At 71.3% G+C, this 107724-nt stretch carries 115 protein-coding genes and 1 pseudogene (2 of these 116 cut by a window edge); 48 read left to right on the forward strand and 68 right to left on the reverse strand.

Going from position 1 to position 107724, the window contains the following annotated elements; genetic code table 11:
• The 8 genes from ACGFJ7_RS29340 to ACGFJ7_RS29375 form a co-directional block, all read right to left on the reverse strand.
• Positions 1–1265 carry the 5' portion of a caspase family protein gene (locus ACGFJ7_RS29340; protein WP_360260336.1) on the reverse strand. The gene continues 361 nt to the left of window position 1, outside the view, so the window shows 1265 of its 1626 coding nt (coding positions 1–1265); it begins with the start codon at positions 1263–1265; its stop codon lies beyond the left edge, outside the window.
• Between the two features lie 5 nt (positions 1266–1270).
• Positions 1271–1588 carry a hypothetical protein gene (locus tag ACGFJ7_RS29345; protein WP_392644909.1) on the reverse strand — a complete coding sequence of 106 codons (318 nt, stop codon included), beginning with the start codon at positions 1586–1588 and terminating at the stop codon, positions 1271–1273.
• Positions 1589–1898: 310 nt separating this feature from the next.
• Positions 1899–2966 (reverse strand): FAD-dependent monooxygenase, encoded by a 1068-nt coding sequence (locus tag ACGFJ7_RS29350; protein WP_392644911.1) that lies wholly within the window; start codon positions 2964–2966, stop codon positions 1899–1901.
• A 73-nt stretch (positions 2967–3039) separates the two neighbouring features.
• Positions 3040–4095: a tartrate dehydrogenase gene (locus tag ACGFJ7_RS29355; RefSeq protein ID WP_360260327.1), complete on the reverse strand. Its 1056-nt coding sequence runs from the start codon at positions 4093–4095 to the stop codon at positions 3040–3042.
• 5 nt (positions 4096–4100) lie between these two features.
• Positions 4101–5681 (reverse strand): SLC13 family permease, encoded by a 1581-nt coding sequence (locus tag ACGFJ7_RS29360; protein ID WP_392644913.1) that lies wholly within the window; start codon positions 5679–5681, stop codon positions 4101–4103.
• Between the two features lie 41 nt (positions 5682–5722).
• Positions 5723–6679, reverse strand: coding sequence for a winged helix-turn-helix domain-containing protein (locus tag ACGFJ7_RS29365; RefSeq protein WP_360260321.1), 957 nt, complete (start codon positions 6677–6679; stop codon positions 5723–5725).
• 311 nt (positions 6680–6990) lie between these two features.
• Positions 6991–7317 (reverse strand): DUF3817 domain-containing protein, encoded by a 327-nt coding sequence (locus tag ACGFJ7_RS29370; RefSeq protein WP_392644914.1) that lies wholly within the window; start codon positions 7315–7317, stop codon positions 6991–6993.
• A 74-nt stretch (positions 7318–7391) separates the two neighbouring features.
• Positions 7392–8495 (reverse strand): ScyD/ScyE family protein, encoded by a 1104-nt coding sequence (locus tag ACGFJ7_RS29375; protein WP_392644915.1) that lies wholly within the window; start codon positions 8493–8495, stop codon positions 7392–7394.
• 185 nt (positions 8496–8680) lie between these two features.
• Here ACGFJ7_RS29375 and ACGFJ7_RS29380 point away from each other — a divergent pair, with 185 nt between their 5' ends.
• Positions 8681–9100 carry a hypothetical protein gene (locus tag ACGFJ7_RS29380; RefSeq protein ID WP_392644916.1) on the forward strand — a complete coding sequence of 140 codons (420 nt, stop codon included), beginning with the start codon at positions 8681–8683 and terminating at the stop codon, positions 9098–9100.
• Between the two features lie 914 nt (positions 9101–10014).
• Here the strand turns inward: ACGFJ7_RS29380 and ACGFJ7_RS29385 are convergent.
• Complete coding sequence (locus ACGFJ7_RS29385) at positions 10015–10788, reverse strand: MBL fold metallo-hydrolase (RefSeq protein ID WP_392644918.1); 774 nt, start codon at positions 10786–10788, stop codon at positions 10015–10017.
• Positions 10789–10826: 38 nt separating this feature from the next.
• Between ACGFJ7_RS29385 and ACGFJ7_RS29390 the strand changes: the two genes are divergently transcribed.
• Complete coding sequence (locus ACGFJ7_RS29390; RefSeq protein ID WP_392644920.1) at positions 10827–11507, forward strand: hypothetical protein; 681 nt, start codon at positions 10827–10829, stop codon at positions 11505–11507.
• Here ACGFJ7_RS29390 and ACGFJ7_RS29395 read toward each other — a convergent pair.
• Positions 11461–11895 (reverse strand): hypothetical protein, encoded by a 435-nt coding sequence (locus tag ACGFJ7_RS29395; protein WP_392644922.1) that lies wholly within the window; start codon positions 11893–11895, stop codon positions 11461–11463. The two genes, ACGFJ7_RS29390 and ACGFJ7_RS29395, sit on opposite strands and share 47 nt — an antisense overlap.
• Positions 11896–11987: 92 nt before the next feature.
• Here ACGFJ7_RS29395 and ACGFJ7_RS29400 point away from each other — a divergent pair, with 92 nt between their 5' ends.
• Positions 11988–12740: an SDR family oxidoreductase gene (locus ACGFJ7_RS29400; protein ID WP_392644923.1), complete on the forward strand. Its 753-nt coding sequence runs from the start codon at positions 11988–11990 to the stop codon at positions 12738–12740.
• A 4-nt stretch (positions 12741–12744) separates the two neighbouring features.
• Here the strand turns inward: ACGFJ7_RS29400 and ACGFJ7_RS29405 are convergent, their stop codons facing one another.
• A complete protein-coding gene (locus ACGFJ7_RS29405) occupies positions 12745–13320 on the reverse strand; it encodes a hypothetical protein (RefSeq protein WP_392644925.1) in 576 nt (191 codons plus the stop codon).
• Between the two features lie 186 nt (positions 13321–13506).
• On the opposite strand from ACGFJ7_RS29405, the gene ACGFJ7_RS29410 reads away from it, so the two are divergent.
• From ACGFJ7_RS29410 to ACGFJ7_RS29420, 3 genes are read left to right on the forward strand one after another with little or no spacing between them, the layout of a single operon-like run.
• The gene (locus ACGFJ7_RS29410) at positions 13507–14301 is read left to right on the forward strand and encodes an SAM-dependent methyltransferase (protein WP_392645147.1); all 795 of its coding nucleotides are present in this window, start codon (positions 13507–13509) and stop codon (positions 14299–14301) included.
• A gap of 33 nt (positions 14302–14334) precedes the next feature.
• On the forward strand, positions 14335–15228 hold the full coding sequence (locus tag ACGFJ7_RS29415; protein WP_360260291.1) for a helix-turn-helix transcriptional regulator: 894 nt from the start codon (positions 14335–14337) through the stop codon (positions 15226–15228).
• Positions 15225–16010 carry an SAM-dependent methyltransferase gene (locus tag ACGFJ7_RS29420; protein WP_360260288.1) on the forward strand — a complete coding sequence of 262 codons (786 nt, stop codon included), beginning with the start codon at positions 15225–15227 and terminating at the stop codon, positions 16008–16010. The genes ACGFJ7_RS29415 and ACGFJ7_RS29420 overlap by 4 nt, the downstream gene beginning before the upstream one ends.
• On the opposite strand, the gene ACGFJ7_RS29425 is transcribed toward ACGFJ7_RS29420, so the two are convergent.
• Positions 16011–16517, reverse strand: a complete 507-nt coding sequence (locus tag ACGFJ7_RS29425; protein WP_360260285.1) for a CPBP family intramembrane glutamic endopeptidase — start codon at positions 16515–16517, stop codon at positions 16011–16013.
• 81 nt (positions 16518–16598) lie between these two features.
• Between ACGFJ7_RS29425 and ACGFJ7_RS29430 the strand changes: the two genes are divergently transcribed.
• Together ACGFJ7_RS29430 and ACGFJ7_RS29435 are read left to right on the forward strand one after the other, a co-directional pair.
• Positions 16599–17735: an arabinogalactan endo-beta-1,4-galactanase gene (locus ACGFJ7_RS29430; protein ID WP_392644927.1), complete on the forward strand. Its 1137-nt coding sequence runs from the start codon at positions 16599–16601 to the stop codon at positions 17733–17735.
• Positions 17736–18361: 626 nt separating this feature from the next.
• Positions 18362–18769: a nuclear transport factor 2 family protein gene (locus ACGFJ7_RS29435; RefSeq protein ID WP_392644929.1), complete on the forward strand. Its 408-nt coding sequence runs from the start codon at positions 18362–18364 to the stop codon at positions 18767–18769.
• Here ACGFJ7_RS29435 and ACGFJ7_RS29440 read toward each other — a convergent pair.
• A complete protein-coding gene (locus ACGFJ7_RS29440; protein WP_392644931.1) occupies positions 18735–19463 on the reverse strand; it encodes a class I SAM-dependent methyltransferase in 729 nt (242 codons plus the stop codon). The two genes, ACGFJ7_RS29435 and ACGFJ7_RS29440, sit on opposite strands and share 35 nt — an antisense overlap.
• Before the next feature lie 62 nt (positions 19464–19525).
• Here ACGFJ7_RS29440 and ACGFJ7_RS29445 point away from each other — a divergent pair, with 62 nt between their 5' ends.
• The 3 genes from ACGFJ7_RS29445 (at position 19526) to purU (ending at position 21582) form a co-directional block, all read left to right on the forward strand.
• A complete protein-coding gene (locus ACGFJ7_RS29445; protein WP_392644932.1) occupies positions 19526–20152 on the forward strand; it encodes a TetR/AcrR family transcriptional regulator in 627 nt (208 codons plus the stop codon).
• On the forward strand, positions 20149–20586 hold the full coding sequence (locus ACGFJ7_RS29450) for an acyl-CoA thioesterase (protein ID WP_392644934.1): 438 nt from the start codon (positions 20149–20151) through the stop codon (positions 20584–20586). The genes ACGFJ7_RS29445 and ACGFJ7_RS29450 overlap by 4 nt, the downstream gene beginning before the upstream one ends.
• An 81-nt stretch (positions 20587–20667) precedes the next feature.
• Entirely contained in the window at positions 20668–21582 is a 915-nt protein-coding gene (gene purU, locus ACGFJ7_RS29455; RefSeq protein ID WP_360260267.1) for a formyltetrahydrofolate deformylase, read from the forward strand.
• Between the two features lie 6 nt (positions 21583–21588).
• On the opposite strand, the gene ACGFJ7_RS29460 is transcribed toward purU, so the two are convergent.
• The 3 genes from ACGFJ7_RS29460 to ACGFJ7_RS29470 all read right to left on the reverse strand — a co-directional run bounded on the left by ACGFJ7_RS29460 (position 21589) and on the right by ACGFJ7_RS29470 (position 23821).
• Complete coding sequence (locus ACGFJ7_RS29460; protein ID WP_360260264.1) at positions 21589–22476, reverse strand: fructosamine kinase family protein; 888 nt, start codon at positions 22474–22476, stop codon at positions 21589–21591.
• Complete coding sequence (locus tag ACGFJ7_RS29465) at positions 22476–23297, reverse strand: NYN domain-containing protein (RefSeq protein ID WP_360260261.1); 822 nt, start codon at positions 23295–23297, stop codon at positions 22476–22478. Before ACGFJ7_RS29465 ends, ACGFJ7_RS29460 begins: the two co-directional genes overlap by 1 nt.
• A gap of 131 nt (positions 23298–23428) precedes the next feature.
• A complete protein-coding gene (locus ACGFJ7_RS29470) occupies positions 23429–23821 on the reverse strand; it encodes a hypothetical protein (RefSeq protein WP_392644936.1) in 393 nt (130 codons plus the stop codon).
• A 248-nt stretch (positions 23822–24069) separates the two neighbouring features.
• Here ACGFJ7_RS29470 and ACGFJ7_RS29475 point away from each other — a divergent pair, with 248 nt between their 5' ends.
• Positions 24070–24393, forward strand: a complete 324-nt coding sequence (locus ACGFJ7_RS29475) for a hypothetical protein (protein ID WP_392644937.1) — start codon at positions 24070–24072, stop codon at positions 24391–24393.
• Positions 24394–24607: 214 nt separating this feature from the next.
• Here ACGFJ7_RS29475 and ACGFJ7_RS29480 read toward each other — a convergent pair whose 3' ends face one another.
• Both ACGFJ7_RS29480 and ACGFJ7_RS29485 read right to left on the reverse strand, forming a co-directional pair.
• The gene (locus ACGFJ7_RS29480; protein WP_392644939.1) at positions 24608–26857 is read right to left on the reverse strand and encodes a putative bifunctional diguanylate cyclase/phosphodiesterase; all 2250 of its coding nucleotides are present in this window, start codon (positions 26855–26857) and stop codon (positions 24608–24610) included.
• A 47-nt stretch (positions 26858–26904) separates the two neighbouring features.
• Entirely contained in the window at positions 26905–28545 is a 1641-nt protein-coding gene (locus ACGFJ7_RS29485; protein ID WP_392644940.1) for a glycoside hydrolase family 43 protein, read from the reverse strand.
• Positions 28546–28636: 91 nt separating this feature from the next.
• Here ACGFJ7_RS29485 and ACGFJ7_RS29490 point away from each other — a divergent pair, with 91 nt between their 5' ends.
• Positions 28637–29476: a response regulator gene (locus ACGFJ7_RS29490; protein ID WP_360260246.1), complete on the forward strand. Its 840-nt coding sequence runs from the start codon at positions 28637–28639 to the stop codon at positions 29474–29476.
• Positions 29477–29478: 2 nt separating this feature from the next.
• Here the strand turns inward: ACGFJ7_RS29490 and ACGFJ7_RS29495 are convergent, their stop codons facing one another.
• Both ACGFJ7_RS29495 and ACGFJ7_RS29500 read right to left on the reverse strand, forming a co-directional pair.
• Positions 29479–30462, reverse strand: a complete 984-nt coding sequence (locus ACGFJ7_RS29495) for a hypothetical protein (RefSeq protein ID WP_392644943.1) — start codon at positions 30460–30462, stop codon at positions 29479–29481.
• Between the two features lie 65 nt (positions 30463–30527).
• Positions 30528–31364, reverse strand: a complete 837-nt coding sequence (locus tag ACGFJ7_RS29500) for an MBL fold metallo-hydrolase (RefSeq protein ID WP_392644944.1) — start codon at positions 31362–31364, stop codon at positions 30528–30530.
• A 108-nt stretch (positions 31365–31472) separates the two neighbouring features.
• Here ACGFJ7_RS29500 and ACGFJ7_RS29505 point away from each other — a divergent pair, with 108 nt between their 5' ends.
• On the forward strand, positions 31473–32042 hold the full coding sequence (locus ACGFJ7_RS29505) for a TetR/AcrR family transcriptional regulator (protein ID WP_392644946.1): 570 nt from the start codon (positions 31473–31475) through the stop codon (positions 32040–32042).
• On the opposite strand, the gene ACGFJ7_RS29510 is transcribed toward ACGFJ7_RS29505, so the two are convergent.
• The 3 genes from ACGFJ7_RS29510 to ACGFJ7_RS29520 all read right to left on the reverse strand — a co-directional run bounded on the left by ACGFJ7_RS29510 (position 31955) and on the right by ACGFJ7_RS29520 (position 33943).
• Positions 31955–32275 (reverse strand): hypothetical protein, encoded by a 321-nt coding sequence (locus ACGFJ7_RS29510; RefSeq protein ID WP_392644948.1) that lies wholly within the window; start codon positions 32273–32275, stop codon positions 31955–31957. The genes ACGFJ7_RS29505 and ACGFJ7_RS29510 overlap by 88 nt on opposite strands.
• A gap of 350 nt (positions 32276–32625) precedes the next feature.
• Positions 32626–33387, reverse strand: a complete 762-nt coding sequence (gene uppS / locus ACGFJ7_RS29515) for a polyprenyl diphosphate synthase (protein WP_392644951.1) — start codon at positions 33385–33387, stop codon at positions 32626–32628.
• A gap of 52 nt (positions 33388–33439) precedes the next feature.
• Positions 33440–33943: a CGNR zinc finger domain-containing protein gene (locus ACGFJ7_RS29520; RefSeq protein ID WP_392644952.1), complete on the reverse strand. Its 504-nt coding sequence runs from the start codon at positions 33941–33943 to the stop codon at positions 33440–33442.
• Positions 33944–34025: 82 nt separating this feature from the next.
• On the opposite strand from ACGFJ7_RS29520, the gene ACGFJ7_RS29525 reads away from it, so the two are divergent.
• On the forward strand, positions 34026–34793 hold the full coding sequence (locus ACGFJ7_RS29525; RefSeq protein WP_360260225.1) for a TSUP family transporter: 768 nt from the start codon (positions 34026–34028) through the stop codon (positions 34791–34793).
• Between the two features lie 50 nt (positions 34794–34843).
• The gene (locus tag ACGFJ7_RS29530) at positions 34844–36466 is read left to right on the forward strand and encodes a methyl-accepting chemotaxis protein (protein WP_392645149.1); all 1623 of its coding nucleotides are present in this window, start codon (positions 34844–34846) and stop codon (positions 36464–36466) included.
• Here ACGFJ7_RS29530 and ACGFJ7_RS29535 read toward each other — a convergent pair.
• Together ACGFJ7_RS29535 and ACGFJ7_RS29540 are read right to left on the reverse strand one after the other, a co-directional pair.
• Complete coding sequence (locus tag ACGFJ7_RS29535) at positions 36449–37636, reverse strand: RNA polymerase sigma factor (RefSeq protein ID WP_392644954.1); 1188 nt, start codon at positions 37634–37636, stop codon at positions 36449–36451. The two genes, ACGFJ7_RS29530 and ACGFJ7_RS29535, sit on opposite strands and share 18 nt — an antisense overlap.
• Positions 37633–37974, reverse strand: a complete 342-nt coding sequence (locus ACGFJ7_RS29540) for a YciI family protein (RefSeq protein WP_392644956.1) — start codon at positions 37972–37974, stop codon at positions 37633–37635. Before ACGFJ7_RS29540 ends, ACGFJ7_RS29535 begins: the two co-directional genes overlap by 4 nt.
• Before the next feature lie 59 nt (positions 37975–38033).
• Here ACGFJ7_RS29540 and ACGFJ7_RS29545 point away from each other — a divergent pair, with 59 nt between their 5' ends.
• Complete coding sequence (locus ACGFJ7_RS29545; RefSeq protein WP_392644957.1) at positions 38034–38462, forward strand: hypothetical protein; 429 nt, start codon at positions 38034–38036, stop codon at positions 38460–38462.
• Between the two features lie 168 nt (positions 38463–38630).
• A complete protein-coding gene (locus ACGFJ7_RS29550; protein ID WP_360260210.1) occupies positions 38631–38825 on the forward strand; it encodes a hypothetical protein in 195 nt (64 codons plus the stop codon).
• Between the two features lie 65 nt (positions 38826–38890).
• On the opposite strand, the gene ACGFJ7_RS29555 is transcribed toward ACGFJ7_RS29550, so the two are convergent.
• The 3 genes from ACGFJ7_RS29555 to ACGFJ7_RS29565 all read right to left on the reverse strand — a co-directional run bounded on the left by ACGFJ7_RS29555 (position 38891) and on the right by ACGFJ7_RS29565 (position 41829).
• Positions 38891–39292 carry a hypothetical protein gene (locus tag ACGFJ7_RS29555; RefSeq protein ID WP_360260207.1) on the reverse strand — a complete coding sequence of 134 codons (402 nt, stop codon included), beginning with the start codon at positions 39290–39292 and terminating at the stop codon, positions 38891–38893.
• A 163-nt stretch (positions 39293–39455) separates the two neighbouring features.
• Positions 39456–40868 carry a rifampin monooxygenase gene (gene rox, locus ACGFJ7_RS29560; protein WP_392644960.1) on the reverse strand — a complete coding sequence of 471 codons (1413 nt, stop codon included), beginning with the start codon at positions 40866–40868 and terminating at the stop codon, positions 39456–39458.
• Positions 40861–41829: a WYL domain-containing protein gene (locus tag ACGFJ7_RS29565; RefSeq protein ID WP_360260201.1), complete on the reverse strand. Its 969-nt coding sequence runs from the start codon at positions 41827–41829 to the stop codon at positions 40861–40863. Before ACGFJ7_RS29565 ends, rox begins: the two co-directional genes overlap by 8 nt.
• A gap of 45 nt (positions 41830–41874) precedes the next feature.
• On the opposite strand from ACGFJ7_RS29565, the gene ACGFJ7_RS29570 reads away from it, so the two are divergent.
• A complete protein-coding gene (locus ACGFJ7_RS29570) occupies positions 41875–42537 on the forward strand; it encodes an alpha/beta fold hydrolase (protein ID WP_392644962.1) in 663 nt (220 codons plus the stop codon).
• A 4-nt stretch (positions 42538–42541) separates the two neighbouring features.
• Positions 42542–43213 (forward strand): HAD-IA family hydrolase, encoded by a 672-nt coding sequence (locus ACGFJ7_RS29575; protein ID WP_360260195.1) that lies wholly within the window; start codon positions 42542–42544, stop codon positions 43211–43213.
• Here the strand turns inward: ACGFJ7_RS29575 and ACGFJ7_RS29580 are convergent.
• Entirely contained in the window at positions 43164–43469 is a 306-nt protein-coding gene (locus ACGFJ7_RS29580) for a hypothetical protein (RefSeq protein ID WP_392644965.1), read from the reverse strand. The genes ACGFJ7_RS29575 and ACGFJ7_RS29580 overlap by 50 nt on opposite strands.
• Positions 43470–43487: 18 nt before the next feature.
• Positions 43488–44276 carry an alpha/beta fold hydrolase gene (locus ACGFJ7_RS29585; protein WP_392644968.1) on the reverse strand — a complete coding sequence of 263 codons (789 nt, stop codon included), beginning with the start codon at positions 44274–44276 and terminating at the stop codon, positions 43488–43490.
• A 23-nt stretch (positions 44277–44299) separates the two neighbouring features.
• Between ACGFJ7_RS29585 and ACGFJ7_RS29590 the strand changes: the two genes are divergently transcribed.
• A complete protein-coding gene (locus tag ACGFJ7_RS29590; protein ID WP_360260186.1) occupies positions 44300–44686 on the forward strand; it encodes a hypothetical protein in 387 nt (128 codons plus the stop codon).
• Here the strand turns inward: ACGFJ7_RS29590 and ACGFJ7_RS29595 are convergent.
• Complete coding sequence (locus ACGFJ7_RS29595) at positions 44656–45816, reverse strand: alkaline phosphatase PhoX (RefSeq protein ID WP_360260183.1); 1161 nt, start codon at positions 45814–45816, stop codon at positions 44656–44658. The two genes, ACGFJ7_RS29590 and ACGFJ7_RS29595, sit on opposite strands and share 31 nt — an antisense overlap.
• 79 nt (positions 45817–45895) lie before the next feature.
• On the opposite strand from ACGFJ7_RS29595, the gene ACGFJ7_RS29600 reads away from it, so the two are divergent.
• Positions 45896–46825, forward strand: coding sequence for a methyltransferase domain-containing protein (locus ACGFJ7_RS29600; RefSeq protein ID WP_392644971.1), 930 nt, complete (start codon positions 45896–45898; stop codon positions 46823–46825).
• A 3-nt stretch (positions 46826–46828) separates the two neighbouring features.
• Here ACGFJ7_RS29600 and ACGFJ7_RS29605 read toward each other — a convergent pair whose 3' ends face one another.
• The gene (locus ACGFJ7_RS29605; protein ID WP_392644974.1) at positions 46829–47008 is read right to left on the reverse strand and encodes a hypothetical protein; all 180 of its coding nucleotides are present in this window, start codon (positions 47006–47008) and stop codon (positions 46829–46831) included.
• A gap of 169 nt (positions 47009–47177) precedes the next feature.
• On the opposite strand from ACGFJ7_RS29605, the gene ACGFJ7_RS29610 reads away from it, so the two are divergent.
• The gene (locus ACGFJ7_RS29610) at positions 47178–49766 is read left to right on the forward strand and encodes a hypothetical protein (protein WP_392644976.1); all 2589 of its coding nucleotides are present in this window, start codon (positions 47178–47180) and stop codon (positions 49764–49766) included.
• Here ACGFJ7_RS29610 and ACGFJ7_RS29615 read toward each other — a convergent pair.
• The gene (locus tag ACGFJ7_RS29615; RefSeq protein WP_392644977.1) at positions 49740–50975 is read right to left on the reverse strand and encodes a helix-turn-helix domain-containing protein; all 1236 of its coding nucleotides are present in this window, start codon (positions 50973–50975) and stop codon (positions 49740–49742) included. The genes ACGFJ7_RS29610 and ACGFJ7_RS29615 overlap by 27 nt on opposite strands.
• 67 nt (positions 50976–51042) lie before the next feature.
• Positions 51043–51768, reverse strand: coding sequence for a maleylpyruvate isomerase N-terminal domain-containing protein (locus ACGFJ7_RS29620; RefSeq protein WP_392644979.1), 726 nt, complete (start codon positions 51766–51768; stop codon positions 51043–51045).
• 50 nt (positions 51769–51818) lie between these two features.
• On the opposite strand from ACGFJ7_RS29620, the gene ACGFJ7_RS29625 reads away from it, so the two are divergent.
• Positions 51819–52415 (forward strand): nucleotidyltransferase family protein, encoded by a 597-nt coding sequence (locus ACGFJ7_RS29625; protein WP_360260168.1) that lies wholly within the window; start codon positions 51819–51821, stop codon positions 52413–52415.
• On the opposite strand, the gene ACGFJ7_RS29630 is transcribed toward ACGFJ7_RS29625, so the two are convergent.
• Together ACGFJ7_RS29630 and ACGFJ7_RS29635 are read right to left on the reverse strand one after the other, a co-directional pair.
• The gene (locus tag ACGFJ7_RS29630) at positions 52354–53073 is read right to left on the reverse strand and encodes an aquaporin (protein WP_360260165.1); all 720 of its coding nucleotides are present in this window, start codon (positions 53071–53073) and stop codon (positions 52354–52356) included. The genes ACGFJ7_RS29625 and ACGFJ7_RS29630 overlap by 62 nt on opposite strands.
• Positions 53074–53133: 60 nt before the next feature.
• On the reverse strand, positions 53134–53952 hold the full coding sequence (locus tag ACGFJ7_RS29635) for an alpha/beta hydrolase (protein ID WP_360260163.1): 819 nt from the start codon (positions 53950–53952) through the stop codon (positions 53134–53136).
• Between the two features lie 157 nt (positions 53953–54109).
• On the opposite strand from ACGFJ7_RS29635, the gene ACGFJ7_RS29640 reads away from it, so the two are divergent.
• Positions 54110–54751 carry an alpha/beta hydrolase gene (locus ACGFJ7_RS29640; RefSeq protein ID WP_360260161.1) on the forward strand — a complete coding sequence of 214 codons (642 nt, stop codon included), beginning with the start codon at positions 54110–54112 and terminating at the stop codon, positions 54749–54751.
• Here ACGFJ7_RS29640 and ACGFJ7_RS29645 read toward each other — a convergent pair.
• Positions 54724–56994, reverse strand: a complete 2271-nt coding sequence (locus tag ACGFJ7_RS29645; RefSeq protein WP_360260159.1) for a helix-turn-helix domain-containing protein — start codon at positions 56992–56994, stop codon at positions 54724–54726. The two genes, ACGFJ7_RS29640 and ACGFJ7_RS29645, sit on opposite strands and share 28 nt — an antisense overlap.
• Before the next feature lie 164 nt (positions 56995–57158).
• Here ACGFJ7_RS29645 and ACGFJ7_RS29650 point away from each other — a divergent pair, with 164 nt between their 5' ends.
• Positions 57159–59792, forward strand: coding sequence for an AAA family ATPase (locus ACGFJ7_RS29650; protein ID WP_392644983.1), 2634 nt, complete (start codon positions 57159–57161; stop codon positions 59790–59792).
• A gap of 3 nt (positions 59793–59795) precedes the next feature.
• Complete coding sequence (locus ACGFJ7_RS29655; protein WP_360260155.1) at positions 59796–62399, forward strand: LuxR C-terminal-related transcriptional regulator; 2604 nt, start codon at positions 59796–59798, stop codon at positions 62397–62399.
• Here the strand turns inward: ACGFJ7_RS29655 and ACGFJ7_RS29660 are convergent.
• Positions 62356–63180 carry a PrsW family glutamic-type intramembrane protease gene (locus ACGFJ7_RS29660; protein WP_360260153.1) on the reverse strand — a complete coding sequence of 275 codons (825 nt, stop codon included), beginning with the start codon at positions 63178–63180 and terminating at the stop codon, positions 62356–62358. The genes ACGFJ7_RS29655 and ACGFJ7_RS29660 overlap by 44 nt on opposite strands.
• Before the next feature lie 205 nt (positions 63181–63385).
• On the opposite strand from ACGFJ7_RS29660, the gene ACGFJ7_RS29665 reads away from it, so the two are divergent.
• Positions 63386–64585: a PP2C family protein-serine/threonine phosphatase gene (locus tag ACGFJ7_RS29665; RefSeq protein ID WP_360260151.1), complete on the forward strand. Its 1200-nt coding sequence runs from the start codon at positions 63386–63388 to the stop codon at positions 64583–64585.
• A 3-nt stretch (positions 64586–64588) separates the two neighbouring features.
• On the opposite strand, the gene ACGFJ7_RS29670 is transcribed toward ACGFJ7_RS29665, so the two are convergent.
• Positions 64589–65503 carry an alpha/beta hydrolase gene (locus ACGFJ7_RS29670; RefSeq protein ID WP_360260149.1) on the reverse strand — a complete coding sequence of 305 codons (915 nt, stop codon included), beginning with the start codon at positions 65501–65503 and terminating at the stop codon, positions 64589–64591.
• Positions 65504–65555: 52 nt separating this feature from the next.
• On the opposite strand from ACGFJ7_RS29670, the gene ACGFJ7_RS29675 reads away from it, so the two are divergent.
• A complete protein-coding gene (locus ACGFJ7_RS29675) occupies positions 65556–66158 on the forward strand; it encodes a mechanosensitive ion channel family protein (protein WP_360260147.1) in 603 nt (200 codons plus the stop codon).
• Between the two features lie 369 nt (positions 66159–66527).
• Here ACGFJ7_RS29675 and ACGFJ7_RS29680 read toward each other — a convergent pair whose 3' ends face one another.
• Positions 66528–67985 (reverse strand): MFS transporter, encoded by a 1458-nt coding sequence (locus ACGFJ7_RS29680; RefSeq protein WP_392644987.1) that lies wholly within the window; start codon positions 67983–67985, stop codon positions 66528–66530.
• A 125-nt stretch (positions 67986–68110) separates the two neighbouring features.
• On the opposite strand from ACGFJ7_RS29680, the gene ACGFJ7_RS29685 reads away from it, so the two are divergent.
• Complete coding sequence (locus tag ACGFJ7_RS29685) at positions 68111–68845, forward strand: class I SAM-dependent methyltransferase (protein WP_392644989.1); 735 nt, start codon at positions 68111–68113, stop codon at positions 68843–68845.
• Here the strand turns inward: ACGFJ7_RS29685 and ACGFJ7_RS29690 are convergent.
• Positions 68828–70147: a YbhN family protein gene (locus ACGFJ7_RS29690; protein ID WP_392644991.1), complete on the reverse strand. Its 1320-nt coding sequence runs from the start codon at positions 70145–70147 to the stop codon at positions 68828–68830. The genes ACGFJ7_RS29685 and ACGFJ7_RS29690 overlap by 18 nt on opposite strands.
• A 125-nt stretch (positions 70148–70272) precedes the next feature.
• Positions 70273–70470, reverse strand: a complete 198-nt coding sequence (locus ACGFJ7_RS29695) for a hypothetical protein (RefSeq protein WP_360260138.1) — start codon at positions 70468–70470, stop codon at positions 70273–70275.
• Positions 70471–70739: 269 nt separating this feature from the next.
• Between ACGFJ7_RS29695 and ACGFJ7_RS29700 the strand changes: the two genes are divergently transcribed.
• On the forward strand, positions 70740–71531 hold the full coding sequence (locus ACGFJ7_RS29700; RefSeq protein WP_360260135.1) for a PHP domain-containing protein: 792 nt from the start codon (positions 70740–70742) through the stop codon (positions 71529–71531).
• A gap of 530 nt (positions 71532–72061) precedes the next feature.
• On the opposite strand, the gene ACGFJ7_RS29705 is transcribed toward ACGFJ7_RS29700, so the two are convergent.
• Genes ACGFJ7_RS29705 through ACGFJ7_RS29720 form a run of 4 tightly spaced genes read right to left on the reverse strand, consistent with a single transcriptional unit; the run spans position 72062 to position 75307 of the window.
• Positions 72062–72994, reverse strand: a complete 933-nt coding sequence (locus ACGFJ7_RS29705) for an ABC transporter substrate-binding protein (protein ID WP_392644993.1) — start codon at positions 72992–72994, stop codon at positions 72062–72064.
• 11 nt (positions 72995–73005) lie between these two features.
• Positions 73006–73665, reverse strand: a complete 660-nt coding sequence (locus ACGFJ7_RS29710; protein WP_360260131.1) for an ABC transporter permease subunit — start codon at positions 73663–73665, stop codon at positions 73006–73008.
• Positions 73662–74297 carry an ABC transporter permease gene (locus ACGFJ7_RS29715; protein ID WP_360260129.1) on the reverse strand — a complete coding sequence of 212 codons (636 nt, stop codon included), beginning with the start codon at positions 74295–74297 and terminating at the stop codon, positions 73662–73664. The genes ACGFJ7_RS29710 and ACGFJ7_RS29715 overlap by 4 nt, the downstream gene beginning before the upstream one ends.
• Positions 74294–75307, reverse strand: coding sequence for an ATP-binding cassette domain-containing protein (locus ACGFJ7_RS29720; protein WP_360260127.1), 1014 nt, complete (start codon positions 75305–75307; stop codon positions 74294–74296). Before ACGFJ7_RS29720 ends, ACGFJ7_RS29715 begins: the two co-directional genes overlap by 4 nt.
• Positions 75308–75423: 116 nt before the next feature.
• Here ACGFJ7_RS29720 and ACGFJ7_RS29725 point away from each other — a divergent pair, with 116 nt between their 5' ends.
• Entirely contained in the window at positions 75424–76857 is a 1434-nt protein-coding gene (locus ACGFJ7_RS29725) for an aromatic amino acid lyase (protein ID WP_392644994.1), read from the forward strand.
• On the opposite strand, the gene ACGFJ7_RS29730 is transcribed toward ACGFJ7_RS29725, so the two are convergent.
• Together ACGFJ7_RS29730 and ACGFJ7_RS29735 are read right to left on the reverse strand one after the other, a co-directional pair.
• Positions 76830–77348: a cysteine dioxygenase gene (locus ACGFJ7_RS29730; protein WP_392644996.1), complete on the reverse strand. Its 519-nt coding sequence runs from the start codon at positions 77346–77348 to the stop codon at positions 76830–76832. The genes ACGFJ7_RS29725 and ACGFJ7_RS29730 overlap by 28 nt on opposite strands.
• Positions 77345–78232 carry an amidohydrolase family protein gene (locus tag ACGFJ7_RS29735; RefSeq protein ID WP_392644998.1) on the reverse strand — a complete coding sequence of 296 codons (888 nt, stop codon included), beginning with the start codon at positions 78230–78232 and terminating at the stop codon, positions 77345–77347. Before ACGFJ7_RS29735 ends, ACGFJ7_RS29730 begins: the two co-directional genes overlap by 4 nt.
• A 117-nt stretch (positions 78233–78349) precedes the next feature.
• Here ACGFJ7_RS29735 and ACGFJ7_RS29740 point away from each other — a divergent pair, with 117 nt between their 5' ends.
• Positions 78350–79342: a LacI family DNA-binding transcriptional regulator gene (locus ACGFJ7_RS29740; protein ID WP_392645000.1), complete on the forward strand. Its 993-nt coding sequence runs from the start codon at positions 78350–78352 to the stop codon at positions 79340–79342.
• Here ACGFJ7_RS29740 and ACGFJ7_RS29745 read toward each other — a convergent pair.
• Both ACGFJ7_RS29745 and ACGFJ7_RS29750 read right to left on the reverse strand, forming a co-directional pair.
• The gene (locus ACGFJ7_RS29745) at positions 79260–80663 is read right to left on the reverse strand and encodes an aromatic amino acid lyase (RefSeq protein WP_392645002.1); all 1404 of its coding nucleotides are present in this window, start codon (positions 80661–80663) and stop codon (positions 79260–79262) included. The genes ACGFJ7_RS29740 and ACGFJ7_RS29745 overlap by 83 nt on opposite strands.
• Entirely contained in the window at positions 80660–81655 is a 996-nt protein-coding gene (locus ACGFJ7_RS29750) for an ornithine cyclodeaminase family protein (protein WP_360260114.1), read from the reverse strand. The genes ACGFJ7_RS29745 and ACGFJ7_RS29750 overlap by 4 nt, the downstream gene beginning before the upstream one ends.
• 56 nt (positions 81656–81711) lie before the next feature.
• On the opposite strand from ACGFJ7_RS29750, the gene ACGFJ7_RS29755 reads away from it, so the two are divergent.
• Positions 81712–82557, forward strand: a complete 846-nt coding sequence (locus ACGFJ7_RS29755) for a MurR/RpiR family transcriptional regulator (RefSeq protein ID WP_392645003.1) — start codon at positions 81712–81714, stop codon at positions 82555–82557.
• Here ACGFJ7_RS29755 and ACGFJ7_RS29760 read toward each other — a convergent pair.
• The 4 genes from ACGFJ7_RS29760 to ACGFJ7_RS29775 form a co-directional block, all read right to left on the reverse strand.
• Positions 82551–82769, reverse strand: a complete 219-nt coding sequence (locus ACGFJ7_RS29760) for a hypothetical protein (protein ID WP_360260106.1) — start codon at positions 82767–82769, stop codon at positions 82551–82553. The two genes, ACGFJ7_RS29755 and ACGFJ7_RS29760, sit on opposite strands and share 7 nt — an antisense overlap.
• Positions 82770–82879: 110 nt before the next feature.
• A complete protein-coding gene (locus tag ACGFJ7_RS29765) occupies positions 82880–84160 on the reverse strand; it encodes a glucose/sorbosone family PQQ-dependent dehydrogenase (RefSeq protein WP_360260104.1) in 1281 nt (426 codons plus the stop codon).
• A 65-nt stretch (positions 84161–84225) separates the two neighbouring features.
• A complete protein-coding gene (locus ACGFJ7_RS29770; RefSeq protein WP_392645005.1) occupies positions 84226–84915 on the reverse strand; it encodes an SDR family NAD(P)-dependent oxidoreductase in 690 nt (229 codons plus the stop codon).
• Entirely contained in the window at positions 84902–86608 is a 1707-nt protein-coding gene (locus ACGFJ7_RS29775; protein ID WP_392645007.1) for an IlvD/Edd family dehydratase, read from the reverse strand. Before ACGFJ7_RS29775 ends, ACGFJ7_RS29770 begins: the two co-directional genes overlap by 14 nt.
• A gap of 78 nt (positions 86609–86686) precedes the next feature.
• Between ACGFJ7_RS29775 and ACGFJ7_RS29780 the strand changes: the two genes are divergently transcribed.
• From ACGFJ7_RS29780 to ACGFJ7_RS29800, 5 genes are read left to right on the forward strand one after another with little or no spacing between them, the layout of a single operon-like run.
• Positions 86687–87451 (forward strand): IclR family transcriptional regulator, encoded by a 765-nt coding sequence (locus ACGFJ7_RS29780; protein ID WP_360260097.1) that lies wholly within the window; start codon positions 86687–86689, stop codon positions 87449–87451.
• Positions 87448–88272: an SMP-30/gluconolactonase/LRE family protein gene (locus ACGFJ7_RS29785; RefSeq protein ID WP_360260095.1), complete on the forward strand. Its 825-nt coding sequence runs from the start codon at positions 87448–87450 to the stop codon at positions 88270–88272. Before ACGFJ7_RS29780 ends, ACGFJ7_RS29785 begins: the two co-directional genes overlap by 4 nt.
• 19 nt (positions 88273–88291) lie before the next feature.
• Complete coding sequence (locus tag ACGFJ7_RS29790) at positions 88292–89143, forward strand: fumarylacetoacetate hydrolase family protein (RefSeq protein WP_392645151.1); 852 nt, start codon at positions 88292–88294, stop codon at positions 89141–89143.
• Complete coding sequence (locus tag ACGFJ7_RS29795) at positions 89143–90141, forward strand: zinc-binding dehydrogenase (RefSeq protein WP_392645010.1); 999 nt, start codon at positions 89143–89145, stop codon at positions 90139–90141. The genes ACGFJ7_RS29790 and ACGFJ7_RS29795 overlap by 1 nt, the downstream gene beginning before the upstream one ends.
• 12 nt (positions 90142–90153) lie before the next feature.
• A complete protein-coding gene (locus ACGFJ7_RS29800) occupies positions 90154–90903 on the forward strand; it encodes an SDR family oxidoreductase (protein ID WP_360260089.1) in 750 nt (249 codons plus the stop codon).
• Here the strand turns inward: ACGFJ7_RS29800 and ACGFJ7_RS29805 are convergent.
• From ACGFJ7_RS29805 to ACGFJ7_RS29815, 3 genes are read right to left on the reverse strand one after another with little or no spacing between them, the layout of a single operon-like run.
• On the reverse strand, positions 90898–91761 hold the full coding sequence (locus ACGFJ7_RS29805; protein WP_360260087.1) for an NADP-dependent oxidoreductase: 864 nt from the start codon (positions 91759–91761) through the stop codon (positions 90898–90900). The genes ACGFJ7_RS29800 and ACGFJ7_RS29805 overlap by 6 nt on opposite strands.
• A 4-nt stretch (positions 91762–91765) precedes the next feature.
• Positions 91766–91984: a DivIVA domain-containing protein gene (locus ACGFJ7_RS29810; protein ID WP_392645012.1), complete on the reverse strand. Its 219-nt coding sequence runs from the start codon at positions 91982–91984 to the stop codon at positions 91766–91768.
• A gap of 31 nt (positions 91985–92015) precedes the next feature.
• Positions 92016–92696, reverse strand: a complete 681-nt coding sequence (locus ACGFJ7_RS29815) for an HAD family hydrolase (RefSeq protein ID WP_392645013.1) — start codon at positions 92694–92696, stop codon at positions 92016–92018.
• Positions 92697–92756: 60 nt separating this feature from the next.
• Between ACGFJ7_RS29815 and ACGFJ7_RS29820 the strand changes: the two genes are divergently transcribed.
• Both ACGFJ7_RS29820 and ACGFJ7_RS29825 read left to right on the forward strand, forming a co-directional pair.
• Positions 92757–93092, forward strand: coding sequence for a cyclic-phosphate processing receiver domain-containing protein (locus ACGFJ7_RS29820; RefSeq protein WP_392645015.1), 336 nt, complete (start codon positions 92757–92759; stop codon positions 93090–93092).
• 307 nt (positions 93093–93399) lie between these two features.
• A complete protein-coding gene (locus ACGFJ7_RS29825; RefSeq protein ID WP_392645017.1) occupies positions 93400–94197 on the forward strand; it encodes a phytanoyl-CoA dioxygenase in 798 nt (265 codons plus the stop codon).
• 152 nt (positions 94198–94349) lie between these two features.
• Here ACGFJ7_RS29825 and ACGFJ7_RS29830 read toward each other — a convergent pair whose 3' ends face one another.
• Positions 94350–94826: a tetratricopeptide repeat protein gene (locus tag ACGFJ7_RS29830; RefSeq protein WP_392645019.1), complete on the reverse strand. Its 477-nt coding sequence runs from the start codon at positions 94824–94826 to the stop codon at positions 94350–94352.
• A gap of 236 nt (positions 94827–95062) precedes the next feature.
• Between ACGFJ7_RS29830 and ACGFJ7_RS29835 the strand changes: the two are divergent.
• Both ACGFJ7_RS29835 and ACGFJ7_RS29840 read left to right on the forward strand, forming a co-directional pair.
• Positions 95063–95266 (forward strand): annotated as a pseudogene (locus tag ACGFJ7_RS29835) (tyrosine-type recombinase/integrase); the annotation flags it as partial.
• A gap of 308 nt (positions 95267–95574) precedes the next feature.
• Complete coding sequence (locus tag ACGFJ7_RS29840; protein ID WP_392645021.1) at positions 95575–96456, forward strand: hypothetical protein; 882 nt, start codon at positions 95575–95577, stop codon at positions 96454–96456.
• A 266-nt stretch (positions 96457–96722) separates the two neighbouring features.
• Here ACGFJ7_RS29840 and ACGFJ7_RS29845 read toward each other — a convergent pair whose 3' ends face one another.
• From ACGFJ7_RS29845 to ACGFJ7_RS29855, 3 genes are all read right to left on the reverse strand, one after another.
• Positions 96723–97169 (reverse strand): hypothetical protein, encoded by a 447-nt coding sequence (locus ACGFJ7_RS29845; RefSeq protein WP_392645022.1) that lies wholly within the window; start codon positions 97167–97169, stop codon positions 96723–96725.
• A 353-nt stretch (positions 97170–97522) separates the two neighbouring features.
• Positions 97523–98353 (reverse strand): DNA-3-methyladenine glycosylase family protein, encoded by an 831-nt coding sequence (locus ACGFJ7_RS29850; RefSeq protein WP_392645024.1) that lies wholly within the window; start codon positions 98351–98353, stop codon positions 97523–97525.
• Position 98354: 1 nt separating this feature from the next.
• On the reverse strand, positions 98355–98711 hold the full coding sequence (locus ACGFJ7_RS29855; protein WP_392645026.1) for a VOC family protein: 357 nt from the start codon (positions 98709–98711) through the stop codon (positions 98355–98357).
• A gap of 66 nt (positions 98712–98777) precedes the next feature.
• Here ACGFJ7_RS29855 and ACGFJ7_RS29860 point away from each other — a divergent pair, with 66 nt between their 5' ends.
• Positions 98778–99227 (forward strand): MarR family winged helix-turn-helix transcriptional regulator, encoded by a 450-nt coding sequence (locus ACGFJ7_RS29860; RefSeq protein WP_392645027.1) that lies wholly within the window; start codon positions 98778–98780, stop codon positions 99225–99227.
• On the opposite strand, the gene ACGFJ7_RS29865 is transcribed toward ACGFJ7_RS29860, so the two are convergent.
• On the reverse strand, positions 99205–99873 hold the full coding sequence (locus ACGFJ7_RS29865) for a TetR family transcriptional regulator (protein WP_360258992.1): 669 nt from the start codon (positions 99871–99873) through the stop codon (positions 99205–99207). The genes ACGFJ7_RS29860 and ACGFJ7_RS29865 overlap by 23 nt on opposite strands.
• A gap of 73 nt (positions 99874–99946) precedes the next feature.
• Here ACGFJ7_RS29865 and ACGFJ7_RS29870 point away from each other — a divergent pair, with 73 nt between their 5' ends.
• The gene (locus ACGFJ7_RS29870) at positions 99947–101068 is read left to right on the forward strand and encodes an FAD-dependent oxidoreductase (RefSeq protein WP_392645029.1); all 1122 of its coding nucleotides are present in this window, start codon (positions 99947–99949) and stop codon (positions 101066–101068) included.
• Here ACGFJ7_RS29870 and ACGFJ7_RS29875 read toward each other — a convergent pair.
• The 3 genes from ACGFJ7_RS29875 to ACGFJ7_RS29885 all read right to left on the reverse strand — a co-directional run bounded on the left by ACGFJ7_RS29875 (position 101046) and on the right by ACGFJ7_RS29885 (position 102165).
• Positions 101046–101186, reverse strand: a complete 141-nt coding sequence (locus ACGFJ7_RS29875) for a hypothetical protein (protein WP_392645031.1) — start codon at positions 101184–101186, stop codon at positions 101046–101048. The genes ACGFJ7_RS29870 and ACGFJ7_RS29875 overlap by 23 nt on opposite strands.
• Before the next feature lie 3 nt (positions 101187–101189).
• Positions 101190–101669, reverse strand: coding sequence for a hypothetical protein (locus ACGFJ7_RS29880; RefSeq protein WP_392645033.1), 480 nt, complete (start codon positions 101667–101669; stop codon positions 101190–101192).
• A 175-nt stretch (positions 101670–101844) separates the two neighbouring features.
• Entirely contained in the window at positions 101845–102165 is a 321-nt protein-coding gene (locus tag ACGFJ7_RS29885) for a metalloregulator ArsR/SmtB family transcription factor (RefSeq protein ID WP_360258999.1), read from the reverse strand.
• A gap of 159 nt (positions 102166–102324) precedes the next feature.
• On the opposite strand from ACGFJ7_RS29885, the gene ACGFJ7_RS29890 reads away from it, so the two are divergent.
• Positions 102325–102696, forward strand: a complete 372-nt coding sequence (locus ACGFJ7_RS29890; RefSeq protein ID WP_360259001.1) for a hypothetical protein — start codon at positions 102325–102327, stop codon at positions 102694–102696.
• Here the strand turns inward: ACGFJ7_RS29890 and ACGFJ7_RS29895 are convergent.
• From ACGFJ7_RS29895 to ACGFJ7_RS29905, 3 genes are all read right to left on the reverse strand, one after another.
• Entirely contained in the window at positions 102671–103333 is a 663-nt protein-coding gene (locus tag ACGFJ7_RS29895) for a biliverdin-producing heme oxygenase (protein WP_360259003.1), read from the reverse strand. The two genes, ACGFJ7_RS29890 and ACGFJ7_RS29895, sit on opposite strands and share 26 nt — an antisense overlap.
• Positions 103330–104304: a WxL protein peptidoglycan domain-containing protein gene (locus tag ACGFJ7_RS29900; protein WP_392645034.1), complete on the reverse strand. Its 975-nt coding sequence runs from the start codon at positions 104302–104304 to the stop codon at positions 103330–103332. The genes ACGFJ7_RS29895 and ACGFJ7_RS29900 overlap by 4 nt, the downstream gene beginning before the upstream one ends.
• An 81-nt stretch (positions 104305–104385) precedes the next feature.
• Positions 104386–105552 (reverse strand): HtaA domain-containing protein, encoded by a 1167-nt coding sequence (locus ACGFJ7_RS29905; protein WP_392645036.1) that lies wholly within the window; start codon positions 105550–105552, stop codon positions 104386–104388.
• A gap of 109 nt (positions 105553–105661) precedes the next feature.
• Here ACGFJ7_RS29905 and ACGFJ7_RS29910 point away from each other — a divergent pair, with 109 nt between their 5' ends.
• Entirely contained in the window at positions 105662–106810 is a 1149-nt protein-coding gene (locus ACGFJ7_RS29910) for a hypothetical protein (protein ID WP_392645037.1), read from the forward strand.
• A protein-coding gene (locus tag ACGFJ7_RS29915; RefSeq protein WP_392645039.1) for a hemin ABC transporter substrate-binding protein crosses the window boundary here: on the forward strand, positions 106807–107724 show its 5' portion. It continues 102 nt past the right edge of the window; 918 of the gene's 1020 nt are visible here — the first part of the coding sequence; the start codon lies at positions 106807–106809; its stop codon lies off the right edge, out of view. The genes ACGFJ7_RS29910 and ACGFJ7_RS29915 overlap by 4 nt, the downstream gene beginning before the upstream one ends.

Genomic DNA, 107724 nt, shown 5'->3' on the forward strand with positions numbered 1-107724 from the left:
GGCAGGCCCCGATAGTGTGATCGCAGCAGATTATCGACGTCGTCCACCAAGCCATTGATCTCATGGACGAACTGCGCGGGAAACAAACGCGCACGCTTCTGATAGTGAGCTTCGATGCGACGACCAAGAGCATCTACCCTCGGAATCAGCCGCCTCCACTCATAGGACTGCGTCACCAGCTGATCGAGGTTCGGCCTGTCGGCTGTCCATGCCGAGCCGACACAATACTGGGCCACCGCCTCGAGGTAGCGGCTGAAATTGTCCCAGTGTATGCGGGCTGATTCCTCCGCGCTTCGAAGGTCACCACCGCCGTCGACGAAACAGTATTTCGTGTAGCTGACCGGTTCGTGGAACTGATGGTGATCCGGGAATTCGTCGATGATCACGGGCGTCGGCTTCCGCGGCCGTGCCAGCGCGCCCGCGTTCCCGGGCCCCTTGAGGCTGCCGTTGGCGATGATTCTGCGGCTGGGCACGGCATTGCCATCGGAGTCGCCGACGTTGGGACCGGACGTGACGTACGACGCGTTCTGGGTCAAGGCGAGGCGGTGCGCCGTCCCGCTTCCGCCCTGCTGGGGTTGAGGCAGGGAGCGAGCGATCAGACGTTGCGCCAGCTCGAGGAAAAGGCCGTTCAGTTCGATGAGGCGGGGAGCGCCGGGAATGCCATGCCGGAGGAGGGTCACCAGCTCGCCGGTGAACGCGGTGTGACGCTCGTCGACGGCGAACTCCGACACGCTCGACGCCGCCGACGACGCCATGATGAAGGCACCACGGATGTCGATCTGAGCGGCCAGTTCAGCGTCGCCCCCGCTCAGATGAAACGGCCGGAGCGCCCTCCCCGAGAAACAGCAGTCCAGGATGATGACCTTGTTGCGCGCCGGCGACTCGGCGCAAGCCTCGACGATCCACTCATAGGGCATCGCGGTGCGCCGCATGTAGTCCCAGTGACTGTTGGGCTGCGCGAGATACAGCGAGCCGCCGCCACTGGGCCAGCCATGGCCCGAGTAGTAGATTACCAACGTGTCCCGCGCCGCCTTCGCGGCGTCCTCGAGCCGGCGGCCCAGGACGCCGAGATCGGGCTCATTCAGCAGGACTTCACAATTCGCTTCGCTGAGTCCCCCCAGAAGCGGGTCGGTCAAGATATCCGCGAGCTCGGCGACATTCTCCTCGACTTGGGTAATGGCCTTCAAGTTGCCCGTGGGATCGCGGTAGCTGCTGGTCCCGAAGAGGAAAGCCCGGGAAGTAAGTGGATCGGGCAGGCGGGTCAAGCGCCTTACTCCTTGAGCGCGGCGTTCGTGGCGGCTTCCAGCGCCATCACGAGAATCTCCGGAGCCCGGTTGAGATCGTCGCTGGTCAGAGTGACCTTCTCGCCGGCCGCCGTCTCAACGGTGACGGTGACGGTGGGGCGACGATATCTGATCCAGGTATGAATGGCCTGCGTCAACGCGGCAGCGGCACCCCCACTGCCCAGCGCCGCGACCAGCACGTCGGCGACCGCGCCCATCTCACCGGCACGAGGAGCCCGGGGCAGAAGCTCTATTCGGCCCTGCAACTCCCGCTCTCCGCGCAGCCACTCATAAAGATCATCCAAATATCTGCGATCCGTCCGGACGAAAACTTTCGCAGAGTCCATCCGCCCACTATGACAGCAGTCCGCCACCGGGCGGAAAACGCAAACAAAGATCCTCCAAACCTGATCCCCAGCAGTCGATTCGCAAGACTGTCCGGCCGGTTGCGTGAGCGCGGGATCAGGTGCCGCCGCGCTCGAACACCCGGCCGTCGGCGCCTTCCTTGAGGAGCCCACTGGTGGACGGGACGACCACCGAGCGGATTGCGGCGCGAATCGCGCGGTGCTCGGTCGACTGGTTCGGCCGCTACGTCATTCGCACCAGCGGGACTAGCTAGCGCAGTGGGCCGTAGGCCGCCTTGTAGGAGATCGGGCCCATCAGCGGGAGCAGGGCGTTGCGGAGGCGGATCGGCAGGGCGGCGACCTTGGAGAAGCGGTCCGTGGCGGCCTGGATGTGGGTGACCCGGTCGCGGCGGCGTTCCTCGTAGCGGGCACCCACCGAGTCCCAGGCGCCGGCGGCGAGCAGGTCGGCCAGGGTGATGGCGCCCTCCAGGGCCAGGGCACCGCCCTGGGCCCAGACCGGGGCGGTGGCGTGGGCGGCGTCGCCGATCAGGACGCAGCGGTCGCGGTGCCAGGTGGCGATCCGGACCTCCTCGATCGGTGAGTGGTAGAGACGGCCGGGGCTGTCGAGGACCGCCCGCACCTTCTCCGGGTATCGGCCGAACGTTTCCCGCAGCCACGACGGGTCGGCCTCGACCGGGCCGCCTCGGGTGGCCGAGGCGAAGACGTACACCTCGGACTCGTCGACCGGGATCATCAGGAACGCGCCCTCGGCGCCCGACCAGACCGTGAAGCAGTCGACGCCCGGGTTCGGGGCCATGAATCGCCAGCTGGCGCGGCTCAGCACGGCCGAGCGCATGCCGGCGTGGCCGAACACCTGCTCGCGGACGCTCGAGTGGACGCCGTCGGCGCCGACCACGAAACCGTACGGGCGGCCGCCCACCCGGGCGCCCGACGCCTCCAGCTCGATGGGGCCGGCCTTGGCGACGGTGCTGGTGGTGTCCTCGCCGAGCAGCGCGTGCAGGTCGGACCGGCGGACGCACCGGGGGCGGGCGTCGGGGCCCCAGAACTCGTCCTCGTCCACCGCGAACAGCACCCGCCCGGCCGCCGACCGGTACTCGCGGCGGCGGGTCGGGCGGCCGATCTTCTCCAGGCCGGCGCGCAGGCCCAGCGCGTGCAGGGCGGCCACCGCGTTGCCCGGCAGGTTGATCGCCAGGCCGCCGTCGCCGGCCGCCGGGTCGCGTTCCAGCAGCTCGAACGGCACGTCCCGCTGCCGCAGAGCCCGCGCCAGGGCCAAGCCGGCGATGCCGCCGCCGACCACCAGCACCGTGTCGTCACTCATCGTCGTTCCTCCCCCGTCCTGAGGTTCCAGAACACCGTGCGTTCCGGCGGAGAAGGTACCGTTCTGTCGGAGATCAGCCCAGAAGGGCAACCAGGGATGAGACGACGGACGCAGTGTCGCCGGTGCCGGCCAGGTCGCGGGTGCGGGTCCCGGGGAACCTGAGGCTTTCCTCGATGGCGGCCATCACATCGGCGGCGGCGGCCGCGTGGCCGAGGTGCTCCAGCATCAGCGCGGCCGACCAGACCGCGCCGATCGGGTTGGCCACGCCGTGCCCGGCGATGTCCGGGGCCGAGCCGTGTACCGGCTCGAACATGGACGGGTAGGTGCGGGTCGGGTCGAGGTTGGCCGACGGGGCGATGCCGATGCTGCCGGCCACCGCGGCGGCCAGGTCGCTGAGGATGTCGCCGAACAGGTTGGACGCCACGATGACGTCGAACCGCGCCGGGTCGAGCACGAGTTTGGCCGCGAGGGCGTCGATGTGCTCGCTGTCCGTCCGTACCTCCGGGAACTCCGCCGCGACCTCGGCCACGATTTCGTCCCAGAACGGCAGCGTGTGCACGATGCCGTTGGATTTGGTGGCCGAGGTGACGTACGAGCCGCGGGTGCCGGCCAGTTCGAACGCGAACCGGGCGATCCGGGTCACGCCGGGCCGGGTGAAGACGGCCTCCTGCACGGCGAACTCGTCGGGGAAGCCGCGGTTGAGCCGGCCGCCGATCTCGCTGTACTCCCCCTCGACGTTCTCCCGGATCACCACGAAGTCGACGGCGCCCGGCTCGGCGGCGCGCAGCGGCGACCGCACGCCCTCGAAAACCCGGATCGGCCGCAGGTTGACGTACTGCCGGAAGGCCCGCCGGATCGGGATCAGCAGACCCCACAGCGAGACATGGTCGGGTACGCCGGGCCAGCCGACCGCGCCGAGCAGGATCGCGTCGTACGGCCGTAGCCGCTCGATGGCGTCGGCCGGCATCATCTCGCCGGCGGCCGCGTAACGCTGGCAGGACCAGTCGAACTCGTCGTACTCCAATTCGATCTTGTGGCGGGCCGTGACCGCCGCCAGCACCTGCCGGGCCGCCCAGGTCACCTCCAGGCCGATGCCGTCGCCGGGGATGACCGCTATCCGCTGCGTCATCGCGGTCACCCGAGCCCGACGAGCGCGACCATGAGCGGCAGCACCAGCAGGATGAGGATGGCGCCGAGGACGTCGAAGGAGGCGCCGGATCGGATCATCGTGGTGATCGGGACCACGCCGGAGCCGTAGACGACGGCGTTCTGCGGGGTGGAGACCGGCAGCATGAAGCCGAACGACGCCGCGAAGGTGGCGGCCAGGGCCGGCACCAGCGGGTTGATGCCGGCCGCGACGGCGATCGGGATGATGATCGGCACGACCACGGCGGCCGAGGCGGTGTTGCTGGTCGTCTCGGAGACCAGGATGGCCAGCACGACGGCGAACGCGGTGATGGCGAAGGTGCTGCTCAGGCCGAGGGCGTCGGCGCTGGACTCGCCGATCCGCTCGGCCAGGCCGGTGTCGGCCAGCAGCGAGCCGAAGATGATGCCGGTGCCGAACAGCACGATCGTGCCCCAGTCGATGCGCTGGGCGTCGCTCCAGTTGAGGGTGAACTCGCGCTCGCGCCAGGACGTGGGCAGCAGGAAGAGCAGCGACGCGCCGAGCACGGCGACCACGCCCTCGTTGAGGCGGCCGCTGACCACGTCGTACACCTTCGAATCGGTCCCCGCGACCAGCGCCACGATGCCCGGGAAGATCCAGAGGGCGACCGTGACCGCGAAGGCGATCACGGTGTTGCGCTCGGCGGCGCTGAACTTGCCGAGCTTGGCCCGTTCGCCGGCGATGTAGTCCTCGACCCCCTCGATCCGGCGCACCTCGGGCCGGTTGAGCAGCAGCAGGATCACCGCGAGGACGGCGAACATGCAGACGCAGATGGGCGCGGCGAGCGCCATCCACTCGGCGAACGAGATCTTCTCACCGGTGGCCTCCTCGATCAGGCCCCGGCCGATCAGGTTCGGTGGCGAACCCACGGGAGTGAGCAGGCCGCCGACGCTCGCCCCGTACGCCAGCATCAGCATCAGCGCCGCGCCCACCCGCAGGCGGGTCGGGTCGAAGCCCTCGCCGGCCAGGCCCCGGTCCTGCATCATCTTGGCGATGACGGCCAGGATGCCGAGTGCCGTGGGCAGCAGCATGGCGACGGTGGCGGTGTTCGAGACGAAGGCCGACAGCAGGCAGGTGATCACGCCGAAGGCCACGATGACCCGCACGGTCGAGCGGCCGATGCCGGGCAGCGACAGGATGCGGAACGCGAACCGGCGGGCCACGCCGTGCTTGAGCATGGCCTGGGCCAGGATGAAGGCGCCGATGAAGGTGAACACCGTGGACGAGCCGAACGGGGCGAGCACGTCGGCCGCCTCGGCCACGCCGAAGACCACGATGAGGCCGACGCCGATGAGACCGCCGACCGGGATGGGCACGGCCTCGGTCACCCACAAGATGATCACACCGAGCAGAACCCCGGCCAGCACCTGCTGACTGGGCGGGATGCTCAGCGGCAGGGCCAGGAAGACGATCGTGACGATCGGGGCGAGGAAGAGGCCGACGGTACGGCGGCCGCGCTCGAAGCGCTCCTCGGCCGGTGACAGCTGCTGTTCACCCAGACTGCGGTACGTGGCCCCACCGAGCAGGCGTTTCTCGACGTCGACTGCCATGTCGCCCCCTTCGAGTGATTCACATCACTCGATGGTAGGCGTCAGGAGAGATCACTCAACAGGGCGTTACCGAGCGGAGTGAGGGCGTGGACCACCGCCTTGCCGGCCCGGCTCGTGGTGATCAGCCGAGCCTCGCGCAGCACCGCCGTGTGCTGGCTGACGCTGGCCGCGCTCACTCCGACCCGCCGGGCCAGCTCCGAGGTGGTGCGCGGGTCGGAGAGAGATTCCAGCAGGCTTGTTCTCGTACGGCCGATGAGCGCGGCCAGGTTTTTCACCCCGCCCGGCAGGGTCAGGTCGTGCTCGACCGGATAGACCAGCACGGGCGGCAGGGTGGTGTCGCGCAGGACGTCGGGGGTGCCCCACGACAGGTACGACGGCAGGAACAGCAGGCCACGGCCGTCGAGGTGGATCGTCTGCTCGAACGGGACGTCGGCGAGCAGGTACGGCGGTTCCCAGCGCATCTGCGGGCGGAAGCTGTCGAGCAGCCCCTCGGCGCCCTGGTCGAGCAGCACCCGGGCCCGGCGGGACCGCTCGGCCTCGATCTGGGCCCGGGCCTGGTCCCAGAACGGGGCGACGGCGGCGTCGTACTGCGACTGCAGGGCCCCGGCCAGCCTTTCCAGGGTCTCCTGGTCGCCGCCGGCCAGGTGCCCCAGCCAGGACGGGGTCGGCCCGCCGGTGCGGACCAGTTCGCGCATCTCCTCGCGCAGCCGGGTGGCCGGGGTGGACCGCACGGCCTCCAGCGCGGCCGGCAGACCCCGCGCCCCCTCGGCCGGCGTCAGGAAGTCCGGGTAGTAGGCGCCTTGGACCAGCGGAAGCAGCAGTTCGAGGTCGGTACGGCGGCTGGCCCGCAGCGCGTGGTCACGCCAGCGCCCGTAGATCAGCTCGGGGCCCGGCCGGCGCAGACGCCAGACACTGAAGATGGTCTCCCACAGCGGGTCGGGCTCGCCGGCGATCCGCACCCGCCCGACATCCTCCGGCGTGAAGTGAATCCGCAACACGTCGGCCCGCCCCCTTGGATCTCAGGCGGCGATTCTATCCGGCGGCGAAAAGCACGCCAAAGGGCCGTACGTCGCCGGGGGACGGACGGAAGAAGAACGGTGTCGGCACGAGCGGGGCGCGGTTGTGGGCGGGATACACACCCCCGATACCGGCATATCCGTTATTGCCCGCGCCCGCGGCCCGGCTCGTGGCCGACCCAGCGTCATGACCTTGCATGGGAGCGCACCCGAGCGGCAACACGTTTCAAGCGTCGCTGAAAGGATCGCGCTCTCCCGGCCCTTTATGGAGCCATTTCAGGCCAACGTCCTTTTCAGGCGGCTTGGCCGATTTCTTCGGTCTCGGGGGCGACCGGACGGCGGTTGGCGACCCAGCGCTCGAAGATCAGCGACGTGAAAGGCGGAATGGAGGCGGCCAGGCCGAACAGAGTGCGCAACAGCGACCAGCGCTCGGTGCGGGCGGTCCAGAGAGCGGCCGCGAGGTAGACGACGAAGAGCAGGCCGTGCACGCGGCCGAAGATGTAGACGCCCAGGTCGGTGGTCTCGGCGACCCGCTTGAGGTACATGCCGACGAGCAGGCCGGCCCACGAGAAAGCCTCGGCGACGGCGGCGATCCGGAAGATTTTGTACGGGGTGAACACGGTGCCCGATCGTACAGACGCGGCCGCCGGGGTGACTGTGTCGTCACCCCGGCGGCCGGGGGCGGCGCCGGCCCCTAACGGAAGGCCTTCGGGCTCACCTGGACGACCTCGCCCTTCTTCTTGAGACCCAGGAAGCTCGCCGTGCTCCACGCCGTGGAGTACAGGCTGCCGTTGACGTACTCGATACCGGTCGGCATGGTCACCTGGGCGTGCGTGACCCGGCCGTGCTGGATGCGGGTCAGGCGGCCGACCTTGGCCGGGTCGAACCCGGGCGGCGGCGTCGGGCCGGCCGGCATGCCGTGCAGCACCTCGGACGCGTACAGCGTGCCGTTGGGCGCGACAGCGACCCCGGTCAGCGACGTGAAGCCGTGCCACACCTTCAGGACGCGGCCGGTGCGGCCGTCGAGCTTCCAGATGGACGAGGCCTTCGGCTGCTCGGCGCCGAGAGTGGACACGTAGACGTACTTTCCGCTGGCCACCACGCCGGTCGGGACCGAGTCGCAGCCCTTGGTGCCCGGGTTGGCCTGCGCCTCGGGCTTGAGGCATTCCTTGGTCCTCGGATTCGGCGGCACGAAGAAAGTGGAGACCTTTCCCGTACGCGGGTTGATGCGCACAACATCATTCGCCCCGCCGTCCGCGACCAGCAGACCCCACTTCGTGGAGGTGATGCCGAACGGGTTGGAAAGAGCGTCGTACGGCTCGCCCTTGGAGTTGAATTGTTTCTGCCTGTCCGGGTTGTACTTCAACTCGTATTTCAGCAGATCGGCCAGGACCCGGACATTCTTGCCGTTCCGGTCGGCGACCAGCACGGTGGCCGGCTTGTATTTCGACGGCGGAGGCGGCGGCCCGTCCGGGGCCGGCCCGCCGAGCGCGACGTAGATCCGGTGGCCGTCGGTGGTCACGCCGGACGGCGACGGCAACTTCGAGATCAACGTACGCTGGCGGCCGTTCTTCAGATCCACCGCGGTGATCTCGCCGGAATCCCCCTCGGCAACCAGCGCGTGGCGCGGCGACGTCACATCGAGGCCGAACGGCCCGTCAAGGCCTTTCGTGATCGTCCGGACCGGCGGCGGACCGTGATGTCCGCCGGTCCCCGCATAGGCCGGAACACCGGCCAACACGGTCACCAGGCCGGTCGCGGCGGCCGTCGACGCGGTCAGTGCGTGCGTGAATTTCATCCTGTCCCCCCGACAGTTACGCTCGCTATTCGATGATTTCCGATAAACACCTTTCAACGCGCCCGGTAACGGCGCAACCATCCGATCGGCCGAGTGAAAGGAGAAATCAGCCTCCCCAATTCGGGTGCTTTTCTTGATCGTTCCTTTTACTGTCAGATCTTGTGCTGCGGGTCTACAGTCGGGTGATGGAACTGCGCTGGTGGTCGATCGAGGTCCTGGACGGACCCGGCGGCTCCGCGCGCGCCTGGCGTGACGGGCTGGGCACAGCGCTGACGGAGGCCGCCATCACTCACGGTGCCTACCAGTGGGAGTGGCACACCCACACGTGGGGCGTTCTGTTCGAGATCGCCTTCGCCACCGACGAGCGCTGGGCCGCGTTCCGCGCCCTGCCCCTGGTCACGGCTGCCCTGGACGCGGTGCCCGACCCGGCGCACGGCCTCTACGTCTACCAGGGCCGGGGCGGCAGTTCGGGCCCACACATCCCACGCCGCCCCCACCCGATCACGGGCGCCGGCGCGGCTCCGCTACCGGCGGACGAGAGCATCGACGTCATACATCTGGCGGCCGCGCCGACCTCAGCCCCACCCTTCCGTATAGCCGTCTGAGGCGCTTCCCCCAAGGCGCCGCCACCCCGAAGCGCGGCCCTTGGACGCCGCCGCCCCAAAGGCCGCCGCCTTGGAACGCGCCCGCAGTCGAGTTCGGCCGCCTGAAATGTCGGTATCCTCAAGCGCGACCGCGATTGTCGCCGCCCGAGGCACAGCTGCCCGAAATGTCGCACTCTCAAAGGCGACCGCCCAGCATGTCGCTGTCCGAGACACGGCCGCCCGAATGTCGCCGTCTTCAACACGGCCGCTCGAAACGTCGCTACCCGAATGTCCGGTCCGAGATGCCGCCGTCCCTTACTGCCGCAGAACTCCGCCCGAAATGTCGCTGCCCTCTGACGGGCCGCCCGAAATGCACTACCCGAAATGTCCTTCCCGAGATGCCACCGCCCGTGACCGCCGCCCGAAATGTCGCCACCCTCTGGACTGCCCGAAATGTCGCAGCGCGAACTCTCGCTCGGACAAAAAGCCTCGCTCGGACAAAAGTCTCGGCCGGAAAAGAGGGCTCGGTCGAAGAAGTCTCGGCTGGAGAAGTCTCAGCTGGAGAAAGTTCCAGCTGGAGAAGTCTCGGTCCAAGATGCCACCGCCCTTGAACGCTGCTGCCCGGAATGTGGCCGCACTCGAACGCGGGCGCTCGAAACGTTGTCGCCATCCAACACGATGGGTCGGCATGCCGTTGTCCGAAATGTCGGCGCTCGAACGCTGCCAGCCGTGATGACGCGACGTCCGAATTGCGTTACATCGGTGATATGCCGCCACGGCCCGGTGGCGCGGTGTGCCCGGTGGCGCGGCGTGCCCGGTGGCGCGGCGTGCCCGGTGGCGCGGTGTGCCCGGTGGCGCGGTGTGCCCGGTGGCGCGGTGTGCCCGGTGGCGCGGTGGTGGATCGATGTGTGGCGGGCCGTTGGGTGCGGTTTGGGCTAAGCGCCGGGGTCAGAGACACCGTCGCCGGGGGCGGGGTCTCCGGGGGCGGGATCTCCGGGGGCGGGGTCGCCCGGGGCGTGCTGGCCGGCGTACTCGCGGAAGCGGTCGACGGCGCGGCCGGTGAGGGCCTGGCCGTGGCCGAAGACGGCGTGCTCGAAGTCGTGGGTGGCCAGCTTGGCGATGCTGCGGCTCTGCTCGGTGGGGTCGGCTGAGACCTGGGTCGGGCCCAAGGTCACCCTGCCGTCGCGGCCGTGGCCGGCCGTGTCGCCTGCGAAGAGGATGCCGCCGTCGCGTTCGAGCAGGTAGGAGACGTGGCCTCGGGTGTGCCCGGGAGTGTGCAGGGCGGTGAAGCCGGGCACGGGGCTGGTCTCGTCGCCTGTGATCAGCTGGTCGAGCTTGGTCGGCTCGGGGGTGCCGATCAGGCGTACGGCGAACCGGGCCAGGCCTTTGGGTGGCTCGCCGGTGATCGCGCCGGTGATCACCGGGGCGTCCGCGGCGTGCGCGATGACCCGGGCGCCCGAGCGGCGGCGGATGTCGGCCACGTTGCCGATGTGGTCGACGTGATGGTGGGTGAGCAGGACGACCCGTACGTCGCCAATGGTCTTTTCATGTCGCGCAGGGCGCGGTCGATGCGCTTGGCGTTGCGCGGCAACCCCGTGTCGACCAGCACGACGCCGTCGTCGGTGACGACCAGGTGCACGTTCACGAAACCGAGGCTCAGCTCGAAGACCCCATCCACCACTTCTCGCACGCCGATCATTCTGCCCCACCCGGCCCGGCGGCCGATTTGCCCGTTTAGTCTGGTCGCATGGACCGCCGAACGTTCCTGGCCGCCGCCGCCGGCGCTTTCTCCGTGTTGGCGATCGGCGCCGGCGGCGTGCCCAGCCGGCCCCTGTTCGCGTGGTCCCGGCCCGGCGGCTTCTTCGCTCCGGGCGTCGGCGTCTTCGAGCCGCCGCCGCTGGTGGTCTACGACGACGGCACCGCGTACGCCGACGCCGCCGCCAGCCTGCGCCTGCCCGCCGCCGAGGTGCGGGCGCTACGGGTCCACGCCCTTGACGCGCTGGGCAAGCCGGTCGATACGAGCCGTCCCGATCGGCCCTATCATGATGTACGGGTATGGGTGGATGCCGACCGAGATCTCAGCGCCCGGCTCGACGCGGGGCCGGTGATCTCCTTCCCGCCGGCGTTGCACGACCTGTACGACCGAGTGCGGCGCCTGCGCCGCCGGGCGCTCGACGGCGAGATCTTCCGCCCGCCCGCGGTGCTCCTGGCGACGGTGAAGATCGACTACGTGCCCGATTCATCGGAAGTGTGGCCTCTTGGCGCGCCACCGGCCGGCTGGTACGCCGAGCAGCGCCTCCGTGGGGCGGCCGCGCTCGAGGTCCAGCGCCGGCTGCCGCGAGCCACCGAGCCGGTCTGGCCGATGTACCGGGTCGGCCCCTCTAACTACGTGGCCGCGACGTGGCGGTATCTGCTGCCCCACGAGTAGACCAGGCTACGTACAGCAAAAGCACTGCCAGCACAACCTCGATGCCCAGGCCGGTGCCCACGCCCAGCGCCTCCCCCACCGAGAAGTTGCCGAAGTGCGTCACGTGGAACAGGAAGTGCGTCGCCGCGTAGATCAGGTAGCCGATCAGCGCCGACATGACCACCTTGTTCTCGAGGACGACGGCCGCGAAGTACAGCATCGCGGTCAGCGCCAGCCCGAGCCCGCCCACATCCGACACCAGATGTTCGTTGTACGGCGGATCCAGCCGCACGGTCGGAAAGTGGTCGTAGAAGGCGCGCGGGAAGAAGTACTGCCAGACCGAGGCGATCGTCTGGAGCCCGGCCAGCGTCAGCAGGCCACCGCGCAGCCACGTGTTCACAGGTGTCATGCCGAGAGGACGAGCCACCCCCGCGTTTCGTGACAGCCCCGGTGTGCCGGTCGTCACTGTCACGTTGCCGGAGGCTGCCTCGTCCCTCTGGCATGAAGACACTGCGCATCGCCGTCGCCGGTGGCACCGGCCTGGCCGGACGGCAGGTCGTCGAGGCGCTCCGCGCCCGCGGCCACTCCCCCGTGATCCTGTCCCGCGCCGCCGGCGTCGACCTGCTCACCGGCGCCGGTTTGGACGCGGCCCTGACCGGCGCCGACGCCGTGATCGACGTCAGCAACGTGCTCACCCAGCGCAAGGCGGTCGCCGTCGCCTTCTTCGACAAGGCCGGCACGAACCTGACCGCGGCCGCCGCCCGCGCCGGCGTACGGCACTTCCTGTCCCTGTCGATCGTCGGCGTGGACCGGGTGAAGAACGGCTACTACACCGGCAAGCTGCGCCAGGAGGAGATCGTCCGCGCCTCGGGCCTGCCGTGGACCATCCTGCGTGCCACCCAGTTCCACGAGTTCGCCGGCCAACTACTGTCCTCGGTGCCGGGCCCCCTCGCGCTGATCCCGACGGGCCAGGTCCAGCCGATCGCCGTCCGGGAGGTCGGCGAGCACCTGGCCGCCCTGGCCGTGGAGCCCCCGCGGGCGATGGCCCCCGAGCTGGCCGGCCCCCGGCTCGAAACCCTGGTCGACATGGCCCGGCGCCTGATGGCCGCCGGCGGCGCCCGCCGCCGCCCGATCCTGCCCGTCCACTTCCCCGGCGGCATGAGCGCCGGCGGCCTGGTCCCGACCGGCGACGGCCCGCGCGGCACCCAGACCTACACGGACTGGCTGGCGGAGAACGCCCCGGCCTTCCACTGACCGCTCACGCCTGCCCGCCCTCGCTCACGCCTTCCGGCCTCTCAGCGAGCCACTTGGCCATCTGCCATTCGTACACGTCGGTGGATTCGCCGACGTGTACGCCCAGGTCCCCCTTCGCGGCGACGTAGAACCGATGCCGGGCTTCGCCGGTCCTCTTGATCACCTCCTCCCAGCTCAGTTCACTCGGCTGGCTACAAGCGAGTCGCATGAGCCGGAAGGAGAGTTGGTGCCAGTCGCGCCCGGCCGCGATGACGTTCTCGTCACCTAACAGCAGTACAGCCTCCCATTTGAGCGTCCGCTGCTCCTCCGCCTCGACCAGGTCCTCAAGCGTGCTCTTTCCCGCGAACCACGAATCGTCGGGGTACACACCCCGGGCCGAGGCCAGCCGGACCGAGGTGGAGATGACGTGCTTGACGGCGTTGGCATATTCGGTATATGCCGTCAGCCGCTTCTCGTCCCACCGGATCGACTGCTGGCGGTGCCAGCGGGCCCGCTCGGTGGCCGAGCTGGTGAAGAAGGTCGCGAGCGCTCCGAGAAGAACGCCGATCAGGGCCGGGAGGGATTGAAGAAGAATCTTCACATTGGTCGCCTTTCCCCGTCGGGTACCGTCAGGGTCGCAAGGGCTTGCCACCGTCCGCCCGGTCTGTCGGGTCGCCGATTTGGGGGCGACTGTCAAGCTCAATGCGCCGAGCGGGTGAAGGAAATAGCCGACCGGGTGGAGACTGGCCGGTAGGCCGCATGAGTATGCTGTCGATCATCGTCGTGGATCTCCACAAAGGATGGTCGCGTGGCTGAGGACATCGACCGGCTCGACACGAACGTGCCGGAGACCGCACGGATCTGGAACTACCTGCTCGGCGGTACCGACAACTTCGCCGCCGACCGGGCCGTCGGTGATCAGATCATCGCCACCCTGCCCCAGCTCGCGGAGCATGCCAAGCTCTCCCGGGCCTTCCTCGCCCGCGCGGTCCGGTACCTGGTGCTCGAGGAGGGAATCACCCAGTTCCTGGACATCGGTACCGGACTGCCGACGGCCGACAACACCCACGAGGTGGCGCAGAAGGCGAACCCGGCCGCCCGCGTCGTCTACGTCGACAACGATCCCCTGGTCCTCGCGCACGCCCGCCGGCTGCTGAGCAGCACCGACGAGGGCGCCACCGAGTACGTACACGAAGATCTCCGGGACCCGGAGGCGATCCTCCGGGCCGCCGCCGCCACGCTCGACCTCTCCCGGCCGGTCGCGGTGACGCTGATGGGGGTGCTCGGGCACATCGAGAGCGACGACAAGGCCAAGAGCATCATCGACCGCCTGCTGCGCGATCTGCCCGCCGGCAGTTTCCTGGCCATGTACGACGGCGCCGACACCGACCCGGCCACTTCGGAGGCCACCCGCATCTGGAATGTGTCGGCCAATCCGAAGTATCACCTGCGCAGCCCGGACCAGATAACGAAACTCTTCGATGGCATGGCTCTTGTGGAGCCGGGCGTGGTGCCGGTGACCCGGTGGCGGGCCGACGGGCCGGCGATCAGCCAGTTCTGCGCCGTCGGCCGCAAGCCGTAGCGTGCGAGCTCAGAGCCTGATAAGCAGGTCACCGTGACCGGGAGACAGGACAGCGCCGGCTCCACAGTGCGCCGCCTCCAACTGGGTGCGCGCCTGCGCGAGCTGCGGCTGGCCAAGGGCGTCAGCCGGGAGGACGCCGGCTACCGCATCCGCGCGTCCGAATCCAAGATCAGCCGGATGGAGCTGGGCCGGGTCAGTTTCAAGCCGCGCGACGTCACCGACCTGCTTCATCTGTACGGCGTGGACGATCAGGAGGAGCACGACCGGCTGCTCGAACTGACTCGGGAGGCCAACACCCCGGGCTGGTGGCGCAGCTACGGCGACGTGCTCGACAGCTGGTTCACCAACTATCTCGACCTGGAACAGTCGGCCGAGCTGATCCGCACGTACGAGATCCAGTTCGTGCCCGGACTGCTGCAGACCGAGGCGTACGCGAGCGCTGTCATCCGCCTCGGCCACCAGGCTCCCGGCACGGTGGAGATCGAGCGGCGGGCGAAACTGCGGATGGCCCGCAAGCAGATCCTGACCCGGCCGGACGCCCCGAAGCTGTGGGCCGTCCTCGACGAGGCGGTGCTGCGCCGGCTCATCGGCGGCCGCGAGGTCCTGCACGAGCAGATCCTCGCGCTGCTCGAGGCCACCGAGAACCCGAACATCCGCCTGCAGATCATCCCGTTCGACTCGGGTGGGCACGCGGCGGCCGGCGGCGCGTTCAGCATTCTGCGCTTCCCGCACGAGGAACTCGACGACGTCGTCTACATCGAACACCTGACCAGCGCCGTCTACTTGGACAAGCGGGACGACCTCGACAACTACGCGACCGCGTTCAGCCGCCTCATCATCGATGCCGCGCCGCCGGACGACACACCGCTGATTCTTCGCAAGATCGCTGACGATGTGGCATTCGACAACAAGGAGAGCGCGATATGACCGACGAAGCCCCCGCCGAACTGCAGCCGGACGTGCCGCACGCGGCCCGGATGTGGAACTACTGGATGGGCGGGAAGGACAACTTCGCCGCCGACCGGGCCGCCGGTGACGCGGTGGCACAGGTCTACCCCGAGATCGCCGTGATGGCCCGGCTGTCCCGGCAGTTCCTGATCCGGGTCGTCAGCCACCTGGCCGCCGAGGCCGGCATCAAGCAGTTCCTCGACATCGGCACCGGCCTGCCCACCATGCAGAACACGCACGAGGTGGCGCAGAGCATCAACCCGGCGGCCCGGATCGTCTACGTCGACAACGACCCGCTGGTCCTCGCGCACGCCCGCGCGCTGCTGGTCAGCGTCACCGACGAGGGCGTCACCCAGTACGTCCACGCCGATTACCACGACCCCGAGAAGATCCTGGCCGACGCCGACGGCCCGCTCGATCTCACCCAGCCGGTCGCTGTCATGTTCATGGGCGTGATGGGCTACGAGCCCAGCCTCAACCGGATCCGCGAGATCGTCAACACGGTCATGGACGCCGTGCCTTCCGGCAGCTACCTGGTCTTCTGGGACGGCACGGACACCACCGAGGCGGTCCGCGAGGGCGCCCGCAAGCTGGCCGAGAGCGGCGGCGTGCCGTACATCCTGCGCAGCCCCGAGCAGATCGAGAGCGTCTTCGACGGCTTCGAGATCATCGAGCCCGGCGTGGTCCAGATCAGCGCCTGGCGCGCCGACGGCGAGATCGAGACGATTGAGGCGTACGGGGCGGTCGCGCGCAAGCCCTGATCAACGCTTCCGCTGGAAGACGAGCACGCCGAGGCCGTTCGCGGCCCAGTGCCAGACGATGGGCACCAGCAGCGAACCGCCGGCCTCGGCGCCCCAGGTCAGAACGAGGCCGGCCACGGCGGTGAAAACGACCGCCGAGGCCGGCCGGACGTGCCACAGCCCGAACAGGGCGGCCGCCCAGTACGGGCCGATCAGCTCCGGCAGCACGCCCCGGAAAGCCACTTCCTCGAACAGGACCACGGCCAGCGGGATCTCGACCAGGGCCTTGCGCCACGGATGGGCGTCGCTCCGTTCGGCTGCGCTGAATCGCGAGGCGATGACATAGGCGGCGGCTATGACGGCGGCGCCGGTCACGGCGTACCGGAAAGCGGTCTTGGAGATCGTGACGTCGAGGCCGAACAGCGTGCACAGCAGGAGCGCGGCGACGGGGTTGACGATGGGCTGGAGCCGAGCCGGGCCCTTGTAGTTCCAGACGCGGACGACGGCCAGGAACAGAAGGATCGCCATGACCGTCGTCGTCCGCTCCCTCCCTTGACTTTCCCATTGTCGCGGAGCACCGTGAGCGCTCACAAGCATTGGGGGTCTTCGATGCCACACGTCAGCCGCCGCAGCCTGCTGGCCGGGGCCGGTGGGGCCGCGCTGGCCGCCCTCACGCCGGGCGTCGCCTCGGCGAGTTCCCGAGCGCTGCGCGTCCGCGGCGCCGACCTGTCCTTCCTGCCGCAACTGGAAGAGGCGGGCGGGCGCTACCGCGACCTGCGGGGGCGGGTGCGGCCGGCCGAGCAGATCCTGGCCCGCGAGGGCGCCACCCACATGCGGCTGCGCGTCTGGGTCGACCCGCCGGACGGCTACAGCGACCGGGCCCGGGCGCTCCACCTGGCCCGCCGCGCCAAGAAGGCCGGCCTGAAGATCGTGCTGGACCCGCACTACAGCGACTTCTGGGCCGACCCCGGCAAACAGCCCATCCCCGCGAGCTGGCCCACCGGCCTGCCCGCCCTGCTGACGAAGATCCACACCTACACCCGCGACCTGCTGCGCGACTTCGCGCGGCAGGGCACGCCGGCCGACATCATCCAGATCGGCAACGAGATCACCAACGGCCTCCTGTGGCCGGCCGGGCAGCTCTACCCGCCGGACGGAACCCAGCAGTGGCCGGCCTTCACCGACCTGCTCAAGTCGGGCATCGCCGGCGCCCGCGAGGCGGCCGGCGACCACGTCCGGGTCATGCTGCACATCGACCGGGGCGGCAAGATGGGCGACACCCGCTGGTTCTTCGACAACATCGCCACCTACGGCGTCCCGTACGACATTCTCGGCCAGTCGTACTACCCCATGTGGCACGGCTCGATCGCCGACCTGCAGGCCAACCTGGCCGACTCGGCCACCCGGTACGGCAAGCCGATCCTGCTGGCCGAGGTCGCCTACCCGTGGACGATGACCGACGGCGACGGCCGCGGCAACATCGTCACCGACCCGGCCACGCTGCCCGACCTCGACCAGTTCCCGGCCACAGCGGCCGGCCAGGCCGCCTTCTACGAGCGCGTACGGCAGGTCCTGCTGGCCGTCCCCGGTTCCCTCGGCCTGGGCTTCCTGGCCTGGGAGCCGGAATGGATCCCCGGCGTCGGCTGGGAGCCGGGCGCCGAGGCCCCCAACGACAACCTGACCCAGTTCGACTTCACCGGCCGCGCCCTGCCGTCAATCCGCGCGTACCGCCGCCCTGCCGCATAGGAGAACCGCGCGCATCTGATAGACCAGCGCCCCGATGTTAGGAACCGTCAAAGGCGGCCACTCTTCCCGTACGTCGGTGAGGTCAGCCGTCGCTGCCGTTAACGTTCTATGTCATCACTAACGGTGCCCATGGCGCCGGGTCTTCAGGCGGGCGTGCCGGGCCGGAAACACCTCTCCGGGCACAGTCCCGCGTCGCCGGCCGCCCACGGTTGCTGCGCACACCTGAGCTCGTCGTCGCCCTCGGCGCTGTCCAGGCGCGAACGCCAGCCGAAAGAAGCGGTCGAGGGCTGCGGCAGAGACCACATCAGCGGCCGACTGGGCCTCGCCGGGTAGTCCGGTCTGGCGGCACCAGTGCGTTCCGCGGGAACATGAGCGGATTGTCCGCCTGGATTTGGGAGGCGTGAAGTGGAGCGGCGATTCGCCGAGTACCGGCCTGTGCCACGATGGCGCGCTCGTCTCGTCGGTGCCAGTCTGTTTCGGAGTGTGGAGCTGAACCTTGCTGGCGGGGCGGTGGTGGCCGGGTTGTGCCTGGCCGGGGCCGCGCTGGGGCATGGCGGCACTCGCGGTGTGCCGGGAGCCTTCGTGGGTGCCTTCGCGCTTCTGGGCGGTCTCGTGGTACTCGACCGGTGCCGAACGCGGGCTCGTCAAAACGATCGCTCGAGGAGGTGAGCCTTCTGTCCGAGGAGCTCTTTCGGAAGTACGTGCACGCGGGTGCCATCAGGCGGGATGCCGACGCCGTGGCCGCGCTCTTCGCTGAGGACGGTGTGTTCGAGGCGCCGCTTGTGCCGTTGCGGCTTGTCGGGCGGGACGCCATTCGGGCGGGTATCGGGGAGATTCAGCGGGCCTCGGCGGTCGAGGGCCCGGTGGATCTGAGCCGCTCCGGCTATGTGCTGCACGAGACCGGCGATCCGGGGGTCTTCGTCGCCGAGATCGACACGGTTTTCGAGGACGGGACGGCGGTTGCCCTTGTTCAGATCTTCCGCGTACGGGATGGGCTCATCACTTTGCTGCGGGACTACTTTCGCGCGCCGTGACCAGCCACGCCCGCGCGTCGAACCAGATGCCGTCGGACGTCTGGTGGGCGGCGAACAGGGAGCGCAGACGCTCGACGGCTTCCGGGTCGTCGAGGGCGCCCCGGGCGCAGGTGAAGCCCCGGACCCAGGTGAGGGCGGCCTGCACATCGGGACCGTAGTAGACCGGCTCGGGGACGTCCGTGAAGGCGACGCCGGTGAAACCCGCGGCCCCCAGAATCCCGCGCACCGTTTCCGGGTCGGACAGGGAAAACGGTGACGGTTCCGCCGGAACGGCCAGCGCGCGGCGGATGGTCACGTCCCATTCGTTCCGGTCGGCCGGCTGCCAGACCAGCATGGCCAGGCGGCCGGCGGGGCGCAGGGCCCGGGCGATGTTCGTGAAGGCGGCCACCGGGTCGGTGAAGAACATCGTGCCGAAGCGGCTGATCGCCACCGTGAAGGAACGCGGCGGGAAGGCGTACGTCTGGGCGTCTCCGCAGGTGAATCGAGCTTTTCCTTCATCGATGGCGCGGGCGCGCTCGATGGCGTCGGGTAAGACGTCGATGCCCAGCGCGGAGGCGGCCAGCCCGGCGGCCTCGCGGGTGGTCTGGCCGGCGCCGCAGCCGATGTCCAGGACGTGGTCGTGCGGGCCCAGGTTCCAGGCGCGGCGCAGGGCCTCCGTGTGCAGGCGTAGTTCGGCGTCGTAATCGAGAGGCACACCACACGATAAGCCGGAAGACAATATTTACGAACGGTCGGTCGCTTTGTAGTGTCGACCGCATGACGGTGGACGGCAGGCTGGTACGCGGAGAGCGCACGCGCACCGCCGTACTGGATCAGGCCCTGCGTCTCGCGACCGTGAACGGGCTCGACGGGCTGTCGCTGAGCCAGCTCGCCGACGCGCTCGGGGTGAGCAAGTCGGGGCTGTTCGCGCACTGGCGGTCCAAGGAGGCGCTCCAGCTCGCCGTCATCGACCACGCCCGGGCCCAGTGGACCGACGAGGTCATCCGGCCCGCCCTGGCCGCGCCCCACGGCGTACGGCGGCTGTGGGCTCTGCATGATCGGCGGCTTGCCTTCTACGAGGCGCGGGTGCTTCCCGGCGGTTGTTTCTTCGCCAACGCCCACTTCGAGTTCAACGCCCGGCCCGGCGTCCTGCGCGACCGGCTCGGCGCCGAGCTGGCCGACTGGATGGCCTTCCTGACCCGGCTCACCGACGAGGCGGTCGCGGCCGGCGATCTCCGTACCGGAGCCGGTGTTCCCTTCGTGATCGAGTCGCTGGGGGTCTGCGCCGTCATGCAGGCGCCCGTGCTCGGCCCTGACGTCACCTTCCGGCACGCGCGGCTGGCCCTGCTCAGCCACCTGCGTGCCCTCGCCACCGATCCCTCGATCCTTCCGGAGCTGTCATGACGATCTTGACTGAGACGTACGGCGACGTCGTGCGCCTTCCCGTGCATTTCGACGACCTGGACGCGATGGGCGTACTGCACAATTCCCGGTACGCCGTCCTGGTCGAGCGGGCCATCGTGATCTGGTGGCAGGAGCGCGGCGTCGCGTTCACCGGCGGCGGCCCGACCACGCCGGACGCTTTCAACGTCGTTCGGGAGTACGCCATCACGTTCCACCGCCCGATCACCGGCACCGGCGAGATCGCCGTTTATTTCTGGCTCGACCGGATGGGCAGGACCAGCGCCGAGTACGGCTTCCGGGTGACCTCCGAGGACGGGCGGACCGTGTTCGCCGAGGGGCGGCGGGTCAACGTACGCCTCGACGCCGCGACCATGCGCCCGGCGCCCTGGACCGACCACGGCCGTGAGCTGGCCGCCGCGCTGCTGAAGAACTGACCGGGCCGGGTGGGTCACAAACCGACCGCGACGGGCGATCTTTGAGTACCCTCGCCACGATCGGATCGGAAGGATTACTCAGTGACGCTCACCCAGCACGCACCCCTCGCCTCACCCCACCCGCGTGGCGACGGCCCCCGTGACCAGGCCGTCCTCATCGTGCACGGCGCCGACCGCACCGGCATCGTGGCCGCTGTGGGTTCGGTGCTCAGCAAGCACGGGGCGAACATCGTGTCGCTGGACCAGTACTCCGACAACCCGCACGGCGGGGCGTTCTTCCAGCGTACGGTGTTCAGCCTGGACGGGCTCAAGGCCGCGCTCCCGGAGATCGAGAACGACCTGCGCACCGAGATGGACCGCGGCTTCGACCTCGAGTTCACGCTGCGCGACCTGGCCAAGCCCAAGCGGGTGGCGATCTTCGCCTCCAAGGAGGACCACTGCCTCCTGGACCTGTTGTGGCGTCACCGTCGCGGGGAGCTGCCGGTCAGCGTCTCGATGGTCATCTCGAACCACACCGACACCGCGGACGAGGTACGGTCGTTCGGCATCCCGTTCTTCCACGTGCCGTCGCCCGCCGGCCCCGACAAGTCGGCCGCCGAGGCGCAACACCTGCAACTGCTGCGCGGCAACGTCGACTTCGTGGTGCTGGCCCGCTACATGCAGATCCTGTCGGGCCGCTTCATCAAGGAACTGGCCGTCCCGATCATCAACATCCACCACTCGTTCCTGCCGGCCTTCATCGGCGCCGGCCCGTACGCGAAGGCCAAGCAGCGCGGCGTGAAGCTGATCGGCGCCACGGCCCACTACGTGACCGAGGACCTGGACGAGGGCCCGATCATCGAGCAGGACGTCGTCCGGGTGACCCACGCCGAGACGGTCGCCGACCTGCAGAGGCGCGGCGCCGACGTGGAACGCGCGGTCCTGTCCCGGGCGGTCCGCTGGCACAGCGAGGACCGGGTGATCCGCCACGACAACCACACCATCGTCTTCGCCTGATCCCGGTCAGCTCCCGGCCCGGAACGGCGCCACGGTGGCCCGGATCGTCGTGGCGGCGCCCCAGTCGTCGTCGAACTGGGCCAGCACGGCCAGGTGCTGCCGCAACTGAATGATCGGCATCCGTTCCGGCCACCCGCGGTCGAGCCCGGTCAGCTCGGCGTAGACGTCGAAGAACCGGCGCGACTCCGGCGGCGGCACGGTGGTCCAGAGATGGGCCAGATCGACTTCGGCCCACATGTACGACACGGCCGGGTCGATCAGCGCGGCTTGCCCGTCCGCGGTGGCCAGGACGTTCTGCGCCCACAGGTCCCCGTGGGTGAGGCAGGCCGGCCGCTCCGGCAGCAACTCGGGAAGCCGCGCACAGAGCCTTTCCAGAGCAACCCGGTCGGCGGCGTCGAGCGCGGCCTCGACCCGGGGCTCGGAGAGCCAGCGCAGCAGCCGGCGCTCAGCGAAGAAGGCGAACCCGTCCTCGGCCCAGGAATTCTCCTGCCGCCGGCGCCCCAGCCAGTTGTCCCGGTGCCACCCGAAGCGCGGATGCACGGTGCCGGTGTGCAGGCGGGCGAGCCCGTGGGCGAACCGTTCCCAGAAGTCCTCGCCATCCGGCCGCGGCCGCAGAAGCGCGAGAACGAGAACCTCCTGGTTCGCCACGATCACCTCGGGTGTGGCCAGGCCGCCGAATTCCCGCAGCGCAGCCAGCCCTTCGGCCTCCGCGACAAAGGCGTCACCATCGGCCTCTCCGTCGTCGGGGAAGGCCTTGACGAAAACCGGCGGCCCGTCCGCACGAACGGCGACCCCCGCCAGCGCGGCCAGCCCACCACTGACCGGTTCGACGGCGACGACGTCGCGAATTCCCGCCCGGGACAGCCGGTCGACGAGAAGGGCAGTCGGAAACATCAGCGGTGCTCGCCTTCGTCGTACTTCTCCCAGAATCGGGTCCGCAGTTTGTGCCGCACCATTTCATCCAGATCGATCCCACCACGACGATCGGATAAATCGGTCAGCAGGGCCTTGTCGATGTCCCGGGGAATCGACGGCCGTCCGGCCACCAGTTCCGCCAGCGCCTCCGCGGTGGCGGACCTGCGAAACGTGGCCAGAACGTTGGTGACCACCGAGTCGATCTGCTCGGCGTCCTCATATCCGGGCGTGGTGAAGCCGTTGAGCGTCGTCTTCGCTCGCGGCCACCCGCCTTGCACCTCGACCTTCGACACGAACTGGTCGAACACATCCGGAAATATGGTTTTGAGCCCGTCGGCGGCGCGAACAAGATGCCGGCTGATGGCGTGGGGTTTGTCGTCAGCGTCGGGAACGGCGAGCAGGATGACCTGTACGCCGTGAACCTGGGCCTCCTCGACGGCCTCCGTCAGGTCATCGTCCCCCGAGACGAGAATGAAGACATCGGCGGCCCCGTTGCGCGCGTGCGTCACCAGATCGAGGCCGATACGCAGGTCGACGCCTTTCTGCTGACCTTCCCGGCCGAACCGGCCGAGCCGCAACTTCACGCTCGACAGTTCGCCGATGAGCTGTTGCTGATTGTCCGGCACACCATTGACGGCCGAGTCATACCAGTGCACGCGCAGCACCGGCAGCCCCGACAGCGCCTCCGCCTGCTGAACGAGCGCGTCGATCAGTGACTCGTAGTCGACCTGGATCCCGTTGCGAAACGACGTACCGGTCACCCGGACAGCTGTGGCGCCGAGCAGATAACCGACGTCCACATAAAGGGAGCACATGGGCCTCACGCCCACAGAATGCCATCACCCCGGCGCCGTCACGCCCCGAGGTGCGCCCTGCCAGGAGAGGAGTTTCCGCCCGGCCTGGAAATGCCTGTACCTTACGCATCGGGCGTTCAGCTGTTGGTGAGCTGACGCTGGGTTGCGGCCAGGGCTTCGAATTCTGTTCGTTCCGCGTCGGTGAGCGCGGCGCCCAGGTCGGCGAGCTGGAAGCGCAGGGCCGACATGGTGTCGCCGGTCCTGCCCGCGCTGAGGTCGGACTTGAAGGCCGCGGCGGCCCGGCGGAAAACACTTTCGGCGCCCGCGGTGACCATCTCGGCCGAGCGGGCGACCAGCGCGCCGTCGGCGACCCGGCGGACCTCGACCACGCCGCGGCCCAGACCGTCGTCGGTGATGGTGAAGACCGGCCGCGCCGTGAACCGGCGCCCGGGTGACATCTTGGCCGGTCCGTCCCAGTGGAACCGCGGGTCCCGCGTCACCGCGTGGGCGCGGGCGGCCTCGAACGCCACCGGATCCCAGCCCCGGGCCGCGCCTGGACCCGCGCCGGGCGGAGTCCCTCGCTGTACAACTCGCCGATCCCACGAGCGCTGCGCACGAACGCGTCCTCGTCGGGCTCCTCGACCCAGGGCGCGTCCACGAAGCCGGTCTGGGGCCAGAACTCGACTGTACGCAGAACCGGCACCCCGACAGGCAACCACGCGTTCTTGTCGCACTCCCGGCCATTCTCGTCGCCCTGACTGACCAGCGGGTGGCGGTGGTGACCGGGGCGTCGGCAAGGGAATCGCGGTGGCGCCCGGCGCAGCCGACCAGCGACCGCCCGACTCCCGGCAGCTACCTCAACGGCGCGGACCAGATCGCCTACAGCGTGGCCAAGGCGGCCGACGACCGCATGGTCGCGGTGACCGCCGCCCAGCCGGCCGCCCGAGACGGCACAGTGGTCGGCGTGTACCCGGGTTTGCTACGCACCGAGGGCGTCCTACGAACGGCCGGCTTCTTCGACCTGCCAACTCGGAGTCCCCCGAGTTCACCGGCCGCGCGATCGCCGCCCTGGCTGGAACCTTTGCTGTTTCCGGCCGAGTGAGTTACCCATCGGATGCGAATTCTCGTGGACGGCATCGATGTGGTGGCCGCGGCATATGGCCCCGGCGGCTTTCGCGGAAGACCGGTAGCCGGATTCACTCCCGCATACCTGCTGGGACCGGGTGGGCTGACGGCATCACCGCGGACGCGAACGGTCAACCTGGGCGGCTCCAGCACGGCAGAGGACCAGCCGATCCATCTGCCTTCGCGGCGGGTCAGGTGGTGATGGTGGCGCCGGGGGTCCAGGCGGGGCGGCCGATGATGTCGTCGATCTGGGCGGCGGGTACGGGGCGGGAGAACAGGTAGCCCTGGCCGTACTCGTAGCCCAGGGCCAGGAGCAGGTCGCGTTGTTCCGGGGTTTCGATGCCCTCCGCCACTGAGGAGAGTTCCAGGGCGCCGGCCATCTGGCTCACCGCTGTGGCCACGGCTGACTGGCGGCCCACCGTGGTGATGGACTCCACGAACGAGCGGTCCAGCTTCAGCGTTGTCACCGGGGTGGTCAGGAGCAGGCCCAGGGAGGACGCCGCCGTGCCGAAGTCGTCCAGGGCCAGCTTCACGCCCAAGGCTCGCAGGGCCAGCAGGGCGTCCAGGGACTCCTGGTCGTCCAGGACCGCTGTCTCCGTGACCTCGATGGTCAGGCAGCTCGCGGGCATTCCGGTCTCGCCCAGGGCGCGGGCCACCTCGCCGACGAAACCCGGCTCCCTCAGCTGGCGGCCGGCCACGTTCACGCCGACCGACATGCCGGAGACCTCGGGGTTGGCGCGCAGCCACGCCACGCCCTGGCGGCACGCCTGCCACAGGACCCAGCGGCCGATCGCCACGATCTGGCCGGTGCGTTCGGCCACCGGGATGAACTGGACGGGCGAGACCAGGCCCCGTACGGGGTGGTTCCACCGCAGCAGCGCCTCGACGCCGGTGGTCTTCAGGTCGGTCAGGCGGACGATCGGCTGGTAGACCAGTTCGAACTGGGCCGTGTCCAGGGCCTCGCGCATCTCGCGGATGAGTTCGGCCTCGGCGCTGATCCGGGCGCCCATCTCGTCGGTGTAGCGCACCCACATGCTCTTGCCGCGGCCCTTGGCCTCGTACATGGCGATGTCGGCGTTGCTGAGCAGGCTGGACGGCTCGTATCCGGCGGCGGCGGCCGCGACGCCGACGCTGGCCCGGGTGAACAGGGTGTGGGACTGGATCTCGACCGGCTCGTTGAGCAGGCGCTGGATCTCGTCGGCGATGGCGCCGCCGATGCCGGCGTCGGCGCCCGGCAGCAGCACCGCGAACTCGTCGCCGCCGAGCCTCGCCACCAGGTCGTCGCGGCGGACCGAGCGGCGCAGGCGCTCGGCCACCGCCACCAGCAGGGCGTCGCCGGCCGCGTGGCCCATCGTGTCGTTCACCGTCTTGAAGTCGTCCAGGTCGATCAGCAGGACGCAGGCCTCCCGGTCCGGAAGGACCGCGGCCATCCGCTCGTTGAACGAGATCCGGTTGGCCAGCTTGGTGAGGCCGTCCAGGGAGGCCTGCTCGCGCAGCAGCACCTCGTGTTCGCCGAGGCGGCGGATCAGCGTCATGTTGTCGTGGAAGGCGACAAGCTGGCGGCCGGCGACCAGGCAGGTGATCACGACGACGGCGATGGCGGCGCCCCACAGCTGCGAGGAGGCGTGCTCGGGCATCATCGCGAAGAAGATGACGAAGGTGAGCGCGATCATCCCGTACGGCAGCAGGCTGTACGGGCGTCGCTGGATCCGGCGGCTGGAGCCGCCGCGGCGCACCAGCACCTCCTGGATGCGGGGGCCGGCCGCGATGAGGGCCGACGGGAGCAGGCGTACGGCGAGAACCCAGGGGTTGTTGGGGTCCTGGAAGACGCCGGGCAGGAAGGTGGCGATGCCCTGGAGGCCGGCCGCGGCGACCATCGGCCAGGCGGCGACGCGGGCCATGGGCGGCTCGGGGATGAGCGCGACCTTGGTGGCGCAGAACGCGGCCACGACGACCAGGGCCGCGGTGAGACCGGCGTTGAACTGGTTGTCGCCCGAGTTGTAGGCGTAGCACCAGGCGGCGACGGCGCCGCCGACCAGCACGGTGGTCGCGTCCAGCCAGAAGATGACCTTGTCGCGGCGGCCGTCGAGGCCCTGCGGGAAGATCAGGCAGGCGATGACGTTGCTGCTCATGCCGATGGTGAACAGCACCGTCTGGACCAGGCCGCCGTTCATCGATTCCGACGAGAACGTGACGAACTGGGAGAAGTCGCCGACCGTGAAGCAGGCGCCGGCAAAGGCGATCATCGTCCAGAAGCGGCGGAACCGGAGCGGCGAGATCTGGCGCAGCCGCCAGGCGCCGACCGCCAGGAGAGCGTCGAACGGCACCTGGAGGCCCCAGAAGGCGGACACCTGGAGCACACCGTCGGGCAGGGCGAAGAACAGCACGCCACCCAGCAGCGTCAGGGCCGCCATCGCCAGGAGCACAGGGTCGCGTCGCACGAGTCTTTCATCGGACTTTTCGCGCGAAACTCAAGGAATTTCGGGGCCTACGGCGCCGGGTTCGCGGTGTAGACGGCGCGATCGAAGTCAGCGTACGCGCCCTCGGCGCCCAGGTCCTGCACCCACAGGCCGGTGAAGGCGCCGGTGAAACCCCAGGCCGCGGGCTCGCCGTCGACGACCTGGGCCGCGTACTCGTCGGAGAGCGTGGTGGCGTCCAGCGCCGGCCCGGCCTCGGTCCAGCCGGCGGCCGGACCGGGCGTACGGGCGTACGAGAAACGCAAGCGGGGACCGTCGAAGCGCAAGCGGAGACCGATCCGATCGGCCGTCAGGGCCGAACGGACGCCGGGCACCACCGCCACCCGTCCGGAATCGCAGGCCAGGAGGTCGACCACCGGCGTGCCGTCGTCGTCGGCGGTGACGTGCAGGAAGTACCAGTTGCGGGTGTTGTAGTAGGCGGTGATGCCCGCCAGCTGCCGATAGTTTCGGGGGGTGAACTCCATGACGGCCTCGAACGCGCAGCTTTCGGCGACGACCCGCCGGGCGACCAGGCTCGGCCGCTGCCGGCCCATCGGCGATTGACCGCCGCGGATGCGCAGGAACGACGGGCGGGTGCTCAGGTCGATCCACGACGGGTCGGCCGGGCGGCGCAACGTCGACCAGTTGACGCCCAGGGCGGGCTCGTCGAAGTCGTCGTCCTCGGATTCTTCGGAGGAGACCGGGCGCACCTCGGCGATCGGGACGCCGTCGGGGGCGGGCACGACGTCGGAGGGTACGCCGTCGGCGATCCGCGGCCAGCCGTCGGCGGTCCAGGTGACCTCCTGGATCGCGGTCTCGCGGCCCAGCACGCACCGGCCGAGCGGCGTGTAGGGGCGGGCGACGAGGTGGGCCAGGTACCACTGACCGGCGGGCGTGCGCACGAGACTGCCGTGCCCGGCCTTCTGCAAGGTGAGCGACGGATTGCCGTACGAGGTCAGCAGCGGCCCCGCGGGATCGGCCAGGTAGGGGCCGAGCAGGTGGCTGGAGCGGGCCACCGTGACCTGATGTTCCCAGCTGGTGCCGCCCTCGGCGGTGACCAGGTAGTACCAGCCGTCCTTGCGGTAGAGGTTGGGGGCCTCGGTCAGCGCGGCGCCGGTGCCCTGGAAGATCGTGTGGTCGGGCCCGACGAGGCGGCGGGCCTGGAGGTCGTACTGCTGGATCGAGATGCCGGCGAAGCGGTTCCGGCCGGGGCGCCAGTCGGCGACCATCGACAGCATCCAGGTCGTGCCGTCCTCGTCGTGGAACAGCGAGGCGTCGAAGCCGCGGCCGTGCAAAGGCACCGGATCGGACCACGGCCCGGTCGGGGTCGGGCCGGTCACCAGGTAGTTCTGCGGGTCCCAGTAACCGCCGGAGAAGGTGGCCACGTCGGCGTAGAGCAGGTGGAACAGGCCGTCGTGGTAGCTGAGGCTGGGCGCCCACACACCGTTGGAGTCGCCGGCGCCGGTCAGGTCGAGCAGGCGCTTCTCGTTGAGGGCGCCGCCCATCGGCCGCCAGTCGACCAGGTTCGTCGAGTGGTGGATCCGCACGCCGGGCATCCACTCGAAGGTCGATGTGGCGATGAAGTAGTCGGAACCCACCCGCAGGATCGACGGGTCCGGATGGAAGCCGGTCAGCACCGGGTTGCGGATGGCCCGCCTGGTCGCCGTACTCATGCCCGTAAGTTACGGAATCCGGCGCAACTTGCAAAGGCCCAAGACGCGCTTTTGTGGCACGACGCGCGAGCCGCCATGCTTAGCTGAGCTGATGGCGACGATTCTGGTGGCCGACGACGAACCGGACGTCGCGGCGCTTTTTGCCTCCGTGCTCTCGAACGCCGGTCACACCGTGCGGACGGCGCCGGACGGCCCGGCCGCGCTGGAGCTCATCGACGAGCTGCGGCCGGACCTGAGCGTCCTGGATCACTACATGCCCGGGATGACCGGGTTGCAGGTCGCTCAGCAGCTTCGCGCCGACCCGGCCACGTCCTCGCTCCCCGTGCTGATGGTCAGCGCGTCCGCGCCGCCCACCGCGCTGCTCTACTGCAACGTCGTGCTGGCCAAACCGGTGTCCCTCGCCCACTTCCGCATGGTCGTCAACGACCTGCTCAGCCGCGAGCCGGCCGAGACCCTGCACAACCTGGAACGGGTACGGGCCGCCGCCGAGCTGCTGGACCTGCACACCGAGCGCACCGCCACCAGCCTCGGCCACCTCGCCGAGGAGCTGGCCGCCGAGGCCGGCGCCGCCATGGCCTCGGTGACCATGGTGCTGGTCGACGCGGTCGCCGTCTGCGGATCGTACGGGCTGGGCGGCTGGATCGCGGAGGCCGGCGGCATGCCGGCCGAGTGGTCGCCGTGCACCCGCGTGGTGGAGGCGGGCGCCGACATCCTGATCGACGAGCTCGGTGACGACCAGATCTACGCCGGCACACCGCTGGCCACCGTGACCAAGGTGCGTTCGTACGCCGGGGTGCCGCTCCGCGACGCCGCCGGTCACATCGTCGGAGCCGTCAACGTCATGGACCGTACCGCCGCGGCCTTCGACGCCGGAACAGTGGAGAAGCTCCGGGCGCGGACCGCGGAGGCACGGGCGATCCTCCAGTCCTAGGGTCAGCTGTTCTTGGTCGTGACGACCTTCGTGCCGGACGCCTTGAGGGTGTACGAGGTCGTCTTGCGCGTCCACGGGTTGGTGGCGTACACGCGGACACCGGTCGCCGTGTTCTTGGTCTTGACCATGGCCACCCGCAGGGACTTGTTGAGGGCGGTCACGTCGCGCCGGACCACCGTGCGCAGCGAGGCGACCTTCACCTTGCGGCCGTGGGCGGCCTTCCGGGTGTCCGCCGCGCCCTGGCGGGCGACCTGCTTCACGATGGCCGGCATGTCCAGGTAGGCGACGCCCTGCTCCAGCGCGGCGGCGCCGATCGTGACCGCCGCCGCCGGCACCGTCACATGCTGCGGGCCGTAGTTGTAGTCCAGCGTGATGGCCAGGCCGTCGCCGGTTGCCTTGGCCGAGGTCAGCAACCCGGCCGGGTTGACGTGAATGGTCACGGCCGAGCCGTCGGCCGTGAACCGGTAGTCGGCGGACGCGTCGTCGTGCACGGTCTTGGTACCCGCGTGGTCGGTGTCCTCGGTCAGGACGGTCCCCGGGGCCGCGGCGGCCTCCTTGACGTACGCGTCGAGCTTGAGCGCCTTGTTCGCGGTGAACACGAACTTGACAGCGGGGCGGCGCATCATCTTCACGGCCGACCGCGACGCCGGGTCGCCCAGGTACTCGTACAGGCCCTTGCCGCCCACCGCGTACTCGGCCGTCATGTGACCGCCGGAGATGAACCGCTCGAACGCCACGCCACCGGCCGGGTCCACGACGAACAGGCTGGAACCGGCCAGCTGACCGGACAGGCCCATCGTCGCCCGCCAGCCGGGGGCGGCCGCGGCGGTCGACGTGGTGGCCACCGCCTTCAGCGCGGCGGCCATCTGGGCCGCGGAGAGCTGGGTCGCCGTGTCGGCGGCGTACGCGGCGCCGGGGACGGCAACCAGGCCGGCGGACAGGGAGACGGCGGCCGTGAGCAACGCGGGCCGGGACAGGCGGGACATGAGCACCTCACGCTTTTCTTCAGAGAGGTACGAACATATGCCGCCAATTCCGGCTAAAGCATCGCCTATGCGGGCAGAGTGCCAGTGACCGTTCGGGCGTCGACCCAGCTGTCGCCGGGGGCGATCAGCCGGAACGACGGGTTGTCCAGGTGTGCGGCCGCGATGACGATCCCCTGCTCCTTGGCCTGCGCGAAGAGCCGGGCCCGGGCGGCGGTGGCGAGGTCGCGGTCGACATCGGTCAGGAAGTGGATGTCCCGGTCGGTCAGCTGGCCCGGCAGCTGCAGGAGGTCGCCGGTGAACCACAGCCGCCGGCCGCCGGACGCGAGCTCGATCACCACGTGCCCCGGGGTGTGCCCGGGCACCGGCATCACCCGTACGCCGGGAAGGTCTTCCGTGCCGTAGGTGCGCAGGATGCCGGCCCTCTCGGCCGCATCCATGATCGCCCGTGTGGGCTCATCACCGGCCAGGAGCGCCCGGTCCTCGGCGCCGTAGTAAACGACGGCGTTCGGGAAGAACGGCTCGCCGTCCTTGACGATCCAGCCGACGTGGTCGAGGTGCAGGTGCGTGATCAGGACCGCGGTGATGTCCTCGGGCGCGACACCAGCCTCGGCCAGGGCGGCGGGCAGGTTGCCGGCCCGCGCCAGGTAGGCCGGGCTGTTCTCGCCGGCCAGCTCGGCCGGGAACGGAATGGCCAGCTCCCCGGCGCCGGCGTCGATCAGGAACGTGCCGGCCGGGCCCTGGACCAGGTGGGCGCCGAGGCGGATCTCGTAGACGCCGTTCTCCCCCAGCAGGCCCGGGAATTGGGAGAAGTCGGCACCCGGATAGAAGGACGGCGGCATGTAGGACGAGCCGTCCCGCAGCACGGTCACGGTGTAGTCCCCGATGGTGATCTTCTCGTTCATGGTCGCTCTCCTCAGTTTCTGTCAGTGACTGACACAGTGTCAGTGGCCGACTGTAGCGCTAAGATGATCGACATGGAAGCGGCGAAGCCCCCAGGTGTCCGAGCTCGCATGCGCGAGGCCATCCGCGCCGAGCTGACGGCCGCCGCGATGCGCTCGATCGACGAGGTCGGCTTCGCGGCGACGACCGCCGGCGCCATCGCGGCCAGCGTCGGCGTCACCGAGCGCACGTTCTTCCGCTACTTCCCCACCAAGGAGGACGCGGTCCTGCAGCCGATCGAGGCCCTGGGCCCGTCGATCGCCGAGGAGCTGCGCCGCCGCCCGGCCGCCGAGACCCCGGCGCGCGCCCTGCGGGCCGCCTTCGCGGTGGCCGTCGACTCGGTCACCGCCGACCCGGTCACGATGGCCACGGTGATGCGCCTCAACCGCAACGAGCCGGCCCTGCGCGGGCGGCACCTCCAGCAGCAGGATCTGTGGGTCACCGCGCTGGCGGCGGCGCTGGGCGAGCGGCTGGGCCTGCCGGCCGACTCGCCGCGCTCCCGCCTGCAGTGCGGCCTCATGATGCTGGCCTGGGAGAAGGCCCTGACCAGCTGCTACGAGGCCGGCGACTTCACCCGCGCCGGGGACGAGCTCGACGCCGCCCTGGAGGAGTCGCGCGCCTTCCTCGACTCCCCCAGGTGATGCCGCTCACCGGATGGTGAACGGCTCGAGGTCGTGCGGGCCGCCGCCCCCGGTTCCTCGGCCCGGTCGAAGGCGACCGCGGTGGAGATACCGTCGGCGGCGTCGGTCGAGCCGTCGAACACGCCGGTCATCGGCAGCAGCAGGCTCTCCCGGCCGGTCGCCAGGTCGTGCGCGACGTAGCCGGTGTCGCGCCACAGATAGGCCGTGGCGTCGGTCGCCTCGGCCAGGTCCACCGCGTCGCCGTCCTGCCGTACGGCGCTCGACCGCTCGACGCGACCGTCCGTCCGTCCCGACGACGAGAAGGGCGTGCGGGCCGAGCGCGACCACCCGGCCGTCGGCGAGAACCGTGAACGCGTCCCACCGGTCGGCGCCCGTCACGGCGTACGCCTGAAGGCGGCCGTCACCACGCAGCTCCCCAACGCGTTCCCGCCCGTCGAGGGCCGTGGTGGCCTGGCCGCCGGTCCCCCGCCCGCCGGTACACGTCGCCAAGCGCGCCCCCGTACCCGCCGGCCGTGGTGCCCGCCGGCCGGACGCTCACCCGTGCTCTGCCGGTGTGCCGATGATCTCCTCCGGGCGCGGCGGGTCAGGCGCCGAAGCGGCGGTGGCGGGCGGCGTACGAGCGCAGGGCGCGCAGGAAGTCGACTCGGCGGAAGCCGGGCCAGTAGACGTCGCAGAAGTACAGCTCGGAGTAGGCGGCCTGCCACAGCAGGAAGCCCGACATGCGGCGCTCGCCGCTCGTGCGGATGACCAGGTCGGGGTCGGGGCTGCCGCTGGTGTAGAGGTGGTCGGCGATGCGGTCGGCGGTCAGCGTCTCGATCGCGGCGGCCAAGGACGGCGCCTCGGACAGCAGCGAGCGTACGGCGTCGACGATCTCCTCGCGGCCGTCGTAACCGATGGCGATGGTCAGGTGGAAGGTGGCGGCGGAGTCGCGCGTCTGTTCCTCGGCCAGTTTGAGCGCGTGCCGGGTCGAGTCGGGCAGGACGTCGAGGCGGCCGGCCAGGTGGACCTGCCACGGGCTGGCCGGGCGGCGCAGGCGTTCGGCCACCACGTCCTCGATCATGCGCATCAGGTTGCCGACCTCGACCGCGTCGCGTTTACGGACGTTGTCGACGGACGCCACGAACACTGTCACGTGCCGGATTCCCGCCTCGGCGCACCAGGTCAGAACCTCGTCGAGGTGTTCGGCGCCGTAGCGGTGGCCCACCCGCGGGTCGCCGAAGCCCATCTGGCGGGCCCAGCGGCGGTTGCCGTCCATGACCATGGCCACGTGCCGGGGCAGCGCGGCCCCGATCAGCCGGCGGCGGAGCAGGCGGGCGTAGACGGCGTACAGCAAGGACCGAAGCATGCCGAGATCTCAGCAGATCGGGCCGTCGCGGCCCCCGGCTCGCGCGAGTCCTCTACGGCATCTTCACCGTTTCGGCACGAGCGCGGTGCCGTCGTACGGCGTCGCGGTTGCCGCAGGCGTGGGAGCAGTACCGCTGCCGGCCCGTTCGGCTGAAGTCGGCGAAGGGGTTTCCGCAGCCGACGGCGGCGCAGCGGCCGAGCCGGTGCATGCCGCGCCCGGACAGGTGCAGGGCGGTGCCCACGCTGATCAGGGTGGACAGCAGCGAGGACAGGGACTGGTCCGGTTCGCGGTAGTGGATGTGCCAGCCGCTGCCCGCATGGTCGGTCAATCGCGGGTAGGCGGCGGTGGCCCGCAGCAGCGCGTTGAGCCTCTCCGCGCGCGCTCCGACGTCCGCCGCGTCCACCACCGCCAGCCATTCGCCGAGAAAGGCCGAGATGGCCGACAAATCGGACAGCGTGGGCGGCCGCTCGATGGCGACGCCGGCCGCTGCGCATCGAGACGCCAGCGCATCCGGATGGGGCGGCGGGTCGGCGACGAGCGAAAGTGCGAGCCGCACCGCATCCTCCCCGTAAGGGTTGAGGTGCATAAGCCCATTACAGCATCATCACCATCGGCCGGCAGACAACGAAGGGAAGCCGATGGATTGGCAGTCAGTGCTCCTGCTCCTCGCGGTCGCCGCGGCGGCCGGATGGGTGGACGCCGTCGTGGGCGGCGGCGGGTTGATCCTCGTCCCGGCCCTGCTGCTCGGCCTGCCCGGCCTGCCGCCGGTGACCGCACTCGGCACCAACAAGGTGGCCAGCATCTGCGGCACCACCACGGCCGCCATCACCTACGCCCGGCGCACGAAGATCGACTGGCGGGTGGCCGGGCCGGCCGCCGGCGCGGCCGTGGTCTTCGCCGGGCTGGGCGCCGTCACCGCGAGCCGGATCCCGGTCGACTGGTTCCGTCCGGCCATCATGCTGTTGCTGCTGGGCGTGCTGGCCTTCGTCGTGCTGAGACCGACGTTCGGGGTCACCGTCAAGGCGGCCGATCCGACCGCGCGCCGCCGGGCCGCCGCCGTCGTCGTGGCGGGCGTGGGGATCGCGTTCTACGACGGGGTGTTCGGCCCGGGCACCGGCACCTTCATGATCATCACGTTCACCGCCCTGCTCGGGCTCGACTTCGTCAGCAGCTCGGCCACGGCGAAGATTCTCAACGCGGGCACCAATCTCGGCGCACTGGTGGTCTTCGCGGCCGGCGGCCACGTCCTGTGGTGGCTGGGCCTGTCGATGGCGGTGTGCAACATCGTCGGCGCTCGGCTCGGGGCCGGTGCCGCCCTCAAGCGCGGCGCGGGATTCGTACGGACCGCCCTGGTGGTCGTTGTCGTGGGTATGGTGATACGTCTGGCTGTTCAGTATTTCGGGTGAATAGCGCTCTTTGCCGAGACTGATTCGCGATAGTGGGCAACGTGAGCGTTGTGACCGTGACCGCGCCGAGCGCGGCGACCAGGAAGGGCTTCTCCTTCGCCGACCTCGGCGTCAGCGCCAAGGTCCTCACCGCGGTCGGGGTCGCGGCCCTGGTCGCCCTGGTCGTCGGCATCCTCGGGATCGTCTCGCTGAGCCAGGTCAACGACAAGGCCCAGCTGATCTCGAAAAGCAACATCGCCAGCATCAAGGCCGTGGGCCAGATCCGGGCCGCGATCAGCGCGACCCGGATCGACCTGGCCAACCAGGCGCTGTCGGTCGACGCGACGAGGACCACACAGTACGCCGAGGCCTTCGGCAACGACCTCGAGTCGTTCGGCACGGCGATGACGGCCTACCGCAACAGCATGCCTACCGCGGATTCGGCACTGATCGACGAGCTCCAATCGAACTGGGACGACTACGCCGACGTCGCCAAGAGCAAGATGCTCCCGGCGGGCACCGCCAACAAGCTCATCGAATGGGCCAACATTCGCGACGACCAGGCCGAGCCCATCCTCGACAAAATCAACGCCAACACCACCGCCCTGGACAAGGCCGAGACGGCCGACGCGACGAAGAACTCGGACGCCGCGAACTCGGCCTACACCAGCAGCCGCACGTTCTCGCTGCTCACGCTCATCGTCGGCCTCGCCGTGGCGCTGATGATCGGCGTCTGGGTGGCCCGCAAGATCGTACAGTCGCTGTCGAAGGTGACAGTGGTCTGCGACGGCCTGGCCGACGGCGATCTGACCCGCACCACCGGCCTGGTCAGCCGCGACGAGCCGGGCCGGATGGGCCGGGCGCTGGACGCGGCGATGGCCCGGCTGCGGGCCACGGTGGCCACCATCGAGAACTCGGCCGCCTCCCTGGCCGGGGCCTCGGAGCGGCTGACCGGCACCTCGCACCACATCGCGGCCTCGGCCGAGGAGACCTCGGCCCAGGCGCAGGCGGTGTCGGCCGCGGCCGAGCAGGTGTCGCGCAGCGTCGAGACGGTGTCGGCCGGTAGCGAGGAGATGGGCGCGTCGATCCGGGAGATCTCGCAGAACGCGGCCGAGGCGGCCCGGGTCGCGGCCGAGGCGGTGACCGTCACCGCGGCCACCTCGGCCACGATGAACAAGCTGGGTGACTCGTCGGCCGAGATCGGCAATGTCATCAAGACGATCACCGCGATCGCCGAGCAGACGAACCTGCTGGCGCTGAACGCGACGATCGAGGCGGCGCGGGCCGGTGAGATGGGCAAGGGCTTCGCGGTGGTCGCCTCGGAGGTGAAGGACCTGGCTCAGGAGACGGCGCGGGCGACCGAGGACATCTCCAAGCGGGTCGAGGCGATCCAGGCCGACACCAGCGGCGCGGTGGCCGCGATCGAGGAGATCTCTCTGGTCATCGGGCGGATCAGCGAGTTCCAGACGACCATCGCGTCGGCGGTGGAGGAGCAGACGGCGACCACGGCCGAGATGAACCGCAGCGTGGCCGAGGCGTCCGGCGGCACCGGCGAGATCGCGCAGAACATCACCGGCGTGGCCGAGGCGGCCCGGATGACCAGCCAGAGCGTCGCCGAGACACAGGAGGCCACGGCCGAACTGGCCCGCATGTCGTCCGAGCTGCGCAGTGTGGTGTCAGCCTTCCGCGTCTGAGCGCCGCAGCAAAAACCGCCTCTCACTCGCGTTGGCGGTCAGTCGCGCCGCTTGGGTGTACGCCCGCGCGGCCTCCCGGCCACGTCCGCAGCGAGCGAGAAGTTCGGCCTGGACGGCGTACCAAATGTGGTGTCGCTCCAAGCCTCTCAGACCCTCCACAATGGCCAGGGCCGGCCCGGGACCGTGCACCTCGGCGACCGCCACGGCCCGGTGCAACGCCACGACCGGCCCCCGATCGAACAGCGCCAGGTGGTCGTAGAGGGCCAGGATCTGCGGCCAGTCGGTCTCCTCCGCGCTCGCGGCGTCCGCGTGCACCGCGTTGATCGCCGCCTGCAACTGATACGGGCCGGCCCGGTCGAGGCGCAGGCAGGCGCGCAGCAACTCCCGCCCCTCGTCCATCAGCCGCCGGTTCCACCGGCCCCGGTCCTGGTCACCCAGGCGGATCAGGTCACCGTTTTCGGCCGTACGGGCGGGCCGGCGCGCCTCGACGAGCAGCATCAGCGCGAGCAGGCCCCGAACCTCGGGCTCGTCCGGCATGAGAGCCAGCAGGACCCGGGTCAGCCGGATCGCCTCGGCGGTGAGATCGTCGCGCGTGAGGTTGTCGCCGGCCCCGGCCGCGTACCCCTCGGTGAAAACCAGATAGAGAACCGCCAGGACCGCACCGAGCCGGTCCGGAAGGTCTTCGTCCCGCGGCACCCGGTACGGGATCCGGGCGTCGCGGATCTTCCCCTTGGCCCGGGACAGCCGCTGCGCCATGGTCGCCTCCGGCACCAGGAACGCCCGGGCGATCTCGCTCGTCGTCAGGCCGCCGAGCAACCGCAAGGTCAGCGCGACCCGGGCCGCCGGCGCCAGGGCCGGATGGCAGCACGTGAAGATGAGCCGCAACAGGTCGTCCCGCTCGCCCGGCCTCCGCTCGCGCATGGCCTCCGCCTCCAGTTCCGCCCGGCGGGCCTCCCGGCGCAGACGGTCGATCGCGTGGTGGCGGGCCGTCGTGATGATCCAGCCGGCCGGCGCGGGCGGCACACCGCTCTCCGGCCAGCGGCGCACGGCCACCGCGAACGCCTCCTGCACCGCCTCCTCGGCGACGTCGAGGTCGCCGAAGTGGCGGGTCAGCACGGCGACCGCCCGGCCGAACTCGGCCCGGAAGACGCGTTCGATCTCCTCGGTCATGCGATGGGGCGCACCTCGATGGACAGCGGCGCCACGACCCGGGCCATCCGCCCGCCCCAGCGCAGCGCCTCGTCGAGGTCGGCCGCCTCGATGACGGTGAAGCCGCCCAGGTGCTCCTTGCCCTCGGTGAACGGCCCGTCGGTCAGCAGCGTCTCGCCGTCGCGGTCACGGACCACAGTGGCCGACGCCGGCGGGTGCAGCCCGGCCGCGAACACCCAGGCCCCGGCGGCACGAAGGTCCTCGTTCAGCTTCTCCAGCTCGGCCATGATCGGGTCCAGCACCTCGGGCGGCGGCGGGTCGCCGTCGGGCTGGTAGACGCTCAGCAGATAGTGCGCCATCATTCCTCCTCGTTCTCGCTTCTCGCTGCCTACACGAATGGAAAGGGCGCGTCCTCGACATGTACGCCTTGTACGCCTGGGGAAACTTCATCCACGAGACCGAACTCGACCGCCTTCCGGTCTGGATCGATCCCGACGTGCTCGGCGGCGAGCGGAACGTCATCGACGAGAACCTCACCATTCTGGACACCGGGACGCTGCTGGTCGACGGGCCGGGCACCCTCTTCGAGATCGACGGTGAGCTGGTCGAGGGCCGTGACCTGGCCGGGCGGGACCTGAGCGAGGGCAAGTGGCGGGTCGCGCGCATCCGGGTGGCCACCGACGGCACCCGCGAGGACGCGCTGCGCGTCATCGGCGAGATCGAGGAGGAGTACGACGACCTGGTCGTCGACGAGGACCCGGCGGACAACCCACTGCCGACCGGCGAGGCCGTCACCGTGTGGGAGGACGACAACGGCCAGTGGGACCTGGCGCTGGTCCGGCGCTGAGATAAATCGGTTCCGGCGCCGCGGGGAATCGGTTAGCGTCGCCGGACACCCACACGAAGAGGACAGGCCGTTGTACCGCATCAGCTGAGCTTTCAGGTTCTGACATCCCGCGCGCGCCACGCGCTCCTTCGGCGTGCGCGGACCCCCTCAGCAGATCGGTGCCCGTACATGATCCTCAGACAGCTTCTGGACATCCGCCTCCCGGCCCCGTACGACATCCGGCCGTCGGTTCTTCTCCGGCCGAGGCCGGCCGACCGGTCCCGGTGGACCCGGCGGCGCCGGCCGCTGACCCTGCCACCGTGGAAGATCGCGGAGGTCCGCCTCGACGCCCGCCGCCTCACCCTCCGCGAGCGGCGGGGCTAGGCCTGTATCGCACCTGGGGCGGAGGCCGGGCCTCGCCGCAGCCCCGCCTCAGGTACGAAAAGGGCTCAGCGCGCTGACTCAGCGCTCAGAAGCTCGCGGGGCAGGACGACGTTCAGCCACCCCTCGGACTTGTCGAGCGGCCAGCCGAGATCGTCGCCGCGGACGAAGTAGGCGGCATTGCCGAGGTAGAGCCAGAGGATGTCCGCCGCCCCGGCGGCGTCCAGGCCGTCGCGGAGAGCACCCAGCTCGGCCAGGCGATCGGCGGTCAACCGGAGGCCGCCGCGCAGGCTCTCGTGTGCGATCTCCATGGCTTCCCGGATGGCGGGTTCCTGCGGCGCGGCGGCGACGGCCTGGCGCTTGAGGGTGAACCACTCGCCGAACCGGGTCCGCGACGCGGAGACGACGAGCCGGATCAGCTGGCCGGGGTCGGTGGCGGCCTCGATCTCGGCGAGGGCGATGGGCCCCATGGAGGGCTTCCTCCGGGACGCGATCGCGGCCGCGCCCGACGGCACCATCGGCGTGCCGATCACCTACGTACTGGCCGAGAACGAGCCCTTCTGACCCACCCCGACGACGTCTCCAAGGCGTTGCTCATCGGCCACCCTCAGAGCACTTCCTGAACGTAAGCCCCTAGGCGGGCCCGAACCAGCGGGACAGGTGCGCGTCCAGGTCGCGCTGGTCGGTGCCGGCCCAGGCGACGTGGCCGTCGGGGCGCAGCAGGACGGCTGGGGACTCGAGCTCGTCGCTGATGTCGGCGACGCGGTCGACGCGGTCGGACCAGCCGCCGGCGGCCAGGTGGCCGGTCTGGTCGAGCAGCGGGCCCCGGCCGGCGTGCTGGAGGTCGAAGAGGCGGCCGCTGTGCTTCAGGCGTACGTCCCGCAAGCGTCTTCCGACCAGATCCGGCCCGGCGCCGAAGTCATAGCGGATGTCGATCGCGGTGATCTTCGAGATGAGCCGCCGGTTCACCTCGGCGATGTCCATGAGGCCGGACAACAGCCGACGTACGGCCTGGGGACCGGGCTCGGCCGACAGCAGTTCCATCTGCGCGCGGGTGTTGTCGAGCACGTCCACGGCGACCGGGTGACGCTCCGACTCGTACGTGTCCAGCAGCTCCTGCGGCGCCCACCCGGCCACCGCGGCGGCCAGCTTCCAGCCGAGGTTGACGGCGTCCTGCAGGCCGAGGTTGAGGCCCTGCCCGCCGGTCGGCGGATGGATGTGCGCGGCGTCGCCGGCCAGGAAGACCCGCCCGTCGCGGTAGCGTTCGGCCAGCCGGGTCGCGTCGCCGAACCGGGACAGCCAGCGCGGCGAGTGCACCCCGAAGTCGGTGCCGGCGAAGGCCCGCAGCTGGCGCCGGAAGTCGTCGAGGGTGGGCTCGGGCCCGGCCTCCCCGGCCGGCACGACCACCCGGTACGTTCCGTCGCCGACCGGCCCCAGGCCGAAGCGCAGCTGCGTCCGGCGGACCTCGGCCACCACCGCCGCGATCTCCTCGGCCGGCGCCGACGCCTCCATCTGGCCCAGCAGCGTCTCGTGGCGTGACGGCTCGCCGGGGAAGCCGATGCCGGCCAGCTTGCGGACGGTGCTGCGCCCACCGTCACAGCCGACGAGGAACTGCCCCGGCACCCGCGTACCGTCGGCCAGTTCGGCCGTGACCCCGTAGTCGTCCTGGCTCAGCCCGGTCAGCTCGGCCCCGCGCCGCAGGTCGGCCCCGGCCTCGAGCGCATGCTCGGCCAGAAGCCCCTCGACCACGGTCTGCGGAATGGCGAGGACGTACGAGTGGGCGGTGTCCAGCCCGTCCGGCCAGCCGGCGCCGAGCCCCGCGAAGTACCCGCCGGGCCGGAACTGTCGGCCCCGCTCGAGGAAGCGCCCGAGAAGACCCCGCTGATCCATGATCTCGATGCTGCGCACGTGCAGCCCCTGCGCCCGCACGTTCCGGGCCGGGTCGACGTCGCGCTCCAGCACGACCACCCCCACCCCGTGCAGCCGCAGCTCCGCGGCCAGCATCAGGCCGGTCGGCCCACCACCGGCGACGATCACCTCAGTCATGTGAACCTCCCAGGGCGGCGGTGAAGCGGGCGGCCACGGCGGCCACCGCGGCGCGGAGTTCGGGGCCGCCCTCGACGGTGAAGTCGATGGGTACGGCGGCCAGCCACTCCTGGGCGTACATCTCGGTGTTCGTCGTCGTGCCGACCAGGACGCAGCGGTCGTCGCCGTCGGGTTCCAGCCGGCCCATCGGCGGGCGGATCCAGCGGGCGACCTTGTCCAGCGGGGCGTGGAAGACCACGCGGGTGGTGTATTTCCAGCCGGCGCCGAGGTTCTCCTCGAGCGACGCCACCGGGTCGAGGTCGTCCGGCGGCGTGAACGTGTGCGCCAGGCGCTGGACGTCGCGGATGCGGTCGATCCGGTACGTGCGGATCGCGTCGGCCCGATGGGAGTGGCACAGCAGGTACCAGCGCCCGAAGCGGACCACGACGGCCCACGGGTCGACCTCGGCGTCCCAGGCGTCGCCGCGCTCGGAACGGTAGGTGACCAGCACGCGGTGGCGGTCGGCCGAGGCGGCGATCAGCGCGCTCGTGGTGGCCGGGTCGGGGCGGGCCGCGTGCCGGTCGGGGGCGGCCGAGGCGTACGCCCGCAGCGCCGCCGCCTGGCGGCCGACGCTCTCGGGAAGGGCGCGGATCACCTTGCTGAGGGCGGTGCCGACCAGGTCGTCGGCGTCGATCGCGGCCGGATGCCCGTCGAGGACCGCCATGACGAGGCCGAGCGCCTGATCCTCGGTGAAGACGACAGGGGGCAGGCGGGTGCCGCGGCCGAGCCGGTATCCCCCGTACGGCCCGCGGGCGGACTGGACCGGGATGCCGGCCTCGCGCAGGATGCCGACGTAGCGCCGGGCGGCCCGCTCGGTGACGCCGAGATGGGCCGCGAGCTGCTCGGCGGTCGTGCCGGGGCGCGCCTGCAGCAACTCCAGCGTGCGCAGGGCCCGCGCGGTGGGACTCGATCCGTCCGGCACATCGAGCACGCTACCGGAAGCCGAACGTCCGGAATAGGCCGTACGTTGCGGGTCATGACAATCGTTCTCCTGGGTGGCCTGTGGCTGGACGGCACGGCGTGGCGCGACGTGGTGCCGGAGCTCGAGAAGCGGGGGCGCCGGGCCACCGCCGTACCGCCGACGGGCCTGACCTTGACCGAGCAGATCGACGCCGTGGTGGCGGCCGTGGACACGGCCCCCGAGAAGGCGATCGTGGTCGGGCACTCAGCGGCGGTCACGCTGGCCTGGATCGCCGCCGACCGCCGGCCGGACAAGGTCGCCACGGTGGCCATGATCGGCGGCTTCCCCAATGAGGACGGACAGCCTTACGCGGACTTCTTCGAGATCGAGGACGGGGTGATGGCGTTCCCGGGATGGGAACCGTTCGAGGGCCCCGACGCTCAGGACCTCGACGAGCGGGCCCGCCGCGATTTCGAGGCGGCGGCGGTCGCCGTTCCCGAGGGGACAGCCCGAGGCACCGTACGGCTGACCGACGACCGCCGCTTCGACGTGCCGGTCGTGCTCGTCTGCCCCGAGTTCAGCCCCGCCCAGGCCCGCGAGTGGGTCACCGGCGGCGACTCACCCGAGCTGTCCCGGGTCAAACACCTCGACTACGTCGACATCGACTCCGGGCACTGGCCGATGTTCACCCAGCCGGTCGCGCTGGCGGAGATCATCGCCGCACTATAGGGCGGTGACGATCGACGCGCTCATCTTCGACTTCGACGGCCTCCTGATGGACACCGAGACGACCCTGCTGGAGAGCTGGCGTCACGAGTGGCGCCAGCACGGGCTCGAGCTCACCGAACACGGGTTCTTCGCGAACCACGGCGGTGACGTCAACGAGCAGAGGTACGCGGCGCTGGCCGCCGCCGTCGGCGCCGGATACGACCGCGCGGCGAGTCACGCCCGCCGCATGGCGCACCGTCTCACCCTGAACCAGAAACTCGAGCCGGCGCCGGGCATCCGGGAGTGGTTCGCCGAGGCGGGCGGCCTCGGGCTGCGGCTCGCGGTGGCCAGCAGCTCGCACGAGGACCACGTCCGCGGGCTCCTGGAACGGGCCGGGCTGATCGCCGGCATCGACGTGCTGGCCTGCGGCAACGAGGTGGCCGCGCACAAGCCGGACCCGGCGGTCTACCTGCTCGCGCTCGACCGGCTGGGCCCGGTGCGGGCGGTCGCGTTCGAGGACACCCCGCACGGCGTCGCCGCGGCGCAGGCGGCCGGTCTGCCCTGCGTGGCCATCCCCAACCCGTACGTGCCCGCGTCCCGCTTCGGCGCGGCGGACGTGCTCCTGCCGAGCGCGGCGGCGGCGAGCCTCAGCGAGGTGCTTTCCGGTCTGCCAGCGCGTACGAGGCGGCGGCCGTGACCGCCGAGACGGCGAGCACCGACGGCCACGCGCCGATCCGCTTGGCCAGTGGGTGCGACAAGCCGAACGCGCCGAGGTAGGTCGCGACCAGCCCCGCCGTCACGGCCGGGCTGGTGCGGCGCGCCCACTCACGCCCGGCCAGCACACCGCCAACGGCCAGGATGGCGCCGCCGAGGGGCCGGACACCGGTGCTGCGGGCGACCTGCCACCCGCCGATCAGGGAGGCCGCGGTGACCGCGGCGGTGGAGACGCGCATGCCCCGACCGTACACGCGTCAGCTCAGCCAGTCATAGATCTCCTCGTACACCTCGGTTCCCGGCACATGCCCTCCGGTATAGACGTGCCCACGCGCGCCGGGAATGCTCGTCAGCATCCACTCGGCGTTCTCCGGGCCGACGACCGGATCGGCGGTTCCCCGCCACACACCGACCGGCACGCCGATCCGCGCCGCGTCGAAACCCCACGGCCGCGCGAAGGCGAGGCTGTCGTCCACCCACCCGTCCATGCTGTCGGTGAAGGTGGCCCGGATCCGGGCCATCGCCGCCGGATCGTCCCGGGCCGGCGTTCCCGGCTCCCACGGCACCTCGGGCCCGCCCGCCTCGATCTGCCCCAGGATGTGCGCCGCGCTCTCGGCCTGCCGCTCGCGCAGCGCCGCCTCGTCGGCCGGCGACTCGCGGGGCCTGATCCCGGACAGAACCGCGCAGCGGGTCACCCGCTCCCCCAGCAGGGCCGCGGTGGCCAGCGCGTGCGGCCCACCCCCGGAGCCACCGAAGACGGCGAACCTTTCCCAGCCGTACGCGTCGGCGAGCGCCCGCACGTCGGCCGCCGCGTCGGCCACGGCCCGCCCCGGCTGCCGCGTCGACCCGCCGTACCCGGGCCGGTCGTAGACCAGGAGCCGAAGCTTGCTCCGCGCCATGCCCGCGACCAGGCTGGGCCGCTTCCACCGGCTGCTGGGCGACCCGCTGTGAAAGACGGCCGGCCGCCCGTCCACCGGCCCGTAGAGGCAATACCGTAGAACGCGTCCCTCGGGCAGCGTCAGCTCGAAAGTCTCCGGCCCACTCATGCGACCATCCAACCAGGAGCCCCATGAACCGCGGCGAAGTGTGGCGGTCGACCCTCGACGACGAGTGGCCGGTGCTGCTGCTCTCCGACGACCTGGATGTCATCCAGGTCGTCGCACCCGCCACCGAGGCCCAGAAACGCGGCTACACCCTGCTTTCCCCGGCGGAAGCGGAACGGGAGAGGCCGGCCGGCCTCGCCGGCATCGAGGTGCTGCTCGACCTCTCACCGGCGGGGGCCATCCGCGTCGCCCTCCCCCACGACACCCACATCTTCTGCACGTGGCGGACGGCCCTGACCCCGGACGCGCTGACCGAATACGTCGGCACCCTGCCACCCGAGAAGATGGAAGAGATAGACCTCGCGATACGCCTGTCCCTCGGTCAGCGGCGGAACGGGCCGGTCACGCAGTAGGTGATGCCGCCCGCGGACGTGCCTGTGGTTCCGCGCTGGGAGGAGAAGTAGAGGCGGTCGCCGGCGGGGGTGAAGGCGGGGCCGGTGATCTCGGAACCGCTCTGGCCGGTGACGCGCAGGAACGGGGAGATCTTGTCGTCCGGGGTGATCAGGCAGATCTCCATGTTGCCGCCGTCCTCGGCGATGTAGAGGTCGCCGGAGGAGGAACCGGTCACGTTGTCGACGCCGGTCAGCGGGGCGCGGCCGGAGCTGACCAGGTTGTCGTCGTAGGCCAGCTCGTACGTGCCGGCCGTCAAGTTCACCTGCCAGACGCGGTTGTCGCCCTTCGTCGTGAACCAGACTGTGTTGTCGGCGTAGTGGCAGCCCTCGCCGCCGTTGAACGTCTTGGCGCCGGACACCTGCGACCGGGTCACGGTCGGCGAGCCGTCCGGGTCGGGCACGTTCGCCCACGTGAAGGTGCCCGAGGTGGCGGAGCCGGCCACGAAGACCTGCAGGACGCCGGCGGACAGGTCGCCCCACACGGCCGGCACGAAGCGGTAGAACTTGCCGTCCGGCTCGTCCTCGGTGAGGTACACGACCTTGCGTACGGGGTCGGCCGCCGCCGCCTCGTGCTTGAAGCGGCCCATCGCGGGCCGGACGACGGCACTGCCACCCAGGGGGTACGTCTCGTAGACGCGCCCGAGCGCGACCTCCTCGCACGACAGCCACGTGTTCCAGGGCGTCTTGCCCCCGGCGCAGTTCTGATTCGTACCGGCGAGGATCCTGGAAGCGCCGGTCACCGCACCGGCCGAGTCGAAGACGATGCGGGACGCGCCGCCGCCGGCGGACGAGCTGACCTCGGAGTTGGAGACGTAGATCCAGCCGCTGCCGTTCGGGATGACCGCCCCGCCGTCGGGGGCGTCGTGCCAGACGTACGACGTGCCCGGCACCGCCTGCCGTGACCGGGCCACGATCGAACTGGTGAACCCGGCCGGAAGCTGAAGGCCACGGGCGTCCGCGGCTTGGAGCGGGCCGTACGGCCCGGTGGCGGTCTGCGCCGGCGCCCCGTACGCCGCCGACCACGCTGTGAAGGGCAGGGCCACCGAGCCCGCGCCGACAACCGTCGCTCGCAACATCGTTCGTCGATCCATGGCCACATTCAGCCGTACGCCGGTGACAACCGTCCAAGAATTAGATGAACGTCGATAGTTGCCGAGCCGGCGATATCCGATGGACCCGTCCGCCGGCGGCCGCTACGTTCGCCGGGTGGTCTATCAACATCCGCTCGCCTACACCCTGGGGCTGGAAGGCGTCGCGTTGCTGCGCGCCTTCGCCGGCGACTACGACCGGGACTTCCTCGAAGCGCGCGTCAGCGAGATTCGGCGCCTGCTCGACAGCCCCACGCTGAAGGGTGAGGGCGTCACCGCGGCCCGGGTCGACACGGTCAGCGGATACCAGGTGTGGTCCGCCACCTACGACCAGCCGGGCAACGGCCTGTTCGCTATCGAGGAGCCGATCGTCCACGAAATCCTCGACTCCGTGCCGCCCGGCGTGGCCCTGGACGCGGCCTGCGGCACCGGCCGTTACACGGCGTACCTGGCCGCCCGGGGTCACCAGGTCATCGGCGTCGACAGCTCCCCCGACATGCTGGCCCACGCCCGCGACCGCGTTCCCACCGCCGACCTGCGCCCGGGCGACCTGCACGACCTGCCGGTCCCCGACGACCACGTCGACGTGGTGGTGTGCGCGCTGGCCCTGACCCACCTGCCGGACCTGGGCCCGGTGTTCGCCGAGTTCGCCCGGGTCCTGCGACCGGGCGGCCACCTCGTCATCAGCGACGTGCACCACGAGCTCGTGGCCCTGGGGTCGGTACCCCGGGTCCGCTCGGCCGGCGGCGACCCCGGCCTGCTGCCCGCCTTCCGCCACCGCACCAGCGACTACCTGGGCGCCGCCCTGCCGCTGGGCCTGCAACCCCGGCGGTGCGAGGAGCCCCGCATGTCCGGCGACGTCGACCGGGCCATGCCCGGCGAGTTCGCGACCGGTCCGTGGGACCTGTGGCCGTGGTCCTTGCAGGACATCGTCCCGGCCGCGACCGCCGCCGCCTGGAACGGCACGCCCAGCCAGATCATCTGGCACTTCCAGCTGACACCGGCCACCTGAGGTTCAGCTCGACCGCCGGTTACGCACCAGGAGGGCGAGCACCGCCCGGGCATCCCGGCGCCGTTCCCGGCTCGGCGCCGTCAACGCGGTCACGGCGGCGGCGGTGACCGAAACCGCGTAAAGGGCAGTGCCGACACCGACGGCGAGGGTTCCGTCGTGGATCACATTGAGCACCGTGGACATGAGGACTCCCTGACTCGGCTTCGTGGGTGCCCTCCGTTCTCGGCTGTCCGGGAGGGGTCCGCCAAGCGGGTGTCGGCTACGTTTGTCCCATGGCCAGGTCAAGTCTGGTAGCCCGCTGTCCGGTGCGGTCCGGGCCCGGACACATGGCGGACCACGGTCGTGGTCGGCGATGAACGCGGACGGCTCACCGGCCGCGGGCCGGTTCTTCGCCGCGCTGGCGGAGCTGCGGCGGGCCACCCGTTCCGTCTCGTACACCACGCTGACGCGGCGGGCGGAAGCTCAGCGGCTGCAATCACCGATCACCAACCAGCGGCTGAGTGACTGGTTCGGCGCCAAGGCGGTTCCGGCCGACCCGGCCATCGTGCGTTTCCTCGTCGAATACCTGCAACCGAAAGCCGGCCACGGCTATCGCCCGCGCGAGCTGTCAGCGTGGCTCAAGCTGCATCGAGAAGCCCAGCAGGAGCGGCAGGCCCATCGCGACAAGACCGACCTCGACCTCGCGCGGCCGGTTCTGGGCAAGGCCATCGCCGAGTGCAACGCGATAGCGCTCGAGGTGCACAAGGCGATCGAGAGTCCGGAGCACGGCACCGCCCTGCCGGCCCTGCCGGCGTACGTGCGGCGACATCACGATGCCCTGCTCGGAGAGGTCGTCGGCGACGCCGCTCGAGGCCGGAGCCGGATCGTCACCCTGGTCGGCGGGTCGTCGACGGGCAAGACCCGAGCAGGCTGGGAGGCCGTCCAAGCGCTTCCGGCCGGATGGCTCCTGTGGCATCCGATCAGCCCGTCGCGACCGGACGCGCTGAAAGCGGCCCTGGACGACCTCGCCCCCCGCACCGTGATCTGGCTGAACGACGCCCAGCACTACCTGATCACCGCCGGGCCGTCGGTGGGCGAGCGGATCGCCGCGGCCATACGCGAGGCGCTGACGGACGACTCGCGGCGTCCGATCCTGGTGGTGGCGACGATGTGGCCCGAGTTCTGGGCGAAGCTGACCGCGCCGCCGTCGCCCGGACACCCCGACCCGCACTCCCAAGCTCGCGAACTGCTGGCCGGCACCGACCTGCCTGTTCCGGATCGCTTCACCACGACCGACCTGAGCCGGCTTCGCCCGAGCGAAGACCTTGATCCGCGGCTGCGGCAGGCGGCGGCCTTCGCCCAGAAGGGACGGGTAACGCAGTATCTGGCCGGTGTTCCGGGCTTGATCCAGCGCTACCAGATCGCCCCGCCGGCGGCCCGGGCGTTGATGGACGCCGCGATCGACCTCCGGCGTTTCGGTCACGGCCCGATGATTCCGCGATCGCTTCTGGAGCACGCCGCGCCCGGCTATCTGGACGACGACGAATGGCAGTTGACACCCGAGGACTGGTTCGAGCAGGCATCGGCCTTCACGGCCGCGCCGTGCCACGGAGTTCCCGGGCCGCTGGTCCCTTTCCGGCCGCGGTCCGACGACGAGCCGAGGTCACCGGCGTACAAACTCGCCGATTACGTCGAGCAGGCCGGCCGCCGTGACCGAGCGGCCGTCTTCCCTCCGGAGACGTTCTGGCAGGCGGCGTCGTCCCTCACCGATCCGGACGTCCTGCGGCGCTTCGGCTCGCAAGCCGAGGCCCGGATGCGATACGGACGCGCTGTCCAGCTCTATTGGCGTGCGGTCGATCTCGGGAGCACCAGCGCCTCGGGGCCGTTGGGGTGGCGCCTGGAATGCGCCGGGGACCGGGACGAGGCAACGGCGTTGTATCAACGTGCCGCCGAGAGCGGCGACAGCATGGCATTGCGATCGCTGGCCAGGATGGCTGACGAGAGGGGCGACCACGCGGGCGCCGACGATCTCTACCGGAGGGCGGCGGACAGCGGAGATGTCGTCGCGCTGTGGCACCTGGCCTGGCGCAGGGAGGAGGCCGGCGACCTCGGCACGGCGGTGTCGCTCTATCGGCGAGCCGCCGACAAGGGGCACCTCATGGCTCTGCGCGACCTGGCCGTCATCCGGAAGCGCGCGAATGACCAGCGCGGAGTGGAGGCGCTCTTCAGGGAGGCCGCCGAGCGTGGTGACACGAACGCCTTCGCGGTGTTGGCCGAGATGCGGGAGCGGGCGGGCGACGAGGAAGGCGCCCTGGCCATCGCCGTCCAAGCTCTCCGCCTGGGCGACTCCAGCGCGATCCGTGGTCTGACGCGGACGAGGGAACGGGCCGGTGACCAGGGTGGAGCGGAACGAGTGGCCCGCCGGGCTCTGGCCGACGGCGACTCCAGCGCCCTCCAGGCCCTCGCCGAGCTGCGCGAGGAGGGCGGCCGGATGGCCGACGCCGAACGCTTCTTCCAGGAAGCCGCCGAAACCGGCGACACCGGCGCGCTCCGTGGTTCGACCCGGCTGCGGGAACTGGCCGGCGACCACGACGGGGCGGCACGGTTCGCTCGCCGGGCTCTGGCCGGCGGCGACTCCGCCGCCCTGCGGGATCTCGCTGAGCTGCGGGAGGAGGCGGACGATCCGGCGGGCGCCGTGAAGTTCTACCGGGAAGCGGCCGAGGCCGGTGACCTGACCGCGCTCGCGGCGCTGGCGCGGTTGTCGGAGCAGGCCGGTGAACGTGATCGGGCGTACGCGCTCGCCCTCGAAGCGGCGAACCGGGGCGACACGATGGCGATGTCGGTGCTCGCCGAGATGCGGCAGGACAGGGACGGCATCGCCACGGCGAAGGCGGTCGCGAGGTTCGGGCTGACCGACGACGGGATGCCGGCCGCCTCAGCCGATCTCCGGAACCGGTCCTAGTTCCTCGACCAGCGCTTGCAGCTCGGCCGTGGCCGAACCCGGGTGGCGCATCCGGGTGACGACGTCTTTCACTACCTCGCGCGCGAACGGGCGGGCCCGGATCTCCGACGGGGCCAGCCGGTCGGCCCGCAGCAGGAACTCCGCGGCCCGGTCGGGCTCGCCGAGCTGCACCGATGCCCTCGCCAGCTCGATCAGGTGGGCCGCCTGCCGTTCCACGGCCAGGCCGCCCAGGTCCTCCTCGGCCAGTCCGGCATGGGCCCGGACGGCGGCCTCGCCGTCGCCCAGCTCGACCGACGCCGCCACGCGGTGCACCACGACCTCGGTCGGCCCGAACGACGTCCAGTAGTAGGTGGCGTCCCGGCCCAGCGCGCCGGCCGCGGCCGCCGCCACGTCCAGCAGTTCCCTCGCCGTGGCCTTGTCGCCGATCCGGGCCGCGGCCAGGGCGCCCTGCAGCAGCAGCGCTCCGTAGACCGCCAGCCGCGCGGGGTCGCCGGAGTCGGCCAGCCGGTTCGCCGCCACCATGCTGATCTCCATGGCCGGGCGGATACGGCCGGCCGCGAGCAGCGAGGCCGCGACCAGCCGCGCGCTGACCCCGATCAGCAGTGGGTCGCCGCCGCGGTAGGCCGCGGACATCGCCCGGTCGGCGGCCATACTGGCCAGCTCGGTCTCGCCCGCCTTGCGCATCACCGCGGACGTCACCTGCCACACCTCGCTGAGCAGCCGGGTGGTGTCGTCGCCGTCCGCGCCGCCGGCCCGGGTGCCGGCGGCGGCCTGCGCGTCGCCGAGGAGCCGGGGCAACATGCGCACGAGCGCGCCGTACTTGGCGTGCTGGTAGGTCAGCCAGGCATGGTCCAGCGTCTGACGGAGCCCGGGCAACGGCGGCGGCGCCGCCCTCGACGGCCGGAAGTAGTCGTCCATCTGCTGGTATCGCTCGATCGCGGCCCGGACCTCTTCCACCTCGATCGGATCGACGAATCCGGCCCCGTCCGGCCGGCGCTCGGCCTCCCGGCCGAGCAGCAGTTGGACGTCGACCTGCAGGACATCGGCGATCTCGTAGACGACGGTGAACTTGTCCAGCCGCCGGATGCCACGCTCCACCTTGTCGACCCAGCTCTTCGACTTCCCGAGCCGATCCGCGAAGACCTGTTGCGACATCTTGCGCCGCCCACGCCAGTACGCGACACGGCGGCCGATGGGGAGCTCGTCCAACCCGGGTGCCCTCCCTTCCGGGGCACCCTCAGACTAGGCCCGCCGATCAGCCGCCGCACGTCACCGGCTAGGCGGTCGGGTCCCAGGCGATCAGCTGGTCGAAGATCTTGGGGTCGCCGTCGAGCTTGGCGGTGGTCATCGGGAGGCGGTTGTAGAACATCAGGACCAGGTCGCTGGCCGAGGCCTCGGCGGACGCGGACGCCGCGACGTCGCTCGGCGCGTGCAGGCGCTCGACCCGGGCGCCGTCGGCGGAGAGGTACAGGCGCCAGACCGGGCCCTCGGTGGTCCGGTAGTCGACGATGGCCGGCTCGTGGGGCCATGGGCTCGTGGTGGCGCAGCACGTCACCTGGAACTCCTCCACACCGTCCACGGCCACCTCGGTGGGCAGGGGCTGCGGGGCGCCGACGGCGAGCTGGGCGTCGTACGTGTGCACCGCGATCTCCTGCAGCTGATGGCGGGCCGCGGCGCCGGTGGTCAACGGGGACTGCGAGTCGCCCCACCAACCCCAGCACTCGCGGTCGGGGCCGGCCTCCTCCAGCGCGTCCAGCATGGCCCGGGTCGCGGTGGCGAACTCGGCCGGCTCGGCGGGCTGCGGCGGGGGCGCGTCGGCCGGGCCGGCCGCGACGATGCTCGCCCACTTGCGGCGGCCGTTGGCCAGATGCTCCTCCAGGTCCCTCAGGGTCCAGCCGGGACAGCCCTGTACCGGCAGGTCGAGGCTGGGGGCCGCGGCGATCGTGGCGCGGAAGGCGGTCGCGCGCTCGTCGATCAGGCGCAGAAGATCAGGAAAGTCCACGTGGGGTGTCTACCATCGGGTTCCGGTCGCGGGGAAGCGATTATTGGCGGATGTACGGACGTCTCCCGCTGCACGAGCAGCTCGCCGCTCTCCGCACCACGCTCTCCCGCAACCAGACGCTGCTCCAGGTGCTCGAGACGGCGAACGCGGTCGGGCCGCCGAACTGGTACGTCACGGCCGGCTGCCTGTTCCAGACGGTGTGGAACGTCGTCACGGACCGGCCGCCCGCCGAGGGCATCAAGGACTACGACGTCTTCTACTTCGACGACACCGACCTGTCCTGGGAGGCCGAGGACCGGGTCATCAAGGCGTTCGCCGGACCGGCGGCCGCGGCCGAGGTCGAGGTCGAAGTCCGGAACGAGGCGCGCGTGCATCTCTGGTACGAGGAGAAGTTCGGGGTGCCGTGCCCGCCGTACGACTCCTGCGAAGCCGCCATCGACTCGTTCGCGGCGACCACCTGTTGTCTCGGGGTGCGGCTGGAGCCGGACGGGCGGTGGCGCGTGTACGCGCCGCACGGGCTCGCCGACGTGTTCAATCTCGTCGTACGGCCCAATCCCGTCCTGGCCCCGCGCCACGTGTACGAGGCTAAGACCGAGCGGTGGCGTCGGCAGTGGCCATCACTGCGGGTGCTGGAGTGGCCGGCATGAGCGACCACAGTGCCGCCCCCGCGATGCCGCCGATCAGCGGGCCCACGATGTAGGCCCACCAGTCGGTCAGCCGGCCGGCGATCAGCATCGGGCCCAGCGCCCGGGCCGGGTTGACGCCGGCGCCGGTGATCGGGCCGCTGATCAGGATGGCCACGCCCAGGGCGGTTCCGATGGCCAGGGCCGCGCCGGCCCGCGGGACCGTCCGGTCGGTGGCCACGGCGACGATCACCAGGACCAGGATGAAGGTCACCAGTGCCTCGACGAGCAGGACGCGCGGACCGCTCACCCCCGTTGCCGGAGCGGTCGCGCCGAGGGCGCCGTGGGTGCGGGAGCCTTCGACGCCCCACGCGGCCAGAGCGGCCAGCAGGGCGCCCGCGAACTGGGCCACCACGTACAGCGGCACCTGCCGCCACGGGAAGCGGCCGGTGACCGCCAGGGCGACGGTGACCGCCGGGTTGAAGTGGGCGCCGCTGACCGGGCCGAACGCGGCCACGCCGATCAGCAGGGCCGCCGCGCCCGCGAACGGCACGACGGGAAAGGGCAGGAGGATCGCCGTGGTGATGATGCCGAGTACGAGGATGAACGTGCCGGCGAGCTCGGCCACCGCGGAATGCAGAAGGGCCGCGCCGATGCGGTGCCCGTGGAGACCGGTAGCCAAGGGAGACCTCCGATGCGAGGGTGAAGCCGGCGGCCGGGGCCGGCCGCCGGCGGACGATGCTCAGCTCTGCCAGAACTCCAGCAGGTCCTTGTCGAGCTCCTGCTGGTACGAGCCGGCGATGCCGTGCGGCGCGCCCTTGTAGAGCTTCAGCGTGCCGTTCTTGACGAGCTTGATGGCCTTCTCGGCCGCGTCCTTGACCGGCACGATCTGGTCGTCGTCGCCCTGGGCGATGAAGACCGGGACGTCGAGCGCCTTGAGGTCCTCGGTGAAGTCGGTCTCCGAGAACGCCTTGATGCAGTCGTACGCGCCCTTCAGGCTCATCTGCATGCCGAGGCTCCAGAACAGGTCGCGCTGGCCCTGGGAGACGTCGAAGCCGTGGTTGATGCCGAAGAACGGCTCCGAGAGGTCCTTGAAGAACTGCGAGCGGTCGGCGAGCACGCTCGCCCGGAGGCCGTCGAACACCTCGATCGGGGTGCCCTCGGGGTTGGTCTCGGACTTCACCATGACGGGCGGCACCGCGCCGGCCGTGGCGATCTTCGCGACCCGGCCCGCGCCGTGCTGGGCGGCGTAGCGGACGACCTCGCCACCGCCGGTGGAGTGGCCGACCAGGATGATGTCCTTGAGGTTGAGCGCGTCGACCAGCTCGGCCAGGTCCGCCGCGTAGGTGTCCATGTCGTTGCCGAGCCAGCTCTGCGAGGAGCGGCCGTGCCCGCGCCGGTCGTGGGCGATGGCCCGGAATCCGTTGTCGGCGGCGAGCTTGAGCTCCACGTCCCAGGCGTCCGCGCTGAGCGGCCAGCCGTGGCTGAAGATGATCGGCTGTCCGGTACCCCAGTCCTTGTAGAAGATCTCGGTACCGTCGGTGGTGGTGATGTATGGCATGCGTCAGAGACTTCTGCGCGGCGGCCCCGCCTGCATCGGTCAATTGACTGCCTGCGCCAGCGCGACCGTCGTCCGACCGATGACCGGTGACTAGCCCTAGATCAATCTGCGTGCAAACTTCCTGGCGCGCCGGGGGCCGAGGTCGTGCAATTGACCGGTGCCGTACGTACGGAACCGCCTCCGCTACAGCGACGAGGGCCCTGGCCGCCCGGTCGTGCTGGTGGGCGCGGGCTGGGAGGAACAGGCCCGGGCGCTGCGCGCCGCGGGTCACCGGGTGATCGGCTTCGACCGCCGGTCCGAGCTTTCCCCGGAGTACGGGGTGGACGGGCTCGCCGCCGACCTGGACGCGCTGCTGGAGCATCTGGACCTGACCGGCAGCGTGCTGGCCGGCTCCTCGGCGAGTGCCGGTGATGTGGTGCGCTACCTCGGCAAGCACGGCTCGGGGCGGGTCCGCAAGGTGGTGCTGGTCGCCGGGGTCACCCCGTTCCTGTTACGCGCGGCCGACAACCCGGAGGGCGTCGACGAGGCCGGCGTCACCGCGATCGAGGCCCGCGCCGGGCGGGGCTTCGGCGACGCCGGGCGCATCGACTTCCGGGCCGATCTGGGCCGGGTCGACGTGCCCGTGCTGCTGCTGCACGGCGACGAGGACGGGCTGCTGCCGATCGACGCGACCGCGCACCGGCTGCCCGACCTGGTGGCCGACCTGCGCTACGAGGTGATTCCGGGTGGCCCGCACGAGCTGGGACGGGCCTTCCCCGCATTGGTCAACCGCTACCTGCTGGAGTTCTGCGCGTCGTAGGCGGCCAGCAGGGACTCGACCTCGATGAGGCGGTCGCGCAGCGCGCCCGGCCGGGGCTCGGTGCTGCCGTTGCGCTCCATCAGATCCCGTACCGCCGCCAGCTCCTGACGGGCCTCCTCCATCCGGCCGAGCCGGGCGAAGACCAGGGCCCGCTGCGACCGCGCGGTCATCAGGCGCTCCAGCGAATGCTCGAGGCGTTCGGCGGCCGCGATCGACTCGTCGACGCGCTGCAGCGCCCGCGGCCACCGTTCGGCCGCGATCTCGATGTTGGCCAGGAACGAACGGGAGACCGTCTCGATGAACAGGGCGATGTGGGCCGGCGGCGCGGTCGCCGGGTCGGTCACCGCCTCGATCACCTGCTCGTACAGGGGAATCGCCTCGTCGGCCGGGCCGCGGCCCTGCACGGCCAGCGCGCACAGGGTGAGCCCGTTGGGCAGTCCCTCCCGGTCGTTCACGGCGCGGAAGCCGGCCACCGCCTCCCGCGCGTGCTCGAGAACCTCGTCCCAGCGCCGGCGGCGGCTCAGGGCCCAGCCGATGTAGTAGTGGGCCCAGGCGATCTGCTGGTCGTCACCGGAGCGGATGGCGTAGTCGAGGGACTCCCGGGCGCGGTCCAGGGCGATCTCCGGCTGGCCCAGGCAGACGATGTGCACCCAGGCCAGGTAGCCGAGGTGGATGGCGGTGAGGCGGTCGTCGCCGAGCCGGCGGGCGGCGCCCACGGAGAGGCTGAAGACGTCGAGCCAGTGCGGCCAGTTGGCCCATCCGTCGGAGAACCAGTGCAGCGAGTCGGCCACCTCGACGACCCGCCGGTCCTGCCCCGCCGCGGCCGCCGTCTGCAGCGCGGGCAGCCAGTTCTCGGCCTCGCGGCGCAGCCAGTCGCCGGCCTGGGCGCCGGTGGTGAACGGGCAGCCGGCCGGCCGGGAGCGCTGACCGGGCTCGAAGTACAGCCCGGCGTGGGTGGCGGTGTCGAGCAGCCAGTCGTCGCGGCGGCGGATGGCGGCGGCCCGGTCGGCGGCGCCCTCCTCCCGCTCCAGCTCGCCCTGGGCGTACAGGCGCAGCAGGTCGTGGAACTCGAGGCGGCCGTCGGGCCGCTGCTGAAGCAGGCTCAGCTCGACCAGTTCGTCGAGGGCGTCCTCGGTGACCGGGATCGGCTCCTGCACCAGGACACTGGCCAGTTCGACGCCGGCCGACGGGCCCGGCACCAGGGCGAGGCGGCGGAAAAGACGGCGGGCCACCCCGGACAGCTGTTGGTACGACAGGTTGAACGCGGCCTTGACCTGCAGGTCGCCTGCGGCGAGAGCGTCGAGGCGGCGCTCCTGGGCGGCCAGGCGGGCGATCAGGTCGGCCGGGGTCCAGCCGGGCCGGCTGAGCAGCCGGTTACCGGCGATGCGCAGGGCCAGCGGCACCCGGACGCAGAGCTCGGCGATGCGCCGCAGGCTGTCGGCGGGTGCCGCCGGATCGTCGAGGATCGCGGCGAGCAGGGCGACGGCGTCGCTCTCGTCGAGCGCGTCGAGCCGCAGGCGGCGTACGCCCTCGAGACCGCTCAGGGCGCGGCGGCTGGTGACCAGCACCACGGCCGGGCCGTGCGGCGGCAGGACCGGGCGTACCTGGGCCTCGCTGATGGCGTTGTCGAGCACGACGACCAGGCGCCGGTCACGGCTGAGGGTGTGCCACAGGGCGGCCGCCTCGTCGAGCTCGCGGGGCACGGCGCTCTGGTCGGGGCTCAGCGCGCGGATCAGCTTGCCGAGCACGGCGGCCGTCGTGAGCGGCTTGTCGTCGAGGCCGCGCAGGTCGACGAACAGCTGCTGGTCGGCCGGCCAGGCCTGGGCCGCCTGCACGGCCAGGGAGGTCTTGCCGACGCCGGGCGGACCGCTGACGACCACCACCGGCGCCGGTGTGGCGGCGCTCGCCGCGGACGTCCACCGGCTGATCCGGGCGAGTTCGGCCGCGCGGCCGGTGAAGTCGCTGACCCGCCGCGGCAACGGCAGGCCGGCCACCGGCGCGCTGATCGCCCGGCCGGCCCGGGCCGCGGCGAGCAACCGGGCCCGCTCGTCCGGGCCGAGCCGCAGGCCGTCGGCGATCGCCTCGATCGTGCGGGCGCGTGGGCTGCGGCTGACGCCGCGTTCCATGTCGCTGATCCCCCGGTCGCTGACGCCGGAGGCCTCGGCGAGCTGTTCGAGAGTGAGGTCGGCGGCGAGCCGTAACCGGCGCAGCAGCGCGCCGAACGGGACGTCGTCGTCCGTCATCGTGTGCATCCCCCAGGTCATGTCCGGGTCACAGCCTCGCACGCAGGTCGTTCTTCGTCCTTTCTTCGTGGTGCACGGCTCACTTCCGATGATCGAATACGGTGCCGGCGGGAACCGTCCGGCCGGCATTCGTACAGATTTGCGGGGAAAGGGGACGGTAAGCAGTGAGCTCGACGACGTTGTACGGGCGTGCCCGGGAACGGGCCGACCTCATCGCCTTCGTCGAGTCGGCCCGTTCCCGGCCGATGTCCATGGTTCTGCTGGGCGAGGCGGGGATCGGCAAGACCGCGCTGCTGCGCGCGGCCGCCGGGATCGCCCGCGACCGCGGCTTCGGCGTCCTGCCGCTCGACCGCGCCCTGCTGCGGGAGCTGGCCACGCCCCGGCTCGATCCGGCCGTCCGGTCGTGGATCCGCGACGAGCCCACCGACGAGGCCGCCCTGCTGACGGCGATCCTGACCGGCCTGGACCGGCTGACCGCGAGCGCGCCCGCCCTGCTGATCCTCGACCGGGCCGATCGGGCCGACCCGGCCCTGCTGCGGCTGCTGACGCTGGTCACCCGGCACGCCTGCACCGAGCGGGCCGCCCTGCTGCTGGCCGCTCGCGGATCGGAGCCGCCGGCCGGGCTGGGCCCCGAGATCCCCCGCTACCGGGTGGACCCGCTGACCGACCGGGCGGCGGCCCGGCTGCTGAACAGCCGGCCCGAGGGCACGGCCGGCGGGCCACGCCGGCTGATCCTGCGCCGGGCCGCCGGCAACCCGCTCGCGCTCACCTGTGACGTGCCGCCGCGCGAGTTCCAGCAGAAGCTCACCGGCCTGCCGGCCACCACCCTGCGGCTGCTGCGGTTCGCGGCGCTGGCCGACGAGGCCGAACCGGTCAGCACCATCAACCGGGCCGCCAACGGCGACGACGGTCTGCGCGACTGGGAGCCGGCCGAGCAGGCCGGCCTGGTCACGCTGGCCGGCGGGCGGGTGCGGTTCGAGCACCCGCTGATCCGGGTGGCCGCGGCGGCCGGGCCGGGGCGGGCCGTGCACGGCTGTCTGGCCGGCTACACCGACGAGCCGTACGCCCGGGCGCTGCATGCCGCGCTGGCCTCCGACGAGACCGACGAGGTGGTGGCGGCCGCGCTGGAGGAGAGCGTGGCCGCCGTCGGCCGCCGGGCCGACTTCCTGGCCGAGGGACGGGCCCTGTTGATGGCGGCCGAGCGCAGCCCGCGCCTGTCCGACGCCGCCCGGCGCCTGGCCAAGGCGGCGGTCGCCGCCTACCGGGCGGGCGAGCCGGCGTACGCGATCGAGCTGCACCGCCGGGTGGCCGCGCTGACCGACGATCCGGACGTGCTCGGCGTGGCCTGTGTCGGCGCCGGGCTGGCCCTGGTGCACCAGGCGCGCTTCGCCGAGGCGTACGGGCTGACCAGCGACGCCGTCCAGCGGCGACCCTCCGACGGGCAGGTGGCGATGACCAACGTGGCCGTCGCCGCGAACGCCGCCGTCCTGTCCGGCGACAAAGCACTGCGCGAAGGCCTGCCCGGCCTGCTCGAGCTCGTCGTGGACGGCACGGGCGGCGTGCTCGGCGAGGCCATCCTGCCCGGCGCGGCGAACGCGGCGACCCGGGCCTCGGTGCTGGCCGTGGCCGATCCGGCGTCGCGGGCGCCGGCCCCGGCGGCCGGGCCGGCCCGGTTGTTCGAGGGCACCGAGCCGCTCAACGGGCTGGCCGAGATCAGCCGGCTGCTGGCCACCAGCACGGTCGCCTGGCTGACCGACGACTCCGTGCGGGCGGCGGCCGAGCTGTCGGCGCTCTGGCAGGCCCAGCGGGCCTACGGGGCGCCGGGCGCACTGGCCGGCCGGATCCCCATGATGGTGCTCGCCATGATCGACTGTGGGCGGTGGCCGGACGCCGACGAGGCGATCGAGGAGTCGGCCACGCTGGCCGAGGTGGGCAATCTGACGCTGCTGCTGCGCTCGCTGCCCGGCCTGCGGGGCATCCTCGCCGCCATCCGCTCCGACGGCACCCGGCCGGTGGCGGTGCCGGCGCGCCCGGCCGGCGACCCGTTCAGCGAGAGCCTGCGCCGGCGGGCGGCGGGCCTGGCCGCGCTCGCGGCCGCCGACCACGACACCGCGTACACCCATTTCCGGGCGATGTTCGACGCGGCCGGTGAGCCGGTCCACTTCCTGCTCGGCCCGCGCTCGCTGCCACAGCTGGCGCTGGCCGCCGGCGGTTCGAGCCGCCGCTCGCGGGCCAAGGCGCAGGCCCGGCAGATCCTCAACGGCTGCCGGGCGCGGGCCGGCGCGGCGCCCACCCCGCGGATGGCCATGTTGCTTGCGCACGCGGCGGCCCTGCTGGACGACAGCGAGGACGCCGAGCTCCGCTTCGCCGAGGCGCTGGCCGACCAGGACCGGGCGCTGCACTGGCCCCTGGAGCGCGCCGAGGCCCAGCTCAACTACGGGATCTGGCTGCGCAAGCAGCGCCGGGTGCCGGAGGCGCGGCCGTACCTGTTGGCCGCCCTGGACACGTTCACCCGGCTCGGGGCGCGGGCGCACGCCGACGAGGCGCGCAAATATCTGCCCGGCGACGTCGAGACCGACCGGGCCGGCACGGCCGGCGCCTTCGCCGCGCTCAGCGCGCAGAAGCAGCTGATCGCCCGGCTGGCCGCCGACGGCATGACGAACCGCGAGATCGCCCAGCGGCTGCTGCTGTCGCCGCGCACGGTCGGCTCGCACCTCTACGACATCTATCCGCAGCTCGGTGTCGGCAACCGGCACCAGCTGCGGGAGCTGCTGGGCACCACGAACACGGAGGGCTGAGCGATGTCGGACAGCACGCTGATCGATCCCGGCGCCGGGCTGATCGGCCGCGACCGCGAGCTGGCCCGCGTCGCCGGCTGCCTCGGCCCCGGGCAGCACGCGCTGCTGGTCACCGGCGGCCGCGGGATCGGCAAGTCGCGGCTGCTGGCCGCCGCGGCCCAGCGGGCCCGCGACGAGGGCCGGCACCGGGTGGTCACCGTCGAGGTGCCGCCGGGGGCGCCGATGGACGCGCCGGCGCTGATCCGGCGGCTGCTGATCGCGCTGCGCCACGACACGCCCGGCCCGGTCGACCTGGACCGGGCCGACTCACCGGCCCTGTGCCGGGTCCTCAAGCGCATCGGCTCGCCGCTGCTGGTCACCGTGGACGACGTCCACCGGATCACCCCGGCCGCGGCCGGCGTGCTGGCCGAGATGGCCGGCGCGGTGCCCGCGGTGCTGATGGCCGGCCTGCCCGACCGGATTCCCGAGGTGCTGCGCGGGCTGCCCCGGGCCGAGCTGCGCCCGCTGGACCGCGCAGACGCCGCCCGGCTGCTGGAGTCGCAGCCGAACCCGCCGGTGGGCCGCCACCGGGCCATGGTGCTGCACCGCGCGGCCGGCAACCCGGCGGCGGTGCTCGAGCTCGGCCCGGGCGGCCGGCTGCGGTCGGCGTTCGCGGCCGAGATCGCCGCGCTGCCCGAGCCGTCGCGCCGCCTGCTGCTGCACCTGGCCGCGGCCAGCCCGCCGGCCGGCCGGGCCGGGGTGACCAGCGCGGCCGGCCAGCGCGACGATCAGTGGTGGGCGCCGGCCGAGCAGGCCGGGCTGGTGGTGCTCGGCGGAGACACGGCCGACTTCACCCATCCCCTGGCGGCCGACGCCGCGTACCAGGATGTCCCCGCCTATCAGCGGCGGCAGGCCCACCGCAACCTGGCCTGGGCGCTGCCGGCCGGCTCGGCGTCGCGGGCGCTGCACCTGGCCGAGGTGACGCACGGCCCGGACGAGCGGATCGCGGCCGGGCTGGAGGCCGCGGCGGCCGCCTTCCGCGAGCGCGAGGACCTGTTCGAGGCCGCGAAGGCGATGGAGCACGCGGCCGAGCGGTCACCGGAGCCGGCCGCGGCCGCCCGCCGCTACGCGCTGGCCGCGATGGACGCCCGCAACCTCGGCGAGACGGAGTGGCCGGGTGATCTGTACTCGACAGTGCGGCGGCTCACCGACGACCCGGCCCTGGTCACCATGGCCGGGCACGCGGCGGCCACCGCGCTCACCCGGGCCGGGCGCCAGCACGAGGCGTACGCCATGATCTCGGCGGCCCGCCGGGCCGGTGTCCCGGCCGACCCGCGGGTCGCGGCGGCCATCGCCGGCCTGGCCTCGGTCATCGCCTCCACCTCGGGCGACGAGGAGCACCGGCGGGGCCTGGCCGAGCTGCTGGCCGCGGCCGGCCCGGGCGCCGACCCGGCCACCGCGGCGTTCGTCCGGCTGATCATCGACCCGGCGTCGCACCCGGGCCGGGAACTCTGCGACGCGACACCGGTCCCGCCGCCCGGCGCCCGGCTCGCGGCGCCCGAACGGCACCGGCTCAACGTCATCGGCACGATGGCCGGGTACGAGGACCGTTCGGCCCTGGCCGCCGGCCTGCTGCGCGCGACGATGGCCGCCGAGGCCAACCCGCGGGCCTCGGTCTCCGGCCTGGAAATGCTTCCGCACCTGGTCAGCGCCCTGATCGACACCGGCGAGTGGGCCGAGGCCCGGCGCTGCGCCGACCTCGTCGGCCCGGGCGGGCTGCCGGTGTTCGCGGCCCAGATGGACGCGCTGCGGGCCCAGCTGCTGGCGCTGCGCGGCGAGGCGGCCCCGGCCCAGCAGCTCGTGCGGGAGGCGGTGGCCCGGGTCGACATCCAGCAGCACCGCTCGGTGCACGTGCGGGTGCTGCGCGCGGCCGGGCTGGCCGCCACGATCGACGGGGACTACGAGTCCGCGTACCGCTACCTGCGCACGATGTTCGACCGGGACGGCCGGCCCCGGCACCGGCTGCTGGCCGGGCGGCACGTGGCCGAGCTGGCCGCCGCCGCCGTCCGCAGCGGACACCGCGACGACGTCCGCGTCGTGGTCGAGCACGTGCGGGCCGGCGCGGGCGAGGACCCCAGCGCCCGGATGCGGCTGCTGCTGCACCTGGCCGACGCGCTGCTCAGCGACGGCGAGCGGGCCGAGCACCACTTCCGGCTGGCCACCGTGGACCCGGCCGGGCACCAGTGGCCGTACGAGCGGGCGCTGGCCCGGCTGCACTACGGCGAGTGGCTGCGCCGGGTCCGCCGGCCCCGCGACGCGCGGGCCCTGCTGGCCGCGGCCGAGCAGGCGTTCACCGCGCTCGGCGCGGCCCACGCGGCCGAACTGGCCACGCGGGAGCTGCGCGCCAGCGGCCGGCACGACGGGCCGGCCGGCAGCGCCCGGCTGGCCGTGCTGACCCCGCAGGAGCGGCAGGTGGCCGAGCTGGCCGCGCGCGGACTGCGCAACCGGGAGATCGCCGAGCAGCTGTTCATCTCGGTCCGCACGGTCGGCGCCCACCTGCACAGTGTCTACCCGAAACTCGGCGTCAGCGGGCGCCACCAACTACGGGCCGCGTTCGCCCGAGAGTGACCGCGTCCTCGGCCGGGTGGAAGGCCCGGTAGTGGCGCAGCATCAGGGTCAGCCAGCCCAGGCTGAGCACGCCCAGCACCACGTACGCCCAGGTGCTGCCGAACGTGTCCCAGGCGGTGTGCAGGGCGACCGCCCCGATGAAGGTGGCGGCGAACTGCAGCAGGTGGCGCACGCTGGGCGCGCTCAGCATCATCCAGAGGGCGCCGCAGGTCAGGCCGGTCCAGGCGGTGTGCCCGGCGGGCGAGGTCAGACCACGGACGAACAGCGTCTCCTCGACCGCGCCGACGTTGCCGTTCGACTGCAGCAGGGCCGTGAAGGCGTACCCCATGGTCTCCAGAGCGGCGAAGCCCATGCCGCTGGCGATGCCGATGACCAGGCCGTCCGACGGCAGCCGGCGGGTGTGCCGGACCAGCACGGTCATCAGCAGGACGACCGGCACGATCAGCTTGGCCGACTCCTCGACCACGGCCACCACCACCATGGGCAGGGTGCCCAGGTCGCGCAGCGCGTCGTACTCGAGCGTGCCGGCCACGACCACCCCGATGACGCCGCCGAAGAAGGCCGTGACCAGCAACACAGACGTCGGCACCTCCCAGCGGCCGGTGCGGGCCTGGGCGAACGTCAGGAAGGACGCGGGCACCACGCTCGCGCCGAGCAGGATCAGCGCCGGCACGAAGTTCGGGTTCTGTGTGTGCACCAAAGTGCGCAGGACCAGGAAATACAGTCCCAGTCCGACGACGAGAACAGCCAGCCAGGCCCAGCGGCGGGACCGGTCACCCATGAGCACTCCTCTGTAGTCCAGCGATCATCGTCGACTTTCTCCGGGGTACCCGGCATCGGTCATTCGACTCACCGCGTACCGGACGCGACCCCGCCCGGCAGACAGGACAGTCATTTGGCGGATGCCCTGGGAGCGCGATCTCGTCACGCTCTTTATCAACCTCGTGACCAGCTGTCATGGGGGGTCATCTCCGGGGGGAGCTGTCATGACTGAGAACATTCTGGCCGTAGCGCCACCGATCGTGCAGGACGACGCGGCGCTTCGGCGCAGCCGGCTTCTGCTGCACGCCAGCGAGTCGCTGTCGGTCACCGCCACGACCGACGACGTCCTGGTCATCGTGCCCGAGCTGCTGAAGTCGGCGCTCGGGGCCACGCACGCCGAGGTCGTGCTGCCCGGCGACCCGCGCCGCGGCGCCGTGTCGGACCGGCTGACCACCACGGCCATGCGGGACCGCCGGTCGCGCTACTACGAGAGCAGCATGGACGTGACGCTGGAGCACCCCACGCTGGCCGAGGAGCTCGAACGCGACGGCTGGCAGGCCGCGGTGTGCGCGCCCCTGCCGGACGCGGTGGGCGCGCTGCTGCTGGCCTGGGACGAGCCGCAGACCTTCTACGTGGCCGACCGCGCGATGATCGCGACTCTGGCCCTGTACGTCGCCCAGGCCCTGGAGCGGGCGACCCGGCACGACTCGCGCACCGCGATCACCGACACGCTCCAGCGGGCGATCGAGTCGCGGCTGCCGCACGTCGACGACTTCGAGCTGGCCGCGTACTACCGGGCCGCCGACACCCACCGCAAGGTCGGCGGTGACTGGTACGACGTCATCCCCGGCCCGAACGGCCGGCTGGCCATGGTCATCGGCGACGTGGTCGGCCACGACGCGGCGGCCACGGCGCGGATGGGCGAGCTGCGCAACATGCTGCGGGCCTATTTGGTCGATCGCCGGGAGCCCCCGTCGGCTCTGCTGCGCCGGCTGGACGCGGCCAACTTCGCGCTCGGCGAGCCGGCCATGGCCACCGCCGTGGTGGCGTTCCTCGACCGCGCGCCCGGCGGCGGCTTCCGGCTGCGCTGGTCGAACGCGGGCCACCCGCCGCCGGTGCTGATCAGCCCGTCCGGCGAGGTGCGGCCGCTGACCGGCAACGACCTGCTGCTCGGCGCCCGCCGGGGCTCGCCGCGGCACACGTACACGGCCTCGCTCGAGCGCGGCTCGATCGTGCTGCTGCACACCGACGGGCTGGTCGAGAGCCGGGGACGGGTCATCGACGAGGGGTTCCAGCGGCTCTACGGCAAGCTGCGCATCCGCAACGCGGGCGCCCCGCGCGACCTGCTGGCCCGGGTCGTCAAGGAGATGACCACCGACCGCGCCGACGACGTGGCGATGCTGGCGGTCCGCATCCCGCGCTAGGGCCTAGTGCTCGCGCAGGAACGCGGCGCCCCGCTCGATCGCGGCCCGCGTCGTCGGCCGGTCCCGCAGCGGGGTCAGCGACACGAAGTCGTGCACCGTGCCCAGGAAGCGCACCGCCGAGGCGTCCACTCCCGCGTCGCGCAGCCGCGCGGCGTACGCCTCGCCCTCGTCGCGCACCGGGTCCGCCTCGGCGCAGACCACCAGCGCCGGCGGCAGTCCCGCCAGGTCTTCCACCGAGGCCAGGGCGGGCGACAGCGTCGGCTCGGCCCGCTCCGCCGGTACGTCGCTGTACTGCCCCCAGTACCAGCGCACGGCCTCGTGCGTGAGCAGGTACCCGGAGCCGAACTCGCGGTGCGACGGCTGCGCGCAGGCGATGTCGAGGATCGGGTAGAACAGCAGCTGCGCGCTGATCCGCGGACTGCCGCGCCGCTTGGCCATCAGGGCGAGCGCGGCCGCCATCGTCGCGCCGGCGCAGTCACCGGCCACGGCCAGGTCGCCGCCGGTCGTCTCGCTCACCCACAGCAGCAGCGCGTAGATCTCCTCGATCGCCACCGGGTAGCGGGCCTCCGGAGTGCGCGTGTACTCCGGCACCACGAAGGTCTTGCCGCTGAGCCGGGTGAGGTCGCTGATCAGCGCCCAGTGCGTCCGGGCGTCGCCCAGCATCCACCTGCCGCCGTGCGCGTAGACGACGCTGCCGGTGCTTTCCCCGCCGCGCGGCCGGAACACCCAGAAGCCGACGAGGCCGGACGGGCCGATCGGCGCCACCTGGAACTCGGCCGACACCCGCGGATCGGGCCGCGGCGGGCCCTGCGACTCCAGCAGCGCCTGACGGCCGTCCTGCGGGCCGATCTGGTGCAGGAACGGCGGTCCGGCCGACGCCTCCACGAGGAGCCGCACCACCGGGTCGAGAACCGTCACGTAGGCATCATCACACCCGATCCTGTGATCCCGGCCGATAGGGTCACCAAGAGTGATCAACTTGTTGAGGCCGGAACTGCTCAGGCCGGACTTCCGCCGCACCGTGGTGTTCGGCTTCGTGGCGCTGGCCGCGCTCGTCACCGGCTCCCAGTTCGGCGCCGGCACGACCAGGGACCGGCTCATCACGTACGGCTGTGCCGCGCTCGTCGGGGTTTTCGGGGTGACGGCGACCCGCACCGCCGCGCGTGAGGTGCACCGCGTGGCGGCCGCCCGGGCCAGTGAGGCCGCCGCGACGCCGCTGCGGGTGATGATCCAGCTCACCGGTTACCTGATCGTGGTGGTGTCGGTCGGCGACCTGCTCGACGTGGGCCTGCAGCGCCTGCTGGTCGCCGGGTCGGTCACCGGCATCATCCTCGGCCTGGCCGCGCAGCCGGTGCTGGGCAACCTGTTCGCCGGGCTGGTGATCCTGTTCGCCCGGCCGTACGTGCCCGGCACCCGCGTGCGGATCGAGTCGGGGGCGCTCAACGGCCGGCACGTGGGCACCATCGTCTCGGCCGGCCTGCTCTACACCGTGCTGCAGACCGAGGACGGCCCGTTGAACATCCCGAACTCGGCGCTGATGAACGCGGCCGTCGGACCCTACGACGCCGCCTGAGGCGGTGACCTGATAGCCGGGGCCCTCGCGCAGCGCCTTGACCAACTCGTCCGCGGCCGCCTGGCGATCCGAGGCCAGCAGGCCGGTGCCGTAGATGAGGACGTTGCGCTCGACGACGGCCCGAAAGTCCTCCAGACTGGACGCTACGTACCGTGCGTCGGTTTCTCCGGTGGCGGCGCTTCCGAGAACGGTCCCGGTGGGTAGTCGTCGGCCGGAAGGAAAGGCCCCGGATAGGGGCCGCGCGGCGGGAACGGGCCGGGCGGTGGGGCCTTCCGCTTGCGGAACAGGGCGGCGAGGGCCCTCACCAACCGGGCCGGATCCGGGGCCACGCCGCCTCCTGGGTGGATCTTCTACTGGGGCGGCGAGACTCTACCCCGCCCGGTGGGTCAGGTGGAGCTCTTCGGGCTCCGGCGGCAGGTCCTCGACGCCGGTCGCGACGGCCTCCTCGTGGCGACGGTGCGCGGACGGCAGCGCCAGCGCGGCCACCACCGCGAGGACGGCCACACCGGCGCAGACGGCGAAGCCCATGGTGAAGGCGTTGTCGGTGGGCAGGCCCCGCAGGGTCGCGTGCGACGAGATCACGGCCGCGACCACGGCTGTGCCGATACTGCTGCCGACCGTACGGGCAATCGTGTTGACGCTCGTGGCCTCTCCGGTCTGCGCGGCGGGAACGCTTTCGATGATGGCGTTCGACATGGCCGAGAAGGCCAGGCCGATGCCGGCGCCGGTCAGCACACCGGAGGCGACCACCTGCCAGAGCTGGCCGTGCGCGAAGGCGGGCAGGGCGAACGCGGCCACCACCGAGACGGCGCCGAGGAACATCGGGAGCTTCGGGCCGAACTTGCGGTTGAGCAGGCCGGCCAGCGGGCCGAAGAAGACCATCATGACCACTGTCGGCAGCAGGAACAGCCCGGACTGGGAGACCGACTTGCCGAAGCCGTAGCCGGTGGCCGCGGGAAGCTGCAGCAGCGTCGGCACCAGCAGGAACGTGCCGAACATGGCGAAGCCGAGGATCAGCGCGACCAGGTCGGTCGCCCAGACGCCGCGCAGGCGCATCAGGCGCATGTCGACCAGCGGCTCCTTGACGCGCAACTCGACCAGGACGAAGCCGGCCAGCGCGACGGCGCCGAGGGCGAGCAGGATGACCGTCCTGGGCTCGCCCCAGCCCCAGGCCTGCCCCTTGCTGATCGCCAGCAGCAGCGAGACGAGGGCGACGGACAGGATCACAGTGCCGAGAATGTCCAGCTTCCCAGGGGTACGGACCGGGGACTCCTTCATGCCGAAGATGGCACCGAGGAGAGCGACCACCACGAGAACGAGCGGCAGCCAGAAGAGCCAGTGCCACGAGAGGTGCTCGACGATCGGACCGGCGCCGACGATACCGACACCGGCGCCCACCCCGAAGATGGCGGAGAGCAGGCCGACGACGACGCTGACCTTCTCGCGGGGAAGCTCGTCGCGCACGATGCCGATGGACAGCGGCAGGATCGCGCCGGCGGCGCCCTGAACCGCGCGGGCCACGATGAGCACGCCGAGGTTGGGCGCGAGGGCGGCGAGCAGCGTGCCGGCGGCCAGCGCGGCCAGGACGCCGATCAGGACCTTGCGCTTGCCGGCCATGTCGCCGAGGCGCCCGAGGACGGGCGTGAGGACGGAGGCGGAGAGCAGATAGGCGGTGATCACCCAGCTGACGTCGCTGGTGTCGGCCCCGAGATCGCGCCCGATGGTGGACAGCGCCGGCGCCACGAGCGACTGAAGGACCGCGAACGCGAGCCCTCCCAGCGACAGATAGAGCACGAGCAGATTGCCGGCGCGACGCGCACCCGTCATGAGAAACCCCGAACCAGAGATGTAAACGATTGCTGACTTATTATCGTGGTCACGTCGATTAAGTCAACAATTGCTTACGTCACACCTGTCTTGCAGGGCGCCGGCGCCACGGGTTGGCTCGAGGCATGGCGCTCATCGCGTACGACAAAACCGACGCCGCCGCGTTCGAGGCGACCCGCCACCTGAGCGGCGACGCGCTGGGCGCCTGGCGTGCGGCGATCACCCGGTATCTGGATCCGCGACCCGGCATGCGCCTGCTGGACCTCGGATGCGGCACCGGAAGCTGGTCACAGGCCTTTCGCGCCTGGTGGCCCGCCACCGGCGTGCTCGCCGTCGAGCCGTCCGCCGCCATGCGCGAGCGCGCGCCGTTCCAGCCGGTCCTCGCCGGGCACGCCGCTGACATCCCGGCCGCGGACGCCAGCGTCGACGCGGTCTGGCTCTCCACCGTCATCCACCACGTCCCCGACCTGCCGGCCGCCGCCCGGGAGATCCGCCGCGTCCTGAAACCCGGCGGCCCGGTCCTGATCCGGTCCGCGTTCCCGGGCCGGCACGACGGCCTGACCCTGTGCCGGTTCTGGCCGGAAGCGATAACCGCGCTGAACGACAGCTACCCGGCCGTGGCCACCGTCGAGGAGGCATTCGCGACCGCAGGCTTCACCACCGCCGGGTTCGAGCCGGTCGCGCAGGTCTCCGCGCCGTCGCTCGAGCACGCCGCCACCCACCTGCGCCGCGAGGCGCACACCCTGCTCCAGCTGATCAGCGATGACGCGTACGCGCGAGGTGTCCGGCGGCTCAGCGCGGCCGCGCGGACGACGACCGGGCCACAGATCGACGTCCTCGATCTACTCGTGCTGCGGTGACGACAGGCCCGGGCGAGAACGGCTCAGCCTCAGATAGGTGCCCAAGCCGATCGGGAGCATCAGCCAGAACGAGATGACGCGGTAGCCGAGGACCACGGCGGCGGCCGCGGCCTGCGGGGCGCCGGCGGCCAGGAAGCCGGCCAGCAGGCTGGCCTCGATCAGGCCGATGCCGCCCGGGGTGATCGGGATCTGGCGGACGATCTGCACCGCCAGGTAGACCGAGGTGAGCTGCAGCGGGCTGAGCGGGAAGCCGCACGCCTGGGCCACGGCGATCAGGCAGGCCAGGTCGAGCGCCCAGTTGAGCGTCGCGAAGCCGACGGCTGTCAACCAGTACCGGGGGCGCAGGGCCCTCGCCTCGCCGAGCATGCGGTGTGCCTGCGCGATCGCCCGCTCAAGCCACCGCCGCCGAACGGCCGCGAACGTCGCCCCGGTGGTCGACGCGGTCGTCGGTCTGGTCGGTGGCGCGGTCGTCGGTCTGGTCGGCGGCGCGGTCGTCGGCCTGGTCGTCGGCCCGCTTGACGTGGGCGAACCAGCGGCCGGAGGCGGTGCGAAGGGCGCGCCGAGGACCGAGACCGGGGACTCGGGCCGCCGCGACGGTGCACGGAGCGATCCCGCGCGGCGGGAACGGGCGATCCAGGCAACCACGGCAGCGACGGCGAGGACGGCCGCGGCCAGTTCGGCGGTGTGGGCCGGTTTCAGGTTTACGGCGGCGGTGGCCCCGTAGAGGACGGCCAGGCCCAGCATGGACGCGGCGGCCGAGAGGACCACGGCGGCGGTGGCCGCGGTGGCGAGGGCGCCTCGACGGCGGAACTGCTGGAGGGCGAAGGCCGCCGACATCGCGGAGCCGGCCGGCAGGACCGAACCCATGGCGGTACGGCTGAACGTGATGGCCAGGGCGTCCGGCAGGCGCAGATCGGTGCCGAGCGCGGCCAGCAGGGTGCGCTGCTGCAACGCGAAGCCGGCCTGGGACAGGAACTGGGCGGCCACGGCCACGGCCAGCCAGCGCGGTTCGGCGTGGGTGAGGGTGGTGGCCACCGACGACGGGTCGGGTATCCGGCCGCGCAGGGCGATGACCACCGCGGCCGCGGCGGCGGCCCCCAGCAGGACGCGAAGCGCCGGGCGCCAGGGGCGGGGCGGTGGCGGAGCGGGTGGCTCGGGCCGGGTGGAGATGGGGCGGGAAGCCGCAGGCCGAAACGCGGCGGGCGCGAACAGCAGGGCGGCCGGCGCGAAGGGAAAGACGACCGGTGCCAGGCGCAGCGCGGCGGGGGCCAGGCGGAAAGCGGCCGGGCGCGGGGGCCGCAACGAGAAACGGCGGCGGCGAAGGGCGAACCGGCGAAGGGTGAGGCGGCGACGGCGGCGCACGCAGGCGCGAGGGCTCGGGCGGCTACCTGGCCGCCGGGGAGAACCGGGCCTGCGTGCCCGCAGCGTCATCGGAATCGAGCCGGGAGGGAATCGGCCGGCGCCGAGGCGGCGCGGCGGGCGCGGAGGTAGTGGGTGGTGGCGGCGGCCACGGCGACCGAGGCGGCCAGGGCGGCCGTCACCGCGTACAGGAAAGAGAACGGAGGCACCGCGAGGTCGGTGTCTGGAGAGGGGAGGTTGACCCACTCCTCGAAAGCACGAGCCATAGGGGGCCTCCGGGGTGCGAAAACAGTGGTAAACGTGCGCTGACTGGCAACGTAGACCCTCCGGAGCGTCGGTAGACAGCGGTTTGCGCCGCGAATCACATGTCGAGAAACAGTCAGCTGGGAACTGATCGGTGTGATCGCCGCTGCAGGTGTGCTCCTCGGCGCGCGGACGGCCCTGCGCCTACGGCAAGATCAGCTCCAGCGCATCACGTCCGCGGCGTTGATCATCCTTGGGGTGGTCGTGCTGGCAGTCGCCTGAGAGGACCGGCATGACCCTCGAACTTCCCGCCGACAACCACGTGCACAGCGAATGGTCCTGGGACGCCGGCCGGCGCGGGGCCGACATGATGGCCACCTGCGCCCGAGCCGTCGAGATCGGGCTGCCGGCGCTGGCCTTCACCGAACACCTGGACTTCACCGACTGGGTCGGCTTCACCGCGCCGCCCCTGGACGTCGACGGATACCTGGACGCGGTCGACCGCTGCCGCCACCGCTTCCCGGGCCTGCGGATCCTGACCGGCCTCGAACTCGGCGAACCGCACTGGCACACCGAGGCCGTCGCCAAGCTGCTGGCCGGCGGCGACTTCGAACGGGTCGTCGGCTCGCTGCACACGGTCCCGGTGGCCGAGGGCCTGGCCGAGGTGGGGCCGGCCTTCGCCGAACGGCCCGCCGCCGACGTCGTACGGGACTACCTGCTGGAAATCCCGAACCTGGTCGCCGGATCCGACGCCTTCCAGGTGCTGACCCACATCGACTACACGGCCCGGAAGTGGCCGGTGTCGGCGGGCCCGTTCGACCCGTACGCGTTCGAGGAGGAGTTCCGCCTCGCGCTGCGCGCGCTGTCCGGCAGCGGCCGCGCTCTCGAAATCAACACCACGGTGCCGCTGAGCCCGATCATCCTCGGCTGGTGGCGCGACGAGGGCGGCACGGCCGTCACCTTCGGCAGCGACGCCCACAACCCCGACGAGCTCGCCCGCGGCTTCGCCGGCGCCGTCGCGATGGCCCAGGCCCACGGCTTCAAGCCCGGGCTTCGGCCGTACGACTGGTGGTCGCGCTCCTGACGCGAAGCGCCCAGCGGCTCGCGCTCCTTCGGCGGAAGCTCTCTCACCAGGCCGCCCTCCTTCGGCTGAGCTCCACCGGCGGCCGCGTTCCTGGCGCGGAACCTCGGCCAGCAGCTCGGTGACGTGGCGGGCTGACCACGGCTCGGCCGGCTCGCCACTCACCGTCACCGCGACCGAGCCGGCCCCCGGCGCCGGCACGAGCCGTTGCAGGACGGCGACGTCAACCGCACCGGCCAGCACAGTCCCAGCCGGCACGGCCGGCGGCCGGCGGGGCGGGCCCGGGGGCGCCGCGGCCGCCTCGCGGATCGCGGGGAGGGAGGCGGGGACCTCGGTGTACGTGCCGGCCCGGCGCAGCGGCACCGAGGCCAGAGCATCCACCACGACCATCCCCAGTTGAGCGCACGAAGCGGTGGGCGGGGAGTCGCGACGCTGGATGTCCGGGAAAGGGTGGGGAGAAGGAAGCACCGCGGAGAGCCGCCCACCGCTGATCGACGATCGTAGGGGGGCGGCCCGTTGCCGCGCGCTGTTTGTCAGGCGAGGCCGTTGTCGCTGATGAAGGCCTTGGCCACGGTGGCCGTGTCCTGCTTGTCGACCTGGACCTTGGCCAGGTACTGGGTCAGGTTCTCGGTGGTGAGCTTGCCCGAGACCGCGTTGAGGGCGCCCGACACGGTCGGGTTGTTGGCCTCGGTGCGGATCAGCGGAATGATGTTCTCGGCCAGGTAGAGGTTCTTCGGGTCCTCGAGCACCACCAGCTTCTTGGTGGCGATGGCCGAGTCGGTGGAGAAGATGTTGGCCACGTCGATCTTGCCGTCGAGCAGCGCGTTCAGGGTGAGCGGGCCGCCCGCGTCGAGGGGCTGGAACTTCTTGAACTTGACGCCGTACAGCTCCTCGAGGCCCTTGAGGCCCTGGTAGCGCTCCTGCCACTCGGGGCCGGCGCCGATCGAGAGCTGACCGGCGACCGGCTTGAGGTCCTCGATCGTCTTGAGGTTGTGCTTGGTGGCCGTCTCCTGGGTGACGGTCAGGGTGTCCTTGTCCTCGGCGGCCGACTGCTCCAGCACCTCGGTGCCGGCCGGCAGGACCTTCTTCAGCTCGGCCAGCACGTCGTCCGGCTTGGACACGCCCTGCGGCGCGCCGCCGGTGTGCAGCGCCGAGAGCAGCGCGCCGTTGTACTCGGGCAGCAGGTCGATCGAGCCGTCCTGCAGCGCCTTCAGGTACAGCTCACGGGCGCCGATGTTGAACTGCCGCTTGACCTGTACGCCCTTGGCCTCCAGGGCCTGCGAGTAGATCTCGGCCAGCAGCTCGCTCTCGGCGAAGTTGGCCGAGCCGACCGTCACGGCCGACGAGCCGCCCGACTTGGTGCCGGAGTCGTTCGACAGCGGATCCTCGTCGGCGCCGCAGGCGGTGAGGGAGAGTGCCAGCGAGAAGGCGGCGGCCAGGGCGCCGACCGTACGTATACGGAACATCACAATCTCCTTCAGAAGCGCCCGGAGACACCGGGCGACACGACCCAGCGCTGCACGAGCGCCAGGAACAGGTCGAGTACGACCGCCAGCACCGCGACGACGATGGCGCCGGCCAGCACACGGGAGTAGTCGTTGACGGCGAGGCCGTCGATCAGGAGGCGGCCGAGACCGCCCAGGCCGACCGCGGCGGCGACCGTCGCGGTGGCCACCACCTGGAGGGCGGCGCTGCGGAAGCCGCCCATCATGACCGGTAGGGCCATCGGCAGTTCGACGCGGGTGAGCACCTGCCACGGGCGCATGCCCATGCCCTTGGCGGCGTCGACGACGCGGCGGTCGAGGGTGCGCATGCCCGCGTAGGACGAGGTGAGGATGGGCGGGATGACCAGCACGGTCAGGGCGATGAGCACGGGGAGCAGGCCCAGGCCGAGCAGCGTGACCATCAGCATGAGCAGGCCGAGGGTGGGCAGCGAGCGCCCGGCGTTGCCGGCGTTGATGGCGATGAACGAGCCCTTGCCGGTGTGCCCGATGTAGAGGCCGATCGGCAGGGCGATGACGGTGCCGATGAGCAGGGCCAGGAACACGTACCAGAGGTGGGAGAGCAGCAGTTGCGGGAAACCGCCGGCGGCGCTGGGGTCCCAGTTGGCCGGGTCGAAGAGGTACGACAGGTTCATGCGCGGGCCCACGGGGTGACGGCGCGCTGGATCAGCACGATGACGAGGTCGGCCACGGCGGCCAGCAGCACCGACAGGACGATACCGACGATGATCGGCTCGAGGTAGAAGAGCTGGAAGCCGCGGGTGAACAGCTGGCCGAGGCCGCCGATGCCGATCAGGGCGCCGACGCTGACCAGGCTGATGTTGGCCACCGTGGCCACCCGCAGGCCGGCCAGGATGACCGGGAGGGCGACCGGCAGCTCGACGTCGATCAGCCGCCGGGTGCGGCGGTAGCCCATCGCGGTGGCGGCCTCGTTCACCAGCTTGTCGACCGAGCGCAGGCCGTCGGCGACCGTGCGGGCCAGCAGGGCCACGGTGTAGATGGTCAGCGCCACGATGATGTTGAGCGGCGACAGGATCTTCGTGCCGAGCACGACCGGCAGGAAGACGAACAGGGCCAGCGACGGAATCGAGTAGAGCACGCCGCAGACGTTCACCAGCGGGTGGTAGAGCCACGGGAAGCGCACGCCGAGGTAGCCGATCGGCAGCGCGATGACGAAGCCGAGCAGCACCGGCACGAGGGCCAGGTAGAGGTGTTGCCGCAGGGCGGCCAGCACGGTGTCCGAGTTGTTCTGCAGGTACTGGATCACGAGGTGTGCCGCTCCATCAGGTAGTCGACGAGGTCGTGGTGGCGGACGATCCCGTCGGCCACGCCGGTGTCGTCCACTCGGACCGCGATGCCGACCGGCGAGCTGATCGCCAGGTCGGTGACGATCCGCAGAGAGTCGGCCTTGGTGAAGGTTCCGGCGATCGCGCGGTCGCCGGAGGAGGTGCGCCACGCGATCGGCCGGCCCTCGTCAAGGATCAGCTCGGCGGACGAGGCGGGCGGAGCCACGGGCACGGCGGCCGCGGAGTCGAACGAGAGGCTCCGCAGGCCCCGGTCGCGCCCGACGAACGAGGCGACGAACGGGTCGGCCGGCGCGTCCAGGAGTTCCTGCGGCGTACCGAACTGGGCCAGGACCCCGCCCTGGCGCAGGATGGCGACGTAGTCGCCGAGCTTGATGGCCTCGTCGATGTCGTGCGTGACCATGGCGATGGTCTTGCCGAGGTCCTGCTGCAGGCGCAGGAACTCGGTGTGCAGCTGGGCCCGGACGACCGGGTCGACGGCGCTGAACGGCTCGTCCATCAGCATCACCGGCGGGTCGGCGGCCAGCGCCCGGGCCACGCCCACGCGCTGCTGCTGGCCGCCGGAGAGCTGGGCCGGGTAGCGCTGGGCGAGCTCGGCGGACAGCCCCACCCGCTCCAGCAGTTCCAGCGAGGCCGTACGGGCTTCGCGCCGGGTCTTGCCCAGCAGCACCGGCACGGTGGCGACGTTGTCGAGCACCGTGCGGTGCGGGAAGAGACCGGCGGACTGGATGACGTACCCGATGCCGCGGCGCAGCAGCGCCTCGTCCTGACCGGACACGTCCTGACCGTCGATCAGGACCCGGCCCGAGGTCGGCTCGACCATTCGGTTGATCATGCGCAGCGAAGTGGTCTTTCCGCACCCGGACGGACCGACCAGAACCGTCATCTTTCCGGTCGGCAACTCCATCGAGAGGTGGTCGACCGCGGTACCGCCGCCGGGGTAGATCTTGACGACGTCCTCGAAAGTGATCATGGTTCTCCTGGGCGGTCGTCTGAATGGCGCTATTCATACTTGCGGTGTAGTGAATAGGCTGTCAACGGAAGGCCGGAGCCCGTTACGGTCCGGAAACCTTCGAGCTGGAGATCACTATGGGGGTGTCACTCGACGGCCGCACCTTGACGATCGAGGGTCTGGTCGCGGTCGCCTCCGGCACGGCCGGTGTCACCGTCGACGGGGCCGCGCTCCGGTTGATCGACGAACGTCACGCCCTGCTGCAACTCGCCCGCGAGCACGGCGCCGTCTACGGCGCCAACACCGGCGTCGGCGCCAACCGCCACGAACGGACGTCGGAGGGCCACGGTCTGCGGCTGCTGCGCAGCCATTGCGCGGCGGTGGGCCCGGAGGTCGACGATGTCACGGCCCGGGCGACCATGGCCGTACGGCTCAATCAGATCCTCGCCGGAGGCAGCGGCATCTCCCGTCGCGTGGCCGAGTCGCTGGCCGCCGCGCTGAGCGCCGGCGCCGTGCCGGCCCTGCATTCGTGGGGCGCGATCGGCACCGGCGACCTGGCCTCGCTGGCCGAACTGGCGCTGACCCTGGCCGGCGAGCGCCCGTGGCGCTCCGGCGACGTGCCGGCCACGGTCATCGACGCCACCGACGCCCTGCCGATGATCAGCTCGAGCGCGCTGACCGTGGCCACCGCGGCGCTGGCGCTGAGCCGGGTCGAGCGCCTGCTGGAGGCGTCCACGGTGGTCGCCGCACTGTCCTTCCTGGCGCTGCGCGGCAACCCGGAGGCCTACCACCCGGCCGTGCACATCGCCCGGGCCCACCCCGGGCAGGCCGAGGTCGCGGCGACGATGAGCCGCCTGGTGGCCGGGGCCGGCGAGCCCGCGCGCATTCAGGACCCGTTCGGGCTGCGGGTGCTCCCCCAGGTCACCGCGCCGGCCGCGCACGCCGTGCGGCAACTGCGGTACGTGCTGACCGAGGAGATCAACGCGGCCGTGGAGAACCCGCTGGTCACGGCGGACGCGGTGCTGCACCACGGCCAGTTCCACACGGCCACGGTGGCCACCAGCCTGGACACGCTGCGCGGCTCGTTCCTGCCGGTGCTGGTGTTGTCGTCGGCGCGGCTCGGCCTGTTGATGCGGCCGGACATGACCGGTCTGCGGGCGTTCCTGGCCGACGGGCCGGCCGGCAGCTCGGGCCTGATGATCAGCGAGTACGTGGTGCAGGACGTGCTGACCGAGATCCGCGTCGGCATGCAGCCGATCTCGGCCGGCACGCTGACCATCTCGCTCGGCCTGGAGGAGCACGCCAGCTTCGCCACGCAGGGCGCGCGGGCGCTGCGGGCGATGGCCGACCTGGCGCCGACGCTGCTGGCGGCCGAGCTGGTGGCGGCGGTCCGGGCGCTGCGGATGGCGCCCGGCCGGCTGCCCGAGGGGCCGGCCCGGGAGGCGTACGACGTGGTCTCGAAGGTCCTGGACCCCGAAGCCGGCGACCGGCCGATCGGCATCGACCTGACGGCCGCGGCCGAGGTCCTGCCGCTCCTGGCGAGCTACAGCGGGCGGAGCTCGTCGGCGTAGCTGACGGCCTTGCGGCGCATGACGCCGCTCTCGCTGATCGAGTATTGCCCCATGCGCCAGAGCGGCGGCGAGTACGCGTGGATCGTCACCGAGCCGTCGACCGCGCCCGACATGCGGTGGATGTGGTCGGGCCCGAACGCGAACGCCCGGCCCGGGCCGACGACCCGGGTCACCGGTTCACCGCCCATCCGCGGGTTGGCCTCGTTCACGGCGCCCCGGGTGACCGCTACCGCGCCCGAGGAGATGTCGTGGTCGTGCCAGCCGGTGTCGTCCTCGGTGTTCCAGCAGAGCACCCACACGTCGATATCGCTGTCGCGGTAGAGCGAGGCGTAGTGGCGCTTGCCCGTGTCGTGCCGCACCAGCGGCTCCCAGATCTCGGTGCGGGCCGCCAGCTCGCTCACCCAGAGCTGCAGCTCCTTGGGGCTGAGGGTCCGGCCGGGCAGGTCGGGCAGCCGCGCCGGGTCGGTGACCGCGACGGTGTCGGTCGTCATCTCGGTTCTCCTGTCAGCAGATGACGCGGGTTGGCGGTGAACAGGGCGTGCCGGAACGCGTCGCCCAGGCCGGGGTCGGCCGGTTCCGCGTACGGGCGGTCGGAGCCGTGCACGATCGGGTCGACGCCGACGACACGGGTGAGGGCGTCGATCGCCCGCGTCCCGTACGAGCTGGTCTCGTAATAGACGTACGGGTCGAGCGGCCCGAGAGCGCCGCCCCGGGCGGCGAGCCGTTCGTGGTGCAGCGGGGCGAGCCCGGCCAGCGCGACGAAGGCGATCCGCAGCCGCGGGTGCCGCTTGCGGCCGGCAACGTGCCAGGCGAGCCAGGCGCTGTGCATCTGGGACACGTACGGGACCAGGGCCGGCCACCAGGAAGGCGCGCCCGGGTCGCAGGCGGGAGCCGGCCCGGGGTGGACGAGCACGGGCTTGTTCGCCCGCTCGGCCTCCGCCAGCAGAGGACCGATCCGCTCGATGGCGGCCGGGTCGCACAGGGCCGTCGCCGGCAGCTGGACCCCGACGACGCGCTCCTCGGTGAGGATCTTGGCCAGGGCCGAGGGGTCGGGCGCCGCGACGTTGGCCGCGGCCCAGATCCGGAACGGATCGGGCAGCTCGAGGCCGCTCTCGTGCCAGACGTCCAGCAGCTCCGGGGAATCCAGATATTCCATACCTAGCGGACTGGAGATGGAGAGGATCACCAGATCCTTACCCTCAGCGATCTCCAGCGCACGCCGTTTCTCCACGTCATGGGCGTGCGGGTCGACCTCGTAGGGCGCCTCACCCGGCAGGTAAAGGGTCCATTCGCGCAGGTAAGGGTGGGTGTTACGCCGCCGCAGAGCCTCCACCAGGCGCGCCGGCCAGAGGTGCTGATGGCAGTCGATCAGCATGGCCGGGCCTCACTTTCCGTATGAGGGAAGCGCTTCACAAGTTTCCAAAAGTGAAGCGCTTCCCCATCGGAAACGCAACGTGATCTCACCCTCCGGAACGGGTGTTACCCTCAGTCGGTGTCACGGCAGCAACCGCGACGGACCCTCCAGGACTTGGCGACCGCCGCCGGACTCTCCCTGGCCGCTACCTCCTACGCGCTACGCGGCGTGCGCGGCTCCCCCGACACCATCCGCCGGGTGCGCGAGCTCGCCGACGAGCTCGGCTACACGGTCGACCCGATCGCCCGGGCGCTGGCCAGCGGGCGTACCGGATCGGTCGGGGTCTCCGGCTCCCTGCGCGACCTGTGGCAGCAGGATCTCTCGGTGCTGCTGACCCGGGCCCTGCGCAGCCGGGGCCGGTACGCCACGATCGCCGACGCCGACGCCGACCCCTCCCAGGAGCGGCTGATCGTCGAGCAGTTCGCCGCCCAGCGGGTCGACGGCGCCATCGTCTCCCCGGTCGACCCCTCGGCCTCGTACTGGCGGCTGCTCGACCCCGAGGTCGTGGTCGTCTCGCTCGGCGACGCCCTGACCGAACGGCCCGGCTCGGGGTGCGTGCTCTTCGACAACGAGTACGGGGTGACGGCCGCGCTCGGCCATCTCGCGGAGCTCGGGCACCACCGGGTCGGCATGCTGGCGCCGTCGCTGCCGTCCACCCCGGGCCGCCCGTCCGAGGTGCTGGCGCCCCGCGTCGCCACCTCGATCGGCCTGGAGCTGGGCATCGTCTCGGCCCCGGCCGCCACGACCGAGGCCGTCACGGTGGTGTCGGCGCTGCTGGCGGCCGAGAGCCGGCCGACCGCCCTGTTCTGCCTCAGCGACTCACTGGCCTTCGCCGCCTACCACGCGGCGCGGGCGGCCGGGCTGCGCGTGCCGTCCGACCTGTCGGTGATCGGCTACGACGACCATCAGCTGGCCGCCCTGGTCAGCCCGGGCCTGACCACGATGGCGTGGGACGAGGACGCCATCGTGGAGTCGGCGGTGGGCCAGCTCATCGACCGGTCGGCGGCGCCCCGGCCGTTCCGCCCGTCGCTGGTCGAGCGGGGATCGACCAGCCGCCCGCCAGCAGGCTGACGAACCGGTCGATCTCCGGCCCGTACGGCCGGTCCCGTGTGCCGCCCGGCGCGACGTGCTCCGGGGCGCCCGCCGCGGCACGAAGGAGCCGGCCCTGGTCGACGGCGAGGATTTCGCAGGCGAGGACGTCGTGCAGGCCGGCGGCGGCCTCGGTGAAGCACTCGTACGCCTCGAAGCCGAAACTCTGCACGTCCTCCTGGCCGGTCGAGGTCTCCATCGGGCCGATCAGCGCCGGCAGCGCGAAGCGCCGCAGCCGGTGGGCCGTGCCGACCGCCCGCTTGTGCACCGAGACCATGCCGGCGTGCCGTCCGGGCGCGTCCGAGAGTTGCCGGGGCAGGCCGGTCACCTGTGGGTCGAGCAGCCGGTGGAGGCGGGCCGCGCCGGCCTCGGCCAGGTGCACGAGCGCGGTGGTGAGCGCGCCCAGCGCCGCCGTCAGGTCGGTTCCGGCGAACCCGGCCGTGCCGACGAACCGCCCGTCCAGGTGGGCCGGCGAGTCGGTCACGGCGGTCAGCGCGCGATCGACGGCCGCCTCCAGAGCCGCGGCCGCGCGCAGGGCCACGGCGAGGGCCGGGGCGGTCACCCGGAACGACACCGGCGCTTGCAGCGCCCGGGTGGGTCCGCCGCCGCGTCGCTCCGACAGCGCCTCGAGGATCGCACCCAGTTCGGCGTCGCCGCGCGCGGTGGCCGGGTGCAGCGGGTCGCGGCTGGCGCCGATCAGGGCCATCTCGTCGCCCGCGACGGCCACGGTCTGCTCGACGAGGGTCCGCGCGGCCGCCGCCGCGAGCACCGACAGGCCGGTCAGCCCGGGCACGCCCTCCAGGAACGCGACGCCCTCCTTCGCCCCGAACGAGTAGCCGCCGTCCAGCACGGCCAGGCCCAGATGGGCGAGCGGGATGATCTCGCCGGCCGCGCCGCCGCGCAACGGGATCCGCGGCTCGGCGCCGGCTTCGAGCATGCCGGCCAGGTGCGTGCACAGGCCCGGGGAGACTCCGGCCGCGGGGTCCAGCAGCGTTCCCAGCCGTACGGCGATCAGTGCTCGCGCCTCGACGGGACGCAACCAGGGCGCGGAGCCGGCCGCGCGGCCCGCCATCAGGGTGTTCTGATGCTGCTTCTGGGTCGCGGCGTCCAGGCGTACCCCGGCCAGCGCTCCCATCCCGGTGTTGACGCCGTAAACCGGTTCGTCGCCGGCCAGGTCGGCCAGCGTCGCCTCGCGGGAGGCGGCCAGGCGCTCGAGGAGCTCGCCGGACAGCTCGGGGAACGCTCCCCCGGCGATCTCGCGGATGGCGGTCCGGTCCAGGTCGGCCGGCCGGCCGATCTTCATCGGTACCGCAGCATCGTGCCGGCGCCGGCCGCTTCGGCGCGGGTGAGGATCAGGTGGGCCAGGGCCACGTCGAGGATCGACAGGCCGCGGTGCCACAGCAGGATCCGCTCGTCCGGCGACTCGCGGCCCGGCTTGCGGCCGCTGACGATCTCGCCGAGCTGGGCGTAAAGGCTCTGTTCGCTGAGGCGGCCGGTGTCGACGTGCGCGCGCAGGGCCCCGAAGCGGCCCGACTGCGACTCGCGCCAGTCGTCGACGACCACCTTGTCCATGACGTCGAGCAGATCGAGTTCAACGGCGCTGACGGTCCCGTACGGCACCACGAAGGCGCCGGGTTCGACCAGCGCCGTCCGCAGCAGCGGCCGCGGCTCGGTCAGCCGGGACGCCTCGATGAGGATGTCGGCCCCGTCGAACACCTCGTCGGCGGTCTCCACCACGCGTACCGGGGTGCTGGTGACCTCGCGCAGGCGCTCGCCGAAGGCTTCCCGCGACTCGGCCCGGCGGCTGGTGACCCGGATCTCGTCGAGCTCGAACAGCCGGTCGAGCAGCGTGATGTTGGCGAAGGCGGTGCCGCGGGCGCCGACGTGCCCGAGCACCCGGGAGTCGGGCCGGGCCAGATATTTGGCGCCGACGGCGGTCATGGCCCCGGTGCGCATCTCGGTGATCCAGGTGGCGTCCATGATGGACAGGGGTACGCCGGTGTACGGGTCCAGCAGCGTGACCATGGCCAGTTCGCTCGGCAGGCCGCGCTCGTAGTTGGGCACGAAGTCGCCGACCACCTTGACGCCGGCCACCCCCAACGGCTTCACGTGCCCGCGCAGGACGTTGAAGTGGCCGACGCCGCCGTTGTCCGGCACGAGGTGCGTACGCGGCTCGAAGACCGTCTCGCCCCGGCCGTGCGCGGCGACGACCGCTTCGACGGCGGCGACGGCGTCGTCCGGGCCGACACCGAGCTCCTCGATGTCCGGGCCGGAGAGGAACCGCAGATGAATCATCGAATGCACCCTTGTCCGATCGTGTTTTAGGCTATTCAGGGTAGAGCGGGGGGCGGATGGACATCGGACAGGCTGAGGACTGGCTGCTCGACCTCGCCCGGCGGCACCGGCTCTCGCCCTCGCAGCGGCAGATCGTGCAGCGCATGCTGGGCATGTTCCCGGACGTGGCGTTCCTGTCGACCATCGAGATCTCCAAGCGGGCCGGCGTGAGCCAGCCGACCGTGACCCGCCTGGCCACGGCGCTCGGCTTCACCGGCTACCCCGAGTTCCGCGCCGCCCTGCGCGAGGTCGTGCTGTCACCGTCCACGGCCGGCCGCGCCGCCGTGCCGGTGCCGGGCGCCCGGCTGCCCTTCCCCCGGCACAGCGCGTTCGACCAGGAGTCCTCGAACGTCGCCGGGCTGACGCGGGTCGCCCGCACGATGCCGGCGGCCGTCGACGCCCTCGCGGCCACCGCCCCCTTGGGCGTCGTCGGGCTCCGCGCCTCGGCCGCCCTGGCCGACTATTTCGGCTATTTCGCCCGCCGGGCGCTTCCGGCGGTCCGGGTGTGCACCGACGCGGGCAGCGCCGACGACTTCGTGCTCCACATGCACCAGGAGGGCGCCTCGGCGGCGCTGTTCTTCGCGCTGCCGCGCTACCCGGCCGGAACCGTCTCGGCCATGCGGCTCGCGCGCGGCCTCGGCCTGACCACCGTGGTGATCGCGGACACGGCGCTGGCGCCCTTCGCCGACGACGCCGACGTGCTGCTGGTGGCGCCGGTCGGCACCGGCCTGATCTTCGACTCCCACGCGGCGGTGGTGGTGCTGGCGATCAGCCTGCTCGACGCGATCGCCGCCACCGACCCGGGGAGAACCCAGGAGCGCCTCGAGGCTCACGAGGCGCTCGTGGACCGCTGGGTCTACTGACCCGAGGCGGACAGGATCTCCCGCGCCTCGGCCTCGTCTCCGGGGGCGACGTACACGTGCACGCCGGTGAGCTGTAACTGCGGTTCCTGCTGGCCCGCGTCGTCCGCCGAGACGCCCACCTTGAGCCCGTAACTGCGCAGCAGGCCCGCGATGATCTCCGCCTCCGACCGGCTGGAGACGACCGCGACCGACACCACATCCTCGCTAATCATGGGTCCAAGTGTGGCGCACGGCCCGCTTGCCGGCGCAGGCACGATGTCCGCCCTTCGGGGCGTGCGTCTTTTCCCTGCTCACCGTCGGTTTGCGGGTGGCCTCGCCGGGCTCAGCCGGCGGTGAACTCGAGGATCGCGCCGGGATCGGCCAGCTCGCTGGTCGGCTTTCCGGCCAGGTCGGTGGTGGCGCCGGAGGCGTCGGTCGCCACGTAGAAGGTGCGGCCGTCGGCGCCGATCGCCACGTCCCGGTAGCGATTGACCGTACGCCACAAGGTCTGTGTCTCGCCCGAGCGGTCGACCCGGTAGACCGCGCCGTTCTTGAGCGACGGAATCAGCACCGAGCCCTCCCAGCCGGCGATGGCCGTCGCGGTGTAGACGTCAGCGCTCGAGGGGGCGATCGTCGGCCAGCACAGGTGGCCGCACTCGCTCGCGAAGTCGTGGTCGTCGGGCACGGTGAAGAACGTCCGCAGCGGCGGCACGAAACTCAGGTCGGTGAACGACGACTCCTTCTGCCGCGGCACCGACGGCGGGATCCGGTAGTCGCTGAAGGTGAGCGAGCGGCAGTCCGGGGCGGCCGACCAGTTCGCGTAGACGTACGCCTTGTCGTCGCGGTACCCGGCGACCCGCGGCCATCCGTAGTTGCCGCCGGGCCGGATCAGGTTGAGCTCGTCGTCGGTCTTCGGGCCCTGCTCGGTGGAGTAGAGCCGGCCCGCCGCGTCGAACGCGAGCCCCTGGGCGTTGCGATGCCCGTAGGAGAAGACGTGACTGCGTACACCTCGCAAGAAGGGATTGTCGGCCGGGACCGAGCCGTCGGTGTCGAACCGCAGAATCTTGCCCTGGTAGCGGGTGAAGTCACTGGCCGAGACCGGCAGGTCCTGTGCGCGGTTGGGGTCGCAGGCCCGCTCGAACTGGTTCGCCCCGCCATCGCCGACGGTGAGGTAGAGCTTGCCGTCCGGCCCGAGCACCAGCCGTCCCGACACGTGGTCGACGGTCGCCGGGAGCCCGACGATCAGGTCCTTGGGGTCCCGCATCGTCCCGGTGGCGGCGTCGTAGGTGTACCGCACCACGTTCAGTGGCCCGTTCGTGTAGGCGACGAAGACGTACGGCAGGTCGAGCGCGAGGCCGAGCAGCCCGTCCTGCGTGCCGGCGGCCCGGCTCGGCACCGTGCCGACCACCGTGCGCGCCCCGCTGGCCGGGTCGATCCGGGTCACCCGCCCCGCCGTCCGCTCGGTCACCCACAGGTAGCCGTCCGGTCCTCGCAGGATCTCCCACGGGCTGTCGAGGCCGTCGGCCACGACCCGCGTGCTGAACGGCGGCTCCGGAAGCGCCGCCGGCACCAGCCCCAGCACCAGCCCGAGCACGGCGCCGAACACTTGCACGAACCTTGTCATGCCCCTTTTGTCGCACAGCGCCGCCGCCCGGAGGGCGTTTTGCCGTTACGGCCATCGCACGGGTGTCAGTAGGTCGCGCGGCCGCCGCTGATGTCGTAGACGGCGCCGGTCGAGAAGGAGACCTTGTCCGAGGCCAGCCAGGCGATCAGTTCGGCCACCTCGGACGCCTGGCCGGCGCGTTTCATCGGGATGAGGCTGGTGATGTGGGCCAGCGCCTCGGGTGAGGTGGTGGCGTTCATCGGGGTCTCGATGACGGCCGGGGCGATCGCGTTGGCCAGCACTCCGGTGGTCGCCAGTTCCTTGCCGAGCGACTTGGTCAGGGCGATCACGGCCGCCTTGGACGCCGAGTAGGGCGACATGGCGGGGTTGCCGTCCTTGCCGGCGATGCTGGCCAGGTTGACGATCCGGCCCCAGCCGCGCTCGATCATCCCGGGCACGAAGGCCTGGCAGGTGTTGACCGTGCCCATCACGTTCACTTCGAAGGTGTGCCGGAAGCCCGCCGCCGGAATCTGCCACAGCGGCCCGTTCGGCCCGACGATCCCCGCCGAGTTCACCAGAATATCGACATGCCCGACTTGTGCGGCGGCCTCTCGCACCGCCGACGCGTCGCGGACGTCGACCTTCTGGGACGCGCCGGGGGCGATGTCCCAGGTCACGACCTCAATTCCGGCGGCCGTCAGGCGAACGGCGGCGGCCGCGCCGAGGCCGCTCATCCCGCCGGTGATGACGGCGGTGCGGCGCTCAGTGCGACTCACGCGAGACCCGATCGCCGCTGGACCCGAGCAGGAAGTCCAGGTCGGCTCCGGTGTTGGCCTGCCCGACGGTGTTCACGTACAGCTTCTCCCAGCCGCGCTTCGGGGCGGCGAAAGCCTCGACGGTCGCCGCCGACGGCGCCCGCGCCAGCAGTTCGGCGTCCGGGATGTCGACGTACAGCCGCCGGGCCGGCACGTCGAGAACGATGATGTCCCCGGTCCGCACCAGCGCGAGCGGCCCGCCCGCGGCCGCCTCCGGGGCGACATGCAGGACCACGGTTCCGTACGCCGTGCCGCTCATCCGCCCGTCGCAGATGCGCACCATGTCACGCACGCCGAGCTCGAGCAGCTTGGCCGGCAACGGCATGTTGGCCACCTCGGGCATTCCCGGATAGCCCTTCGGGCCACAGCCCCGCAGCACGAGCACGGAGTCGGCCGTGACCTCCAGATCGGGGTCGTCGAGCCGCGCGTGCAAGTCTTCCACGGAGTCGAAGACGACCGCCGGTCCCCGATGCCGGAGCAGTTCCGGCGACGCCGCGGCCGGCTTGATGACCGCCCCGTCCGGGGCCAGGTTCCCGTACAGGACCGCGATTCCCGCGGCCGGCAGCAGGGGCTCCTCCCGGGCCCGGATCACCTCACGGTCGTACACAAGCGCGCTTTGCAGGTAGTCCGCGAGAGGGCGCCCGGTCACCGTCAGCGCCGCCGGATCGAGCAGGTCGCGAATCTCGGTCAGCACCGCGTGCAGCCCGCCGGCCCGGTAGAGGTCGTCCATCAGGAACCGCCCGGCCGGCAGCAGATCGACCAGTAGCGGCACCTCGGACCCGACCGCGTCGAAGTCGTCCTGCGTCAGCTCGATCCCCAGCCGCCCCGCGATGGCCAGCAGATGCACCACCGCGTTGGTCGACCCGCCGAGCGCCGCCAAGGCCACGATCGCGTTCAGGAACGACCCCCGGCTCAGCACGGTCGACGGCCGCCGTTCCTTCTGCACCATCTCGACGATCAGCACGCCGGTCTCGTGCGACATCTCCAGCAGGCGGCTGTCCGGCGCCGGGGTGCCCGCGATGCCCGGCAGCGTCATGCCCAGCACCTCGGCCAGCAACCCCATCGTCGAGGCCGTGCCCATCGTGTTGCAGTGCCCACGGCTGCGGATCATCGACGACTCCGACCGGGTGAACTCGGCCGCGCTCAGCGTCCCGGCCCGCACCTCCTCGGACAGTTTCCACACGTCGGTGCCGCAGCCCAGCGGCACGCCCCGGAAGGTGCCGGTGAGCATCGGCCCGCCCGGCACGACGACCGCCGGCAGGTCGACCGACGACGCGGCCATCAGCAGCGACGGAATCGTCTTGTCGCAGCCGCCGAGCAGCACCACCCCGTCGATCGGGTTGGCCCGCAGCATCTCCTCGATCGCCATCGCCGCCATGTTGCGCCACAGCATGGCCGTGGGCCGCACCTGCGTCTCGCCGAGCGACACCACCGGCAGGTTCAGCGCGATGCCGCCGGCCTGGTAGATGCCGCTCTTCACCGACTCGGCCACCTCGTTCAGGTGGGCGTTGCACGGCGTCAGATTGCTCGCGGTGTTCGCGATGGCGATGTGCGGCCGCCCGTCGAAGGCGTCCGCGGGCAGGCCCCGCCGCATCCAGGCCCGGTGGATGTAGCTGTTGCGATCGTTACCGCCGTACCACTCAGCGCTCCGCATGGCCGGACTCTAACCCTGTCCGCGCCGATGGAGAAGCCCTCTTTCACGATGACGGAACATCGGTCTAACATTCGGAACATGACCGAGACGCAGGACGAGGCACGGCTGGTCGGCGCCGACCGCGTGCTGGCCGTCCTGGCCGAGCTCGCCCGCCACGCCGACGGCGTCGGCCTCGACGAGATGGCCCGCGCCATGGCCAGCCCCAAACCCACCGTCCACCGCGCCCTCGCCTCCCTGCGCCGGGCCGGCTTCGCCGCCCAGGACGGCCACGGCCGCTACGTTCTCGGCGACGAATTCCTGCGGCTCGCCTTCGCCCACCACGAGGCCCGGCCCGACCACGTGCGCGTCGTGCCCGTGCTCCGGGCGCTCAGCGAGCGCTACGGCGAAACCGCCCACTACGCGACGCTCGACGGTCGCTGGGTCGTCTACCGCTCGAAACTCGACCCGCCGACCGGCGCGGTCCGCCTCTCGTCGGTCGTCGGCGGCCGCAACGCGGCGCACACGACAGCGGTCGGCAAACTGCTCCTGTCCGGCATTCTCCGCAGCGAAGAGGCCGTCCGGGAGTGGATCGGCGACATTCCGCTGACCACGCCGACACCGACGTCGCTGGGGACGGCCGCCTCGCTGTACGAGGAACTGGTGCGGACTCGGGAGCGCGGCTTCGGGGTCGACAACCAGGAGAACGAGGCGGGCGTGAACTGTCTGGCGGTGCCGGTCTACCTGAACTCGCCGTCGGTGCCGAGCGGCGCGGTGAGCGTGAGCGCCCTGGCGTACCGGACGCCACTCGAGCGGCTCATCGAGGATGTGCCGGTCATCCGAGCGATCGTGGAGGATCCCCGATGAACGCCGTCTTCGAGGCTCGGGAAGCGACCGCGCAGGCGTACACCCTGGGCGAGGGACCCCTCTGGGACCGCGACCGTCACCGGCTCCTCTGGGTCGACATCGAGGCCGGCCTGGTCTGCGCCGGCAAGCTCGACCGCCACACCGGCGCCGTCCGCCTCACCGACACCTGGGAGTTCGGCGACCTCGCCTGCGCCGTCGCCGTGGCCCGCGACGGCGATCTGCTCGTCGCCGAGCGGCACCATCTCACCTGGGTACGCCCCGACGGCAGCCGGGAGCGGCTGGCCCGCCTGGTCGACGGCGAGGGCAGCCGCCTCAACGACGGCGCCGTCGACCCTCAGGGCCGTTTCGTGGTCGGCAGCATGGCCCTCGACGGCCGCCGGCGCCAGGAACGGCTGCTGCGCTGGGACGGCGCCGGCATCGCCGTGCTCGACGACGACCTGACCCTGTCGAACGGGCTCGCCTGGAGCCCGGCCGGTGACCGCCTCTACAGCATCGACTCGATCCCCGGCGTCGTCTACGAGCGCGACTATCCCGGCGGACCTCGCCACGAACTGTTCCGGGTCACCGACGGTCTGCCCGACGGGCTGTGCGTCGACAGCGACGGCAACCTCTGGGTCGCCGTCCACGAGCGGGGCGAGGTCCGCTGCTTCACGCCGCGCGGTGACCTTCTCGCCACCGTCACCGTGGCCGCGCCGAAGACGACCAGCGTCTGCTTCGCCGGGCCGGATCTCGACGTCCTCGTGATCACGGCCGCCGAGGGGCCGCTGTTCACCGCGCGGGTCGGCGCTGCCGGCCTGCACACGCCGTACTGGCACCACTAGGGAGAAACACGTGCTGCTCATGCGTATCGGCGCCCCCGGCGCCGAGAAGCCGGTCGTTCGCGTCGACGAGGGTCACTACGTCGACGTGTCCGACCTGACCCCCGACTTCGACGAGCGTTTCTTCGGTACGGGCGGTCTCGCCCGCCTGGCCGAGCCGGTCGCCGAGCGGATCGCGACGGGCGACGTGCTGCCCTTCGGCGACGTGCGGATCGGCGCCCCGATCGCCCGGCCGCACCAGATCCTGTGCATCGGCCTGAACTACAGCGACCACGCGGCCGAGACCGGCGCCGCCGTGCCGAGCGAGCCGATCCTGTTCACCAAGTCGCCGAACACCCTGATCGGTCCCCACGACGACGTGCGTATCCCCCGCAACTCCGTGAAGACGGACTGGGAGGTCGAGCTGGGCATCGTCATCGGCTCCCGGACGTCCTATCTGGACTCGGTCGAGCAGGCCCGCGACGCCATCGCCGGCTACGTGCTCGTCAACGACGTGTCGGAGCGCGAGTTCCAGCAGGAGCGCGGCGGTCAATGGTCGAAGGGCAAGTCGGCCGAGACGTTCAACCCGGCCGGGCCGTGGCTGGCGACGACCGACGAGATTTCCGACGTACGGGATCTGGACATGTTCCTCGACGTCAGCGGCGTCCGCCGGCAGACCGGCAACACCAAGACGATGATCTTCGACCCGTATTTCATCGTGCATTACCTGTCGCAGTTCCTGGTGCTGGAGCCGGGCGACCTCATCAACACCGGCACCCCGCCCGGCGTCGGCCTCGGCCTGAAGCCGCCGGTCTACCTCAAGCCGGGCGACGTGATGGAGCTCGGTATCGCCGGCCTGGGCAAGGCCCGGCAGAACGTGGTCGGCCCCCGCTGATGCGCGCGCTCGTCTTCACCGGTCCCGGCAAGGCCGCCGTCGAGGAGGTGTCGCCGCCGATGGCCGGGCCCGGCCAGGTGGTCATCGACGTCGACCGGGTGGGCGTCTGCGGCACCGACGTCGAGCTGTTCACCGGGGCCATGAGCTACCTGGAGACGGGCGAGTCCTCCTACCCGATCCGGCCCGGGCACGAGTGGTGCGGCGTGGTGTCCGCGCTCGGCGACGGCGTCGACCCCTCGTGGCTGGGCGAACGGGTCACCGGCGACACCATGATCGGGTGCGGGCAGTGCCGGCGCTGCCTGCGCGGCCGGCACTGGGTCTGTGAGTCGTTGCGGGAGCTGGGAATCCGGGGCCTGCCCGGCGCCCTGGCCCAGCAGCTGGCCTATCCGGCGCGATTCCTGCACGCGCTGCCGGCCTCGGTGGGCGTGCAGGCCGGCGCGATGGTCGAGCCGGGCGGCAACGCGCTGCGCAGCGTGCTGGCCGCCGACGTCACGGCCGGCGACCGGTTGCTGGTGCTGGGCACCGGGACGATCGGGCTGCTGGCCGCGCTGTTCGCCCGGGCCCGGGGCGCCGCCGTACACCTGATGGGTTTGCCCTCCGGTCTGGCCAAGGCGCGCGAGCTGGGCTTCGACGACGTCTGGACCCGGGAGAGCCTGCCGGACGGGCCGTGGGACGGCGTCATCGACGCGACGAACGCGACGACCTCGCCTTCCCTTGCCCTGCACCTGGCCGAACCCGGCCGCACCATCGTCTACATCGGATTGTCCTCGACGCCGAGCACGATCGACACGCGCTCGCTCGTGCTCAAGGACGTCACGGCGGTGGGCATTCTGGGTGCGTCGGCCGGGCTCGAGCCAGCGATCGAGGCGTACGCCTCGGGGGCCGTCGACCCGCGGCCGCTGGTCGCGGCCACGGTGGGCCTCGAAGAGATCGTCGAAGTGTTCGAAGGCCGCCGCTACGACGGCGGCCCGAAAGTTCTGGTGGATCCGCGACTGTGAAAGGCCCCTCGTATGTCTGAATTTGCTGGCCTGACCGCCATCGTCACCGGTGGCGCGTCCGGCATCGGCCTGGCCACCGCTCAGTTGCTGGCCGGCCGGGGGGCGCGGGTGGCCTGCCTCGACCTGAACCCGGCGGTGGACAAGCCGCTGCTGGGCCTCAAGGCCGACGTCACCGACGACGCCTCGGTCCGCGCGGCCGTGGACCAGGCGGCGGCCGAGCTGGGTGGCGTCGACATCGTCGTCAACAACGCCGGCATCGGCGCGCAGGGCACAGTGGAGGACAACGACGACGACGAGTGGCGGCGCGTCTTCGACGTGAATGTCCAAGGCATGGTCCGTACGTCACGGGCCGCCCTGCCGTTCCTGAGGCGCTCCGAGCACGGCGCGATCGTCAACGTCTGCTCGATCGCCGCCACCGCCGGCCTGCCGCAGCGTGCCCTCTACTCGGCGACCAAGGGCGCGGTGCAGTCGCTGACCCTGGCCATGGCCGCCGACCACCTGGCCGAGGGCATCCGGGTCAACTGCGTGAACCCCGGAACCGCTGACACGCCGTGGATCGGCCGCCTGCTGGAGAAGGCGGACGACCCGTCGGCCGAGCGCGCGGCCCTGGCCGCCCGGCAGCCGAGCGGCCGCCTGGTGACCGTCGACGAGGTCGCCGCCGCCATCGCCTACCTGGCGAGCCCGCTCGCCTCGGCCACCACCGGCGTGGCGCTGGCCGTCGACGGCGGCATGCAGGGCCTCAGGCTGCGGCCACGCTCATAGCTTCAGCACCACTTTTCCTCTGACGCCGCCACTCTCGAGGCGGCGGTGCGCCTCGGCCGCCGCCTCCAAGGGGAAGGTTTCGGCCACCCGGGTCTTGAGCGTCCCGTCGGCCACGGCCGTGATCAGGTCACGCAGGGCGTCCCGGTCGGGTTCCACGAGGACGAGGGTGTGGCCGTCGTCCGGGATCGGCCGGGTCGCCACCACCACGTCGCCTTTGATGCCGCCCAGGGGAACCGCGTCCACCACGGCCGGCACGGGCCGGTCGAGCTCGGCCCCGCGCGGGATCACGCTGTGCACGCCCAGGCCGCGTACCCACTCCTCGTCGCCGTCGGTGGCGCACGCGAGCACCGTGTGGCCGCGCTTCAACGCCAGCTGAGCCGCGAAGCCGCCCACGCCACCGCTGGCCCCGGTGACCAGGATCGTGGTCGGCCCGGTCAGCTCCATCACGTCGAGGGCCCGGTGCGCGGTCAGCCCGTTGAGCGGCACGGTGGCCGCCACGACCGGATCGAGCCCGTCGGGCAGCGGCACCACCGCGTCGGCGTCCACGGCCACCAGCTCGGCATAGCCGCCGGTCGCGCCCCGGGTGAGATGCCACGGGATCATTCCGGCGACCCGGGTACCGGCCGGCAGATCGTCGTCGCCGGTCACCACCTCGCCGGCGATGTCCCAGCCGAGCCGGAAGGGCGGCGGGACCGGCCCGCCCGGAATCCGCCCGACGCGGGCGGCGACATCGGCCGGGTTGACGGTGGCGGCGAGGACCCGTACGAGAATCTGCCCCTCCCCCGGCACCGGGTCGGGCCGCTCGACCAGCTGAAGAACCTCGGGCCCGCCCAGCGCGGTGACCTCCACGGCGCGCATGGCGTCACCCCAGCCCCTGGAGCAGCCGCCCCAGCTCCTGATCGACCTCGCTCCGGTCGTACCCCCGAAGCACCATCGAGAACTTGGCCTCGTTGATCGCCGTCCGCGCCGCCGCCCGCGACACCGAATTATCGGAGGCCAGCGCCTCCTCGGCGAGCGCGACGACCTGGTCGACCTCGACCCGGTTGTAGCCCCGCAGCACCACCACGAAGTCTCGAGACATGGAAGACAATCTACGTCATCGACGACCGCACTCAGCCGACCATTCGCAGGACTGTGCCGAGACCGTGCACCGGGCCGTCGGTCTTCGGCAGAATCAACGTCCGGATCTTCAGGGGTACGCCGCCGACGTCGTCGCGGGGGCTGTCGCCCACCATCAGCGCCCGGTTGCCCGGCACCCCGAGCACCTCCAGCGCGCGGGCGTAGATGGCCGGATCGGGCTTCACCAGACCCACCTCGAAGGACAACACGAAACCGTCGAGCAGCTCTTCGACGCCGGCCCGCTTCAGACAGGGCCGGATGTCCACGGCGATGTTCGACACCACCACGGTCCGGACGCCGCGCGCCTTGAGCTCACGCAGAACCGGGGCCGTGTCCTCGAAGACGGCCCACTGATCCGGCATCACCGCGTACAGCGCGGCGATCAGGCCGGGCCCCACCCCCGCACACATGGCGACCGTCCGGCCGAAGACCTCCCGGTGCAGCTCGGGACTGAGGTCGCGCTCGCTGCCGGGGTCGAACGTGTGGGCGTGATGCCAGATCTCGTCCAGATGCCCGCGCAGCGCCGCGAGCTGGCCGGCGCTCGGCACCGGCTCGGTGCTCCCGTTCTCGGCCAGGCGGCGGAGGGCGTCGGCGATCCATCGTTCGGAGTCGCCCCCGTCGACCAGAGTGCCGTGGAAGTCGAAAATGACACCGCTGATGGGTTCCGGCAACATGCCCAACGACTCTACGGCGCCGTCTCAACCCGACAGGCCTCCGCGGCTCATGATGGGGGCATGACTTCGGTGCTGATCGACGACCTGCGCTCTTTCGCCGACGGCCGCCCGGCGATGGTGGCCCGTACGAGCGAGGCGGGCGTCGCCCTCCTGGAGAGCCTGCGCGGCCGTCACCTCACGGAGTTGTGGCTGGACCACGACCTGGGCGGCGAGGACACCATCTGGCCGGTCGTCGAGCTGCTGGAGCGGGCGGCCTTCGACGGCGAACCGTTCGACATCGGCGTCGTCTACATTCACTCCGCCAACCCGCCCGGCGTGGTCAAGATCCGGCAGGCGCTGGAGCGCTGGCACTATCCCGTACGGGCGATTCCCGGCTCCCCGCATGTCATCTACTGAAGGAACACCGGCGCGGTCACACGGAGGCGTTCGGACGCCCCGGCCAGCCGCACGGCGCCGCCCGCCGGGCCCCCACCGCACAGCGGATCGGTGAACCCATGTCTCACGACTTGGGAACGCGGCAGGCTCAGTGAACGTGCCGGCTCAGCCGACGCGCACAAAATCAGATGACCGGCTACAAGAGTGAGGTCATCACGAAGACATCCGGATCTGCCGAGATGAGTGTGTTCCCCGCGACAGTGGCACATGAGAAGTGGGCCCCGAAATAGGTTGCGATGGATCGCGGCGCCCCGGGATTCTGGTCGGCATGCGTGAGGAACTGATCGAAGACTTCGTTCGCGACGGCTTCGTCAAAGTACCGGGTGCCTTTTCCACGGATATCGCTGACGCATGCGCCACTCTGCTGTGGGAGGAGATCGACGCCCGGCCGGACGAGCCGGCAACCTGGACTCAACCGGTCTACTGGGTCGGTGACATGCCGCAGGAACCCTTTGTCCAGGCAGCGAATACTCCTGTCCTCCACGACGCCTTCGACGCCTTGGTGGGGCCGGGCCGCTGGTCACCCAGACCCTCGATGGGGTCATTCCCCCTGCGGTTCCCACACGCGCAAGAACCCAACGACGCGGGCTGGCACATCGAAGGCGGTTATCAGCCACCTGGGGAAACCGAGTGGTGGACCAATGTCCACTCCTCAGGGAAGACGCTGTTGATGTTGTTCCTTTTCTCGGAGATCGACGAGAGCAACGCCCCCACCCGCATCAGAATCGGTTCCCACCTCGACGTGCCGGAGGTCCTCCGCCCCTACGGCGGTCAAGGAGCCCCCATGTCCGTGCTCGGGCCCCTAGTCGACGCGGCGTCCACTCACCGGCGCGTCACCCTGGCGACGGGCCAGCCTGGAGACGTCTACCTCTGTCACCCGTTCCTCGTTCACGCTGCCCAGCCACACCACGGGTCACGTCCCCGCTTCCTCGGCCAGCCGCCCTTGCACCCTTCGCCACCGTTTATGCCCGGGCCTTTCAGCCTCTCCGTCACTGACACCGAACCCTCTCCGATCGGACGCACCATCAGACAAGCACTCGGAGCAAGAAGCGAACCGTCGCACTGATTTTCCGCCGACCGCGCGCGGCGGACCGCCGAGGTCCGTCACGCCGGGTAAGCATCGGCCTGGGTGCTCATGCCGAGATGAGAACGTTTGAACATCGGCTGGATCGGTCGATCCCATGACGGGCCCGATCGCGCTCCCACGTGTTCCCGGATTCAGAGCTGTATCCGTGTTTCGAGAAAGTCGACATACTTGGAGTCGTCTTCGCAGAATATGTCGAACCCGGCCCCCATGTAGGCCCTTGTGAGTTCGTCGGCAGCCTTGTCGAGGTTGCCCTTTTCGTAGTACAGCTGCCCGAGGCGTAGGTGTATGAATGGATTGCCCAGTCCCCCTGGGCATTGAACGGCCTGGAAGAACGCATCGAATGCTTCGTCGTAGAGGCCGTGATGGAATGAGGCGTCGCCGATCGCCACATAGAGCCAGGCCGCCGCCGTCCACTGGTTAGGGTTGTCCGGCAGGAGCGGGAGCGCCTGAAGGTACGCCTGCTTCGCCTCGGCGTATCGGCCGGCCTTCGCGAGCGCATCCCCTTCCCGGGAGAGCGCGGTCACCTTCTCGTTGACGTCGTCGGGCAGCTCCAACGCGGTCAGTCCTTCCGTCGCCTCGTGATCGTCCATCAGCAGCTTCCCGATCACCAGCTCAGGGTAACGACCACGTCGATCCCATCGCCGGCCACCAACAGCAAGCCATCGCCCCTTGCCGCGTCGAGGGCGTTGATGGTCTTGCCGACGGTGACGCACCGCTGGTGCTCAGATCAGGATCTTGATCCGCTAGGCCTGAAACGGTCCGGCCTCGGCGAGGAACACGGCCATCGCGTCCCGAAGATTCGCGGCAAGACGGTGCTTGTTCCGCTGCCTCCCCCGCGGTCGCTCGTGCGATCGAGCACGCCACAGAAAGCCGCGAACACCGACCGATCCTGCGCAACACGATCGGTCGGCGGATGGACCGGCACCCCACGACCGGCCGACTTCAGCAGCTGTCCGAGACAGCCGGAATCCGGATGCCTCGAATGCACCCGCACATGCTGCGCCCCACGTTCGTCACCACCATGCTGCGCGGCAGCCAGCCTCCGTGACGTGCAGATCGCCGCCCGGCACGCCGACCCCAAGACCACGGTGCGCTACGGCCAGGCCCGTAAGAACCTCGACCGGCACCCCAACTACATCCTCGCCGCCTACACGGCGTCCGGCACCTGAACGCAGAGGCCGCCAGTCGGCGGGCCAGTACCCGGACTGGCGGACCTCGTCAGGTCACCCGCATCCCGGCACCCGCTGACAACGTCTGCTCCATCGCCGGGACCAACCCCCCGTACGCGGACATGCCGAGAAGAGTGCGTTCCAAAAGGGCTCGCCTTCCCGAGGATCCGCCCGGTACGGTCCGCCTGTGGCGCTCACAGATCTACGGCATGGGTTTCGTGACGATGGTCAACGGCAGGAAGTCCAAGCCCTGGTGATGGACTGCCTCGCTGATGACCGCGAGCAGGAGGAATGCCGCGTCCTGATGAAGTTCTGGTGGCAACTCTCCATGACATATCAGGAAGTGACTGAGGCTGACCTGGATCGCCATGTCAGGCCGGTCAAACGCGAAGCCGTGCAGAGACTCATCCACGCGATCAGGAGCTCACCGGACGCGATCGATGCATGGATCGTCGCCACCGCCCGAGAGTTCTCGGTCGTTCAGGATCGCGGCTACGAGGCTCAACGTTCGCGTACGGAGCGTGCGTCGCGGGCTTCGCGGGCTTCGCGGGCTTCGCGTGCGGAGGATGAAATCTCAGCGGATCTGGCCCTGGCCGGGATCGAGTTCCTCGAACGGATCACGACAGAGGTCTCGTACCCGCTGCCTGGCTCCGGTGCGGGACCCGCCTCCTGCCGGCCGGAAGACGGCCGATTCGACTCCACGCCCGACGAGGTGGTCCACATCGATGCCCCGGACATGCCGGCCAAGGTGAACGCCGGCTGGTGGCGTATGGCCCAAGCGTTCGGACTTTTCGATGAGAAACGCGAGTTCCTCCTCAGCGTCGACTACCGCAGCCCCGAATCCGCCGAGTCCGAGTCCTGCTGGGTACGTGTCCGGCTGGCCGATGAATGGGACCTGGCCGGCAGCGGGTCAACAACACTTCGGAGCCACTTCGCCAGGGTCATGACCGAACGCTTCGTTCCCGAGTTCACCATGCTGTCACTCGACCAGAAAATGTTGCTGAACACGACGGTCTGGGGCAATGCGACCGTAAGCACCATCGTCATCCGCCCCGATCGACTTGGATGACCCGCTGGTCAGCGGATCCACTCCTCTGCCGCTGACAATGCGCGGTGGGGTGGCGAAGCGCCGTCACACGATGTGATGCGGACGTGAGTTTTCCTGGTATATGCCGGGCGCCCATCGGTGTATGCAGGACCGGGCAGCGGCACCGGTGGCCGGGGTTTGTTCCTGGCCCGGCAGCATCGGGAGCAGTCCCCGCCGGCGTCCAAATCACCGTGACGATGCCCCTGCCGCAACCAGAAGCGCGACGAACGGCGGTGCCCCGGACTCTCTCAGGCTCCATCGATCTGTCGTCGGCTCTGTACCAATGGCACGGGCTCGTCGATCAAGACCGGGTTGCCTTCCATCGACAGGGCGCCGTCGTGCCGCGTGTATCGCTGGGCCAGCAGGACGCCCCGGTCGTGGCCGATCTGGTAGCCCTCGACGAAGACCGCCTCACTGCGCCGGCCTTCGTGTGTGTAGTAGCCGTCCCATGCCAGCGCCACACAGGTGACGTCGTGCTCAACCACACGCAGCGCCGTACGCCCGGCGGCAAGACATTCCTGCAGATTCGCCCCCTGCCCAGCCAGGAACCTCGTCAAGCCGCGGCCCTTTGGGCTGTCCGAGAATGCGAAGGGCGTGAAGCCCTCGTCCGAGAGCCCGGCATTTTCCACCGCATAGTCCAGCGCGGCGAAGATCAAGTCTGCACTCGCTGGGCTCATCTCGTCCAACACGGTCATCGCACGATTCTCCCAGATGATGATCGTCCGACACTCATGTCCTTGGACGGAGCGGCTCGAGCCTGCCAATCAACCATCGAGGTATCTGGCACGCAGGCATCAGAAGCGCTCCCGTGAGGTCTGGGTTGACAGCTTCTCAATTAAGGTCAGCGGACGCCAGCCCTTCCTCGGCGCCGTTGCCGCGCTATGCCGAACCCGAGCCGGCGCGACGGTGGCTGCGACTGTCCCACCGGCCCGGCAGACGACCGCCGCGTTGCCTCCTCGGCGGCCGGACAGCCTCGACAACAGCACCTCGGTGGGTTCGCTGCCCAGCTGGGCCGGACACCGGGCGGGCAACCGGTCCGGCGGCTCGGTCATCGGCCGGGCATCGCTGTCCAGGCGCGCAGGTGGAACGCCGCCCACGTGCGGTAGGGGCGCCAGGCCTGCGACACCTGGTCGCGGCTGGCGGTGGAGCCGTAGTGGGTGGTGACCTCGGCCGCGAAGCGGGGCTCGTGCCGCGGGACGGCGTCGGGATGGTTGGCGCCGCGCAGGACCACCAACTCGGCGCCGAACGGGCCCAGACCGGTGATCTCGCGGACGGCGGCGATGGCCGCGGCGGCGTCCATCGCGCGCAGGTGGCCGCCGTCGAGGCGGCCGTCCAGGGCGGCCTCGGCCACCGCGTGCAGATATTCGGTTTTTCGGCCGAACAGGTCGAGGTCGAGGGTGCGGAGTTTCTGGGGCGCGGGGAAGGCGCCGTCCTCCAGCAACGCGGTGCGCTGCCGGGCCGCCTGCGTCCGGCGTACGCGCTGGGTCAGCACCGCCCACGCGGCCGCCTCGTACGGGGAAAGGAAACCGCACGGCCGCAGGCCGGGCATGTCCTTCTGCGCCTTGGCGATGACCGGGTCGCGGTCGCCGACGGACGGCCAGCCGCGGGCGTCGACGTCGAGGGACAGGAACCGGACGACCTGAGCGGTGGCGGCGTCCAGGTCGCCCGGGCCCTCGACGGTGATGTGGGCGGACGGGCCGTCCTGGCGGACGGTCGCGGTGGCCACGGTCCAGTCGTGTTCGGCTCGGAAGGCGGTGCGCAGGGTGGCGCCTTCCGGCTGGTTGCGCAGGGCGGCGGGCGCGAAGCCCTCCCAGAATTGGCGGCAGACGGCCAAGGACCAAGGGCCCTGCACATTGTGTACGGATGTGAGCTGCACCATGTCAGGCCTTGTCGTGGATGGTGACGGCGTAGCCGTCGGGGTCGCGGAACGTGAACGTACGCCCGAACGGGCCGTCGACGGGGTCGCTGACGATCGGCACGCCGGCCGCGGCGAGGTCGTCGTGCAGGGACTGGGCGTCGTCGGCGAGCAGCCACAGGGCCACGCCGTCGCCCGGCCGGGTGAGGGTGGTGCCGGGGAGCACGTCGCGCACCGCGAACGGGACGGGGCTGGTGGCGAAGACGACGGCGTGCGGCGGGCCGGGGGCGCGGCGCAGGCCGAGGCGGGTCTCGTAGAAGGAGGCGGCGGCTTCGAGGTCGCGTACCTGCAGGGAAATGAAGTCGGGTCCGACGACGGGCATGGGGACATCCTCTCGGTTCAGCATGTCAGGAGACTGACATGTTGGAGAGTATGTCAGGATGCTGACATGACGCAAGGCGTGGGAGACCTCGACCGCTCGATCGGCTACGCCCTGAAGCAGGCCGCGACGGCCCTGCGGACGGCGATGGAGACGGCCCTGCGGCCGCTGGGGCTGACGGTGTCGCAGTACTCGTGCCTGGAAGTGCTGGGTCAGCGGCCCGGGGTGTCGGCGTCCGAGCTGGCCCGCGGCGTGTTCGTCACCCGGCAGTCGATGCACGCACTCCTGCTGGGCCTGGAGGAGCGCGGGCTGCTGGAGCGGGCCGCCGCGGCGCCGCACGGCCGGGCCCTGCCGACCCAGCTGACCGCCGCCGGCCGCGCGACGCTGGCCGAGGCGAGCGGCATCGTCGCCGGGGTCGAGCGGCGGATGACAGCGGCCTTCGACAGCGCGGCGCTCGAGCGCCTGCGAGCGGATCTCGCCGCCTGCGTGAACGCCCTCAGCGATCACGCCGAGCCGTGACGCCGGCCAGGATCAGGTCGATGCCGGCCAGGAACTGCTCGCGGTCGTCGTGGGCCGGCAGCTGGCCGGCGACCGAGCGGATGAACGGGAACTCGGCCGCGTCCAGGTTCGCCCAGCCGGAGGCGACAGCGCCCAGGAACTCGGGCCGGTTCGTGCCCGGCTCCACCGCGCGGGCCAGCGCCGCGTTCTGCCCGGCCACGCCCAGGATGTAGTTGAGCAGGGCCGAGGCCCAGGTGAACTGGTCGGCCGCGGGCACGCCGAGCGCCTGGATCTGCTGCCCGAGGCGTTCGAAGACGCGCAGCATGGCGGGCTGGATCGGCACCCGGGACAGCTGGGCGCCGGCCCACGGGTGCTCGTCGATCGCGTCGAAGACTCCCCCGGCCAGCGCGCGGATCGCGTCCTCGGGGGTGCGCTCGGCCACCTCGGCCGCGATCGCGCCGGCCAGCACCTCGCCGGTGGCCGCGGCGAGCAGTTCGTCCTTGTTCGCCACGTGCCAGTAGATGGCGCCGGCCCCGGTCCGCAGGTGCGCCGCGAGCGCCCGGAAGGTCAGCCCGCTCTCGCCGCCCTCGTCGAGCATCGCGATCGCCGCGCCGACGATGCGCTCGGCCGACAGCGCGCCATCTGTGTTCCGCGTCCTAGTTGCCATGCACCCATCTTGACATACCTGGAACGCCGTTCCAGGCTGGGTGTGGAACAACGTTCCAGAGAGAGGACAAGTCATGATCACGATCATCGGCGCCGGGCTCGGCGGCCTCACCCTCGCCCGCGTCCTGCACGTCCACGGCATCGCCGCCACCGTCTACGAGGCCGACGCCTCACCCGCCGCCCGCACCCAGGGCGGCCAGCTCGACATCCACGAACACAACGGCCAGCGGGCTTTGACGGACGCCGGCCTGTACGAGCGGTTCCGCACCCTGATCCACGCCGGTGCCGAGGCGACACGCGTCCTCGCCCACGACGGCACCGTGCTGCTCGACCAGCCCGACGACGGCACCGGCCACCGCCCCGAGATCCTTCGCGGCGACCTGCGGCAGATGCTGCTCGACTCCCTGCCCGAGGGCACGGTGCGCTGGGGCCACAAGGTCACCGCGGTCCGCCCGCTCGGCGACGGCCAGCACGAGGTGACCTTCGCCGACGGCTCCACCGTCGTCGCCGGGTTGCTGGTCGGCGCGGACGGGGCCTGGTCCCGCGTACGGCCGCTGCTCTCCGAGGCGAAGCCCGAGTACTACGGCACCTCGTTCGTCGAGACCTACCTGTACGACGCCGACGAGCGCCACCCGGCCGCGGCCGGGGCGGTCGGCGAGGGCGCCCTGCTGGCCCCCGAACCGGGCCGGGGCATCCAGGCCCACCGCGAGGCCAACGGCGTCCTGCACACGTACGTGTCACTGGCCCGCCCGCAGGAGTGGTTCGCAACGATCGACTTCACCGACACCGCCGCCGCGACCGCCCGCATCGCCGCCGAGTTCGCCGGCTGGGCCCCGGAACTCACCGCCCTGATCACCGACGGCGAGACCGCACCGGTGCTGCGTCCCATCTTCGCCCTGCCGGCCGGCCACCGCTGGCCCCGAACCCCCGGCGTGACCCTGCTGGGCGACGCCGCCCACCTGTCCCCGCCCAACGGCGAGGGAGCCAACCTGGCCATGTTCGACGGCGCCGAACTGGCCAAGGCGATCGCCGCTCACCCGGACGACCTCGAGGCCGCCCTGACCGATTACGAAACCGCCCTCTTCCCCCGAGCCGAGGCCGAGGCCATCGAAGCCGCCCGCGACTTCGACCTGGTCACCGGCGCCGGCACCCCCAGCAGCCTGGTCGATCTGTTCAGCGCGCCCCAACCGTCGTGAGCCGGCGGGTCACCCTCATCACCCCGGCCTGCTTCACCCCGGCCTGCTTCACCCCGGCCTGCTTCACCCCGGCCTGCTTCACCCCGGCCCGCGAGCTCGGGGTGAAGCGGGCTTTCACGCCTCAGGAGGTAGTCCGGAAAACGTCGCAGGTGCCCGATCCGGCGCCTTGGTAATTGTCGTTACCCAGCGTCCCGCCCTGGAAATTGGTGAAGTTTTTCCAGTGCCATTCTTCCCCGGTCTTCACATAATGGTCACCGATGAACGCCCAGTGGAATCCGTCGTTCTGCCACGCGATCATCCATACGTAAGGATTGCCATGGACGCCACACAGGCCGGATGAATCCGTGTACCACCAGAACAACGCGACGCTGTTGCCGTTGTAAAGGGTCTTGATCGCACCGGTCTTTTGATCCCGCACCTGAACTCCCCCGGCCGGAGCCGAGGTGATGACCGTGCAGACCTCACTCGCGCTGCTGAACGGCTTGCACTCCCACAGCATCGGAGTGGCCGCACTCGCCGCCCGCGGTGTCATCACCATCGACACCAGCGCCACCAGCACAATGGTCAGGAATTGGACAGATAGTCGCCATCGTGGTTTCATTCCCACTCCCCCGTGTGAATTTTCCTCAAGCTAGCAGCATGGTGAGCGAGATCACAAGGCCGGAAAACCGGTCAGAATATCGATCGTTTCCGCCGCGGGGGAAACGAACCCCGGCACCCGCTTTTCCGGCCGCGTCCGCGAGACCCGCGATAAAGAACGGCGCCCCTTCGGCGTTTCAGGACAGGAGCTTGAGCAGTTCCTCGCGGTCGGTCAGGACCTCGCGCAGGATGCGGCGGCCGGCGGCGAGCAGGTCGGCTACGGCGGGGGTGCTCAGGGCGTACATCACCAAGCCCTTGTCTCGGAAGGAGACCACCACGCCGGCGCGGCGGAGGACCGCCAGCTGCTGGGAGAGGGCCGAGGCCTCGACGTCGATCTCGGACAGCAGGTCGCGGACCGGGCTCGGGCCGTTCTGGAGCAGTTCAAGGACGCGGATGCGGACCGGATGCCCGAGGACCCGGAACATCTCCGCCTTCGCCTGATACAGCGGTACCGACACGCGCACTCCATGAAGACCCGAATTGCAAACAACTGCAACTTCCCCGGCGTACGGGATGAGCCTCGTCTCACAGCGCGGGGCGAGCCGGACAGTGAGTGCGACGAGACATCGAAAGGTCGGACATCATCGGGTCAGGCGACGACACTGTGGAGGGTCGACATGGCGGAGATGGACGTGGCGCTCAAGGACGCGCTGCAGGTCAGCGGGGCGATTGCGGCGGCCGTCGTCGATCACGGCAGCGGAATGGCGCTCGGCACGGCGGGCGGTGGGCACGATTTGGACGTGTCCGTGGCGGCCGCGGCCAACACCGAGGTGCTGCGGGCGAAGCTGCGCACGATGGACATGCTCGGCATCCGCGAGCGGATCGAGGACATCCTCGTCACCCTGGACTCGCAGTATCACCTGCTGCGGCCGGTGACCGGGCGCAACGGGCAGGGCCTGTTCATCTATCTGGTGCTGCGGCGGGACAACGCCAACCTGGCGATGGCCCGCCACAAGCTCCGGATCATCGAGCAGACGCTGGAAGTCTAGGCAGCGGAGGGTACGCGGTTCCGAGCTCGGAGAACACGGCCGCGTTGAGGCGGAACGCCAGCTGGGCCTCGTCGATCGTGGTGGCGGCCTGCTCGCCGGTGAAGGGCAGCGCGTCCAGCCGGGCCCGGTACGCGATCTTGTACGTACGGGTGTCCTCGATGCCGTCGAACGAGTAGAACCGCGTGCCGGCGCGGCCCAGGGCGTACGTCTGGGCCACGGACCGGCCGACGAGCTGGCCGCCGCTGAGGTCGCCCAGGTAGCGCACGTAGTGGTGGGCGATGAAGTGCGGTGCGCTGTCATGCGCGAACGACCGTAGACGCTCGACGTACCGCACGGTCGCGCCGGCCGGCACGATGTCCGCTTCCCAACTCGGTCCGTACAGGTGGGCCAGGTCGGCCTCGAGGGTCTTGACCCGGAACAGCGCCGGATCGGCGAACGCGCGGCCGTGCTCGTTCGTCCGCATGGCCTCGGCGGCCGCTTCCAGCTCGCGGTAGATGAACAGGTACTGCGCGGTGAGTGCCGCGAAACCCTCGCGGGACACCGATCCGGCCATCAGCCGCGAGATGAAGCTGCGGTTCTCGGCCTCACGGTGCTCGACCATGGTGGCGCGGCGCAGACGGGTGGCGAAATCGCTCATGAGGTCACGTCCTTGGCGAGTGAAGTGGGCCGGCGGCGACGGCCGCGGGCGAAACGGAAGACCAGGTAGAGCAGGGCGGCGCCGAGGACGGCGAGCAGCGCCCACGGCCACGCCCACACGTTCGTGCTGCGGGCCACGGCCGGAAGTCTCTCGGCGAAATACAGCGGCTGTACGTCGACGTCGGCCGCCAGGCGCACGGTGGGCTGCACGCCGGTGATCTTCTCGGTGATGGTGATGGAGCCGCCGGGCAGCAGCTCCGGGATGTCCATGGCGCCGGTCTGCGCGAGCTTCCAGCCGAACGGACCGGTCACCTTCACCGAGCCGGTGCCGCTCAGCCGCAGGTTCCCCGCGTTACGCACGAGGTAGCGCACGGTCATCGAGCCGCCGTCGGCCGGGTTGGCCGACTGGCTGTACTCCATCCGGACGTTGTCGATGGTCAGCTTCGGCGCGGCCGCCCCGGCCACGGTCAGGTAGACGCGGGCGGCCACGCGCTGGTCGACCAGCACCTTCTGGCCGTTGGCGCCGGTCGTCTCCTGGGCGATGGAGGTGACCACCCCGCCGGCGTGGTCGCCGGGGGTCGCGTTGGCCGGCACGCTGACCGAGAAGGGCACGTCGAGCCGGGTGTTGGCCGGCACCGTGTACTTGGCCGCGGCCAGACCGATCCAGGAGCCGACGTCGGTGGGCTTCTGGGCGGCGGCCAGCAGCGAGAACGAGCCGTCCTCAGTGGTGAAGGCGTCCGTCCCGTACACATTGAAGGTCAGGGGTTCGGCGGTCAGGTTGGTGATGCCGACGTAGTCGGTGAGCCGCTCGCCGGGCGCGGCCCGCCGGACGACGTAGTCGCGGCCGTCCGGGCCTTTCGCGGTGGAGGGCTGCACCGACCAGCGCACCCCGTCTTTGTCGAGAGCCGCCTGCGCCGGGGCCGGGGCCAGCACAAACAGAAGAACCGCGGCCAGTGCGCCTCGGACGATCATGTTGCTCCTTACGATGTACCAAGCCGGCCGGGGATAATTTCGGTATCCCCGGCCGGTCTCAGGCCCCGCCTCGATCGAAGATCAGGCGAGCGTCAGGGTGAGCACGGCGCTGTACTCACCGGCCGCGCTGGACTCGGGGACACCGAGTTGCAGCGCCGCGCCGCAGGTGGAGCTGCCGAGGCCGCTCCCCGTCGCGGCCTTGCATAGGGTGTGGCTGGCGCCCAGGCCGGAACCGGGGGCAGCCGGGCTACCCGGGGTGACCGCGTTCCGCACACCGGCCGCCGCCTTGAGGCTGCTGGTGGCCACGGCCGCGGTCGGCGTCCAACCGAGGTTGTTGGCCGGGATCGTGCCGCCGACGGCCGACGTGAAGTCGGTCACCTGACCGACCAGGTCCCAGCCGGAGTTGGTGCCGCGCAGGTCGCTGACCGTGACCGCGTTCAGGTTTCCGGTCGCGGACTGGCCCGGCGTCGCCGCCGAGAGGGCCACCTGCGAGCCGGAGGAGGTCAGCGTCAGCGCGCCACCGGTGACCGCCGCCTTGATCGTCTGCGACGCCGAGTTGCCGCCCTGACCCGGGCCGGCCGGATCGGTCGGCTCGGTGGGATCGGTCGGGTCGGTGGGATCGGTCGGGTCGGTCGCCGAGGCGGAGGCCGACGCCGTCACCGGGTCGAGCGCCGTGCCGGCGCCGTAGAAACCGGCGAAGGCGCCGGCGCCCGCGGCGGTCAGGGTGGCGCCCAGGTTCGAGAACTTGACGGCGCCGCCCTCGACCGACGGAGCCGCGGTCACCAGGGTGGCCACCTCGGCCTGCACCAGGTGCTGGTCCGTGGTGCCGTTGTTGGCCTCGAGGTCCACATCGGCCTTCAGCGAGCCGGCGCCGTCGCCGTTCACCACGACGGTGGGGTTGGAGACGGTGATCTTGAACAGGTGGGCCGGGTAGGAGAAGACGACGGTGCCGCCGTACTTCACCTCGGCCGTGCCCGCGGCGGCGTCGTACGTGCCGCCCTTCGCCGCGAACGCGAACGTCCCGTCGGCGTTGCGGACAGCGCCGTTGCTCACCGCGATCGGCGGGTTGCCGTTGCCGGTGGAGACGTACGCCCGGAACGAGGCCTTGAAGCCCCAGTCGAGGGTTCCACCGCCGACCGTGACCGGCGCGGCCAGGGCGGGAGCGGTGGCGGTGAGCGCGGCGGCGGCGCCGACGGTGATCGCACCGGCCCAGAGCGCGACCCGCTTCGGGCCGTGAATTGTGCCCATGAGAGTTCCTTCCATGACTGCTTGGTTGCGCCCGCAGCGGCGACCTTGGTTAGGGTAGCCTCACCTAACCCATGATCAAAAGCAAGATCAAATTTCGCTGGGAGGCACAGTGCGCATCGGCCGCGCCGCGGTGACGGTCACCGCCCCGGTCCTGCTCGCCACCCTCGGCATCGGCGCCCCCGCGCTGGCCGCGAAGCATCTTTCGGTCTCCAAGACCAAGGGCTTGAAGCGCGCCGGCGAGACCGTGACGGTCTCCGGCAGTGGCTACGACGTGACCAAGGGCATTTACGTGGCGTTCTGTGTGGACAATGGCCCGGGCGTGATGCCGTCGCCCTGCGGCGGCGGCGCGGACATGTCCGGCTCGTCGGGCTCGTCCGCCTGGATCTCCTCGAATCCGCCGTCGTACGGCAAGGGCCTGGCCAAGCCGTACGGCAAGGGCGGCTCGTTCACGGTGAGCCTGAACGTCAGCCAGATGATCGGCGAGGTCGACTGCGCGGCGAAGGCGTGCGCCGTGATCACCCGCAACGACCACACCAGAACAAGCGACAGATCCCAGGACGTACGCATCCCCGTGCGCTTCGCGGCCGCACCAGGGGCCGACGCCCCGGCCGGGACCGTCGCCCCGACCCGAACCCCCGGCGGCTCCACCTCCGGATCAGGGTCCACCGCGGGCTCCAGCTCCACCGCCGGGTCCAGCTCCGACTCTGGGTCCGGCTCTGGGTCCGGCTCTGGGCCCGGCTCGCTCGGGGCCGGCTCGGCCGCGAAAGCCGGCAGCCGGAAGACGCCGGCCGGTCCGCCGAGTGTCCAGCTCGCGACCGCGGCCCCACCGGCCGCCACGACGGCCGTCGCCATGGACACCGTCGACTCGACCACCCTCAACCGCACCAGCTCGGCCACCCCGCTCGGCCATTGGTGGGCCATCGGCGGCGCCTTCCTGGCCGGCTTGCTCGGCGCCACGCTGACAGGCCGTCTCCGCCGCCGCCATCCAGTCGCCGCCGGCACCCCCGTCCGTCCGGCCGGCGGCATCCCCGTCGGCTCGGCCGGCGGCATCCCCGTCGGCTCGGCCGGCGGCACCCCCGTCGGCCCAGCCGGCGGCACCCCCATCGACCCAGCCGGCGGCACCCCCATCGGCTCAGCCGGCGGCACCCCCATCGGCTCAGCCGGCGGCACCCCCATCGGCTCAGCCGGCGGCACCCCCATCGGCTCAGCCGGCGGCACCCCCGTCGGCCCGGCCGGCGGCGTCAAGGAGGAACTGTGATTCGCCGTACCACTGCCGCTGTCGTTCTGGCGGCATCGCTGTTGACCGGCTGCACTTCGGTGAGCGAGGTCGGCGCCGAACCGGACGCCGCCTCGAACAGCTGCGGCGTCGCGACCGCCAAGCTGGCCGGTGAAGATGTCACCCCGCTGGAGCCCCAGCCCGTACCCAAGCTGCCCGTGACCGTCTCCTCGGCCGACGGCCGCAAGGTCACTGTGAAGAGCGCCGACCGCATCCTCGCCGTGAACCTCTACGGTTCGCTCGGCGAGCTCGTCTTCAGCCTCGGCCTCGGGTCCCATGTGGTCGGTCGCGACACGTCGACCACGTTCCCCGCCGCCGCGAAGCTTCCCCTGGTCACCCCGCAGGGCCACGACCTCAGCGCCGAGGCCGTCCTCAAGCTCGACCCGACCGTCATCCTGGCCGACGACAGTATCGGCCCGGTGACCGCCCTCGAGCAGATCCGCCAGGCCGGCATCCCCATCGTCATGATCGACGATCAGCAGACCATGGCCGGGGTTCCGAAGCACATCCGCGCCGTGGCCGCCGCCCTCGGCGTTCCCGAGGCCGGCGAGCGCCTGGTCAGCCGGGTCCAGTACGAGATCGACGCCGCCCGGAGGACGGCGCCCGCCGACGGCAGGAAGCTGAAGATCGCTTTCCTGTACGTTCGGGGCACCGCCGGCGTCTTCCTGATCGGCGGCAAGGGCGCCGGCTCCGACGCCATGATCGAGGCGATCGGCGCCGAGGACGCGGGCACCGCCGCCGGTTTGACGAAGTTCCGCCCGCTGACGAGCGAGGGCCTGATCAACGCCGCCCCCGACGTCATCCTGGTCATGACCGAAGGCCTGCACTCCGTGAACGGCGTCGAGGGCCTGCTGAAGCTCCCCGGCGTCGCGCAGACCCCGGCCGGGATCAACCGC

Source organism: Actinoplanes sp. NPDC048988, assembly GCF_043197815.1.
Lineage (GTDB): Bacteria > Actinomycetota > Actinomycetes > Mycobacteriales > Micromonosporaceae > Actinoplanes.

Bases quoted from the DNA above. Each gene is read 5' to 3' on its own strand.
- ACGFJ7_RS29350 (WP_392644911.1), bottom strand. From the start codon at position 2,966: ATGAGTGACGACACGGTGCTGGTGGTCGGCGGCGGCATCGCCGGCTTG.
- ACGFJ7_RS29355 (WP_360260327.1), bottom strand. From the start codon at position 4,095: ATGACGCAGCGGATAGCGGTCATCCCCGGCGACGGCATCGGCCTGGAG.
- ACGFJ7_RS29360 (WP_392644913.1), bottom strand. From the start codon at position 5,681: ATGGCAGTCGACGTCGAGAAACGCCTGCTCGGTGGGGCCACGTACCGC.
- ACGFJ7_RS29375 (WP_392644915.1), bottom strand. From the start codon at position 8,495: ATGAAATTCACGCACGCACTGACCGCGTCGACGGCCGCCGCGACCGGC.
- ACGFJ7_RS29380 (WP_392644916.1), top strand. From the start codon at position 8,681: ATGGAACTGCGCTGGTGGTCGATCGAGGTCCTGGACGGACCCGGCGGC.
- ACGFJ7_RS29390 (WP_392644920.1), top strand. From the start codon at position 10,827: ATGGACCGCCGAACGTTCCTGGCCGCCGCCGCCGGCGCTTTCTCCGTG.
- ACGFJ7_RS29395 (WP_392644922.1), bottom strand. From the start codon at position 11,895: ATGACACCTGTGAACACGTGGCTGCGCGGTGGCCTGCTGACGCTGGCC.
- ACGFJ7_RS29400 (WP_392644923.1), top strand. From the start codon at position 11,988: ATGAAGACACTGCGCATCGCCGTCGCCGGTGGCACCGGCCTGGCCGGA.
- ACGFJ7_RS29420 (WP_360260288.1), top strand. From the start codon at position 15,225: ATGACCGACGAAGCCCCCGCCGAACTGCAGCCGGACGTGCCGCACGCG.
- ACGFJ7_RS29425 (WP_360260285.1), bottom strand. From the start codon at position 16,517: ATGGCGATCCTTCTGTTCCTGGCCGTCGTCCGCGTCTGGAACTACAAG.
- ACGFJ7_RS29430 (WP_392644927.1), top strand. From the start codon at position 16,599: ATGCCACACGTCAGCCGCCGCAGCCTGCTGGCCGGGGCCGGTGGGGCC.
- ACGFJ7_RS29445 (WP_392644932.1), top strand. From the start codon at position 19,526: ATGACGGTGGACGGCAGGCTGGTACGCGGAGAGCGCACGCGCACCGCC.
- ACGFJ7_RS29450 (WP_392644934.1), top strand. From the start codon at position 20,149: ATGACGATCTTGACTGAGACGTACGGCGACGTCGTGCGCCTTCCCGTG.
- ACGFJ7_RS29460 (WP_360260264.1), bottom strand. From the start codon at position 22,476: ATGTTTCCGACTGCCCTTCTCGTCGACCGGCTGTCCCGGGCGGGAATT.
- ACGFJ7_RS29485 (WP_392644940.1), bottom strand. From the start codon at position 28,545: ATGAGTACGGCGACCAGGCGGGCCATCCGCAACCCGGTGCTGACCGGC.
- ACGFJ7_RS29490 (WP_360260246.1), top strand. From the start codon at position 28,637: ATGGCGACGATTCTGGTGGCCGACGACGAACCGGACGTCGCGGCGCTT.
- ACGFJ7_RS29495 (WP_392644943.1), bottom strand. From the start codon at position 30,462: ATGTCCCGCCTGTCCCGGCCCGCGTTGCTCACGGCCGCCGTCTCCCTG.
- ACGFJ7_RS29500 (WP_392644944.1), bottom strand. From the start codon at position 31,364: ATGAACGAGAAGATCACCATCGGGGACTACACCGTGACCGTGCTGCGG.
- ACGFJ7_RS29505 (WP_392644946.1), top strand. From the start codon at position 31,473: ATGCGCGAGGCCATCCGCGCCGAGCTGACGGCCGCCGCGATGCGCTCG.
- uppS (WP_392644951.1), bottom strand. From the start codon at position 33,387: ATGCTTCGGTCCTTGCTGTACGCCGTCTACGCCCGCCTGCTCCGCCGC.
- ACGFJ7_RS29525 (WP_360260225.1), top strand. From the start codon at position 34,026: ATGGATTGGCAGTCAGTGCTCCTGCTCCTCGCGGTCGCCGCGGCGGCC.
- ACGFJ7_RS29535 (WP_392644954.1), bottom strand. From the start codon at position 37,636: ATGACCGAGGAGATCGAACGCGTCTTCCGGGCCGAGTTCGGCCGGGCG.
- ACGFJ7_RS29540 (WP_392644956.1), bottom strand. From the start codon at position 37,974: ATGGCGCACTATCTGCTGAGCGTCTACCAGCCCGACGGCGACCCGCCG.
- ACGFJ7_RS29545 (WP_392644957.1), top strand. From the start codon at position 38,034: ATGTACGCCTTGTACGCCTGGGGAAACTTCATCCACGAGACCGAACTC.
- ACGFJ7_RS29550 (WP_360260210.1), top strand. From the start codon at position 38,631: ATGATCCTCAGACAGCTTCTGGACATCCGCCTCCCGGCCCCGTACGAC.
- ACGFJ7_RS29555 (WP_360260207.1), bottom strand. From the start codon at position 39,292: ATGGGGCCCATCGCCCTCGCCGAGATCGAGGCCGCCACCGACCCCGGC.
- rox (WP_392644960.1), bottom strand. From the start codon at position 40,868: ATGACTGAGGTGATCGTCGCCGGTGGTGGGCCGACCGGCCTGATGCTG.
- ACGFJ7_RS29580 (WP_392644965.1), bottom strand. From the start codon at position 43,469: ATGCGCGTCTCCACCGCCGCGGTCACCGCGGCCTCCCTGATCGGCGGG.
- ACGFJ7_RS29585 (WP_392644968.1), bottom strand. From the start codon at position 44,276: ATGAGTGGGCCGGAGACTTTCGAGCTGACGCTGCCCGAGGGACGCGTT.
- ACGFJ7_RS29590 (WP_360260186.1), top strand. From the start codon at position 44,300: ATGAACCGCGGCGAAGTGTGGCGGTCGACCCTCGACGACGAGTGGCCG.
- ACGFJ7_RS29595 (WP_360260183.1), bottom strand. From the start codon at position 45,816: ATGGATCGACGAACGATGTTGCGAGCGACGGTTGTCGGCGCGGGCTCG.
- ACGFJ7_RS29600 (WP_392644971.1), top strand. From the start codon at position 45,896: ATGGACCCGTCCGCCGGCGGCCGCTACGTTCGCCGGGTGGTCTATCAA.
- ACGFJ7_RS29605 (WP_392644974.1), bottom strand. From the start codon at position 47,008: ATGTCCACGGTGCTCAATGTGATCCACGACGGAACCCTCGCCGTCGGT.
- ACGFJ7_RS29610 (WP_392644976.1), top strand. From the start codon at position 47,178: ATGAACGCGGACGGCTCACCGGCCGCGGGCCGGTTCTTCGCCGCGCTG.
- ACGFJ7_RS29625 (WP_360260168.1), top strand. From the start codon at position 51,819: ATGTACGGACGTCTCCCGCTGCACGAGCAGCTCGCCGCTCTCCGCACC.
- ACGFJ7_RS29635 (WP_360260163.1), bottom strand. From the start codon at position 53,952: ATGCCATACATCACCACCACCGACGGTACCGAGATCTTCTACAAGGAC.
- ACGFJ7_RS29645 (WP_360260159.1), bottom strand. From the start codon at position 56,994: ATGACGGACGACGACGTCCCGTTCGGCGCGCTGCTGCGCCGGTTACGG.
- ACGFJ7_RS29655 (WP_360260155.1), top strand. From the start codon at position 59,796: ATGTCGGACAGCACGCTGATCGATCCCGGCGCCGGGCTGATCGGCCGC.
- ACGFJ7_RS29660 (WP_360260153.1), bottom strand. From the start codon at position 63,180: ATGGGTGACCGGTCCCGCCGCTGGGCCTGGCTGGCTGTTCTCGTCGTC.
- ACGFJ7_RS29665 (WP_360260151.1), top strand. From the start codon at position 63,386: ATGACTGAGAACATTCTGGCCGTAGCGCCACCGATCGTGCAGGACGAC.
- ACGFJ7_RS29680 (WP_392644987.1), bottom strand. From the start codon at position 67,985: ATGACGGGTGCGCGTCGCGCCGGCAATCTGCTCGTGCTCTATCTGTCG.
- ACGFJ7_RS29685 (WP_392644989.1), top strand. From the start codon at position 68,111: ATGGCGCTCATCGCGTACGACAAAACCGACGCCGCCGCGTTCGAGGCG.
- ACGFJ7_RS29695 (WP_360260138.1), bottom strand. From the start codon at position 70,470: ATGGCTCGTGCTTTCGAGGAGTGGGTCAACCTCCCCTCTCCAGACACC.
- ACGFJ7_RS29700 (WP_360260135.1), top strand. From the start codon at position 70,740: ATGACCCTCGAACTTCCCGCCGACAACCACGTGCACAGCGAATGGTCC.
- ACGFJ7_RS29705 (WP_392644993.1), bottom strand. From the start codon at position 72,994: ATGTTCCGTATACGTACGGTCGGCGCCCTGGCCGCCGCCTTCTCGCTG.
- ACGFJ7_RS29710 (WP_360260131.1), bottom strand. From the start codon at position 73,665: ATGAACCTGTCGTACCTCTTCGACCCGGCCAACTGGGACCCCAGCGCC.
- ACGFJ7_RS29720 (WP_360260127.1), bottom strand. From the start codon at position 75,307: ATGATCACTTTCGAGGACGTCGTCAAGATCTACCCCGGCGGCGGTACC.
- ACGFJ7_RS29725 (WP_392644994.1), top strand. From the start codon at position 75,424: ATGGGGGTGTCACTCGACGGCCGCACCTTGACGATCGAGGGTCTGGTC.
- ACGFJ7_RS29730 (WP_392644996.1), bottom strand. From the start codon at position 77,348: ATGACGACCGACACCGTCGCGGTCACCGACCCGGCGCGGCTGCCCGAC.
- ACGFJ7_RS29735 (WP_392644998.1), bottom strand. From the start codon at position 78,232: ATGCTGATCGACTGCCATCAGCACCTCTGGCCGGCGCGCCTGGTGGAG.
- ACGFJ7_RS29745 (WP_392645002.1), bottom strand. From the start codon at position 80,663: ATGAAGATCGGCCGGCCGGCCGACCTGGACCGGACCGCCATCCGCGAG.
- ACGFJ7_RS29750 (WP_360260114.1), bottom strand. From the start codon at position 81,655: ATGATTCATCTGCGGTTCCTCTCCGGCCCGGACATCGAGGAGCTCGGT.
- ACGFJ7_RS29755 (WP_392645003.1), top strand. From the start codon at position 81,712: ATGGACATCGGACAGGCTGAGGACTGGCTGCTCGACCTCGCCCGGCGG.
- ACGFJ7_RS29760 (WP_360260106.1), bottom strand. From the start codon at position 82,769: ATGATTAGCGAGGATGTGGTGTCGGTCGCGGTCGTCTCCAGCCGGTCG.
- ACGFJ7_RS29765 (WP_360260104.1), bottom strand. From the start codon at position 84,160: ATGACAAGGTTCGTGCAAGTGTTCGGCGCCGTGCTCGGGCTGGTGCTG.
- ACGFJ7_RS29775 (WP_392645007.1), bottom strand. From the start codon at position 86,608: ATGCGGAGCGCTGAGTGGTACGGCGGTAACGATCGCAACAGCTACATC.
- ACGFJ7_RS29780 (WP_360260097.1), top strand. From the start codon at position 86,687: ATGACCGAGACGCAGGACGAGGCACGGCTGGTCGGCGCCGACCGCGTG.
- ACGFJ7_RS29785 (WP_360260095.1), top strand. From the start codon at position 87,448: ATGAACGCCGTCTTCGAGGCTCGGGAAGCGACCGCGCAGGCGTACACC.
- ACGFJ7_RS29790 (WP_392645151.1), top strand. From the start codon at position 88,292: ATGCGTATCGGCGCCCCCGGCGCCGAGAAGCCGGTCGTTCGCGTCGAC.
- ACGFJ7_RS29795 (WP_392645010.1), top strand. From the start codon at position 89,143: ATGCGCGCGCTCGTCTTCACCGGTCCCGGCAAGGCCGCCGTCGAGGAG.
- ACGFJ7_RS29800 (WP_360260089.1), top strand. From the start codon at position 90,154: ATGTCTGAATTTGCTGGCCTGACCGCCATCGTCACCGGTGGCGCGTCC.
- ACGFJ7_RS29805 (WP_360260087.1), bottom strand. From the start codon at position 91,761: ATGCGCGCCGTGGAGGTCACCGCGCTGGGCGGGCCCGAGGTTCTTCAG.
- ACGFJ7_RS29810 (WP_392645012.1), bottom strand. From the start codon at position 91,984: ATGTCTCGAGACTTCGTGGTGGTGCTGCGGGGCTACAACCGGGTCGAG.
- ACGFJ7_RS29815 (WP_392645013.1), bottom strand. From the start codon at position 92,696: ATGTTGCCGGAACCCATCAGCGGTGTCATTTTCGACTTCCACGGCACT.
- ACGFJ7_RS29820 (WP_392645015.1), top strand. From the start codon at position 92,757: ATGACTTCGGTGCTGATCGACGACCTGCGCTCTTTCGCCGACGGCCGC.
- ACGFJ7_RS29825 (WP_392645017.1), top strand. From the start codon at position 93,400: ATGCGTGAGGAACTGATCGAAGACTTCGTTCGCGACGGCTTCGTCAAA.
- ACGFJ7_RS29845 (WP_392645022.1), bottom strand. From the start codon at position 97,169: ATGACCGTGTTGGACGAGATGAGCCCAGCGAGTGCAGACTTGATCTTC.
- ACGFJ7_RS29850 (WP_392645024.1), bottom strand. From the start codon at position 98,353: ATGGTGCAGCTCACATCCGTACACAATGTGCAGGGCCCTTGGTCCTTG.
- ACGFJ7_RS29855 (WP_392645026.1), bottom strand. From the start codon at position 98,711: ATGCCCGTCGTCGGACCCGACTTCATTTCCCTGCAGGTACGCGACCTC.
- ACGFJ7_RS29860 (WP_392645027.1), top strand. From the start codon at position 98,778: ATGACGCAAGGCGTGGGAGACCTCGACCGCTCGATCGGCTACGCCCTG.
- ACGFJ7_RS29865 (WP_360258992.1), bottom strand. From the start codon at position 99,873: ATGGCAACTAGGACGCGGAACACAGATGGCGCGCTGTCGGCCGAGCGC.
- ACGFJ7_RS29870 (WP_392645029.1), top strand. From the start codon at position 99,947: ATGATCACGATCATCGGCGCCGGGCTCGGCGGCCTCACCCTCGCCCGC.
- ACGFJ7_RS29880 (WP_392645033.1), bottom strand. From the start codon at position 101,669: ATGAAACCACGATGGCGACTATCTGTCCAATTCCTGACCATTGTGCTG.
- ACGFJ7_RS29890 (WP_360259001.1), top strand. From the start codon at position 102,325: ATGGCGGAGATGGACGTGGCGCTCAAGGACGCGCTGCAGGTCAGCGGG.
- ACGFJ7_RS29895 (WP_360259003.1), bottom strand. From the start codon at position 103,333: ATGAGCGATTTCGCCACCCGTCTGCGCCGCGCCACCATGGTCGAGCAC.
- ACGFJ7_RS29900 (WP_392645034.1), bottom strand. From the start codon at position 104,304: ATGATCGTCCGAGGCGCACTGGCCGCGGTTCTTCTGTTTGTGCTGGCC.
- ACGFJ7_RS29905 (WP_392645036.1), bottom strand. From the start codon at position 105,552: ATGGGCACAATTCACGGCCCGAAGCGGGTCGCGCTCTGGGCCGGTGCG.